Below are 115,343 nucleotides of genomic sequence, written 5' to 3'. Positions count from 1 at the left end.
ACGCCCTCGACCCCGTCGACGAGGTGGGTGACGTCGGGAGCCTCGCCTGCAGTGCCTTCTACTTCCTCGTGGCCTTCATGCCCAACAAGGAGGATGTGGTAGCCGTCACGAGCAAAACGCTTCACTTCATTGTGAACTTTGGTCACAAGCGGGCATGTTGCGTCGAGAGTTTTCAGGCTGAGCTGGCGCGCCTCCTCGTGAACAGCAGGGCTTACGCCGTGCGCCGAGAAGACGAGGTGAGCCCCCTCGGGGGTTTCGTCGGTCTCGTCGACAAAGATGGCGCCTTTATCAGAAAGCATGTCAACCACGTAGCGGTTGTGGACGATTTCTTTACGCACGTACACGGGCGCACCGTATTTTTCCAGAGCGCGTTCAACGGTTTCTACGGCTCGGTCTACTCCGGCGCAATATCCGCGAGGAGCCGCTACTAGGACGCGCTTGTCTTCGGTTGTACCGTCGCTGTGGCTGTGACTCGCGCTGGAAGTAGTGACGTCATGTGGGCGTTGGTCGGGTGAGGTCATGACGACTAGCTTAAACTACTGCGCGATGTACCAAGGCACTGTGCCGTATGCTTTACGAGAACATATTTTTTGCAGTGAAACGAGGACGGAGGCCGTACGTGGCTAGTTCGCCGAGTGCACCGGAACAAGCATGGCCGGTTCGCGAGCTCAACGCCAAGGTAAAAGGCTGGATTGAAAAGCTCGGCCACGTGTGGGTTGAAGGCCAGATCACGCAGCTCAACGTGAAGCCAAGCTGGAAATTCTCCTATATCACGCTGCGTGACCCTGAGGCCGAGGCCAGTGTCCAGCTCACCTGCCCGACTCAACTTATCCGCTCGCTTACCACTCCTTTGTCTGACGGCGACAGAGTTGTGGTTTACGGGAAGCCCGCGTTTTATACAGGTCGCGGCTCTTTTTCCCTGTGGGTCACCGACATTCGCCCCGTAGGCATAGGAGAACTGCTTGCCCGCATCGAGCGGCTACGGCAGCAGCTCGCGCAGGAAGGGCTTTTCGACGCCGCCCTCAAACGCCCCCTCCCCTTCCTACCCAGGAACATCGGTTTGATCACTGGCCGAGGTTCCGCAGCCGAGCGAGACGTCCTTGCGGTTGCCCAATCTCGTTGGCCCGAAGTCACCTTCACGGTCAAGAACACTGCGGTTCAAGGAGCTCGCGCAGTAAGCGAAATTATCTCAGCGCTAGAGCAGCTCGACGCTGACCCCACTGTGGACGTCATCATCATTGCGCGCGGAGGCGGTTCGGTGGAGGACCTTCTGCCTTTTTCTGAGGAATCCCTCCAACGCGCGGTTGCTGCTGCCACCACTCCTGTGGTCTCTGCCATTGGGCATGAACCCGATAACCCAGTCTTAGATAACGTTGCGGATCTTCGTGCTGCAACGCCTACCGACGCCGCCAAGCGGGTGGTTCCCGATGTGATCGCAGAGCGAGAATTGATCGCAGAACTGCGCTCCCGCAGTGCTGCGGCACTGCGTAGTTGGGTGCAACGCGAGCAGCATATGATTCAAGCTTTGCGTTCCCGTCCTGTTCTCGCTGATCCTTTGTCTATGGTTCGTGTGCACACCGATGACGTGAGCAGGATGCTCACCTCTATTCGCCGTGAGATCACCTACCAGCTCAATAATGAGCGAGCTACCGTCAGCGCTTTGCGCAACCAGGTCTCCGCGCTTGGCCCCTCTGCCACGTTGGCCCGTGGTTACGCGGTAGTCCAAGTTATTCCACGGGATGGGACACCACCAGAGGTGGTCACAACGATCAACCAATCCCCACCCGGCAGCCAGCTGCGCATTAGGGTTGCAGATGGCTCGATCACTGCCGCAAGCATGCAGACCTCACCTGCCGATTAGCTTTACGCACAACGCTCTTATCCCAATCAACAACTAGCAAGGACAACTTTGATGAATAGCGACGTGATTGGTCACGGAACCGGCGAAAACTCCTTCACTGCCGTTGAACAACTCAGCTATGAGCAAGCTCGCAACGAACTAGCTGAAATTGTTCGCATCCTGGAACTCGGTCAAATGAACCTAGACGAATCCCTCGCATACTGGGAACGTGGCGAGGCTCTTGCCAAACGATGCGAGGAACATCTCGCCGGGGCAGCACACCGCGTAGAGCAAGCTTTGGCACAAGGAACAGAAAAATCCGCCGCCGAACACACTGCCGACGACGGAGAAGACGCCTTCTGAGGGGGCGTCGTAAAGCTTTTCGTTCCTACTGCGTAGAAATCGGCTCTGCTTTTATAACCCGAGAGATTAACTCATCAAAGTTTTCCTTGGGCGCAGCGCCGCTGACTAGGATGCGGGAGTCTCCCAGGTCTGCGATCCACAGCGCGCGCACTCCTTTTTCCTCGGAGGTGTACTCCGAAACGGTGACGCCCTCTACGGTGTGAGAACCAGTTTTTTCGCGAACATGTGAGTCAAATGCTGCAGCAGCTTCCTTCTCCCCCAACCCAGTTTGTTCCAGTTGGATAAAGGAAGCCCCATTAATCACCCAACCCACAACCGGCGCAGGAGTTCCTCCCAAATCATCCCGGCGCGCGGAATTAGCCACCCACCCGGGTATCTCTCCTGGGTAACGCACTGGAAACCCCATGCTGCGGGCTTCGAGGTGAAGATACGTTTTCGCGTCGACGGCATGGATGGGGCCATTTTCCGGCGCCCCCTTGTTAAAGCTGCACATTCCGGTAAAACCAATGATAAGAGCAGCAACAAGAAGGATCACGCCAAGAGACAACACGATGTCTCTGCCGTTCTGATAAATACGAGGTTTCTCCACAGCCACGCACAACAGTATGGCACGACTAAGCCACGACCGTGCGAAGAAGTCCTCTCCTAGCCGTTTCTTTTCCTCCTCCCTCCCTAGGATGGCTCCCCCTACAGCCGTAGTGCGATGTCCTTCTCACTAGTTTAATTTTGCGCGAGAGGTCACATTTCCGCACTTTCGGGTGTGCTGGTCAACCACCGCGGGGCAAGAGGGTGCAAGAATGTATGGATATCAATAATCCCCCGCTGGGAAAACAACCGGCGAGAGACCTCGTTAAATTTCTGCAGAATATACAGGCGCCACAGGAGGCCACCCTCATGACCAACCTTCATCCAGAAATTCCAGACCGTAACCTAGCCCTTGAACTCGTGCGCGTCACCGAGGCCGCAGCTTTGGCTTCAGGGCGCTGGGTCGGTCGCGGAATGAAGAACGAAGGTGACGGCGCGGCCGTCGATGCAATGCGCAAACTCATTAATTCGGTCCAGATGCGTGGCGTCGTGGTTATCGGAGAAGGCGAAAAAGACGAGGCCCCCATGCTGTTCAACGGCGAAAACGTGGGAACTGGCGAAGGCGCTGAGGTGGATATCGCCGTAGATCCTATCGACGGCACCACGCTGATGGCAGAGGGCCGCCCTAATTCAATCTCCGTGCTCGCAGCTGCAGAACGCGGTTCTATGTACGACCCATCCGCAGTGTTCTACATGAAGAAAATCGCCGTGGGGCCTGAGGCTGCCGGTTCCATCGACATCGAGGCTCCAGTCGCGCACAACATCAACGCCGTAGCAAAAGCAAAGAACATCGCACCCGATCAAGTGACTGTTGTGGTTCTTGACCGCCCTCGCCACGCGGACCTTATTAAGGACATCCGTGAGGCAGGCGCAAAGGTCCGGCTCATTCGCGATGGCGACGTCGCCGGTGCCGTAGCAGCAGCCCAGGAAACCAACTCCGTGGACATCATGATGGGCACGGGTGGAACTCCCGAGGGCATCATTACTGCATGTGCAATGAAATGTATGGGCGGAGAGATCCAAGGCATGCTCGCTCCCCGCGATGACGCCGAGGCCGACCGCGCACGTAGCGCGGGTCATGACCTCAGCCAAGTCCTCCTCACCAATGACCTAGTCAGCTCAGACAACTGCTTCTTTGTGGCAACCGGCGTGACCAATGGAGATATGCTCCGCGGCGTGAGCTACCGCGCGAACGGCGCTACCACGCGCTCCCTTGTTATGCGTTCCAAGTCTGGAACAATCCGCTACATTGAGTCTTCCCATAAATTGCAGAAGCTACAGGAATATTCGATCGTCGATTACTCCAAAGTAACCAAGTAAGTCCCCTGAATTCCAAGGTGGTCTAGCCCAATGTGAGGTTAGACCACCTTGAGTTTTACCCCCGCGCTGCAGCGTTCCCGCATTGAAGTACGTCACATTACCCGCGGGCTCCATATCCTAGCCACATACGCCAGATTTTTTCGGCATACTTGTACTCGTGTGAGTACATCGTCTTACCCTTTAGTTCCATATATCGGAGCTTATATACCGGGGCGATGTCCACGACCAAGAGAAACTTCGTATCACAAAGGTGGATCATTCATGACTGAGCAGCAGTACCGCATTGAGCACGACACCATGGGTGAAGTAAAGGTTCCGATTGATGCTCTATGGCGAGCACAGACTCAGCGCGCTGTGGAGAACTTCCCCATCTCAGGTCATGGGCTGGAATCCGCACAGATCCGCGCAATGGGATTGCTCAAAGCAGCTTGTGCACAGGTAAATAAGGATCGTGGCCTCCTCGACGCAGCACAGGCCGACGCCATCATCGCTGCGGCTAAAGAAGTTGCAGAAGGCAAACACGACGAGCAGTTCCCCATTGATGTGTTCCAGACGGGCTCCGGCACCTCCTCCAACATGAACGCCAATGAGGTCATCGCCTCTATTGCTCACGCAGCTGGCGTTGAGGTACACCCCAACGACCATGTCAACATGGGCCAGTCATCCAACGACACGTTCCCTACGGCTACCCACGTTGCAGCCACTGAGGCTGCCGTTACTGACCTGATCCCAGGCTTGAAAGTTCTCCAGGAGTCCCTAGAGAAGAAAGCCAAGGAATGGGAAAACGTGGTTAAGTCCGGCCGCACGCACCTTATGGATGCTGTCCCCGTCACCTTGGGCCAGGAGTTCGCCGGCTATGCACACCAGATTGAAGCTGGTGTCGAGCGAGTCGAGGCTACGCTTCCGCGACTAGGAGAGCTGCCTATCGGCGGAACCGCCGTTGGCACAGGACTTAATACTCCCGCAGACTTCGGCGACAAGGTCACTGCAGAGCTCGTAAGCCTGACCGGTGTTAAAGAGCTGCGTCCTTGCGCTAACCATTTTGAGGCACAGGCAGCCCGCGATGGCCTGGTGGAATTCTCCGGCGCAATGCGCACCATCGCTGTGTCGCTGACAAAGATCGCCAACGACATCCGCTGGATGGGTTCCGGCCCACTCACCGGCCTCGGCGAGATTCACCTTCCTGACCTGCAGCCCGGCTCGTCCATCATGCCAGGCAAGGTCAACCCGGTTCTTTGCGAAACCGCTACCCAGGTGGCAGCTCAGGTTATAGGCAACGATGCCGCCGTTGCGTTCGGCGGCGCTCAGGGCGCATTCGAGCTCAACGTTTTCATCCCGATGATGGCGCGTAACGTGCTTGAGTCTTCTCGCCTCCTAGCCAACACGGCCCGTATCTTTGCTACCCGCCTGGTGGACGGAATTCAGCCGAATGAAGAGCGCATGAAGACCCTCGCAGAGTCCTCCCCCTCCATCGTGACCCCGCTCAACTCCGCCATCGGCTATGAAAACGCCGCTAAGGTCGCCAAGACCGCTTTGAAGGAAGGCAAGACCATCCGCCAGACGGTCATTGATCTTGGCTTTGTAGATGGTGACAGCCTCACGGAAGAAGAGATGGATAAGCGTCTCGACGTCCTCGCGATGTGCAATACAGATCGTGATAAGTAGGTAACTAGTAGCCACGCTTAAGAGCTGGGAAGGCATGCGGATGTCTTCCCAGCTCTTCGTCTTTTCTGGGAGAAACCTCTCCTAACGAAATTTTGCACAGAGTAAATTGTTGCACTAAGTTTATTTTTATGGCGAATTATTCCGAACTCCCCCTGCGCGAGCGGAAACGCCGACAAACTTATGCAGCTATCGAGGACCACGCCACCAGGCTCGTCCTTGATCGAGGATTAGACATCGTCACAGTAGAAGACATCTGCACTGCAGTCGGCATTTCTAGACGCACCTTCTTCAACTATGTTGATTCAAAAGACATCGCAGTATTTGGCAATACCCCTCGATCTCCCCAGCAAGAAGAGATCGCAGAGTTTCTACGCACAAAGCATGACAAACTCACCCATGCGTTAATGTCGCTAGCTCTTAATAATGCTTTTTCCGGAGAACACACAGACGCAGTGCTGCGAGCCGAACTTCTTCGACGCAGAAAAGCGATCAGCCAAAGTAATCCAGAACATGTCAGCTGGTCAAAGCAAAAGATCACTAATTTCCAAAGAGAGCTCTCTGCGATCGTCGTAGATTATTTCACCCGCTACTCCGATGAGCGCGTGCTAGAAACACCGGCAAGCGTTGAGGCAGAAGCCATGGTTCGGATCGTTATCTCCGCGATTCTCATGGGGTACCACCAATGGGCCTCCGACGAAGCCGGAAGCTACGACGACCTAGCCCGCGCCTGTTTCCATGCCCTCGACATCCTCGTCACCTTTGCAAAGAAAAGCTCATGACTCTTTCAACGACTCCCCTCGAACACAAGCCGCAACAAGATCGCCCCATAGGGTGGATCATTGGCGCGCTCATGCTCAGCATGCTCATGGGTTCGCTCGGCCAAATGATTTTTTCCACCGCCCTACCCACAATCGTTGGCAGCCTCGGCGGCGTCAATCATATGTCATGGGTCATCACAGCTTTCCTCCTAGGGCAGACCATCGCGATGCCGCTTTTTGGAAAACTCGGCGACCTTGTGAACAGAAAGCCGCTCTTCCTTTTTGCCAACGCCCTCTTCATGGCAGGCTCGTTACTAGGAGGGTTGGCAAACTCCATGTCCGTTCTTATCGCAGCACGAGCAATCCAGGGAGTAGCCGGCGGCGCCTCAATGGTGCTATCCCAAGCCATTACCGCGGAAGTGACCTCCGCACGAGAACGCGGAAAGTATATGGGACTCATGGGGATGGTCTTCGGAGTTTCCCCCGTCCTAGGCCCAGTCATCGGAGGGTGGATTACAGACGGTCCCGGCTGGCGCTGGGGTTTATGGTTCAACCTCCCCATCGGAGCATTATCCATGACGGCGATTGCCCTATTGCACAAACTCCCCTCTAAGAAACGAGAGTTTCGTTTTGACTGGTGGGGAGCCCTCACTATGGCTTTAGCTACGACGTCTTTGGTCCTTTCCGTGACATGGGGCGGACACGACTACGCATGGACCGACCCGGTCATCATTGGGTTGCTCCTCGGGATACTCGTATTCGTCGTGTTGCTTATCTTCATAGAATTACGCGCTGCCGACCCGATCATTCCTCTTACGCTTTTTAAAAATCGGAATTTTGTTCTCACCACGGGGGCAGGATTATCAGTTGGCATTATTATGTTCGGCTCCATGGCATATCTACCCACCTATCTTCAGATGGTTCACCATATGAGTCCCACGAGGGCCGGCCTTACTATGATTTCTATGATGGGTGGGCTCATCGCAGCATCGATCACCGTGGGGAATCTGGTGGCAAAGACCGGCCGGTATAAGGTCTTTCCTCTCGCTGGACAGATCATTACCTCTATAGCGCTTGTTCTTATGGGTTCCCTTGCTGTCGACGATTCCCTGGTGCGAGTGTGCTGTTATCTTTTTGCCTTTGGCATCGGGATAGGAAGCACTATGCAAATTTTGGTGCTCATCGTCCAAAACTCCTTCCCGCTATCCGTAGTAGGAACGGCCACCGGCGCCAAAAACTTCTTCCGGCAGGTGGGAGGAGCAGTGGGGGCAGCACTCATTGGTTCCATATTCCTAGGAAACCTCAGCCACCAAATGTCGATGCACCTTCCGCCAGCGGTCGAACGCGTAATGCGACTAGGAGGGGATCCAGACCAATTCCATGTTGTAGAAAGCAGCGGCAAACTCACCCCGGCAGCAGTCTCTTCCCTACCAGACATCATTAAAAATGCCATTGCAGTGTCCTACAATGACGCTCTGACTCCTGTTTTCCTTCTCATCGCACCGATCTCACTGATCGCGGTGGTTCTTCTTTCCCTGGTAAAAGAGAAGAAACTAGCCGAGACAATCGAAACAACGGTGTCCAAGCCCTAGCCCCAGCTGCTTTTATAGCCCATAACAAAAGGCTGCACCCACAACGAAGTGCAACCTTTTTATCGTCTTAGCTGAGGTCTAATGCAGCGGCAGTGTGATCATCTATTTCCGGCTTGGGAAGCAGTTTCTCCCAAATATCGGTGTCACGCCATTGCCCCGCCATTTCGCCGTACGTCATCTTTGCCAAATGTCCTAAGGTCCCCACTTTTTCAAATCCTCGGGATTCATGTAACCGAGCAGAACCTTCATTTTCTGGGAAAATCCATGAATGAATGGACCACATTCCTAGTCCTTGGCACACGTCGATAAGCTTATCTAGGAGCGCTCCGGCAACCCCGCGTCCCCTGGCTTCCGGATGAATGTAGATCGAATCTTCCACGACCCCGCGGAATACGGAGCGTGAGGAGATGGGAGCCGCGGATACCCAACCTAGGATCTTCGAGTCGTCTTCCGCGTCTACGGCAACAAAAAGTGTCTCGGGAATCTTAGTGCCCGAGAACTTTTCCCAACTGGGTGCCTCAATTTCATAGGAGGCATGTCCAGTGTTCAACCCGAGGAGATAGATTTGTTGAACCTGCCCAAAGTCTGTCCGACGCAATGGCCGGATATAGAAATCCTTTGTGTGCATGTGTTCAATTCTGTCTAATCGGGCCCTCGTTAGCCACTCGGTATGTCAGCTTCCTTAGGGATCGTGGTGCTTGGGACTCTTATTTCTTCCGTATTTCTGCTGAATATTTCCCTTTTTCATCCCGGATCCATGAGATGATGCCTTTTTCAAATGTTTGACTCCAGCCCCGGGAAATAGCTTCCTCGTCGTCGAGCGGTGCCCCGAGATCAGAGTTCACGCCGCCGCGTGCGATCCACGTTTCCGCAATTTTCCCGATCACGGGCTCAACGTCACCGTTTTTATAGACGAGGTATTTTCCGCCCTCGAATGAGGCCATATATGCACCCTCGCCAACGTGTTCTACACCCGTGAGTGGCCCAAAGTTCCGGGCTTTACCTATTTTTTCCACCAACTCTGAGGGAATCTGTATGGCGGTTCCGTTGGGTAGGAAGAATTGGGTTAAGGCGCTGTCATCGTCGCCTTGAGGAAAATCTGCAAGCTGAGAAAGCGATTTAGAGGCGCCGGCTGTGCTTTCCACTGAGTTTCCCGATTCCGAGGGCGCATCAGCGGAAACCGTATCGTGAGGCTGCGCGTCGGTAGGAAGTAAAGAGCTTGACGCTGGCCCCGCATTACTAGCCTTATTCGTTGCGGATGAGCATGCAGAGAGCCCCATAGCAAGGACTAGGCCAGCTGCTAAGGCTTTTGCCCCTTTCCTCGCTAGCAGACTGTCTTGAGACATAGAATCACCCTCTGTGTGTTAGGCCGTCATGCGAACATACTGCGTCGCCGATTGTGAATGCGAGTCACCCTTTTTAGCAACCACTCACGCCAATCGTTAACAGATCGAGACCCGATGGTTATCTCTTTGTGGCGCCTTATCGACGCCCACGTGGCTTCGTTTTTCGCCCCATCTTCGGTCGTTGCACCTTTGATTTCTTGTCGGCTTCTCTGCGTTGTTGTTTGGCCAATCTCTTCTCCCGGGCACTAAGCTTCTTTTCGCCTGATTGGCGGGAGGAGTTGAGCTTTCTGCCTTTGGCAATTCCCACAAAATCTTGAATGTCCTCGGCATCGCGGTCTTTCTTCCATGTCAAAGCTATGCACGTCTGTCCCACGTGAGTAGGAGAGGTGAAGTCCCGGTGCTCTATGAGTTTTCCGCTCATAGCCTTGATAAGCGGGCGAGGCGCGATGACGTAGCCAACGTTTGCAGCCACCACTTGCAAGGCAGAGCGCAGTTCATCGATGTCCAGTTCCAAGGCATTACCGATGCGGTAATTACAGATCTCGCCTTCCAGGTCTGCGTCGGAAAGCTTATCCAGAAGCGTGAGCGTGTGCTCTTTGGGCAGAGCTATCCCCATGCTTTCTTGATATAACCGCACCACGTGGAGATCCGGGCTGCCGTCGATGCGAGAATCAGGCAGCCTTACCAGGGCTATATCCGCGGAGTCTTCGAGCAGTTGTGTCACGGGATCAGGCGAGGCAGCGCTATGGATTCCGCCGTACTGTGTGCGATCGTCGAATCGGCGCAGCCACTTGTCTGGCTCGGTACCAATGACAAAACTTAAGCTCATCATGGAAAACAATGCTACCGTTGAATGCGTGAATGAAGAATCTGTACGCAAGCCGTCTGGCATAGCAATGAAGCCACAGACCGCTGCGAAGAAGTTGGGCATCTATTTCCCCGCCACTCCAGAGGAGTTCCAAGCTAACGCTCTCACTCATGATGAGTTCGTGGCACTTCAGAGCAATCCCCCTGAGTGGCTGCAAGAATTGCGCCGCACGGGGCCACACCCACGTCCAGTTGTCGCGCAAAAACTCGGTGTCACCATCACCGCGCTTAAGCGCAATGATATGGATAAGGCTTTGACCACCGCGGACATCAAGGAACTCTTGGAAAATCAACCGGAGTGGTTGCGTGCTGCACGCACTGCCCTGGCTGACTCGCGCAATGAGTCCAACAACAATGCAACCTCAAACGATGAGGATAACAACAACCGGGACTAGCCTCCACGGTTTCCCTGCTCGTACCGACGGCTGAAAATGGGTAACCTTACCCGGTTTTCAGCCGTTTTTAATTTTCCAACAGCGCCCCTACCTGCCTTTATTCAGCATTTCGACATTAAATACCAACAAGAAGTGTGACATGTCACCAAAGCTGCTTTTCTTCGACAAATTCACTTAATGAATTTTTGCACGTTGTGCAGTTTCGGGCGTATTCTCACATTCTGTGGCGAGAATCAATAGAAACGCCTGCGGGAACCGTGCCGTACCGATGGAATCCCACAGAAAAGTAAAAAAATACGTACTCATCAAGCTATCGAAGACATCGCAACGCGCCTTGTACTAGAACGTGGTTTTTCCAACGTCACTGTCGAGGAAATGTGCGAGCCGGTCGGAGTGTCCAAGCGGACATTTTTCAACTACTTCGCAACAAAAGACGATGCTGTCCTAGGCACAGGTCCACGAAAACCTACGCCGCAGGAAAAGGAAGCGTTCCTCTCAACTGAACACGAGAACCTCCCCAACGCAGTCCTCAATATGTTGGTGAAGCTCATCTTTGATCCCACTCGTGATGAATATTTTTCTGCTTCCATACAAAAGCGTCGCAGGGAGATCTGGGAGAAAGACCCCGCGCTCATGCAACAGCACTTTGGGCGATTCCACCAGATAAATTCCGAGTTGGAAAAACTCATTACCAAGTATCCTTGCACCCACCCGGCTGCGAGGAAAACAAAGCTCGAAGAAAAACGCGAGGCCACAGTGCTCTGCGGAATCGCCTTCACCACCATCAAACTCGGATTCCAGTCTTTTAATAACGACTATCCCTCACCGCAGCAGCTCCGCGAGGCCTGCGAAGGAATGTTCTCCGCATTCCACGATGTTTTCCGAGCGACCCCCTAACTCCCCTCATTGTACGTCTTGCCAGCCCGCATCAAGACGCCCCTCTTCAATACTTTATTAGGACTTCCCCATGAACACCGTTGACACCGAATCGGTGGACGTCGAAAAGCAAGAAAAACGCAAAGGTTCACGACGCCGCGCCACACCCAAAGCAAAGCGGAAATCGAGCATGACTCCCGAGGAACAAAAGCGCGCCTGGTGGGTGCTCTCTGCACTCATGGTCTCCATGCTGCTTTCCAGCCTGGACCAAATGATCTTCTCCACCGCACTTCCTACCATCGTCGGTGAAATAGGCGGCGTAGACCACATGATGTGGGTTATTACTGCCTACATGGTCTGAGAGACCGTCATGTTGCCGATCTACGGCGAACTTGGAGACATCATCGGCCGTAAAGGGCTCTTCATCGGAGCCCTCATCATCTTCCTCATCGGCTCTATCTTTGGTGGCATGGCCAATACCATGACCATGCTGATCACCGGACGCGCAATCCAAGGTATCGGCGGCGGCGGACTCATGATCCTTTCTCAAGCGATCATCGCCGACATCATCCCCGCCCGTGAACGCGGCCGTTATATGGGATGGATGGGTGGAATCTTCGGCCTCTCCGCTGTCCTCGGCCCCCTCCTAGGCGGCTGGTTTACTGAAGGCATCGGTTGGCGCTGGGCCTTCTGGATGAATCTCCCCCTCGGTGCAATCGCAGTTGCTATTGCGATCTACTTCCTCCGCATCCCAACCCATGAAAAGAAGCCTTTTACGTGGGATTACCTGGGAACCATCTTAATGATCATCGCTACGGTTTCCCTGATACTGGTGACCACCTGGGGCGGCTCTCAATATGAGTGGTCCGATCCACTGATCATCGGCCTGATTATCACTACGGTGGTTTCTGCGGGGCTGCTCGTTCTCGTCGATCTCAAGGCAACTGATCCGCTCATCCCGCTCTCGTTCTTCACCAACCGTAACTTCGCGCTGACCACAGCTGCCGGCTTGGTCCTAGGAATCACCATGTTTGGTGTTCTAGGCTACCTTCCTACGTACATGCAGATGGTCTCCGGCATCTCTGCAACCGAGGCTGGATACATGATGATCCCCATGATGGGACTTTCTATTTGGTCTGGTACACGCATCGCCAAAACTGGAAAGTACCGCCACTTCCCCATCATCGGCATGCTGGTCACGCTCGGCGCACTCGCGCTGTTCCACACGCTTCACACCGATATCTCCCTCTGGCAGATCGGCCTTTACCTCTTCATCCTCGGCGTTGGCTTGGGATTCTCCATGCAAGTCCTGGTTCTCATCGTGCAGAATACGCTCCCGATGGAGGTCGTTGGCTCCGTAACCGCCGTGAACAATTTCTTCCGACAAATCGGCGCTTCCTTGGGTTCTGCCCTTGTCGGCGGCATCTTTGTAGGAAACCTTTCCTCGCTCATGGCTGAGCGTCTTCCGGGAGCTATCCAGCAGCTTCCTCCTGAGCAGCAACAAGCTATGGCTGCGCAAGGCGGACTGGACTCCAATGAAATCACCCCCGCGCTTGTGCACCAATTGCCTGGGCCTGTGCACGATGCTTTCGTTTCTTCTTACAACGATGCGCTTACTCCGGTCTTTGTGATTCTCATGCCGATCGTGATTCTGGCGCTCATCCTAGTATCACTCATCAAACATGAAAAGCTTCGCGACACCACCATCTCGCAGCAGCCTCATAATCCCGATGCAGTGACCGAACCAGAAGAGCCTGCATCCGATTCGCCGGCCACCACGGCCTAAAATCTCAACGTTTAAGCCCCCGACACCAGCGTCACAAAGACGCGCGGTGCCGGGGGCTTTCTCGTATTACCTCGGGCGGATTACAGCAGCTTCCAGTCCTCGAGGCCCTCATAAAGTGGGTACTGCTCGGCGAGCTTGGTCACCCGCGCCCGCAGCTCAGCGACGTTGGCGTTTGCGCCCTGAGCCAGCGCCGTACCGATGATATCCGCAACCTCGCTAAAGCCAGCGGTATCAAAGCCACGGGTCGCCAGTGCCGGAGTACCAATGCGCAAACCGGAAGTGACCATTGGTGGACGAGGGTCAAACGGGACAGCATTGCGGTTCACCGTAATGCCCACCTCGTGCAGAAGATCCTCTGCTTGTTGTCCGTCCATCTGGGAGTTACGCAGATCCACCAGGACCAAGTGAACGTCGGTACCACCGGTCAAAACGTCCACGCCTGCGGCCTTGCAGTCGGCGGAAACAAGGCGCTCAGCGATGAGCTTTGCGCCCTCAAGAGTGCGCTCTTGACGGTTCTTGAATTCCTCGGTAGCAGCAATCTTCATGGCCACAGCCTTGGCAGCAATAGCATGCATGAGAGGGCCACCCTGCTGGCCTGGGAAAACTGCAGAGTTGAGTTTCTTCGCATACTCCTGCTTAGCCAGGATCATGCCCGAACGCGGGCCACCTAGGGTCTTATGCACCGTAGTAGAAACAACGTCTGCATAAGGAACCGGGCTTGGGTGCAGGTCAGCTGCAACAAGTCCAGCAAAGTGAGCCATATCCACCCACAGCTTGGCACCGACCTCATCCGCGATCGAACGAAATGCCTCGAAATCCTGCTGACGTGGGTACGCGGACCAACCAGCGATCAACACCTGTGGCTTCTCCGCCAGTGCTTGTTCCCGCACCTTATCCATATCAACCCGGAATGTCTCGGGGTCAACCTCATATGCGGCAACCTCATAAAGCTTGCCGGAGAAGTTCAGGTGCATACCGTGGGTCAGGTGCCCACCGTGTGCCAGCGACAGCCCCATAATTTTGTCGCCTGGGTTAGCCAACGCCATGAGCACAGCGGCATTTGCCTGTGCACCTGCGTGCGGCTGAACATTTGCAAATTCCGCACCAAAGACCTCTTTTGCACGATTGCGTGCCAGGTCTTCTACGATATCCGCGTTCTCACAGCCGCCGTAGTAGCGGCGGCCGGGGTAGCCTTCTGCGTATTTATTAGTAAATACGGAGCCTTGTGCCTGCAAAACCACACGCGGCACAAAATTCTCAGAAGCGATCATCTCAAGGGTGGATCGCTGGCGATCAAGCTCGCCTGCGATAGCACCTGCAACTTCGGGATCCAATTCGCTCAGCGACTGGTTGCGGATGTCATCTGTCATTGCTGGACCACTTCACCTTTCTCATTATGTAGCCGACCAACAGCGCATAGTGTGGCCGGTAGGGGCACTACGCGAGTAATTCTAACTAATCACTAGACGCACAACAGATTTCGGCTAGAAAAGCAGCCGCGGCCTTGGCTTTATCGCACCCCCGCAGTCATAGACTCTGCTATGTGCAAATGAACACACTTTGAGATTCCGCCCCCACCAATTTCGGGGAGGCACGCACCGCCATGCACAATAGATCTCATGGCTCGCCCGAAAGATTCCAGCCCATACCTTGACTTCGACCGCGATTCCTGGCGACACCTCCGTATGTCTATGCCCCAGGTTCTCACCGAGGAAGAGGTCGTTGAGCTACGAGGAATCGGTGAAAACATTGATCTGGAAGAAGTGGCAGAAGTTTATCTGCCGCTGAGCCGTCTTATCCATCTACAGGTTCAAGCGCGCCAAGAGCTGACTGCGGCAACTGAAACCTTCCTAGGGGAAGAGGCCGCCCATGTCCCCTTCATTATCGGGGTTGCGGGTTCTGTTGCTGTAGGAAAATCCACCACGGCACGCCTGCTCCAGGTGCTTCTGCAACGATGGGAAGAGCATCCGCGAGTCGATCTGGTCACCACAGATGGTTTTCTTTATCCCACGGATGAGCTGAAAAAACGCGGGATCTTGGGTAGGAAGGGGTATCCGGAAAGCTACGATCAACGCGCGCTGCTGCGCTTTGTCACCGACGTAAAATCCGGAAAGCACCACGTTACGGCCCCCGTTTACTCCCACACGCTGTATAACAGAGTGGAAAACCAGGTGGCCACGATCTGCCAGCCAGATATTTTAATTTTGGAGGGGCTCAACGTACTCCAAACTGGCCCAACGCTATCGGTCAGCGATCTTTTCGACTTTAGTGTGTACGTAGATGCCGCCATCGAAGACATCGAGAGATGGTACATCGATCGATTCCTTCACCTGCGCCAATCAGCATTCCGCGCCCCCAACGCGCACTTCTCCCATTACGCAGACATGTCGGACACTGCGGCGGTCAACGAGGCTCGCATGATCTGGCAGACCATCAACCTCCCCAACTTGGTCGAGCACATCCTTCCTACGCGGGTGCGCGCCTCCTTGGTGCTTGGGAAAGACTCCAACCACAAGGTGCGCCGCGTAAGAATGCGGAAAATCTAGGAAGCTGCGTTACGCGCCCATTGGATGACGGGTTGTAGCTTATCGACGTCCACCCGATCCACAACCTTGTTATACCCAGCAATGATGTTCTTATCATTCGCGTTCTTCAGTGGCTTAGCCTTGAGCAATGCCACAAGCGATGCCATTGCTGCCCTATGAGCAGAACTGAGCTGTGAATAGTCCAACCTACCCGGGAGATAAAAACGCGCGCAGTCTTCAGGGGCAGAGCTTCGCATTTGATCGCGTTTCTGGGCTGCGTCGAGAAGCGTCATCCCTACCGCTACGAGCGCGACCGGGTGGGTTTCATGGTATTGCTGCGCGACTTTGATACCGGCGATGCTCGGGCCATGAACCGGGCTGAGAATCACCACAGGGCGTCCGTCGCTAGGAATGGGGACGTCGAGCACAGCGATGCTCAGGGCATCCACCGACTGGGCTAGTGATTCCGCATAGTATTTGGTTGAGCCATACACGGAATGGAACCTGACGTGGATCATTTGCCAAACCTGCGGCTTCGCTTGGAGTATTCCCTGAGCGCACGGAGAAAATCAAGACGTCGAAACGCCGGCCAGTACGTGTCTGTAAACCAAATCTCCGAATACGCAGCTTGCCACAGGAGGAATCCAGACAATCGCTGCTCCCCGGAGGTGCGAATAACTAAATCGGGATCGGGCTGTCCCGAGGTATAGAGGTGCTTAGAGATAGACTCCACGGTGACTTTGTCGGCTATTTTTTCCGCCGTGGTGCCGGACTCGAACTCGCCGGAAATCAGCTCGCGTACTGCGTCTACGATCTCTTGGCGACCGCCATAACCTACCGCGACATTGACGGCCACGCCTGTGTTGTGGGCGGTCTTTTCCTGTGCGTAGTTCATGCGTTCCGCGACTTCCGGCGGAAGTAGGTCTAGGTGCCCCACCAGGCGGAGCCTACAGTTGGTTTCTGGGTCTGCAAGCTCGTCCACCACGTCCCCGATGATGTCAAAGAGCATGTCGAGCTCATCGCTGGCCCGGCCCAAATTCTCCGTGGAAAGCAGATAGACCGTCACCAGCTCCACATCGGTGTCTTTACACCATCGGACCATTTCACCGACTTTTTTAGCGCCTACACGATGCCCATGGGTCACGTCGGCGAACCCAGCCTCGCGTGCCCACCTGCGGTTACCATCGCACATGATGGCAACGTGCGAGGGCTGCTTAGCACCTGCGATCTCTCCTAGTAAGCGCTTCTCATAAAATGGGTAGAGCACCACCTGTAGCGCCGACTTAAGTGGCGATGTGAGGGTCTCTTTCATCTTGTTGCTCCACCTTCGTATACAAGGGCGCCATCTAAGCCAGTAGCGCACCACCGACAGTGTGCCGGCTTAGAACCAGTACTTCTTCCCACGATCAAGAACTCCGGCATCGGCCATAGCCTTATCCAGCGTCTCGGTATCAAAAAGGTCGATTCCCTGCGCTTCTGCGAATAAGCGGCGCCGATGAAGGCGCGTATAGCGGCGTCGAAACGCCCAGCCGATGTAGAGCACAGCAATGAGCAACGCAATCAGCACAAACCATCCAATTGGGGAGGCTTTTCCAAACTCAGAACCCACCGGACCAGTGATGGTTTGAGCGAGGTAGGTGATCGCATTGGCTGGATCAACCGTATTCATCTAAGAGTTCTCCTCATAGTCACTGTCAGTCACTGTCACGTCACCCTCACCAAGTACATCCGATGAGGATCTTTCTGCATTACTTCAACATACGCGTTCCCATATGCCGGCAATGCTGCGCTACAGGGGAACTGATAAATTCTAGCGCGGACTCACTTTCATGGAAAACGCACTTTGAGTAAACAAGGCCCCGCGCTTGCTCTGATCATTCAAGCCGTGTCAGCGCAGGTCACATGAGCTAGCTAAACATGCAGGCCACGGCGAAAACTTAAACGATCAGCCCCAGCCACTCACGGCGGATGTGCCCGGCTGTGAGTTAACCAACAATCCGTTTACACGCTACGCGCACTCTGCGGTCCCGCTATTATCGACCAATTCCAGCGAAAAGGTCATTCTCTGGGATAGCGGTGGTCACTCGTGTTTTTGCCAGCTCAAATTCCTCTGTAGGCCATAACCGCTGCTGATCCGCCACCGGGGTACCAAAGAAAGCCCCTGCGGGATCAATCTGCGTGGCATGCGCGCGCAGGGCGGCGTCGCGATGCTCAAAGTAATCCTCGCATCGGATTTGGGTGGTCACTCGCACCATAATGTCCGCGCGATGAACCTGCCACCGCTCCAGCATGTCCACGTAAGGGCTCTCTTTCCCTTTCTCAATGAGCACGTTGTGGAACATTTGCATCCGTTGGCGGATAAACCCATGCGTGTAATACAACTTGAGCGGTTCCCACGCAGCCCCAAGCTCTGGCTTATAAGACGCCTGCCCCGATCGGTCCCACGCAAGCAGCGATACTTCATGGACTTTAAGGTGATCTGGGTGCGGGTAACCGCCATTTTCATCGTAGGTAATGATCACGTGTGGCTGGAACTCTCGGATCACGGCGACGACCTTATCCGTCACTTCCTCGGTGTCAGCGAGCGCAAAGCATCCTGGTGGCAGCGCAGGCAGCGGATCTCCTTCAGGTAAACCTGAGTCCACGTAACCCAGCCAAAGGTGTTGCGCCCCTATGGCGCGAATCGACTCCGCCATCTCCTGCCTGCGTACCTGAGCCATATTTTCTAGGATTCCTGGCTTATCCATAGCCGGATTAAGGATGTCTCCCCGCTCGCCACCCGTGCAGGTTAAAACGAGTACGTCACAACCTTCAGCGGCGTACTTAGCCATCGTGGCAGCACCTTTGCTGGCCTCATCGTCGGGATGGGCGTGTATGGCGAGAAGACGCAATCCGCGCATGGGAGTGGTCCTTTCCTAGCTAGTCTTTTGTCCTTCAACTATAAAGCCGCAGTTTAGTCGGAGTTGCTGGTACAGGAGGCGGTTGCTGATCGGATACTATGATCTGTGCACAGGAGGCGTCGACAAGGCGCCGACGCTACCCTCACTTCGCCGCAGGTGTTAAGGCAATAAGCGAGATGACGGGTACATGATCTCACCGAGGAGCGTAAGAGATGGCACCGCAAGAGTCTTCGTCGTCAAGCAAGAGCACTACCGCACGCACTCGTTACTCGGGTCCGCACAAACCACAAAAAACATCTACGTTAAGCGGGAAGCTCCTTGTCGTCCTGATCCTGGTCATCGCCGCTGCCATCGCTGTTGCGCTGATCAAGTTTGTGCAGAAAAATCGCCAGACAAAAATTTCCGGGCAGATCGCCAATGTTATGCAGGTCGACGACAATAATTTTGCGCTCACTGTCGACGTAACCAGGGACGATACTTCCGTCGATCATTACTGCATTGTCACGGCTCTGGACTACGAGATGGCCGAGGTCGGGCGCCGCGAGTTCTTCTTGCCCAGCGGAGGCGATAAAACTCAGCGCATCGACGTCCCCATCAAGACTTCCAAGGGCGCTGTATCCGGCAATCTCTATGGCTGTAGCTCTTCCATCCCTTTCTACCTGCACCGTAGCTAACCACATCAAGGGCTACGCACAGCCCCTGAGTGTGCTCTCTCAGCTAAAGCATCTGTGGTAGAATCCCTGCAAAAGCACGCTATCCGCGTGATTCGGCCCCGAAACGTAAGTGTTGCCGTGCCAAGCCGCACGTAAATTCTTTTATTCGGGGCCATCATCATGGCAATAGAAGAGTATCTTGATGCGTATTTTCGCCTCTTAAGCTTTTCATCGCCATTGATTTGCACTGCGGATTGCCTCGATTACCAACGTGTAGAGGGATACGGATTATGGCCGAAAACCAAAAGCAGTACATCACCCCGGAAACCAAGGCTAAGCTCGAAGAAGAGCTCAATGCACTTATTGCACACCGCCCCGAGGTCGCAGCTGAGATCAACGAGCGTCGCGAGGAAGGCGACCTCAAGGAAAACGCCGGCTACGACGCTGCGCGCGAAATGCAGGATCAGGAAGAAGCTCGCATTAAGCAGATTTCTGAGATCCTCGCCAACTCCACCACCGAGCGCGTAGGAATCGTCGAGGGTGTCGCTCACATTGGTTCCGTGGTACATGTCTACTACAACGGCGATAAGGACGACAAAGAGACCTTCCTCATCGGTACCCGTGCAGCAGCCTCTGACAACAAGGACCTGGAGACCTTCTCCGAGCAGTCCCCTCTCGGTGCTGCAGTGATCGGCGCCAAGGAGGGTGAGACTCGCGAGTACACTGCTCCCAATGGCAAGACCATCACGGTGACCGTGGTTACCGCAGAGCCTTATGATTCCACCAAGGCCGCTACCATGCGCAAAAACTAATGCGCCGTATCGCCCGCTGCTTTTATTCCTTTATCGCAGCGGGCTTTTGCCTTTCTGCGCTAGCGTGCACGCCTGCGTCTCACGTGGACTCAACTAAAAAGGTTGCTACCGCCACAAGCGCACGCTTAGCTGCGAGCGTGACGACGCCACCAGCCGCCCAACCGTCACCCACCCGTAGCTCCTCGGATTCTGGGGAGGCAGTGACCAGCGCCCCCTTCCTCTCTCCCACCCCTCCTCTCCTAGCGCCTGGCGAGGTTCCGTCGTTCATCGACTGTGTCGGCTCGCCGACCACTAAGCCTCGCAAAGTCTCCTTATCGTGCACCGATAAAAATGACCGTGTCGTTGACATCACGTGGTCTTCATGGAACGCTTCCGGGGCCGTGGGCACTGGATTCAGAGAAAAGAAAGCAGAAAATACGCGCTCCCCCGTAACAGTGGTTCTTAACAACCCACTGCAAAGCGCTGAAGCTATTGTTTTCGCCTATGTGTATATCGATGGCAGAATGGTCCTTTTGTAGCACGAAAAAAGGTGGTTGCTTCCCTAGGGAAACAACCACCTTGTAAAATTTGTACCTTATTACCTCTGGTTGAAGTAGCTCAAGAGGCGAAGAATCTCTGTGTACAACCAAACCAACGTCACAGCCAGGCCGAGTGCCACACCCCATGCGTTCTTGGAGGGAGCCCCCTGGCGGATAAGGCGATCAGCGATATCGAAATCCTGCAAGAAGCTCATTGCCGCTAGCCCGATGCACACGAGCGAGAAGATAATGGCGATAGGGCCACCGCTATAAAGCCCGAGGCTCACCCCAAAGAGGCTCAACACTAGGTTGCCCACTACAAGGACTAGAACACCGATGATGCAGGAGGTGAGGATTCGGTTGAACTTAGGCGTAACTTTCACTGCGCCTGTCTTGTACACGTACAGCATTCCAAGGAAAACGCCAACGGTGCCCAGCACTGCCTGACCGATCAAGGTTCCAGCGTTTTGTCCGCCAACAAGCCAGCCGGACAAGACAAGGGAGATACCGCCTACGAACAACCCTTCAAATGCCGCATAGGTCAAGGTGATGGGTGCAGAGCCGAACTTACGGCCAAAGGAAGAGATCAGAACGGTGATCAGGCCGCCGATGGCGCCGACACCCGTCAGCATCAGCGCGATGCCAGGGTTCACCTGTGCGATTCCGAAGTTAATGATCGCAAAAGCGATGATCACTCCGAGAGTGATTCCAGTCTTGGAAACCACATCATCCACCGTCATAGGACGGTCATTGACCTGTGGCTCAAGCTGGTTGTAACCATATCCTCCGTAGGGGTTATCAATCTGCTGCTGGTAGCCCGCCGGGGTCTGTCGTTGGCGGGAACCCGTCAGAGAATTTAAGACCGGATTGCTGCTGCGCATGGGGCGACACTTTTCCTTTCGCACCGATTCGTTTTCTGTGTACTACCTAGAAACGATACAGGTAACACTTTTGTTCCCGTAATTAAAAAAATGCCTCACACATATCTTCCCGCGAAGCTTCCCAATAGGAACAACTACGAGCTGGGAATCAAAAGCTTTTCTGCAGCAACCCTCTCGCTTGCTGCAAGTGGACGCAATTCCGCCGTGGTCGCCGGATTTGAGCAATACTGTAATGCATCCATGAGCGTGAGTCCGTCATGTGCGTGTGCCAACGGAATCGGAAGAGCTATCGAGCCTGCTGCAACATCAACTCGGGTATGCGTATCGGACGGAATAGTTACGGTTTCGCCCATGCCTACAAAGCGGCAATATCCAGGAGTAGTCACGGTGGCGGTTCCTTTATAGATCCACAATGCTAGATCCTGCTCAGCACGAGCAAAGGTCGTTGTAGCAGGAATGTGTGGCGGCTCCCCTACGCTTCCCATCCCTGTTGCACTGCCGGTAAAAGCAGACGGGGTTAACCCGGTATGTCTTCTAAAAGCCCGCGTCAACGACGAGGTTGCACTGAATCCCACCAAGTTTGCGACCACGGAAATCGTAAAATCGTGAGGAAGAAGGGTGGCTGCAACAGAAACCCGATGAGCCGCGCGCCACTCGCTAAAAGTAAAGCCGGTTCCCTGCAGGAATTGGCGCTGTAATGTTCGCGAGCTCACGTGGAAGCGCTGAGCAAATGAGACAAGCGAAGTTTGATCAGCCGGGTTAGCAACAAGCAGTTGAGCAACCATTTTTGCAGCACCGGCCTGCGGAGCAGGGGGCGGGCATGCGCGTTCGCTAAAAAGGCTTGCAATCTCCGGAGACAAGTTCTCCTCGCCCATCAAACTCCGAGCAAACTCGTACACCATACGATGAGACCAACGGGACCCTAAGTGCACTCGCCTCGTATTTCCTTGGAAATGGAAGCCCGGGAAGGTGATAGGCAGTACCACGCCGTGCCCCGAGACAAAAGCGCCTACTGGGGCTACCACGAGGTCTCCTGCCATCACTGTAACTACCCGATCCGGCGCGTTGACAGTCGCAGTGCCCTGATCGCACCAAAGTAATACGGTGCTACCGAACTTAGAAGTATGGGAAGTCACGCCAACCCTTTCTGCCGCATGTGACATAAAGTGCAATGCTTTTCGCACGTCATCAATTACCAAGAAAAATAAAAACTACACGCGATACGTGATGTTTTTCCTCGATATTTTCCATCTTTTCCATAGCCCCATAAAGACGCCTTTATGCCACATCGTACAACATAGGTTTCCCTAAGCATACTTCCATGGGTTGATAGAGAAACATACTTCACACAAAAATAAAACCACCGAACACATCACAGTGCCGGTGGCAAGAGAGAACATCAAGCCAGTTTCCTAGGCGGTAAGTCGAGACTTCCTATGTGAACTTTCATACGAAAGAGGTCTCAACGAAGTAACTCCCGTATGTCGCTCACCACGATTTTCCAGGATGTACGTCCACGAGGAATCAGCATAAGGGTCGATCACGCCGAGATGATATACAGCGCTATCAAAAGACTCCTTTTTCGCCGCAACTGAAGGTTGGAATCGCACGTTGTCGTAAGTCATAGCTCTGCCTTTCAAGGATGGTAAGTACCGATTTTTTTATGTAGACCCAAAGTTGATGGCCCTACTCCTTTTCGATGACTTCATGCTAAAACCGATCCCTTGCAAACCCCTCGGGTACAGCTGCCAATCCGCTGTGTATTTCCTTGCAATCGATTTCCCAACCTTTTTGCGCTCCCGCCCCCACCCCACAACGCAAAAAAGAGCATCCCAGCAAAATAGTTCGCGACTGGGATGCTCCTGCTGTGCCCCCACTGGGACTCGAACCCAGACTGCATCGATTTTAAGTCGACTGCCTCTGCCGATTGGGCTATGGGGGCAACGCACCTGCTTAGTTTAGACCGAATGTGGCACGTACTCAAAACCTAGGTTCTCAAGCCGGGGGCGCCTGTTCATACGTCTCTGCTAATCCAGCGATGATGCCATCCAGAATATCTTTTTCAGAAATAACAATTCGGTCAGAATCAGTCTTGCAACGGATCATGTCCAAAATGCCATCCACGACTACAGCGCCGCCCGCGATCACATCCGCACGCCCAGGGTGCATCACAGGATGTGCTGCCCGTTGAGCAGATGTTTCCGCAATTAGCTGCGCCGTTATCACCTGAAGCGCGTCCAAACGCAGTCGAGCGTCATGGATCGCCGCAGGATCATAAGACTCTAGCCCCAGTGCCATTGCCGCAAGGGTGGTGAAGGTCCCCGCACACCCCACAAATGTAGAGGCTTTCTCAACAGGGACGATTTTCTCTACCTGCGCAATACGTTCAGCCACGTAATCACGAGCTATTTCGATCTCTGTATCCGTAGGAGGGTCTGCTCGCATAATGCGCTCCGTAAGCCGTACGCACCCCATTTGAGCAGAATGGGAACCATAAATCTCGCCGTCCGACTCCCCGACAATAAATTCGGTAGATCCCCCACCCAGGTCGATCACACACAATGGCCCAGATTCACCATCAAGATCGGCAACCGCCCCACGGAAAGACAAGGAAGCTTCTTCTTCCCCAGTAATCACTTCAGCCCGTGCGCCAGGAGTAATCCTGCCTAGGAGGCTACCGGTCATGGCAAAGAATTCATCCTTGTTTCGCGCATCCCGAGTTGCAGAAGTAGCCACCATACGCACGGCTTGCACACCGTGTTCTTGCATGAGTTCTACGTACTGAGTAAGCGCCAGCCGAGCGCGTTCTATTGCATCTGGAGCTAATTCACCAGTGCCATCGACGCCTTGTCCTAGGCGCACAATGTTCATCAATCGGCATACCTCGGTGGCAACACCATTGTGTACCTCGCTGATCAGCAGCCTGATTGAGTTTGTACCGCAATCAACAGCGGCAAACTTGGTCACTGAGCCCCTCCAGGAACGTCTGCATGGCTGAAGTCAAAGTCTGAAAGATCGATTCCCAGCTCAGCGCAAGTTGGCCAATCTTCTGGAATCGCGCTTCCCCGCAGGCCTGCATGCTCAGCAGCCATAGCTACGGCCTCAGTGCCTAGCCTGAAGTGTTCTGGCCCCTCTGCTAGTGCATATGCGATAAGAACATGCAGGCATTTCACCCGATCAGGCATGCCGCCACCAGAGAAATCTGTCCCCAAATCCCCAATCGCATTTCTTTTAGCCAAGAAATGCTCATGCGCCTTGAGGTAATCAGCACGCAATTCCTCATCGTTTTCTAAACGATCGGTCATCCACTTCATCACGTGAGCAACCTCTAGGCGAGATGCTTCTGCAGTAAGACGCGGCTCGGTGAGGTAGTAGAGAGTAGGAAATGGGGTGCCGTCGTCAAGCTTAGGCGTAGTCATCACGACCCCAGGAACCCCATCGGGTGTGTGATAGGAAATTTCTATCACCCCGCGCGGCATGCGGCCCAGTTGTTCTGCTACTACGGAAAGATCGGCTTGGGAAACACTCATAAGGTGTATTGTCTCACGCCAGACGTGAAACCCCGATTTTGGATCACCTAATGCGGCATAGCTTTAAGGCGCTGCAGGTGGCGCAGGAGCCTCCGTAGGAATGATGGGAAGATGCATTTCTGGACCATGCGCTTCCCCGGTTTCCTCAGCAGGCGTTTCCGGAATGCTCACAGAATCCCAGAGCTTTTCAAACCATGGGCGCGAATCGTTGTGGTTCGTGTGTTCCCCACCGCCCATGGGTTCCTTGGATTCCAGTTCCGGGGTCAGCACTCGGTAGGCGCGTTCTCCGCGGGCAATCACACCGAGTCGCGTACGAGCCTGTTCCCTGACATAAGCATCGGACTTGTATTTGTCCAATTCCGAGAGCAGATCGTTTTTCTTTTGCTGTTTCTGTTCGATCGAAGACGTAAGGCGCGCAATGTCTGCCCGTTGCACCATGTAGGTGTGAAGAGGCCGAAAAATCATGACGACAAGGATTACTACCACTATCCCCACAATGATCAGGCCTCTGGCGTGCAGGCGAATACGCTTGCGTGGCAGCTTGAACCCACGCGTTCGCTCAGGACGATTCACTACCGGAACCACACGCTTTTTCTTGATCACCATAGGAGCAACATTCTAGCGCTATCTAGCCATCCACTGTTTAACGCCACACAAAAAACATCTTTAACAATAGAATCAGCGCCGCAGGCTTCCTATCGTCGAGAAAACCTACGGCGCCAACCGTGGGTATTGCATAACCTTATATACCCACGAGTGCCGACCTAGCCTATGCTTTAGCCCTGGAAACGTGGGAAAGCAGAGCGACCTGCATACACAGCAGCGTCTCCCAGCTCCTGCTCGATGCGCAGCAGCTGGTTGTACTTTGCCACGCGCTCGGAGCGAGCGGGTGCGCCGGTCTTAATTTGACCGCATCCAAGTGCGACCGAAAGATCGGCAATCGTGGTGTCTTCAGTTTCGCCGGAGCGGTGAGACATCATCGTGCGGTAACCGTTGCGGTGAGCAAGGTCAACGGCATCGAAAGTCTCAGTCAAGGTACCGATCTGGTTGACCTTTACCAAAAGCGCGTTGGCGGCCTTCTTATCGATGCCTTCCTGCAGACGGGCAGGGTTGGTGACAAAGAAGTCATCGCCGACGATCTGGACCTTATCTCCAATAGCTGCGGTGAGGTTGCTGTAGCCCTCCCAATCGTCCTCCTGCAGTGGATCCTCGATGGAGACAATTGGGTACTGCTCGATAAGGTCGGCGTACACCTTTGCCATCTCTGCAGCGGTATGCTCGCCACCTTCAAAGTGGTACTTGCCATCTTTGAAGAACTCGGAGGAAGCAACATCCAGGGCCAAAGCAATATCAGTACCTGGCTTCATGCCAGCCTTCTCGATTGCCTCGACGATAAGGTCAAGAGCAGCCTTGGTGGACTCTACGGAAGGTGCGAAGCCGCCTTCGTCGCCAAGCCCGGTAGACAGACCCTTGGACTTGATCACGGATTTCAGTGAGTGATAAACCTCAGCACCCATGCGCAGGGCATCGGAGAAGCTCTCAGCACCGATAGGAGCAATCATGAATTCCTGAACGTCGACACCGGAATCAGCATGTGCACCACCGTTGACGATGTTCATCATTGGAACAGGAAGAAGGTGCGCGTTTGGGCCACCGACGTAACGGTACAGCGGAAGGCCTGCGGACTCTGCGGCAGCCTTGGCCACAGCCATGGAAACACCCAGGATGGCATTAGCGCCCAGACGCGACTTGTTCTCAGTTCCGTCGAGAGCGATCATGGCCTGGTCGATAAGGCGCTGATCGTCAGCCTCTGCACCTGCAACAGCGTCAGCGATTTCCTCGTTGATGTTATTGACGGCATTGAGAACGCCTTTACCCAGGTAACGATCGCCGCCATCGCGAAGCTCGTGTGCCTCATGAATGCCGGTGGAGGCACCTGAAGGGACACCAGCGATGCCATGAGCACCGTCATCAAGGAAAACCTCTGCCTCGACGGTGGGGTTACCGCGGGAATCGAGAATCTCACGTGCGAAAACGTGCATAATGTCAGCCACTGTTTAGCTCCTAATGCGTTATGGATGCAAGTTGTTCTTGCTTTGCAAGTTAATCACGTGATTCCGGTCCCAGCACATCATAAGAATGATCTTTTCCTCAAAGAGGTTCCCCTATGGGAAAACATTCTTTGCAAAAATGTTGACCAATCAAACATCAACTGTCCGAATCACGCGTCCGTATCCAATTATGCCAACAATTCGGAAATTTTGGCGGGCAGTAGACGTGAGTTATTACACAGCCGGCTGGCGCAGCGCGTAGGAAGCGGCCGCATTCCGCACCTTAATTAAATAGTCATTAGACATATTGTATGCATGCAGCGCCGAGGTCCACCCCTCTTTAGTGGCCAAATCTCGGCCGTCGCATAGCATATTCGCAGCACTCAGAGCCGCGTCGTCGATCTGGTTGGGATCTGCCACGCCATCCCCATTGGCATCGCGCCCGTACTTTTTCCATGTTTCGGGGATAAACTGCATGGGGCCGACAGCTCGGTCATAGACGGTGTCTCCGTCAAGAACGCCATTATCGGTGTCCAGGACCTTGGCAAAACCGGGTGAACCATCAAGCGGAACCCCGATAATCGGAGGCAGAACAAAACCGTTGGCGTCTATTTCACGGCTTTCAAACAGATGCCCGGAATATGTCCCGTGTCGAGTTTCCACGTATCCCAGCCCAGCAAGCGTCCCCCAACTCAAATGACACCCCGGCCACGATTCCGCAGCAATAAGTTCCGCATTGCCGTACGCCCGTATCGCTGCAGAGCTTATCGACGTATCCGCCGCGATAGGATCCACCCAAAACGCAAGTTTGTCAGACGTTCGCCCCGGCGCATGAACGTCTATCCGGGGAACTTCCGCTGCTCTAGCCGGGGGCACCGAAGTCGGGACATCTTGCAACTGGCGCACAGGAGACTCGCCGTCAAGGAAAGAAATCGCCCATCCCACAAGAGAAATAACAAGAATCACCGACAACACAACACCCATCCCGCATCCTGCTGCGCGGCGAACTCCTGAACTCATGGCGAACCAGTCTACAGAAAAAAAATAAAGAACCCTGACCATAAGATAAGACGGTTCTATGGCTAGGGCAGCCCACGCGCGGGGCGTCGACAAGCTAACAACGCCCCCTCATCCCTGTAGTTTCCCCGCAACCCACAGCCGCTCCTGTTCAGCCACAGGCACTACACCCGTAGAGCCGTCAAATAGATAGGGCTGACGTTTTTTCATCTTTTTTACAAAGCTCGCGGCCACGTCTTCAAAGTTAAAGGCTCCCCTTCTAGTCGCTATCTCCGCATGGAACAACACTTGCAGCAACACATCACCCAGCTCCCCGATCAATTCCTCATCCGAGGCCCCCTCGCGGATAGCACGGATTACCTCCGCGCTTTCCTCCTCAAGATAGGGAATGAGGGAATGGTGGGTCTGATCCTGTTCCCACTCTCCGCGACATAACGCTTGGGACATCACAGCCCTCGCCTGCCCTATAGCTTCCCGCCTGGAATCAACCTCATACACGTGCGCACCGCGATCGATTGCCTTAACAATCACAGAATCCAACTCATTAGTGTCCACAATGAGATTTTCCGACCCTACCTGCACATACTTAGAAAGGGTCCCGCGCACCGACGCCGGAACTTCATCTGTAAATATGATTTTTCCTGAGAGTTTCTTTAGTATTCCTACAGGAACCATTGTGGGCCAGCGCGGGTTTAGGAGGAGAACCATCATGTTCAACGATCTTAAGCCCTCCTCTTTGCCTGCCACTCGTTGACGGTTAAGGACCAACAATCGGCTGCGACTGGAATCTAATTCAGTTGCGTCAGTATTGACTAGTTCACACAGAGTGTAAGATTCGTAGGACTGAAAAGCCTTACTTTTCTACTGAGTGAATACATGTGTTTTGTTTTCAGCCTTGGCCTCCTAGTTGATTGAGTGCAGTGTGTTCCCCCAAGTCCCTAGTTATTTTGTTTCATATGTAATGAGGTATCCATGAACCTTGCAGCTTCCAGCGCTGACAAGAAATCACAGCACACGGTTCGCATCTGGACACTCATCGGCCTGATCATCGGATCCACTGTCGGCTCGGGAATCTTTTCTTTGCCGCAAAATATCGCTTCAGTGGCTGCGCCGGGAGCAATGTTCATCGGCTGGGTCATCGCGGGTGTGGGCATGTTGGCAGTGGCCTTTGTATTCCAGATACTTGCGCATCGTAAACCGCATCTTGATTCCGGCGTTTACTCCTATGTACGCGCAGGATTAGGCGATTTCATCGGTTTTTCCTCGGGTTGGGGTTATTGGCTGGGCAGCGTGATCGCGCAAGTTGGTTACGCCACTTTGTTCTTCTCCACGCTAGGACACTACATCCCACTCTTTAATACAGAGCATCGCCTGGCGTCTGCAATCGCAGTGTCCCTGATGACGTGGCTCATCTTTGCTGTTCTCTCTCTAGGAATTAAGCAGGCCGCCTTTATGAATGCAGTCACCACGGTAGCCAAGTTGCTCCCTATCCTGGCGTTCATCGTCTTGGTCATGTTCCTAGGCTTCAGCTGGGATAAATTCACCTTTGATTTCTGGGGTGATTCCACCGGCGCCTCTGTTTTTGACCAGTTACAAGGCATCATGCTTTTCACCGTATGGGTATTCATCGGCGTTGAAGGCGCCTCGGTGTATTCCAAGCAAGCCCGTACGCGTGCCGACGTCGGACGCGCCACCGTATTCGGTTTCTTCACGGTGCTACTTTTGCTCGTCACCGTCGCAACGCTGTCTTATGGCGTCTTAACACGCGAGGAACTCGCAGCCCTTCCTAACAACTCAATGGCCTATGTTCTAGAGGCCGTCGTCGGACCCTGGGGCGCAGGACTCGTCTCCGTTGGTCTGTGTCTGAGCGTTCTCGGCGCCTATGTCTCCTGGCAAATGCTCTGCGCAGAGCCAGTGGCCATGATGGCCTTCGACGGTCTGCTCCCCCGACAGCTAGGGAAAATTAACGCTTCCGGTGCCCCCTGGGTGGCCCAGTTAATTTCTACAGTATTGATCCAAATCTGGGTGGTCGTTTTCTTTATCAACCAGACCACGTATGTGTCCATGGTTCAGCTCGCCACTGTGCTGTACCTCGTGCCTTATGTTTTCTCCGCGTTCTACCTCATCTTGCTAGCGACCCGAGGCAAAGGGATCTCGCACCCGGCGGCAGGCACTCGTTTCGATGATTCTGGCCCAGAGGTCAGTGACAAAGAAAATCGCCGCCATCTCGCGGTGGCACTCCTTGCCTTTGTGTACTCGCTGTGGTTGTTCTACGCAGCAGACCTTAAGTATGTGCTCTTCGGGGCTTTGGCGGTTCTACCCGGACTTATCCCCTATGTGGGAACCCGCCTCTACAAAAAAGAGCAGGTTTTCAACGCATTCGAGTGGGTAGTGGTCGCACTCATCGCGGGCGCAGGATGTTATGGAATCTACGGCATTATCACCGGGACTATGTCGCTCTAAACATCGAAATCCATAAAAGCGCACTGTTCTCTGGAGCAGTGCGGCTTTTATGTGTTTTCGGTTCCTTGCGGCCTCATCGGGTGAGAACCAAAACGGGATTATCGTGAGGCGCTTTGAAAAACCCGGTCAGCGCATCCGATACTTCCTCCTACGCGCTTCACGTTTGTCCTCGTAGTCCTCGTCATCATTGCGCTCGCTCCGCCTGATGACAGTACGTTGAGTAGTACGTGCCCGACCCTGAGAGCTGGGCGATTCCCCCACGGAGATGATTTTTTCAGGCACGGCCTCCCCGGTGACTGAGATGCGCGGCACTTCAAACATTTCCGATAGGAAATCTGCTACCCACTGGAGGAGGGCGACGTCGCGAAGCGGTTTATCGGTAACGTTGCGTCCCTCCTTAGGAAAGGACAGCTGGATAGCCTTAGCCGCGGCGCGGTACGTCGCGGAAGGCAGCAGTCGTTTAAGCCGGACTTGCTTGGAATCCGGGAGCTCCACCGGATGAATCTTGATCCGCGTTCCTTGCACACCAATATCGCTAATGCCCGCGGACCTGGCGAGGTGTCGTAGTCGCGCCACCGCCAGAAGACGTGTGACTTTTTCAGGCAGTGAGCCGTAGCGGTCCTCCATCTCCTCTACCACGAGTATCAGATCGGCATTGCTTTGCGACGCCGCCAGCTTCCTATACACCTCAAGCCGGAGTCGTTCAGCATTGATGTAGGACTCTGGGATGTGCGCGTCCACTGGCAAATCGATGCGGATTTCTTTTGGCCCGTCGTCGGTGGCATCGATGATTTTTCCGTCTGCGAGGGCTCGGTAGGCTTCCACTGCCTCGCCAACAAGCCGCACATAAAGATCAAATCCTACGCCTGCGATATGGCCCGATTGCTGTGCGCCGAGCACGTTACCGGCACCACGCATCTCCAGATCTTTCATGGCTACCGCCATACCGGCACCCAAATCGTTGTTCTGAGCGATGGTAGCTAGGCGGTCGTAAGAGTTTTCTGTCAGCGTTTGTCCCTTGGGATACAGGAAGTAAGCGTAACCACGTTCCCGGGAGCGCCCTACGCGCCCCCGCAGCTGATGAAGCTGCGAAAGTCCCATATGGTGTGCGTTCTCCACAATGAGGGTGTTGGCATTGGCAATATCCAAACCAGTCTCCACGATGGTGGTACATACCAGCACATCAAATTCGCGATCCCAGAATCCCTGGACAGTTTGTTCCAGAAGCTCCTCGCTCATCTGTCCATGCGCAACAACAATACGAGCCTCCGGCACGAGTTCTCGTAGGTCTCTGGCTTTCTTTTCAATATCGGAGACTTTGTTATGCACAAAGAACACCTGGCCGTCTCGCAGCAATTCACGCCGGATGGCCGCAGCGATTTGCTTATCTTCTTGCGCCCCAACGTAGGTCAAGATGGGGTGGCGATCCTCGGGAGGGGTCAAAATGGTCGACATCTCACGGATCCCGGCCATCGACATTTCCAAGGTTCGCGGGATCGGGGTGGCAGACATTGTCAGCACATCAACGTGGGTGCGTAATGCTTTGATGTGTTCTTTATGCTCCACACCAAAACGCTGCTCCTCATCGACGATGACCAGTCCGAGATTCTTCCACTGAATTCCTGTCTGAAGCAGGCGGTGCGTGCCGATCACGATGTCCACGGTGCCGTCGGCAAGCCCTTTTATGGTTTCCTTCGCTTCAATCGTGGAAGTAAAACGGCTTAAACCTCGCAGATTTACAGGGAATCCGGCCATACGCTCATCAAATGTGGACAGATGCTGCTGCGCTAACAGCGTGGTAGGAACCAAAACCACCACTTGTTTTCCGTCCTGAACCGCCTTAAACGCAGCCCTCACAGCAACTTCCGTCTTGCCGTAGCCCACGTCGCCTATGATCACGCGATCCATAGGAACGGGCTTTTCCATATCCGCCTTGACCGCCTCGATGGCCATCATCTGGTCTTCAGTCTCAACGTATGGAAAGTTGTCTTCCATCTCATGCTGCCAGGGGGAATCAGGCGCAAAGGGATGCCCCGGCGCGGATTGCCGCTTGGCATATAGCTCGACGAGTTCACCGGCGATTTCTCGAACCGCAGCACGGGCCTTTTTCTTAGTGTTCTTCCAATCGGAGCCGCCCATCTTGGACAACGAGGGCTTCTCGCCTCCCACGTATTTGCTCAGGAGGTCGAGGGAGTCCATGGGAACGAAAAGCTGGTCTGCGGGCTGTCCCCGTTTTGCCGGCGCATACTCCAAGACGATGTATTCCCGCCTTGAGGTTTCATCCCCGGACGTAATTGTTCGCTCGGTCATCTTGAGAAAGCGCCCAATGCCGTGGGTCTCGTGGACCACAAAATCGCCGGTCTTCAGAGCGAGCGGATCTACGCGGTTGCGTCGTTTAGCTGGACGACGCTTTGCCCCTGCGATGTCTCCTACGCGGTTACCGGTGAGGTCGGTCTCTGTGACCACGACAAGGGGCAATGCCTCGGTTCCAGCTTTTTTGCGGACTCTAGGAAAGACGAGGCCCGCGTGGCTAAGCGCCTGGTAGAGAGTCACTTCTCCCGGGGTGGGTTCCCAACCCGGTGTGGCTACCTTTGTGGGGATTCCTTTTTCTTTGAATCTATCCACCATGCGCTTGATCGCGCCCTTGGCAGGGGCGATAAAGGCCGCCCTGCCGCCCGCGGTGGTATGGGCTAGCAGCAGGGACATCATCTCTTCAATCTGAGAGAGATCACCGCGCGGGGTGGGTCCTGCTGCAAAGTCGAGTGGAAGGGTGTCCGCATCATCTGCTTCAAACATGCCGGAAGGCGCAAAGGTCCACCATGAACACCCCGCCTGGCGCGCGGATATTTCTAAAGACTCATACGAGCGATAGGAACTAGCTTCTAGATCTAGTCCTTGGGCAGCAACTGGCCCAGCGGCGCCCATCGCTGCGGCCTCCCACCCCGCTGCAAGGAACTCTGCGTCGGTGGCCTGCAAATCCGCTACCCTAGTGCGAATTTTTTCCGGACCAACTGCTATCACGTGCGTGCCCTGTGGCATGAGCTCAGGAAGAGTAACCAAAGGGGTATCCACGAGTGCTGGTATGAGCGCTTCTATGCCGTCAGCGGGAGTGCCATCCGCCAGCTTGGATAAGAGCTCTTGCAGCGTAGGGTTTCCCTGATACTTCAGGGCTAAATCGCCGGCGCGCTCTGCTACGCCGGGTGTGACGAGGAGTTCGCGGGCAGGGAAAATTTCCACGGCAGCGTGGGAAGAATCTGGGATTGCCCGCTGGTCGGCCACGGAGAACTCCCGGATCTCCGTGATCTCGTCTCCCCAGAACTCTAAGCGAACAGGCCGGTCCATTGTCGTGGGGAATATGTCGAGGATGCCGCCTCGGGTAGCAAACTCCCCGCGCTTAGCCACAAGGTCAACGTGCTGATACGCCCGAAAAATGAGCTGCCGCGTGAGGTCTTCCAGATCATAATCTTTTTCAGCCGCTAGGAGGAGGGCGTTACGCCCCTCTGCTTCCTGAAGAATCGGCTGGCTCACGCCACGTGCGGCAGTCACCACCACGCGCAGGTCATTCAGGTGCGACAAAATCTTAGCGCGTTGTCCCGCTACATCCGCGGCTGGGCTGAGGCGCTCGTGCGGAAGGGTCTCCCATGCGGGGAACCAGGCTACCGAGTCTCCAAGCATTGCCCGAAGCTCCGCGGTGAGGTCCTCTGCTTCACGTCCGGTAGCCGTGATAACGAGGACTGGGGCGCGGTGCGATAGCGCTGCGATAGTCCAGGGGCGAGATTGGTCTATGCCAGTAATATGCAGCGCTGGGTCACCAACGTGTTCCAGCAGCCCTTTGATTTTGGGGTCTGTCGCCGCAACTTTAAGTAGCCCCGCGAGCATAGCGGGATGATGGCTGTTAGTGGTTGCGTTATCAGTTGACAACAAGAAACTCCTCAAAGAACTACGACAAAGACTCGGGTGATGTATCCCCCGATTGCTCGCAAGAGAGCCGGTGGAAACAAAGCTTTAATGGGAGCCTAAAGTCTCCGGCTTGTTTCCGATTTCAGACAAGGACGGTTCGGGTTCTATACCGGCTAGACCATTCCAACAGAGATTCACGATATGAGCCGCAACCTCTTCTTTTGTGGATCCGCCGAGCTCTTCTTTTTGGTCCAACCACCATTGGGCGGTCATGGAGACCATTCCCACGAGTGCCTGGGCATAAAGAACGGCATTCTTGGGTTCTAGTTTTGACCGTTCAAAAGCTTGTTCCAGGATGTATGAGACCTGCACGACGGCGTCATTAAGCAATGTGGAGTAGCTACGAGCCTGACCGGCTTTCATATCCCGCACCAGAATCTGGAAGCCATCAGTATCTTCTTCCACATATGTAAGTAGCCCTAGCACGGCTTGTTCGATGCGCGCTCGCGAACGACCAGTCTGCAAAGAATCGGTAATCGCTTTTTCCAGCCGAAGCATCTCACGGTCAACAACTACAGCATAGAGCCCTTCTTTGCCCCCAAAGTGCTCATACACCACTGGCTTGGACACACCCGCACGAGCAGCAATTTCTTCTACACTCGTCCCCTCAAAACCACGCTCAGAAAACACGCTGCGCCCGACCACAATGAGTTGTTCTCGGCGTTCTTTTCCAGTCATTCGCTTTCGGACCATATTCACTACCTTATCGTGTCCTACACAAACGCTGTTTATGCTATCTGACAGCCCACTAGAAACCGCTCTTCTATGCACAAACCCCCGGCTCCACGTGAGTGAAGACGGGTTCAAGATTGCTTCCCCACCAGGACTCGAACCTAGAATGACGGTACCAAAAACCGTAGTGTTGCCGATTACACCATGGGGAAAGATGAGGCCACCGATAATGCTCAAAGCATTAGGCGGAACCACCGAAGGGGATCATACAATATTTTCTCTCCTTTGGAAATTTTAGGATTACACCCTCAAGGATTCCTTTGTGGATCCTCCTCGCCACTGCATCATCACCGCGTGTGTCGACATCACCAAGCACAGCGTCACCGTCCCCACCAAACAGACGGTGCCAAAAGCACCCAGCCACGTAAAAAGCTTAAGCCGGTACCACGGGCAAACAGAGTGGCTCCCAATGCCAAAGTGCCAAGGGGGAATGTCATCGCCCACCATCCCGGAGTAAAGGGCATCCGCAGGTAAAACCCTCGTAGGGTCATCGCCACGGCAAAGATCACGAGAGGGATTCCCACGATGAGCATGATCCAGCCATAAAGATTGGCCAGATTATGCATAGCCGCTTGTGTTCCAGGGAGCACAAGATGGTCGGTCTGAAAAGCCATCGCCTGCGCCGCAGCCGTCGATTGTCCTACTACGCCCAGGGGTATCCATGCCGATACGGACGCAGCAGCGGGAATGGGTTCTACCCGCCATTGATGGTTGTACGAGCAAGCGAAAATGATAGAGCCGACAAAAAGCGAGAGGAAAAAGCATGCGATGGAGATAACCTGCACATAAGGGTACAGAGTTTCCGACACATGCGGCACCAAGTTGGCCCCCGTGGTGGAGGAAACCATAGGTCCCACTACGGCCAAGCCCCAAATGGTCGTAGGCGCGCCACGGTCCACGCCTATTAAACGGGCCGCAAACCCAAACGCTGAGCACACGCCCACAACAGTGCCAAACACCCACATCCCAGTATTGAGCGCCCAAACAACGCGGAGTAGTTCTGGGACAAGAGGAGGGATAACTATGGTGCTGGCAGACCCCACAGAGAGGTAGCCCATAGAGACCGTCGCCCAAAACGGCATTTGCGAGAAATCTGCTATTGAACGGCTAAAAACACTAGGTTTACGCACAACACGAAACACAAATCCAAAGGTCAAACCGATCAACAGCGTCCATGCAATCCCTAGCACCACGGCAGAAAGAATATGCGCGCCGGGCAGATGAGGGGCCTGAGCATGAAGCAAGTTTGCCAATAGCCCGGTTCCCATCACAGAGGGAAACCATGCAGGACCCGCTGGTGGAAGAGGGACCCTCGAACCATGACCGGGCGTGGTGCCCTGTTTGCGAGAAGTCCGAGCATGGGTAGAAACAGAATGACGAGATTCCAAAGACACTACTGTTGTCCTTATTGCCGATAAAACGTACTACTGCCTATAGCTTTCACTACTTAGCTGTTTTTGGGTAACCAGAGCGTCGCTACGCCACGTATTAGTGGCTATGGCCGTGTTCACCTGCCGGATGCGCCAGCGTGTAGTCCGTACGCAGATCGGGCGCTTCACCTTTATTAAGCATCATGTACTGCCCCATCATCCCTTGATCTTCGTGGAACAGCATATGGCAGTGATACATATACGGGTACGTGTTATCCCTGTACTGTCCAAAGACCACGGCAAGAGTGGCTGTGGAGCCTGGCGGTAAGGTCACCGTGTCCTTCCACCCTTGTGTTGTGACAACAGTATCCGTACCGCTGAGGCTCAGGACTTTGAACGCACAGTTGTGTATATGAAAGTTGTGTATCCAATCGGAGTTTCCATTGGTCACAATCCATTTTTCCGGGTCTGAATGCGCGATAGCAATGTCCACTCGGCTCATGTCCATCGATTGCTCATTGATCTGGAACGTGTTGAGGACAAACGTGCGCTCGATCGAATGCTCTGTGTCTGGCAGCTCACCGGCAGAAGTATCCAGTACCTGAGGTATATCTTTTGGCTCAGGAGCACTGCTTTCGGGCCCTTTGATCAACAAGACTTCGTGCGCATCTTGAAGTCGAAATTTAGCCGTGTAGTCGTCTTGCGGAACCCCCAGGTGATCTGCAAAACCGATGGATTGCAACGATAGTTTTTCCCCAGGCGCAATGTCTACGACTATTTCTGTTCTTTCACCAGGGCCAAGCATGACACTCGTTGCTTCTTGAGGAGAATCTAAAAGCCCCGAGTCAGAGGCAATAATATGAAAGGGTCGCGAGTCAGAGAGTGCAAGATTATGAAACCGCATCGTCGAACCACACAAAATCCGGAAGCGAACCCGGCGCGTGGTCGCCTGGAAATGCGGGTTAGTCACGCCGTTGATATAGGGGACTTCATCCAGAAGTCCCCCTGTGTCATCCATAGTCTCGTCAAGAACGCCGGCTTCCGTAAAGTTCGCATCCATGAGTATCAAAGGCACATCGTCTACCCCATACTCCTGAGGCAGATCAAGAGACTTGGAGACCTCGTCTTCAAGAATGATCATTCCTGCCAAACCGCGATACGACTGCAGCCCAGTTTCCCCATGCGGGTGCGGGTGATACCACAGTGTGGCGGCGGGTTGTTCTACGGTGTAGCTCGCAGTCCACTTCTTTCCTGGCGCAATGGGAGAATGCGGACCTCCGTCAGCGCGAGCGGGTAAAAGAATGCCGTGCCAGTGCACAGCGGTTTCTTCGGTGAGTTCGTTGAGCACCGTAAGAGATACGGCGTCGCCTCGCGATGCGCGGATTGTTGGACCAAGGTGTGCCCCATTAAAACCCCATGTCGGAGTCTTAATTCCCGGAAGAATCTCTGATTCTCCCCGTTGGGTGACCAAAGTAAAGGATCGCTGGTTCCCCGACTCTTGGGCCTGTGCCAGCGGCGGAATGGGCAATGCGCGAGTCTCTCCGTCCCAACCTCGTGGACTAGGGAGCTTCTTTATGTTCTTTCCTCTCCCTTGTTCTTCTTTCCCGCATCCAGAAAGACTCATGCCAGCAGCTGTTGCGCTTGCCAGGCCGCCGAGCGCTAGGAAGGACCGTCGATTCAGCTGCATAAGCGCCTTTCATCCAATACCGTCAATAAAGTTGAGGAAGCTCAGCATTTCATCGTAGCTGTTTGCACCACTGCGTCGCAGGGCAGCCATCTGTTGGTGATGCAGAAACGGTGAGGGGACTTCGGTGGTGGAACTCCCCTGTCCACCGCCGACCTAATCTTTTGTTCTTTTCTGTCCTTGGTGCTTCTGCATCACATATCCGTTAGCGGCGAAAACGTTGTGCTGGCAAGATGAGCAAGTAGACTCTTTACACGTAATACTCAATGTGATCGATCAAGGAGAACGTGCACCTGTGAGCACACCTACACCTGCCGAGGCGGTGGCGGTAGTCGTCTTAGCGGCTGGGGCCGGCACCCGAATGAAATCTGAGCTGCAGAAAACTCTGCATTCGATCGGCGGACGATCGTTGCTTTCCCACTCCTTGCATGCGGCAGCGGGGGTCTCCCCTGAACGCATCGTCGCTGTCGTTGGTCACGGGAGAGACCAAGTTGCCCCTGCGGTAGAGCATGTTGCATCGGAATTAGGCCGAGAGATCAGCATCGCGGTCCAGGAGGAGCAAAAGGGCACTGGACACGCCGTGCAGTGTGCCATGGATCAGCTCAAAGATTTCTCGGGCACCATTCTGGTCACTAATGCCGATGTTCCCCTGCTACGCCCAGAAACCCTTTCTGAACTAGCGGAGTTCCACCGCGAGGCACCCACCACGGTCACGGTGCTCACGATGCGTTTGGATGATCCCACCGGTTATGGCCGTATTGTCCGCGACGAGTCGCACTCTGTTGCAGCCATCGTCGAGCAAAAAGATGCTGATAGTAAGACCCTCAGTATCCAAGAGGTCAACTCGGGTGTTTTTGCATTCGACGCCCGCATCCTCGCGCATAGTTTGACGCAGCTGGACACGGACAACGCGCAAGGCGAGCTGTACTTGACCGACGTCCTCGGCATTGCAAGAAGCGAGGGACACACCGTCCGGGCCTACCCGGTGGCAGACCCTCACGAGCTCGGCGGAGTCAACGACCGGGTACAGCTTGCTAAGGCCGCTCAAAAGCTCAACGCTCGCACAGTAGAAGCAGCCATGCGCGGTGGCGCTACCATCATTGATCCCGCCACCACCTGGATCGACGTAGACGTGACGGTAGGCAAAGATGTCACCATCTACCCAGGCACTCAGCTGCGCGGCACCACCACAATCGCTGACAACGTGGAGGTGGGCCCGGATAGCACCCTCATCAACATGGTGGTGGGAGAAGGCGCTCACGTCATACGAACTCACGCTATGGATTCAGAGATTAAGGCGCGTGCTTCTGTTGGCCCCTTCACCTATATCCGCCCCGGAACCATCGTCGGCGAAGAGGGTAAATTGGGTGGATTCGTGGAAGCCAAGAATGCTCAGATTGGCCGTGGCTCCAAAGTGCCTCATTTGTCCTATATCGGCGACGCCACAGTAGGCGAATATTCCAACATCGGAGCCTCAAGCGTGTTTGTTAACTATGACGGAGTGGAAAAACACCACACGACCATAGGTTCCCACGTCAGAACGGGTTCTGACACGATGTTTATCGCTCCAGTGACGGTCGGTGATGGTGCGTACTCTGGAGCAGGTACAGTAATCAGGGAAGACGTTCCTCCGGGAGCTCTTGCTGTCTCCGGAGGCAAGCAGCGCAATATTGAGGGATGGGTGGAGAAGAGGCGCCCAGGAACTCCCGCAGCTGAAGCCGCCCGTAAGGCATCTGACCACCAATCCAAGGAAGGTTAAGCGAAAACCCCATGACTTCGCACAACTGGACCGCAAACCAGAAGAATTTGATGCTGTTCACTGGTCGCGCCCACCCTGCTCTTGCCGACGCCGTCGCTAATGAACTAGGTATCAGCACCACCCCGACAACAGCCCGCGACTTTGCTAACGGCGAGATCTTCGTCCGTTTTGAGGAATCCGTCCGTGGATGCGATGCCTTTGTTTTGCAGTCCCACGCACAGCCGCTCAACAAGTGGCTCATGGAACAGCTCATCATGATTGATGCGCTCAAGCGCGGCTCCGCAAAGCGCATCACCGCAATTCTCCCCTTCTATCCTTATGCTCGTCAGGATAAGAAGCACCGTGGCCGCGAGCCGATTTCTGCTCGCTTGGTCGCAGACTTGCTGCGCACTGCTGGCGCTGACCGCATCGTTGCAGTCGATCTCCACACCGATCAGATCCAGGGCTTCTTCGACGGCCCCGTCGATCACATGCACGCTATGCCGATCCTGACCGATTACATCAAGGGTAAGTACGACCTAGAAAACGTCGTGGTTGTTTCCCCCGATGCCGGCCGTGTGAAGGTCGCAGAAAAGTGGGCTAATACGCTTGGCGACGCCCCCCTCGCCTTCGTTCACAAGACTCGTTCCGTGGATGTGGCCAACCAGGTTGTGGCTAACCGCGTGGTTGGCGATGTGAAGGGCAAGACTGCGATCTTGCTCGATGACATGATCGATACCGGCGGAACCATCGCCGGCGCCGTTGTAGTTCTCCGCGATGCCGGTGCTGAAGACGTCATCATCGCTTGTACCCACGGTGTGTTCTCCGGCCCTGCCCGCGAGCGCCTCTCCCAGTGCGGTGCAAAAGAAGTGATCACCACTGATACTCTGCCTCAGTCCGATGAGGGCTGGGACAACCTCACGGTTTTGTCCATTGCCCCCCTCTTGGCAAAGACGATCCATGAGATCTTTGAAAACGGCTCCGTAACCACCCTGTTTGAGGGCGAAGCCTAAAACTACGTCAAGGCCCGGTACGCGGCCTCGTGTACCGGGCCTTAGCCATGCCCATCACCCTTTACGCTTTCTCCCCTCCTGATTTTCGTTGGATTCCTGATGCACGATTCTCTCCCCTCACCAGCCTCTGATACATACGACGGGCCGCTTGGCGCCCTCTACACCCCGACGGCCACCACCTTCCGAGTGTGGGCTCCCTCAGCTCACAAGGTAGATCTGATTCTTAACCGGGAATCGGATAGTCAGCGCATAGCGATGGCGTCGATAAGCAAAGGCACATGGGAAACCAGCGTTGCGGGAGACTGCGAGAACGCGGTCTACATGTATCGCCTTGAGTTTGATGAGGGTAAGTTCGTCGAATCTGTTGATCCCTATGCCCGGGCAGTCACCGCAAACGGCAACCAGGGTGTTTTCTTTCCCCCGGAACTCCGTTGCGACGAATGCCTGCTTTTAGCTCCCCGCTGGATGCCGTCATCTACGAGGCACACATTCGTGACCTCACTATCAGCCAAGACAACGGAATCACGCACAAAGGAACTTTTTTAGGGCTCGCGGAGCCTGGCACACGCACAGCGTTGGGCAACCGCAGCGGCCTTGATTATCTGCGATCCTTGGGAGTGACCCACGTACAGCTGCTGCCAATTTTTGATTTCGAGTCGATCGATGAAACCGGCGATCTTAGCTTTGATGCCCAGTACAACTGGGGCTACGACCCGCTAAATTACAACGTTCCCGAGGGCTCATACTCCACTGACCCCGCAGACCCTGCCTGCAGAATCACCGAGCTTAAACGCACTATCGACGCCCTCCACACCGCCGGGTTACGCGTGATTATGGATGTGGTGTACAACCACGTCTACTCCACATCGTCTTCGCCCTTGGAGCGCACAGCCCCCGGCCGATATTTCCGAATGACTCCAGAGGGAACCTTCTACGACGGTACTTTCTGTGGAAATGAAACCGCCTCCGAGGAACCTATGATGCGAAAGTTCCTTCTTGACTCTGTTGAATACTGGGCCAAGGAATTCGCACTCGATGGTTTCCGCTTTGATCTCATGGGAATCCACGATGTAGAAACGATGAATCTGGTGCGCGAGCGCCTGGATAGTATCGACCCCTCCATCATCATCGTGGGAGAAGGCTGGCCCATGAGGACCCATCCCGAGGGAGTTCTTCCTGCCCACCAGGGCAACGCAGAGCATATGCCAAGGATTGCGCACTTTAATGAGTCCCTCCGCGACACCCTCAAGGGCAGCACCTTTGGAGAAGAACGCCCCGGTCTTCTTACCGGATCCCACGACCCCCAACTCATGTGGACGCTCTTTAACAACATCAAAGGTGGCCAGCACTTACCGGGAATCTCTTTTACCGCACCAGAGCAATCGGTTGCCTACGTTGAGGCGCACGATAACCACACGCTGTTTGATCGCCTCCGCATCGCATTACCAGAGGCAGAAGAAGCCGAACTGATTCAGCGGTGCCAGTTAGCCATGGAAATACAGTTCCTTGCCGCGGGCATCGTCCTCATCCACGCAGGACAAGAGTTTGCCCGCACCAAGCATGGCGACGAAAATTCCTACGCATCCCCAGACCACATCAACCAGTTTGATTATGACCGCGCGGGGCGCCTGCACAGATCTGTCGATCTGCTCCGCGAGCTCATAGCTATGCGTAACGACCACGGTTTTATGCGACGCAACTCTTTCGAGGAGATCCGGCATACCACCGTGGCCACGGTTATTACCCCTCGTCAGTTGGTGTATACGGTGGAAGCGTCCGGCACTGCCGAAACCTCCTTCCTAGTCGCTATCAACTTTGCCAACACAGAATTCCACGCGCCAGTTGATCCTGGTAACTACGAGGAGATCTTTGCGCGACATCATTACGCGGGAGAAAACCCTCCTGTTGTAATAAGCGAGGGAAAACTTAATGTTGCGCCTTTGAGTGTGAGTATCTGGCGAATCGTGGACTAGAGAGCGTATAAGCCGCCTAGCCACCCATCCCAGTTGCATCAGTCATGCTGATCACGTGCATTTTCCAGCTTGATTCCGCGACCTCATAAGTGGTACTGTGGCTGAGTCTCGGCGAGGGCGCCTTGTAAGGAGCCGTTATCGACGCGATTGTTTTTAAAGCTTATTTAAGCCTGCGAAGACTCGACCAAGACATTCGAGTCGGCCGCAGGCCATTTTCTTTTGGTGCGGCCGAAGTTTTCACCTTAATAAACATTCAAGGAGAATTTCATGGCTAACTACCCAACCATCTCAGCTCAGCCACGTACCGAGTTCGGCAAGGGCTTTGCTCGCCGTCTGCGCGCTGCTGGTCAGGTTCCTGGCGTTATCTACGGCGCTGACATCGAGGCACCCATCCACTTCTCCGTGGACATCCTTGAGCTGCACGCACTTCTTCGCGCACACGGCTCCAACGCTGTTCTCGATCTGGACATCGAGGGCGAGAAGCACCTCACCATGGTTAAGCACGTTGATCAGAACGTTCTGACCCTGAACGCCGATCACGTCGACCTCCTAGCCATCAAGCGTGGCGAGAAGGTTGAGGTTGAGGTTCCTGTCGCACTCCAGGGCGAGACCGCACCGGGCACCACCCTGATCCAGGATGCTGACACTGTTCTCGTTGAGGCCGATGTTCTCTCCATCCCTGAAGAGATTGCTTTCTCCGTTAAGGGCCTTGAGGCTGACGCAAAGGTTCTTGCTGGCGACCTTTCCCTCCCAGCAAACACCACCTTGGTTGCTGATCCTGAGTTCGTTATTGCAACCGTTTCCTTCGAAGAGGTTGCTGAAGAGGCTGAGGAGTCCGCAGAAGGCGAAGCTGCTGAGTCCGCAGAGGCTGAGGGCGAAGAGTAAACCTTTTTCGTTTTACATACCTAGGAAGCCAGCTCACATTTTTGTGGGCTGGCTTTTTGCTGTCACAATAGAAAACTGTGACTTCGCCTTTTCTCATCGTTGGCCTCGGCAATCCCGGCCCTCAATACGCAACAACCCGCCACAACATCGGTTATATGGCAATCGATGAGATGCTTACTCGAACCTCTCCTATGCCAACAAAGCTCAGCGCACATAAAAAAACCAACATGATGGCAGCTGAGACCAGGATCGGTACTACAAAAGTCATCCTTGCCACCCCGCGCAGCTTTATGAATCTCTCCGGCGGGCCGGTGCGCTCAATCGCGAATTTTTTCAATATCCCCCCGTCTCATGTGATAGTGCTTTTCGACGATCTCGAGCTCGACTTCAGCGAGATCAAAGCAAAACGTGGCGGAGGCGACCATGGGCATAATGGTTTGCGTTCCATTACCCAAGCATTGGGCACTAAAGACTACATCCGGGTGGGAATAGGAATCGGCCGTCCGCCCGGACGCATGGAACCCAAAGCATTTGTTCTCAAGCCTTTTAGCAAGAAGGAACTGGTGGAAATTCCTATTGCTTGCGCCGACGCGGCAGACGAAGTCGAGCGGATTATCACCAACGGCGGGCTTTCTTAAGCGCTTTGGCCAGGGCTGCGTCGTCTAGCTCAAAGGCCCCCTGTTTATCCAGTCGCTTGAGCACTACCGCGCAGGTTTTGCAGCGCGGGTTGTCTCGGCAACACTTTTTCTTGTGTTTGCCTTTACGCGCGGCTTTTCTAATTTTGTCCATGCCCATAATCGACCACTATATAAGAGCTAACCCTTTCCTAAGTACACGGCGCGAAAGAGAAGGCCTGCTTACTCCGTGAGATAATCCAGTATTTCTTGGGCTGTCCCCAAGCGAATCAGCTCAGTGCGCTCGCCGACAAGACAATACTCATAGCCCTTTTTAGCCCGTAGCGGAGCCATCATGACGCCAAGCTCTGGGTAGGAACAAGGAAGGTCCGGGTGGGAAAGGGAAAACTTCGTTGCGATCCCGCGCGCCACCCGCCCAGAAAAAGCCCTACTACTCAGTGTTTGCCCACCTGCGCTTATCATCGCTCTATGTGCCCTGCTTGTTCCTGCCTCACGGGAAAGGAGAAAGGCCGAACCACAACTCACCGCGCTAGCACCCAAAGACAAAGCGGCTTTTACGTCTTCTGGTGTTCTGATTCCACCCGCTGCGATCAGCACCGCATCGGGATGCTGCGTATGGAGCACAGAACACAGTTCTGCGGTGGAGAAAAGATTCGGTGTTTCGCAAGCATCCCCTGTCAGGCGATGTCCCCCTGCCTCATGTCCCTGCACAACAAGGGCGTCAACGCCGCGCGAAAGAGCCTCTTCTGCTTCTCTCACGCTGGTTACTGATGCCCACGCTTCCACGCCCACGCTATGGAACTGCCCTATTTCTTCCGTAGAAAAACACCCAAAGGAGCTAGACACTACGTTGGGCCCGTACCCTTGCGTGCACGCAGTAAAGACTGCCTCACACTTTGTATGGAAGTCATTTGAATAATCAACCGTAGGCATAGGCGGTTGATCCACTCCCACGGCGGCACATTCTTTTTCCACGAGCCGGTGAACACGATCGAGCACATCAGGATCGGTGTGATGAGGCTGCGGGTAGAAAAAATTAACCCCATAGGGTTGTCCCGCCGTCAGCTGGGCGCATTCTTGCATGTCTTGTACGAGTAACGCGACATCTTTGTTTCCTGAGGCCAAAACCCTAATCCCCCGCTGCCAGAAATAGCGGCAGCAAGCGCGGGAGTCGATGGGCCACCTGCCATTGGAGCACCGATGATAGGGCAGCTAAGCTTTTCCAGAATCCGCGACGTCATAGTCGCATGCTAGTGGAAAGACGAAATGTATGACGTTTAGAGAATTTTTGCAGCGTATCTTCGCACCCAAAAAGTCGGTCAACCAGCCGCACACAGATGCAGCTGCTGATCGTCCGACTCCCGAATGGATCGTGATCGGACTTGGTAACCCGGGCAACGCGTACGCCAGGAATCGACACAACGTGGGATATATGGCTGTCGACGCGCTACTCGATGGTGCCCCGCTCACCCAGCGGCGAGGCCTACCTGTGGCGGAGGCGCGTCTTAGGGTCGGCCAGCATGAGATCGCGGTGCTGCGTTCCACCACCTACATGAACAACTCCGGGGAAGCTATCGCCCCTATCGCAGAAGAATATGGCATTGCCGCCGATCACATCATTATCCTGCATGATGAATTAGACCTTCCCCACGGTACTGTTCGCATCAAAAAGGGCGGAAATGAAAACGGACACAATGGCCTTAAATCGAGCAGTGCATTGTTAAATACCCGCGATTACCTGCGGATACGCATGGGTATTTCGCGTCCTCCAAAGGGGATGTCTGTGCCGGATTATGTCCTCGGCGATGTTGAGCACGATGAGGCTCTTGACACCATGATCTCACGGTCTGCGGAAGCGGTGCGGCTTGTTGTGACTGCAGGAATCGCACAGGCACAACACACAATTCACTCCGCATAGCTAAGCTAAAAACATGCGAACAATCGTAATTACCGGTGCAAGTGATGGAATCGGTGCAGCTGCTGCACGGTTACTAGCTGCGCAGCACCCAGACGATAGATTGGTGTTAGTAGGAAGGAATCCTCAGAAAACAGCAGCTATAGCGGAAGCTGTCGGGGCTGAGTTTTTCTGCGCGGATCATTCCTCGCTCACCGATGTACGTCGATTAGCTCAGGATCTCTTAGCCGCCTGCGATCGCATCGATGTACTTGCCAATAATGCTGGCGGTATCTTCGATGGCCCCATCATCACGGAAGACGGTTTTGAGCAAACGTTCCAGATCAACTACCTCGCACCGTTTCTGCTCACCCACGAGCTGTTCCCCCTCCTTGAGAAGTCAAACGCCCGCATTATTATGACCTCTAGCCTGGCCAATGTGCTCTTTGGCCGCCTGGATTTTGATGACCTGATGGGGGTCAAAAACTACAAAACAAACCGCGCTTATGGAACCAGCAAGCTTGCAGACTTGTTGTTTGCGCGGTCGCTGCATCACAAATTTCAGCATCGCGGAATCAGCGCGGTCTCATTCCACCCAGGCGTGGTGCTCACCAACTTCGCACAAGAATCCCATGGCTTCCTCAGCCGCTTCTACAAGAACCCCCTGGCGAGTAGAAGTAGATTGAGCATTTCTGCGGAACAAGGTGGAAAAAATCTGGCGTACTTTATCGACGGCACCCCCACTATCACGTGGCAATCAGGCGTCTATTACAACGACAAACTCCGACCTGGTGTGGTCAATCCGCTGGCGCGTTCGCATAGAGCCGCAGACACCCTTTTTGCACGCACGGAGTCCATGCTCGGCATCCATTTTGGCCAGCCGGTGGACACTAAGTAGCCTTTCGCCGAGTCCCCTGTCTACTCCACACTGGCGTCCGCGAGTAGGAGGAGTCGGGTAAATTCGGGACATTGCGCCAAGGCGATTATCCTTATCAACCATGAGTACTCTTTCCAGCGAAGCATCACGTCGCCGAACTTTTGCAGTCATCGCCCACCCAGACGCAGGTAAGTCCACGCTGACGGAGGCCCTCGCACTGCATGCGCACGTCATTGCAGAGGCTGGTGCTGTACATGGCAAAGCCGGTAGGAAGGCGACCGTCTCCGACTGGATGGATATGGAGAAAGACCGCGGCATCTCCATCGCCTCCTCGGCATTGCAATTTGAGTACGCTCCCGAGGGACACACCGGCGAGCCTTTTGTAATCAATCTGGTGGATACGCCCGGTCACGCAGACTTTTCTGAGGACACATATCGTGTGCTCACCGCCGTCGATGCCGCAGTTATGCTTATCGACGCCGCCAAAGGCCTCGAGCCGCAAACCCTCAAACTCTTCCGCGTCTGTAAAGCCCGCGGCCTCCCCATTGTCACCGTGATTAACAAGTGGGACCGCCCGGGCCGCACGCCACTAGAGCTTGTCGACGAAATCGTCAACGAAATCGGCCTCCAACCCACCCCACTCTTCTGGCCAGTAGGAGATGCAGGAGACTTCCGTGGGCTTGCACGTATCAACGCAGATGGTGAAGCCGCAGAATACATCCACTTCCTACGCACGGCCGGCGGCTCCACCATCGCGCCTGAGGAGCACTATGCTCCGGAGGAAGCAGAACAACGCGAAGAGATTGCGTGGGAAACCGCAGTGGAAGAAGCCGAACTTCTTGCAGCAGACGGGGCCATACACGACCAGGACCTCTTCCTCGATTGCACTACGTCGCCGCTTATTTTTGCGTCTGCGATGCTGAACTTTGGTGTCCATCAAATCTTGGACACTCTTTGTAGCCTCGCCCCTTCTCCTAGTGGCCGAGCATCCGACGCTAAAGCAGTTTCCGATGCTACGACGGCGATCGACGAGTCACGCGACGTCACCGATGACTTCTCCGGCGTAGTTTTCAAGGTCCAGGCTGGTATGGACAAAAACCACCGCGACTCCCTAGCTTTTATGCGCATCGTATCTGGTGAATTTGATCGCGGTATGCAAGTCACCCATGCACAATCGGGGCGTAGTTTTTCCACGAAATACGCACTCACGGTTTTCGGTCGAACCCGTTCCACCGTGGAAACCGCCTACCCTGGTGACATCGTTGGTCTGGTGAACGCTGGTGCTTTGGCGCCCGGTGACACGATCTTTGAGGGACGGAAAGTCCAATATCAGCCAATGCCGCAATTCGCCCCAGAACACTTCCGTATCCTCAGGGCCAAGTCTCTAGGAAAATACAAGCAGTTCCGCAAAGGGTTGGACCAGCTTGCCGCCGAGGGCGTTGTTCAGATCCTTAAAAACGATGCCCGCGGCGATGCCGCCCCGGTCATGGCTGCGGTTGGACCCATGCAGTTTGAGGTCATGATGGCCCGGATGGAAAACGAATACAACGTGGAGACCATCTCAGATCCCATCCCCTACTCCGTTGCACGTCGCACCACACCAGAAACCGCAACAGAGCTTTCCAAGCAGCGCGGCGTGGAGGTATTCCAGCGAACAGACGGTGAGCTCGTGGCTCTCTTTGGGGATAAATGGAAGCTCGCTTTCATAGAAAAGGAACACCCCGAGTTCGAGCTTCTGCCCATGGTCGCAGACTAATCACGTACTCACGATAAACAGAAAGGCCACAGTCCCTGTGAGAACTGCGGCCTTTTTGCGTTTACCTCGATAGTTCCTCTGCAAAACGATCCGTTGCTGCTATAAGAGCGGCAACATTTTCTTTTTCGCTCGCGGCGTGTCCGGACGTCGGTGAGAAATGGAATTCCGCCTCTGGCCATGCCCGGTACAGATTCCATGCGGTAACGGGCGGGCAGACAACGTCGTAACGCCCCTGAACAATCACCGCGGGGATGTCCCGGATGCGTTCGATATTGGCAGGTTCTAGCAGTTCACCGTCGCGCATAAATCCCTGGTGCACAAAATAATGATTCTCAATGCGTGCAAATGCCAGGGCAAAGCGCTCATCCTCATGGTCGTGGGTGTCTCGAATCTCTAGGAAAGATGTCGATCCCTCCCAGACGCTCCACGCACGAGCAGCTTCAAGCGCTACAGTGCGATCGCTCGAATGGAGAAGCTTATGGTATTCAGCGATCAAATCCACACCAGCGAGGTGGGTCGCTCCTGATAGATCATCTGCGGCAGGCTTTTTATTCTCTGGGATGACGGAGAGGTACCGCTCCCACTTGTCGGGGAATAAGTGCGCAGCACCACCGTCATAGAACCAATCCAACTCAGTCTTTCGCAGCATAAAGATCCCCCGAAGCACCACGGCGAGCACGCGGTCTGGATGCGTTTGGGTGTATTTCAGGGACAAGGTAGAACCCCACGAACCACCAAAGACCAGCCATTTATCTATTCCGAGTTGCTGGCGTATCGCCTCTATATCCTCGACCAGCTTGTGCGTGATATTCATCGCCAAAGCTGCTTCTAGATCAGTGTCCGGATCTGCGATATGCGGCGTGGATTTTCCGCAGCCGCGCTAGTCGATCAAGATGACCCGATACTTATCTTGATCAAAAAATCCTGCGTTCTCTTTTGTTGTTCCGCCACCAGGTCCGCCGTGGATAAAGACTGCTGGGATGCCCTGCGGGTTTCCATATTCTGTATAAGCAATGCGCTGTCCGTCGCGTTCAATATATGATTCGCCAATCGGGTCAGCTACCGGATAAAGAGTTGTCATTCTTCACAGCCTAGCTATGAAAGCTGCGTAGGAGGAGGATGGGGAGTTGGTGTTATGGGGTGGGCGTCGACAAGCCCGCTATAGATGCGAAACTCCCATGAGGACCAGGGCGATGGCCACCAGGTAACCAGCCCACAGGGCTACACGGTCGCTATTACACCGCGCCCACTCAAAAGCCCTGCCCAAGGGGCTCTCTGGGAACGCACGCACAAATCCCACGCCTACTGCGCAGAAAAACGGAAAGCTCAGCGCAAGAGATGCATAGAGGAACAACGCGATGTAGCTGAATGTTTTGCTGTAGTCGCCGGTGGCAAGATACGCCAAACCAGTGAAAAACGGAATCGACGTAATCGATTGCGCCACTCCCAGGACAAACCCCACCACCATCGTCTTCACGCTTGGTGTGCGCAGTGGTTTGAGTAACCGTTGCACTAATCCAGCTGAATCGCCACCGCGCCAGGTAAGAATTGCTCCGGCGATGCCCGTCACTATCAAGATCACACCAAACACGGGCGAGTCTATGAAAGCGCGGACTTTATCTTCTATTGAGTGAAACAGCGCCAGCGTGGGAATTGAAAGGAGAAAAACGCCTAACCAATCCCCCAGGATCAAAAGCGATACTATTTTTCCGTAGCGCCCCCCGCGAGGCACCAGTAGAGCCACCGCAACAATGACTCCGATGAGTAAAACGTTAACGGAGTCCATGAGAGCATAGCTCACAGCGTGCAACACGATGAAGACTCCCTCGTCTTAAAAATCACTGACAGCGTGATCATTGATCACAGCCTTAACGAGTGTACGGATTTCCGCCAAACTTGCGCAACGCGTCACTACAAACCACAAGCTGAGGACACACATGAGTTGGTCCTGTTTTACGCCCCAAAGTCCGTGATCACCACATACATCTGCACGGCAGAGAACTCCGGAAGAGCGCTCATCGGTTCTTGGAGGTCTTTCACATTCTCTGCTATCTGCAGTGCCCATGGATCAGCAACACCTTCTGGCCGTTCCTGTGCCACTGCAGCTCTACCTAGAAGGCGGAAAATATAAAGTCTTGTGGCGTTGACTAAGCGACATGTGCCGCACACTATCCCAGCCCCACCCTTAAATAGCACTAATTTTCAAAAGCTGTCTCCATGAAACAACAGCCACATTCCCCATTAGGGTGTGCCACTGGCGGGAAAGTTCACAGGAAATATCTGCCCTACCCGCTTCTTTCACTAACATTGCGGGGGTGTGCGACTGCTTTGAATGTCGCCGCTCGATTTCACACTTCGACACTACTTAAGGCTCTACCTCCCATGGCACAGGACTGGAACGATAAGCTCGAATCCGCACAAAAGATGCTTCCCTTAATCGGGCAGCTACACCGCAACAACAACGTGGTTGTCTCCGTCTTTGGCCGGTTGCTTATCGACGTCACCGACATCGACATCATCAAGGCACACCGCTACTCACGCCTAGCTACAGAAACAGAGCTTTCGCCCGCCGATACTCTCCCAATCCTGGAAGCAGTGGCACGCCTGAACCTGGGAACCGCCTCAATCGATCTGGGCCGCCTCGCCGTGCTTTATCGCGAACAGGGTGGCGAACTGGAACAATTCCTCTCCTCTGAGCTTGCTTCAGTTATCGGAACCGAATCCGGGCAGGAGCCTACCGACGTAGTGCTCTACGGCTTTGGCCGGATTGGCCGTCTCCTAGCCAGAATCCTTATCGCACGCGAAGCCGCCCATGGCGGAGTCCGACTCCGCGCCATTGTGGTTCGTAAAAAAGGCGACGGCGATATCATCAAGCGCGCCTCCCTGCTACGACGCGATTCCGTTCACGGAGCATTCAACGGCACCATCACGGTTGATGAGGACAATGAAGTCATCTGGGCTAACGGCACCGCAATCAAGATGATCTATGCCAATGATCCTGCCACCATCGATTACACCTCTTATGGCATCAACAACGCCATCGTGGTGGACAACACCGGAGTCTGGCGTGATCGCGCAGGTCTTAGCCAGCACCTTAGCGCCAAAGGTGTCCAACGAGTCATCCTCACCGCCCCAGGCAAGGGTGACCTCAAGAACGTTGTTTATGGCATCAACCACAATGACATTTCCGATTCTGATCAGATTGTCACCGCGGCTTCCTGCACCACCAACGGGATCACGCCTACCCTCAAGGTGATCAACGATCACTATGGCATCGAAAACGGCCACGTAGAAACCGTGCACTCCTTTACTAACGATCAAAATCTGATCGATAACTTCCATAAGGGAGCTCGTCGCGGGCGCGCTGCTGGCCTGAACATGGTGTTAACGGAAACAGGAGCCGCAAAGGCAGTGTCAAAGGCTCTCCCTGAGTTCGAAGGCAAGCTCACCGGCAACTCCATCCGCGTTCCCACCCCCGATGTGTCCATGGCGGTGCTCAACCTCACCCTAGAGAAGGAAGCCTCGCGCGATGAGGTCAACGAGCTCATGGACAAAGTAGCGCTGCATTCGGATCTGCGTCAGCAAATTTCCTATATCAACTCCCCCGAAGTCGTATCTTCCGACTTTGTAGGCAGCACCCATGCAGGCATCGTCGACGGCCTTGCCACCATTGCGAATGGGAAGCACCTTGTGCTCTATGTCTGGTACGACAATGAGTTCGGGTATTCAAACCAGGTTATCCGTATCGTCGAGCACGTAGCTGGTGCACGCCCCAAGGTTCTCCCAGAGCGTATCCCTTCAGATCAGATTTAAGCCCCACACAAGCGCTAAAGGTGCGGACTTCGAGGAGTCCGCACCTTTAGCTTTTTCAATTATATGGTGCGCCACCCGCCCCTATACAAGCAATACACGCGCAGACTGCCACGGCCACGCGAGAAGTGAGGACTGCTGCGAGACATGAACACATGCCCTCAACCCCATTGCCCTATGTATAGCGTTATTTCCCAAAAGAGTGAATGAAGATCGGTGCCCAAGATCCCCTAGCCGAGATTGTGCCACGTGTGAAAAGCTGACATCTTTCCACACCTCAACTACGGGGAGACCTTCACCTTCTTCTAGGAAAAGAAACCTACTACAATGTAGGAGCGGGTGAACGCCGTCTTTATATCCCAAAACCTCATCTGGGATTAAAACCAGCTACCCCTTGTACCAGGGAAGTTCTATAAGGAAACGGACAACAAAGTCTTATGTCCCCACGGCGGACTGTATCGATGGGAGAACCGTATCCGGTTCAATCCCTTAGAAACCACGCTAAAGCGCATAATTGCATACTGCTTTCTCTCTGGGCTCGAATCCCCGCAAGCCTGATGTACATGTGCTGAAGCCGGTCTCCTGGCTACTGCTGCCATTATTCCTGTTCCCTTCCCGCTTAGCGCAGTGAGAACACGAGGCTTTCTTGTGCAGTTACAGTGGCGGGGTCCGCTGCCGGATTTTCACCGGCATTCCCGATCGCTTCAGCTAAGTCATCACTCTAGCAAGGCTTCGCGCAAAGGGCACCCACTTTAAAAAAATCGTGGGAAACCACACCTAAAAGCGCCCACCGATGTTTATGTGCCTTCTGTTCGTTCTTGCTCCCCTACGTCCTGTATGTAAACGCATTACCCTGCCATGAGTACGCAAGCCCCAGTGGTTTCATTACCTGACCGGACCTGTTTTTCTTAGGTTCGCTAGGATGAGCTAAAGATCATTCACCTTTCGCGGAGAATTGAATCACTGTAGTTCCCTTGTGTACCCGTGAAGTATCCCTCTCGACAGCACAACGCCCCGCTTCACCTTGGCGTATCCATCACTGTGTCTCCCTATCTTGAAAGGTTGTTGCGAATGTTTTTACCTGCCCCCACACATTTCAACGATGTGATCGTCGACGGCGTTATTTCCCAAGCTGAAATTTCTGAGGCATTCACTCAACTACTCGGATACGTACACGAATACGAGTTCAATGCCACGCCCACCGGTTATCAAGTCCAATTTCATACCCGGCATGGGCTACATACTTATGAGGGCGTGCTAGCTGCCCATATTGATTCTGAGCGTGAGTGGAGATGGGCTCAGGAATACACGTTTGATATCCCGGAGCTTTCCCTCACGCAACCGGCAAGCGACGAGCTTGTTGCAGCTGCACGAACCCTCAACGGAAATGGGCCGGCATATTTAGTGCCTCTCGACGACGGCGCGTTGGATGTGGTCATCCTCAGCGATGTTCTCCCTCATCTATCCATGCCTGCAGCATTAACCGTGGGGCTAGGCAGCCTGCTTGCAGCTGACCCAGATGCTCTCCGAAGAGCCGTCCTGGCGTACGCCGCCCAGCGAGGGCTCAGTTTTCACGAGAATTCCGGCCATCTTGAGGTCTCTTCCCCCGATGGGGAGACCGCGTGCATAGATATCGCCCGAGGCACAGTAAGCTGCCCCGAATGGAACGGCAAGAATCTCTCGCTCTCCGACGTCCAATCAGATGCAGCGTTAGTTTCCGCAGAACATCAGCTTTTATTTGAGGGAACCTATCCCGACGCGCATGTGGCCGTAGATCCCCACACGGCTACTGCAACCATCAAATCTGCTTATGGAGAATCAGCGACCGCAGAGGCCACGATTCTGGCTGTAGTAGATGACAACTGGACATGGGCGTGGAACGATGAACAGCTCATGCACTCCCCCGGTGTAACGCGAGCACTAGGCCTCAAGGCTTTCGCGATGGACAACGGCATACCCGAGCTATTAGGACAACCCATCCCGCTGCACCGCGCCCAAGAACTCGCGCTTGAGTCTGTGGCAAAACCCGTGCTCCGAGAGTGGGTCCACGCGGTGGCTTCCCTGCCGGACGGTCGCCGCGTCATGCTTTTATTGCAGTCGCCCCGGCTCCAATTGCCAGCTGCAACAAAAGCTTCTATCGCAGCCACTCTCTGCTGTCCGCTGGCGTCCATGGTGAATACCCAGAGGGCTATTGCCACCTATGCGCATTTCCGCGGCATCGCCCCATCGGCGTTTGATGGCTACACGCTTCGTCTCAGCTGTTCGGATGGAAGCGTACTAGTATCTTTCAATGCCAATGGAGCTATCGTCGGGGTGAACTAGTCAAAGAGCCCAAGGATTCTTTCAAAAGGCTCCGGGTCAACAGCCGCTGTGTCCTTGGGGTCAAAATGAGGCTCTCTATCTTTATCTACCAGCACCGCGCGGACCCCTTCTGCGAAATTGGGGTTTGCGCGCATGTGCTCACCCAAAGCGACTTCGTGGTCGAGCTCTTCCCGCAATGTTGAGCACAGTGCTGATGCTCGCATCAAAAGGGTGGATGCTACAAGCGACTCCGGGTTTGCCCCTTTGAGCAATTCAGCGACCTGAACAGCAAATACCCGGTCAGGGTGTGCGCCTAGGGCATGCTCAATTTCAGGCCAGGTGTCAAAGTTAAAGGTTTTCTCAATGTTGGGGTAGAGCTTTTCTAGTTCCGATTCTCCCGGCGCGTCTGTGGAAAAAGCTTCCAGAGCTTCATCCAGGGATTCAGCGATTATCATTTCGCGGAACTCAGCAAATGCAGCGCTTGGCACAAAGTCGGTCGCCACTCCTGCCCACATCATGTCTGCGGTACTCATGCGCCAGCCAGTTAAGACGAGGAAATTGGCTAGGGGCAGCGAGGTAAAGCCCTTGAGGCCTGTCATCCGCTGAAGCATAAAGGGAACCCCCACGTCGGGGTTAAATCCGATAGCCATCTCTGGCATCGCAGCAAAAGCTTTCTCGCTAATGACGCGGTGGGAGCCGTGCACGGATACTCCGAGTCCTCCGCCCATAGCTACGCCGTCGATAAGCGAAATATAGGGCTTGGGGAACAACGCAATGTTGTTATTCATTTCGTATTCGTCGGCGAAGAACTGGTCACTTGCGCACCCTTTGCCCGCGAGAATCTGTTCCCTGCTGGTGCGCACGTCACCGCCAGCGCAAAACGCCTTTTCTGAGGTGGAATACACAACAACTCTATGGACGGCATCATCATCCCACCATGCGTCTAGGGCCTGGTCGATCCGATCAATCATTTCTTGGTTCAAAGAGTTCAGGGCTTTGGGCCGATTCAGCTCGATAATTCCCGTGGTGTTTTCCACGTAGACGTTGACTACTTCCTGATTGCGGTATGTGCTGTCCATTGCATTCATAACCCCCAGTGTTGCACATCACTTAAATAATTGCAGCAGATTTTTCCGATCAGGTGCTACAGGCCGACGGCGACAATGTGTGTGGTCGTAGTCAGTGGTAGGCTATTAACGCACATTATGCGGGTTGTATGCCCGCAGTCCCGCAAAGACGCAGTCATGCGGTTCAACAACGCTAGAAGGAACAGATGACCCCTCGCATTATCGCCACGGACATGGACGGAACTCTGCTCAATCACAAGCATGAAATTCCCGAGTCTTTTTGGCCGCTCCTCGAACGGATGCATGAGCAAGAGATAATTTTTGCTCCGGCAAGCGGGAGGCAACTGTATACGCTTCTGAATCAATTTGAGCGCAGCTCCAAGCGGCTCTCCGTGATCGCTGAAAATGGAACCGTTGTCTACCACGAGGGGTCCATTGTTTCTGTCACCACCATTGATCGGGACCTGGCGCACACAGTCATTGCAATGATGGATGCCACGGATCTCCCCTGGGGACTCATCCTCTGCCGCGTCGACGGCGCCTTTATGCATAAACATAAAAAGCACAAACAGTTTTTGGCTGAGAGCATCCGCTACTACGCACGGTTAGAACAGGTCGATGACCTGCATTCTTATGTTGACGATACCGTAGTTAAACTGGCGATCTTTACCGAGGCTGATGCGGAATCCATAGCAGCCCCGCTTATCCGCTCAGCAGCCCAAGAACTCAACGTGGTGGTTTCTGGCCGTCATTGGATTGACGTGATGAACCCCGAGGCCAACAAGGGAGTCGCTTTACAGGCCCTCGCGGAAGCTACTGGCACCCATATGAGCGATACCCTCGCATTTGGTGATTTCCTCAACGACCTTGACCTATTACAAGCAGCTGGCACCTCATACGCCATGGATAACGCCCATCCAACGATCAAAAGCATCTCCGATGCGGTGGCCCCCTCCCATGCGGATGAGGGCGTGATCCACGTGGTATCGGGCATCCTCGATGCTCTGGAAGCCCGCACCCCTAGCGCCTAGGCGAGACCAAGGAACCCTCCTCCTACTATGAACCCTCTATCACAGCTTCTCGACGCCACCCTCATCATCGGCGGAGTCCCCATTCTCTGGCGCGAGATCATCGGTAACCTCTTTGGCTTGGCTTCTGCATATGGGGGCATGAAACGCGTCGTCTGGGCGTGGCCAATTGGGATAGTGGGCAATCTGTTGTTGTTCACGGTCTTCTTGGGAGGAGTCTTTCACACTCCACAGAACTTAGACCTATACGGGCAAGCTGGCCGCCAGATTATGTTCCTCATAGTGAGCACTTACGGGTGGTGGCAATGGTCTCGGGCTAAAAAACGTGGCATGCGTGAATCGACCGAAACAGACCCCTCACGTTCCATTGTGAGCGAACCTGCCGAGGAGTCTTCTGCTGTTCAGCCGCGTTGGGCGAGCAGCAAAGAGCGCTGGAAGATGGTGGGGGTAGCCGTCGTCGGCACCGTTTTCTTCGCGTGGGTCTTTACCGCCCTTGGGTCCTGGGGCCCCTGGGCCGATGCATGGATTTTCACCGGCTCGATGCTGGCCACGTATGGGATGGCCCGCGGCTGGACGGAATTCTGGCTTATCTGGATCGGGGTCGATGTTGTGGGCGTCCCTCTCCTACTCGCTGCAGGCTACTATCCTTCAGCCATCTTGTATCTGGTCTATGGGGCCTTTGTCCTGTGGGGATTCTTTGTGTGGCTCAAGGTTCAGTTCCGCCCCGCGTCTATCCATTAGTGCCATGAAAAAGCACCGACGGCTGGTGGAAGCTTGCCGTCGGTGCGATATAAGCGCGAATGCCTTAGCAAAGACAAAGGCAGACTATTTCTTCTTTTTACGCTTTGTCTTTTTCTCTTCTAGTTTCGCGGCTACGTCGGGGACATAGTGGAAGTCGGAGCGTGGTGGCCGGACATAGTCTTTATCCTGCGGCGGACGTTGAGGAATATCGGGCAGCGGTCGATCAATTTTTTCATAAGGAATAGTGGAAAGAAGATGGCTGATCACATTGATGCGTGAGCGCTTTTTATCTTCTGATTCCACGGTGTACCACGGCGCTGAGGGGATGTCTGTATGAATGAACATCTCATCCTTGGCACGCGAATATTCCTCCCACCGCATGATGGACTGCAGATCCATCGGCGAGAGTTTCCATCGCCGCAGTGGGTCGCTACGGCGCGATTCAAATCTCTTAATCTGTTCCTCATCAGATACGGAGAACCAGTATTTTCGCAGCATAATGCCGTCTTCTACAAGAAGTCGCTCAAAGATGGGAGCTTGATGCAAAAAGCGACGGTACTCCTGTGAGTCACAAAAACCCATAACTCGTTCCACACCAGCACGGTTGTACCATGAGCGATCAAAGATAACGATTTCTCCAGCCGAGGGGAGCTTTTCTACATACCGCTGGAAATACCATTGCCCTTGTTCTCGCGAGTTAGGCGCGGGAAGAGCCTCAATCCTGCATGTGCGGGGATTCAGGTATTGCGTTATCCGCTTAATAGCAGATCCTTTACCCGCGGCGTCGCGTCCCTCCATAATCACTACGACGCGAGCGCCTGTCTCCACTACCCATTGCTGCATATCTACAAGTTCAGCCTGCAGCTTTTTGAGTTCTTTCTCGTAGGCTTTCTTAGAGAGTTTTCTGGGAGCTTTGGTGGTCTTCTCTTCTGCGCGTTCTTTTGCCATGTGATCCAGGATACTGATCTCTGGCTACAGTGTGTGCAATAAAAATCAGTGTTCTTCCTGGTTAATAAAATCTGCTGCGCAGGTTATCGGAATAGTCTCATTGTCTGGTGCTGATTCTTGTTTTCCATAATCCAGATCCAGCTTTGTATAAACATCCAGGTTGTAGCCACACCGACGCTTATCGTGCACAGTGAGAGTCACAGGGAAACTATGAAACTTTCCTTCAGCACACGTCTCTTTGCAATCATTAACCCACGCGGTGCCGCGCCCTATCGCCTGTTCTCCTCCCCACTTATTCCAGGAAATATCATTGATCGTGTAGTTAGTTCCCGTCGGCGCAGCTCAACGTCAGATGTTCTGGGCCGTCAAGACCGCTCACCCGAACGCAATCAAGAATTCCGGCAGCATCAACGGTGGTTTCCACCCCCGCATATAAACCAGTGACGCGAACAAGTTGACCGGTTGCCGGTAGGAGGTCAAAGCTCAGCTGATCGTGTTCTCTGATAACCGATACGATTTCATCGTCGCCTCGCACTCCGGTCTGCGAAGACTTAACATGGGCGAGCTCGTTACCGGGAATACCCGCCAAATACTCATAAAGTTTTTGCTTAACGACTATGTACACCCGGAACTAGCAAAAGGGATAACGCACCACGAACTTTGTCTCCATCGCTACTGCCAAAAGTCTCTCGAATCAACGACTCAAGAGGACGAGTATTAACACTCTCCGGTGAGACCACCGGGGCCGGATTATCTGCAATGGCGGTGAGGGCGGCGTCGATAGTGCCCTTAACCGTGACTGTGGGGGTGACTTCCCCTGACGGAGCTACCTCATACTGAGTGACAACTTCCCCTGAATCGTTCTTGTCCACTCGACGCAAATAATCGTTACTAGTCACTGCTACAGCTGCAGCTTCTGGCTGTTGTCCTGCGCTAACCGCGGCTGTTCTTAAAACTTCTGCGGCAGAAGCCTGCGCCGGGTGGGTATCGATGAGGCTGGGCAGGAATAGACCGCCGGCAGCGATCAGAACGACCGCGGCTGCCACAGCAATAAACCTGCGTTGTCTGTTACCCCATAGTTCACGCACGTTGGAGCCAACGGTGCCTTCAGATTGCATGATACGAGCAAGGTTGTGTTCTGCGGTGGCCTTTTCTGCCTCTGAAAGCGCCTGATAGCCATGGTCTGGCGCAGGATCTGCTTTTTCAAAGCATCCGAGAGCTGCCGAGCCAGTTGTTCGTCGGGGAAACCCCGGGGATGAAAATCGCGAGTCATGAGCACTCTCCATGAGAATTACCAGAAGTACTGTATAAAAGGTTCGCAAGTCGATGGCGGGCACGGTGCAGCCGGACTCGAGCAGAGTTAGCGGATATTCCCAGAACTTGAGCTATTTCCGCAGGATCCAGATTTTCCCACGCATGCAACGCAAGTATTTCGCGATCGGATAGGTTCAAACGTTCTAGAGCCGCGCAGATAGTAAAACGTGCATCGACTTCGTGCATCGGTGTAGAAAAGCCCGAGGAAACTTCTTGCACAGCTTTTTCAATCGCCGCATTTTATCACGTGCGCGATAGTGCTCCAAGACCACGTTGCGTGCTATTCCATACATCCAAGGTAGGTCCGCACCTTTCCTGCTGTCCCACCGATTCCAGGCTCGCGTAAACACTTCTGCAGTCAGGTCTTCTGCGTTGTCGCCGTCTGTCCTCCGCCGTATATAAGACAGCACTGCGGAATAACAGCTGCGATACGTCGCGCTAAAAGCCTCGCGCCTGTACTGCGTAGTCATGTCATCTCCGTAGGCCACGGCAATACTTCACCGTGTCCCTGAGATCGCACGTGTGCCACCCCATGTATGTACGAGCTGGGATAAAAGAACTCCTCGGATCGTTTCACCGTATAAACAAGCTTTCCAATGCATCTTGACAGAACGCGGGCATTTTCTCCTAGAGAGCAACTGGGGTCACTGAAGCACCGTTCCCGGATTCCGGAAAAGTAGCAGTACTGCTTACCCCAGATTCACAGGTCACGGTGACCGTGTGATGGCCTTCCGCCGGTCCCGGACCGATAACGTTCAACGTTCGGCGCCGTAATATATCCGATGAGCTGGCCCATATCAGCCGCTGGGCTAAGTTGTGTCTCTACGCCAAAAGAAGTTTTAGTCGTTGCTTTTGTGTCGCCAGGAAGGCATGGAGTTGCGATCATAATCTCGCTATTGGGCTTTAACAACCCATCGATGGTGATGGGAAAAGTTGCGGTCACGGCTGGCGCATCCATATACGCAACGGCGTCCGCAGTCGAGTTTTGTGTGTTGTGATAGATAAGTGCACCTCCGGATAGTCCTGCTACAACGACAGCACTAAGCGCAATACCTAGGAAAGCTTTTGACATAGTGGGTTCTCCATTCACAGAATACTGCGGAAGCCTTTTTCCGCATCTACTATGTTTGTAGACTCCAACCGGCTGTGCATTACACAGCAATGCAGTTTTTTTTAAAAAAAGCGGTAGCCACAGCTACCGCTTCAACAGGAGGCTTCTGCCGCAGGCTACTCCACCCGGAACTCCGCCATCTTGTCCCAGTCGGTCTTGCCGTCAATGTGCACATTGATAATGTCCGGGGTTTCAATGAGGCACTTAGGGGTCTCCTCACAAGCCTTCTTAAAGGCATCTGACTCCACGTGAGCAGCGTCGGTGCCATCTTTGAAGCCTTCTACCAGCAAGAATTCATTTTCCTTCTCGGGGTTTTTAAACCAATCGAAAAAGAGGTTTCCTTCTTCTGCACGGCACGCATCCGTGTACCACTGCATCTCATCAAGAAAAGTATCCACGTATTCAGGGCGGACCTGGAATTTCACGTTAATCAAAATCATGGTGCCCCAGTGTAGCCCTCAGATCACGTGTCTGCAGAAAGTCCCGCACTATGCTTCCAGCTGCTCGCCAAGCTCCATCCACTCCATTTCCAGCTCTTCTCGCTGCTCATTGAGTGCTCGCAGCTGGGAATCAAGCTCAGTCAGCTTGGCAGTATCCACTGCTTCTGCGGCTAGCGCCATAGCGTTTGTGATCTTTTCAATCTGAGGATCAAGCTTGGACATCTTCCGCTCAACAGACGCCATCTTCTTATTGATCTCCCGTTCCTGCTGAGAGGTCAACGTGCGCGTAGGAGCGGCCTTATTTTCCTGAGAACCAGCGGATGCGCTTCCCAGATCCACAGCACCGCGAGACTCCCGAGCCGCCATAGCTTGACGACGTTCCAAGTACTCCTCAATCCCACCGGGGAGATTGGTGAGTTTTCCATCGCCAAAAAGCGCCCACGTGGAATCCGCAATGCGCTCAATAAGGTACCGATCGTGAGAGATCACCACGAGAGTGCCCGCCCAGGAATCAAGAAGCGACTCAAGCTCCTGAAGCGTGTCGATGTCCAAGTCATTGGTGGGCTCGTCGAGAAGCAAGAGATTCGGCTCGGACATGAGCACCCGAGTCAACTGCAAACGACGGCGTTCACCACCAGAAAGGTCACCCACCGGCGTTCGTTGCCGTTTAGCGGAAAAACCAAGACGCTCGGCCAGCTGAGAAGCGGAAAGCTCCTTCTTCCCCAGCTGGATATAAGAAGCTACGTCCTCCACTGCGTCGAGAAGTCGCAGGGTGGGGTCCAGATCATCTAGCTCCTGTTTCAACCAACCAAGCCGAACCGTGCGTCCCTCGATGCGTTTGCCTTCACTGAGCTCATAGGCTCCGGCTAGCGCCCTCAACAAGGTGGTCTTCCCCGACCCGTTGACTCCCACAAGTCCGATGCGTTCTCCCGGCTCGAGCCGCCATGTGAGATCCTGCACCAAGGTTTTGCCATCAGTCGTCGCAATAGTGGCATCTTCCAGCTCCACAACCACTTTCCCTTGGCGCTGCTTAGCAAACGCCATGAGCTCTACCTTGTTACGTAGTTCAGGAACGTTAGCAATCAAGGCTTCAGCTGCTTCAATCCGGTATCGCGGCTTTGACGTGCGCGCCGGGGCTCCTCGACGCAGCCAGGCAAGCTCCTTCCGCGCAAGGCTCTGCCGGCGCTGCTCCATGGCATCAGCCTGGCGGGAACGCTCTGCACGCGCAAAGGTCCAGTCGTTATATCCGCCCTCGTAGGAATCGACAGTTCCGTCATGCACTTCCCACGTCTGAGTAGCAAGGGTGTCCAGGAACCAACGGTCGTGGGTGACCACGACGATGGCTATCTTTCGTGCAAGGAGATGTTCTGCCAACCACTGAACGCCCTCAACGTCCAGGTGGTTGGTTGGCTCGTCAAGCACTACGAGGTCAAGGTCACGCACGAGTGCGGCTGCGAGATTCACGCGGCGGCGTTCGCCACCTGATAGCTGCCCCACTGGGGTATCAAGGCCTAAATCGATGACCCCAATCCCACCGAGCACTTCACGCACCTGAGCATTCGACGCCCATTCAAAGGTTTGGAGGCCCAACGGGCCAAGAACCACATCGCCTACGGTTTTTTCAGGATCCAGCTCCGCCCGCTGTGTCACCACGGCCATGCGCAAAGTGGAATTGTGGCTCACACGTCCGGAGTCTGGTGGCTCAATTCCGGTGATCACTTCCAGCAGTGTGGTCTTTCCTCCACCGTTAAGGCCCACAACGCCGATGCGGTCACCGGTTTGGATCCCCAGGCTCACGTCTTTGAGAAGAGTGGTAAGTCCAAACGATTTAGAGACATTTTCCAGATTTATCAGGTTTGCCACTAGTGTCCTTTTCCTATGGGCTCGTTTTGGTGGACAGGGTTGCGCCTAACGCCGGGCCGGTTGCGGTCGCGGATGCTCCTACGAGGCGCAGCTCTGCAGCTACGTCCTCGGCGCTGTGGGCATCTGGACAAAGAAAGGCACAGGTGGGGCCAGACCCAGAAACAATCCCTGCCAATACGCCTGAAGCTTTACCTATCTCCAGGGTTTTTCGTAGACCTGGTTGAAGAGAGAGTGCCGCGGGCTGCATATCGTTGTGCAGATGCTCGGCTACATGATGCGGGTCTCCGCTGATCAACGCTGCAGTCAAGTCATCTACGGACAGATGCGGAGTGCGTTGCATCTGGTCTAGCTTGGCAAAGACCGCAGGGGTGCTAAGGCCTTGCGTGGAAAAAGCTAACGCCCAATGGTACTGGCCTCGCGACATGACGTGGACCAGGTTTTCTCCGCGCCCCGTTCCTAGTCGTGTGCCACCTAAAAGAGTAAAAGGAACGTCCGATCCTAAGGCGCTGGCCATAGTAAGTAGCTGCTTATCGGTTGGTTTTACCGTGACGTATTCCTGCATGAGCCGGAGCGCCGCAGCAGCGTCGGCCGATCCACCTGCCATACCGCCAGCAGTAGGAATCCCCTTTTTTAAATGCATCCGTACTTTGTTAAGAGGCGGACCGCCGCCAGAACGATGGAAAGCATAGACCATGTTGGCAGCTTTCCACGCAAGGTTGCTGGCGTCGGTGGGAACTCCTTCAGCTCCACCAGCGTCAAGCTCAGCTACGATTCCGGGCGTTTGATCGGTAGCGGTTCCTCGGAGTTCTACGCATTCCAGCTCGTCTTTAAGGCTCAAGGATTGAAAAATGGTGACAAGCTCGTGATAACCATCGTGGCGCAGTGGTCCCACACCAAGGTGCAGGTTCACTTTTGAGTGGGCTGTCGCTGTGATGCGCCTGCCGTATGTGAGCTCAGAATTCTCTTCTACCATGGGTTTCCTTACCCTCGGCGCTGCGCTAGGCGAACGAAATCGGCTACATCGAGCTTCTCTCCTCGCAGAGTCGGGTCAATCCCAGCGCCTAGGAGGGCTTCTTCTGCCGCAACTCCGGATCCGTAATACCCGCTGAGTGCCGCCCGCAGAGTCTTGCGACGCTGTGCGAAGGCGGCGTCGATAAGCGGGAAGACCTGCGAGCGCAGTTCATCGCCGACTGGCCAGGGCTGCTCGTCCTGAGAAAAAACGTCAATGCGCACGAGTCCGGATTCGATTTTGGGAGCCGGCCAAAAAACATTTTTTCCGATCGAACCGGCGCGCCGCACAGCACCATAGAACGATGCTTTCACGCTAGGAACGCCATACACCTTGGTGCCGGGTTGTGCTGCGAGACGATCGGCGACCTCAGCTTGAACCATCACTAATACGCGCTGAATCGATGGGAAAATCTGCAAGAAATGTAGCAGCACCGGTACAGATACGTTATAAGGAAGATTTGCCACCAAAGCTGTAGGCTGATCGATCTCTTCCGGTGTTATCTGTAAAGCGTCTTTGTGCATTAGGGTAAGGCGGTCTGCGAACATTGGGGCGCGTTCTGCCACGGTTATCGGAAGTTGTTCTGCCAAGCGCGGATCTATCTCCACGGCGGTCACAGAGCGTGCAGTGTCGAGTAATGCCAAGGTCAAAGACCCTAGGCCGGGCCCGATCTCTACAACGTGGTCATCGGCAGTAAGATCCGCCGCAGAAACGATCATCCGAACAGTATTGGGGTCATGAACAAAGTTCTGCCCCAATTTTTTTGTTGGTGTGACATCAAGCTTCTCTGCCAAGTGCCTAATTTCAGCGGGGCCGAGAAGGCGCGCGTGATCGTTTTCTCCCATGGTCCTACAATTTACCTTCCGATGTTTGATCACAGGAAAATACTCCCTGTATGCAAGGCATACGCTTGCTGCGAAAACCGCGCCAGTGAAAACACACCAACGCCGCCGGTTCGTTCTTCTCATCAGAAGACTAAACCGACGACGTTGAATCGCACAGTGGCGTGCACGTTGTAAAATCTATTTTTCTACCTTAGCGCAGACCCATCTTGGAAGTGCAGGCAGGCCATGCACCCCAGCCCTGAGCAGCCTGCACTTTTTGTGCAACGGCAATCTGCTGTTCACGGGTAGCAAGATGTGCGCGCGGCGCATAAGCCGTACCACCAAAACCGGCCCATGTGGAGTCAGTGAACTGAAGCCCGCCAGAGAATCCGTTTCCCGTGTTGATGGCCCAGTTACCGGTGGATTCACATTGCGCAAGCTGGTCCCACACCGAACCATTAGCTACTTCAGGAGCGGAAGCTGCCTTCTTGGTGCCCCGCTTAACGGTCGCTGCGACAGCTGGGGTAATGATCTTTTCATCTATGACTTCGTTGGCGGTTTCCTCACCATTGATCTTGGTCACTTTGCGGGTCACGGTGCGCTCGCCCGGTGTTCCCGCAGAAACCTCAGCTTCCTCCCCTTCTGGAAGTTCGGCATCTTCGACGTAGTTCGCAGTCTCGCCGAAAGGCTCATTGGCTACGACTTCTTGGATATCTACGCGGTCAATTTTGACGTCCATGTTTTTAGTCACGGGCGCGTCCAAGGCTGGAGTCACGATGTCATCGTTATCAACCTTGATGCCGCGTTCTGTGAGAACGTCTTTGACGGTTGCCGCCGCGATCTGAGTAAAGACCGTTTTCCCTGCCTCTGTCACAGAGATGATCTTTGGGGTCACCACGTCAAGGGCCAACCCCTCGCGAGGGATCTTGGAGTCCTTGTCCATGTTCAGCGTGGCAGAAGATAGGGCGGCATTGACTCCGTCCAGCTGTTCAAAGAGCTCTTCGACGGTAGTCGCGTTTGTGGTGAGGTTCTTTTCCACGCCGTCAATGGCCACCGAGACCTGCTTGGACGTCCGAACCTTAATCGTGTCCTGATTGCTGATCTTCTCAGTCAACCCTGGATAAACGATGTCCTTGTCTCCAACGGTTACGCCGGCTTTAGCCAGCGCCTCTTCTACCGTTCCAGACATGGTGGCAAGAGAAAGCTGTTCGCCATTGACATCAACGGTGATGTCCTTCTTCACCTGAGTGACGGCGACACCCCCCACTGCCAGGGAGGCCAGAACACCACCCGTTGCTAGGCGCAGCGGAATGGATCTCGAAGAATTGACTCGATTAATTCTCGACTTTTGGCGGGTTCCCACGTGTTCACTTCTCTTTGCTTTTCGACGACATTTCGCACCAGCCATAGCCGGCTTTGCGTAGTACTCCGCACGCTTTGTACGCGCATGGAAATTTTCCATCGGGGGCGAAGCACCATCGATCGGGCGACGTTTCAGTCAGCATCGATCCAACACACGAAAAATAACAATACGGTAACAAACGCAGCTTGTCGAACTAAAGCAACAAAAAAGTGTGAACTAGTTGATTCAACTCACAAAAATCAAACCACATAGTTCACACCTCCCCCATCGATACCCCAATACCCGCCATATCAGAAGATCTAGCTCACTTAAAAGCCACCGCTATGTTCTGCACCTCACTAGGAGGGGATTCCATAGACACGGTGGAAAGTCTCCCGCACCCCGGCCGCAAAGTCCTCCACACTCAGGTTTTTGGTCTGCGCAGCACATAGCGCCGTATGCCCGATGAGCGCAGACTCATTCCGCGCCCCTCGGAAAGGCTCTGGCGTCATATAGGGCGCGTCCGTTTCAATGAGAATCTGCGATAACGGTGCGCGTCGTACAGCTTCTCGTAATTCATCGTTTCGTTTAAACGTCAGGTTTCCCGCAAAACTTAAAACATAACCCCGGTCTACTGCTTCCTGCGCCACGGCAAGCGGCGAAGAAAAACAATGCAAGATGGTCTCGTGTGGAGTGGGCGCGTCTGCAAGGATGCGCAGCAATTCCTCATCGCCTTCCCGATTATGGATCATCAACGCCTTACCGCTGGAAACCGCAAGATCAATATGCCAACGCAACGCCTCTTCTTGTACTTCCAGACTTGCCGTGGTCTCAGACGCATGGGTTATCCAATACGTGTCAATCCCAGTTTCCCCAATTGCTACGCACCGAGGATCCTGTGCCATCTGGGTAAGGCGCTCGCGCGCCGCCGCATCCAGTTCATTGGCGCGGGTCGGATGAATCGCACAGGCAGCAAACACTCGCGCATGCGACTGCGCAGCGCTCAACGCCAACTCGGCCTCCGCGAGCCCATCCCCCACGGTACATAGCTTATCGACGCCACCAGCCACCGCCCGAGCCACAATCGCATCGACCTCCTCAGGCGTGCGCGCTCCGCAGGAAGCAAGGTGCGTGTGGGCGTCGATAAGCCCCTCAAGGCCTTCCACCGGAACGGGTATTGGACGAGGTTTCTTTTTAGCCATGCGCACTAGTCTACGACGAAGGCGCCCACCTTCCGCGGTTCTGCGAATGGTGAGCGCCTTTACTGGCCTAGTGAGCGATCGGCGCCCATTCTGGGCCGGTCTCTCCTAGCTCTGGATCCAACTTAGCGATCAGCGGCTTCGGCTTAGGCAACGCGGTTCCTGGGACGGCATCGACGCGCGCCCACTGTGCTTGTTGCGACGCATAATCGCCCATAATCACGGGATATGTTTGTCCGCTAGCAGGAATGCCCACGCCAACAGGTTTCACTGGCATGTCATCGGTGACCTCTACGATGTGCGGCTTTGCTGCCCACACACCGTCGCGGCCCAATGTCTCGTGCACCTGCTGGGAAATATGCGGCAGATAAGGGGTCAACAGCACGTTGCAGTCTGAAACCACCTGCAGCGCTGTCCACAAAACAGTGGCTAGGCGCTCGCGCTGAGTTTCATCTTTAGCCAGCTTCCACGGTTCTTGTTCTGCAATATAGGCATTCGCCTCACCCACCACATGCATCGCATGAGTAATTCCCTGCTTGAAACGCGAGTGCGCGAGTGCTTCCCCAACGATCTCGAAGGCTTCAGCAGAAAGATTAAGGATCCGTTGATCCGACTCGCTCAGCTCACCTGGGGTTGGGACCTCTCCGAAGTTCTTATGGGCCATGGAAACAGTGCGGTTAACAAGGTTGCCCCAGCCATTAGCTAGCTCGTTGTTGACGCGGCGAACAAACTCGTCCCATGTGAAGTCAGTGTCGTTATTCTCTGGACCCGCAACAGCAATGAAATACCTCAGCGGATCCGGTCCAAACTCTTTCAGGAAGTCCTTGACATAAATGACAATGCCTTTAGAAGAGGAGAACTTAGAGCCAGACATGGTGAGGAACTCGGAAGACACCACTTCCGTAGGAAGGTTAAGCTCCCCGAAAGCATGCACCTTACCGGCCCTTGCGCCCTTTCCTTGATATCCCAGAAGCTCAGCCGGCCAGATCTGGGAATGGAAAGTGATGTTGTCTTTGCCCATGAAGTAATAGCTTGAGGCTGCTGGATCAGTCCACCATGCCTTCCACGCATCTGGATTTCCAGTGCGATAAGCCCATTCAATCGACGCAGATAGGTAGCCGACAACCGCGTCGAACCACACATAGAGCTTCTTAGCGCCGTTGTCCTCCCATCCTTCCACCGGGATAGGAATTCCCCAGTCGATGTCACGGCTCATGGCTCGCGGACGTAGATCTTCCAAGAGGTTCAATGAGAATTTGAGAACGTTCGGGCGCCAATCTTGACGCTCTTTAAGCCAATCAGCCAGGGCATCTGCCAACGCAGGAAGATCAAGAAGGAAGTGCTCAGTCTCGATAAACTGTGGTGTCTCACCATTGATCTTGGAGACCGGATTAATCAAATCTGCGGGGTCCAGTTGGTTGCCGCAATTATCGCACTGGTCTCCGCGTGCCCCGTCTGCACCACAGATAGGACAGGTTCCCTCAATGTAGCGATCAGGAAGCGTACGCCCAGTAGAAGGAGAAACCGCACCCATGGTGGTCTCTTTGATCATGTAGCCGTTCCCATAGAGTCCTTTAAAGAGTTCCTGAACAACCGCGTAATGATTCCGTGTGGTGGTGCGGGTAAAGAGGTCATAAGACAGACCCAGGCCCGCAAGGTCTTCAACAATCTGTCGGTTATACCGATCAGCGAGTTCTTTGACAGACACTCCTTCTTTGTCTGCCTGCACCAAAAGTGGTGTACCGTGCTCATCCGTGCCCGAGACCATGAGAACATCCGCGCCGGACATTCGCTGATAACGAGCAAAAACGTCCGAAGGGACACCAAACCCTGCCACATGTCCAATGTGGCGAGGTCCATTGGCATAAGGCCAAGCAACAGAAACGAGCACACGGTTAGTCATGGTTACTTACCTTAATTTATCTATGCCCGTCCGCGTGATTCGAGGACCGCATCATAGAGTTCTTTCTTGCTCACACCATGCTCCTGCGCCACGGTTGCACTTGCTTCTTTTAGCCGTTTACCTGCACTAACAAGACTTTCTACGAGGTCTATGATCTCACGAACATCCGTTACCTCTTTCTGCCGCGCCCCTTCAATAACAACGCTGATTTCTCCCTTCACACCAGCGCTAGCCCACTGCGCAAGCTCCCCTAGCCCACCTCTTTTTACTTCCTCATATGTTTTAGTCAGCTCTCGTGTCACTGCTGCACGACGATCGTCGCCAAGGATCTCTGCTGCAGCGGCGAGAGTGTCTGCGATGCGATGCGGGGACTCAAAGAAACACACCGATCGCTTTTCGTTTTTCAGCGACTCTAACCAGGCTTTTCTTTGCCCTTGCTTGCGTGGGGCAAAACCATCAAAAGCAAAGTGACCTACGTGCAGCCCCGACAACGCTAATGCCGTAGGAACAGCCGAAGGTCCCGGGAAACACGTCACCGGAACCCCCGCCTCATGCGCTGCTTCCACGACAGGAAAACCAGGATCTGAGACGATAGGCATGCCCGCATCAGTGACCACTACTACTGATTGCGTCCGGGCTAGATCCACAAGGTACTGAGCGCGGTCGGACTCGTTGTGGTCAAAATTGCTCACGACTTTGCCAGTGATCTCCACTCCGAGTGCCGCCGCTAACGCCCGGGTCCGTCGGGTATCTTCTGCCGCAATCACATCGGCCTGAGCCAACGCCTGAATAAGCCGAAATGAGGCATCCCCAATGTTTCCCAGCGGAGTAGCCACCACAATGATCCCGCGGGGTAACGGTGCTAGAGCTTCCCATACAGCTGACGCACTCGACGCACTCTGAGAAGTCGGTTCCTCAATACTCATGCTTCCTAGTCTCGCACACACCACAAACTTTTCTGCTTCTTCCTACTGAGGCACTCCCTGCACGCATGGCAACGGCCTCATCTGATCTCGTCCATGACGATCAGATGAGGCCGTTATCTCCTGCTTGTTCTACAACGCGCTGTGCTTTTATACAATGGGCAACGTTGTTTTCGGAGTATTAGTTTCTGGCTTCTCCTGGGGTGTTTCTACAGAAGCTTCTGCGTGCGACTTTCCGTCTTCAGCGTTTTCCTGCTCTGGCTCCTGGAAAGTAGTCAGGTCTTCCAGCTCGCTCATAGGACGAGCGTGCGACGGCAATCCCAGAGTGCTTTCTTCAACGCTAATGGTGGATTCTGTGAACTCCACTGGTTGATAAGAAAACTCGCTATTCTCCTCGAACAGTTTCTCTGCGGACGCCTCGGAATCTTGCGTGGCTTCATCCACAAATTCATCACGAAGGCTCTCTGTGAGTTCTTCTCGTTCCAGATTGGACTCGGTGGTGTAGCGATCAAGCAAACGAGCCTGCTTGGAACTGAATCGTTGAGTCGGATCCATCTTCCTACGGAATAGATCATGAATTTTCTCGCGACGCTCACGTTCCTCACGAATCTTGGCAAAACCTCGTATCCATGCGCCGGCAACAACAACCACAAGAAGAATTCCTAGGTATCCGAGCGTGGGATATACCAAACCAACCAACTTTTTAAAGCCTAGGAAGGACATGCCGAAGCCGACGAGGCAGGACAACACATAGAACAAGTAGAAGCGCTTCTGCTTGGTAGCCGTGAGTCGTTTGGCAAAGGCATAGAACAAGCCCAGCGTGGTGTTAAAGATCATGCCGATGATGATGAAGGACATAATCGTGCCCAGGATCGGATGGATCTCGTTGACGATGGTGAGCATAGGAACGTCGTCACCTGCAACCTTATCGGCGGAACGGAACAGCGCCAGCGCAGCGAACGTCAGCATAACTCCAAAGACCAGACCGCCGAGCAGGCCGCCAAGACCGGCAGCATGGGTGTCAAAGCTATTGCCACCAATGATGATGGCCATGGAGACGCCCATCATGAGGGCTAGGCCGACGTAGTTCAAAGCAGACAAGGTCCAGTGCGGCGTAGCGCCATTAATGGTGGAAGCAGCCGCATTGAGTGACTCCGTATCGGCGTCGCTAGTGGCCAGTGCGTACACGATGGCAATGCCCGCAAAGATAATAATCAACGGGGTAATCGCGCCGATGACGTTGGTGATCTTGTCAACGTCGAGAAGCCCAGCTAGCAGCACCAATACCAACATCAGCACGGTTCCCACCCAGATGGGCAGGCCAAACTGCTGATTGAGGTTTGAACCCGAACCTGCAAACATCACCACGCCTGTGGCAAACAGCGTAATAAGCACCGAAATATCGAGGATACGGGCGATAATAGGGTGCGAAATGCTCGTGAGAACCGAGCCGTGGTCGTTAGCAAGGAAGTAACTACCCAGCTGGATAGAGGCCATGCCAGTCAACGCCATGATCAGGCCAGCGAGTGCAGCACCTATAATGCCCATCGTTCCAAAGGCCACAAAGTACTGGAGTACTTCCTGTCCTGTGGCAAATCCAGCACCGATGACGATGCCGACAAAAGCCATAGCGATGGTGATTGATTTTTTGAGCATGGTGAAGTGCTCATTCCTTTCAACAATGATAAAAATTTCCGCTCACATGGTGCACGAGTATCGGAAATACATTCTTAGTGCGGCACCTTATGTGCGCGCAGGTGTGGGAGGCGGCGAACCCGTTAGTCCACGCCGCCTCCTAGTAATGGTTCTTATGATGTTTTGGGGGACTTGGCAGCTGATGTGCGTTTTTTATCGTGGCGCACCTTGCGCTTTACCTGTGCACGTCGCTTCTTCTCATGCTCAAGGTGAATTCGACGCTCGCGGGCAAGACGCGAAGCAAACCGCTGCTGTTCACGGTAATCAAGGTAAATTTCATCGTTTCGCAGGTCTTTAAGTATCGCGAACATAAGCAACACGATGACGATCAGGAATGGGCTAGCAGTAATGATCGTAATGTTTTGCAGATTGCTCAACACATCGTCGCCGCCGGTGATCAACATAGTCATTCCGATCAATGCAACCAAGATGCCCCAGCCAGCAGAGACATACTTATTAGCATCGGTCTGACCGCTCTGGCTCATGGATCCCATCACAGTGGAGGCAGAATCCGCAGACGTAATAAAGAAAGTTGCCAGCAACATCACTGCGATGATCCCGGCGATCTGACCACCAGGAAGAGAATGCAACAGATCAAAAAGCTGATACTCGGCAGAGCCGTCACCGTAGATGGACTTGCCCTGCTGCTCCATATGGATAGCAGTGCCACCAAAAATGGCAAACCAGACGACGGACACCGCGGAAGGGATGAGCGTGACGCCAAAGATGAACTCACGAATCGTGCGTCCCCGAGAAATACGAGCCAAGAACATTCCCACAAACGGACTCCAGGAGATCCACCAGGACCAATAGAAGATGGTCCAGGATCCTAGCCACTCACCAGCTGTGCCGTCCGCAGATTCCGCGGTGCGCCCGATCATCTCAAAGAAGTTAGACAGGTATGCGCCAATGGAACCAGGGATAAGGTTCAGAATCGTGACAGTCGGGCCGAGCACGAACACAAAGAGAGCTACCAAAGCCGCCAACACCATGTTTGCGTTGGAGATATATTGAATTCCCTTGCCCACGCCAGACATAGCGGAGAGCAGATACGCCAAGGCGAGCACGGAGACAATAGCAATAATGGTGCTCATGCCGGGATTAGTGATTACGCCCGCGGCGTCTAGACCAGCGCTGATCTGCGTAGCACCAATTCCTAGTGAACAAGCGGTACCAAAGATAGTGGCGATAATCGCCAAAATATCTACGATTCTTCCGATCCAGCCCTTTGCACCTTTTTCGCCAATCAACGGGGTGAAAGCGGAGCTCAGCAGCTGTCGACGTCCTAGTCGGAACGTGCTATAAGCAATCGCCAGACCAAAAATGCCGTAGATGGCCCAAGGATGCAAAGTCCAGTGCAGCAACGTGGTACTCATGGCGTGCCCCACGTGGCGCGGCTCGTGGTTAGGAACACCGTTGAGGTAATTGCCCAAAGGCTCCGAAGCCCCGTAGAACATCAGACCGATTCCCATACCCGCCGCAAACATCATGGCGATCCATGAAACGGTTGAGAATTCTGGGGCTTCATCGTTACGCCCTAGCTTGATCGTGCCAAAGTTGCTGACGGCGATCACTATGGCAAAAACGAGGAAAACCGTGGTGAAGAAAATAAATGCCCAGCCAAAGTCGCTCACGACAAAGCTCAGCGCGTTGCTGGCAAAGGTGGAAAAGCTTGAGGTGCCAAAGATGCCCCACAGCACCACGGCAAGGACGATGACAAAGGCCGGGATGGTGACCTTCCAATCGATGCGGGCCTCAGAGTCCTCTCCCTCAAAGGTGATTTTCTCTTCTGGCAAGTTCGAGGCTGCGCTGATTTTGCCTTCACCTGAGATCATCGCTGCCAGCTGCGCGGTTGCACTAGTCGCGCCTGCGGAGCTCGACACGTGGTCCTTTCCGTTACCGCTTCCCACTGCATCTGTTGTGGAGTTCGTGGCATTGTGGTTTTTATCGGAAGAGTCAGCAGTGATGGATGAATCTGAGGGATCCACCGAAGCACCTGATGTCTCCTCTGGATCAGCGCCCTGCGCCAAAGTGCGCGCAGAACCCTGTGCGCTGCCAAGATCAGCCGCGCTATCCTTTGGATCAAAATGTTCGGAATCGGTCATATATCCATCATGTCTGTTAAATTTTTTGAATCAAATGCATAGGGCCGTAATACGCAGGGTTATGCGAACGATAGGCCTCAAACGGCCTCTCTCTATACCCCTTCAAAGCCCCAGCAAGACACCCAAAAATCAGCGGTTATGACATTTTCGCAGATTACAAAATGGTAACAATTCCAGGCTGTGTCAAGAAAAGCCCGTTTTTCGGGAAAACTCGGTCGTTTTTTGGGGACCACCCAATAGTTCTTTTCGCATATGTGCGCTGCACAACTCCGAGGAACGCATACCAGCATTCCCCCTATCTCGTTGTCATCAACATGACATAATCTCAGACTAGATTGAGCAGGCGACCTTTAGTTCTGTTACCTATGCGCAATAGAATGTCCCCCGTGACCTCTCCTAGACATAATGCAGACGATCGCAGCTCCACAGCACCGCATCCTCCATCAGGAATGCCTCCCCTCAACGATACGGGCTGTAGACACGACACGGCTGCCGCAGGAGTGCTGTGTGACGATCCGGTAACAGCAGCTGATTCACAGGCCCCGGAGTGGCGTCGAAAAGCTAAATTTTCCGGCAGATTTACGCATTGTCCCGCGCCCTCTCAGCCGCGTAGCTATCGCTGGAGCAGGGTCGACACGGTCTCTACCCTCATCATCGCCGCTCTAGCCTTGCTGACTCGGTTTCTGGGAATCACAACCGCCACGGCTTCCCATACCCCGGTGTTTGATGAGAAACACTACGTGCCGCAGGCCTGGGACATAGTGGAATCATGGATTAACCCCATCACCGGTGGCATCGAATCGAACCCCGGTTACGGACTCGTAGTGCATCCTCCGTTAGCAAAACAACTAATAGCTATCGGCGAATGGCTTTTTGGTTACTCGCCCCTGGGCTGGCGTCTTGTCCCGGCGCTCTGCGGCACCGCTGTGGTACTTCTCACCATGGCGATTGCGCGCCGGCTGAGCAGCTCGCCTTTTGTCGCTTTTTGCGCAGGCCTCCTTGCAGTTGTGGACGGCGTGCTCGTTGTCACCTCTCGGTTTGGGATGCTCGACATCATCCAGGTCTTATTTATTGTGGCTGCCGCCTGGGCGCTGATCCGTGACCATCAACAGATGGAAGATCGCATGTATCAAGCCTGGTCTGCGGGGTTGCTCACCGAACCTGGAGTCCGGTCGGGGTTTCGCTGGTGGCGCTTCGCCGCAGGAGTCTTCCTAGGCTGTGCGCTATCAGTAAAGTGGTCCGGCCTGTATTACATGGCCTTTTTTGGGGTCATGATAGTCATCCTCGATGCTTTTCGACGCCGCCGCTACGGAGTGCGTCACCCCTGGAGCGAAGCTACGCTTTTCGACGCCCTCCCATCTTTCCTATCGCTGGTCATAGTGCCCATTGCACTCTACGTGTGGAGCTGGAGGGCCTGGTTCGCCTCCGAAACTTCTGTGTACAGGCACGCGGCTACCGACGGAACCATCGAGACGTCAAGCTGGTTGCACCAGCTTCCTGAAGCCATCGCCGGGTGGTTGTATTACCACCAGAGTGTCCTGGCGTTCCATGCCTCGCTCACCACGTCCAACGGACACAGCCACCCTTGGGATTCCAAACCGTGGTCCTGGCTCGCAGCAACGCGCCCCATCTTGTATTACTCCTCCACAAATATTCAGTGCGGAGAAAACACATGTCGCCGGATGATCTATCTCTTTGGCACGCCTGCGATTTGGTGGCTGACAGTGCCAGTTTTATGTTGGGCGCTCTGGCGCATGGTGATCCACAAAGATCTGCGCTTCCTCATTCCTTTTGTGGCGTTCCAAGCGGGATTCCTCCCATGGGTGGCAAGCTATGACCGGCAAATGTATTTCTTCTACGCCACAGCGCTCGTACCTTTTACCATCGTTATCATTTCCCTCACCCTGGGCACGCTCTATGGTCGTGGCGCCGAACTTCAGTGGAGAAAACTACAACGCATCGGCGTCCCCCGTCTCACGGTCGGGTCACTCACAGTAATTCTTTACTTAGCCCTCGCCGTGGCTATGTTCTGCTATTTCTCCCCTATCATCTATGGAATCCGCATCTCTGACAGCTACTTTAACCAGCTCATGTGGCTAAACAGCTGGCGATAAGACAATAAAAGACCACCCGTACTCCTACTGGCTAGTTCATAGCCACAAGTACGGGTGGTCTTGTTTAGGAATGCGGCGAAGCCGTGAGCGATCGTATCCCCTGCGAGACTATCGCCCAACCCTTATGCGATAGCCATGACCACAGCAAACACAGCACAGACAAGAAAAGAAGCCCCAGCTGCAACGCGGAAGAACCCGAAAGCTCACCGAGTATTAGCTCTTTAGCGCCCAGGCCAAAACTGAAAGTCCACAAGGCGCCGAATAACGGCAGCAGCCCTCCCGTAATACGGGGTTGCCATGCGGCAAAGAAAAGACCGAAGGCTAAGGCACAACGTGTAGCGGCGGCCTCCGACAAGAGCCTTTCATGCATAGTGTCTACGTTTCCTAGCGCGTCGGCAGCTTGTGAGCCCGACTGGATGAGCAGAACTATGGCCCATGCCGCCCAGCCTATGCCCAAGAGCACCATGATCACTCGCGCTAAAGCGAGGTTCCAGGCTCTCGTCGCGGCTTGTTGCCGCCACATAGGCTCCACACCGGCCAGAATGGCTTCAGATAAGTCAGGGGCGCTTTCTCGTTCCGTGGCATCGCCAAAAGTAAGCGAGCGGTTAAACCGGGCGGCTTCCTCATAGAACGCACGGCATTCCAAGCACGTAGAGAGATGCGCGTCGATAACATCATCGTCGATCCCCGTGGGCTCGCCGTCGAGCCTAGCGGACAACGCCGCTTGCACGTGATCACAGGTCAGCACGGGTCAAAACCCCATCAAGGCTTGCGCGGCCAGCTCCAAAAACGACGATCATGAGCAGCGCCACGATCATGACGAGCGGATATTCTATTCCGTTACTTGCTACGAAGAGCCCCTCGGTGAGATGCACAAAATACATAGCGGCGCATACCAGCAAAGCCAGAGCACCCGCCACAAAAGTGGTCAAGATACCCACGACCAATAGTGAGCCGCCCACCAGTTCGCTGACCGCGGTGAGATAAGCAGATAGCTTAGGCTGCGGCACCCCGGCCGCACTAAATTGCCCTGTTGTCTCTACAATCCCCGTGCGAAAAAACTTGTCAAAGCCATGGGCTACAAAAACGAGTCCTAGCACGAGTCTTAGCAATAAAAGAGCTATATCTCTAACTATCGGTTGATCCATTACCAGAGTGCCTTTGGGATGAAATTAGCCTACACGGCGCGGTTGCTCATAATGATTGAGTCCCGAAGGATCGGAATCATTGAGGGGCGAGCGAATGCTCTCAAGGAATTCAAAATCTGGGCTATCATCATCGATTTCTAGCACAACAGCCCCCGGGCGGCGCAGACGGTGAGGTATCCCTAGCTCCTCGTCTGCAACGTTACGAACACCCAGTCGAGCCCTACGCAGCTGGCGGATACGCCGCTGCCTCAATCGTTGCTCAGCCCTGACCTGCTGCCGCAACGCCCAAAGGTAGAAGGAAGCGAGCGCGACAACCACAGCAGTAGCGGCCCATGCCCACCTTCCTACTAAGATAGAAAGGACCAACGCCAATACCAGGGCAACTCCCAGTCCGCCTACGGTGCGGCGACGCCTCCGGTAGAGATCGGCACGTTTCAAAGCGTCAGCCTGTGGATCCCACCCACCGCGAGCACTTCTATGCGCAGCAAACTGTATCTCTTCCTCAGTCAGCTCAGAATCACCAGCTGCTAAGTAGTCCTCGGAATCCGCGAAAGTCTCCGCAGTATTGTGCTCAACGAGCAAGTACTCCTCATCCTCTACCTCAACGGGAGCAGACTGTGGTGTCTCCGTCGGGTACATGAGATCGTCGGGAGAATAATAGGAGTCATCGATCTCGTAGCGCTCGTTCTCATCGTCGAATATCTCAGAGGTTTCTGCGGCTTCGCCGGCTAAGGCATCTGCAGCATCAGTATCCTCTATGACTTCTTCCGCCTCATCTGCCGGCACTGCAACAGAGGAATCGTCTGCGGCTGGAATTTCTTTTACCAACTCATCGTCCACGATCGCTGTATGAGTCTTGTTCTGTTTGGAAGAAAATTTTCCGGCAGCGTTAGTAAAGATAGAACCCAGCGTTTTATCGGAGGGCTCGTCGGTCAAGACATCCTCGACGTCATCCGCGTGAACGAGTTCGTACTTTTCTTCCTCCTCGTGGGAGTCAAAGTGATGCGCTCGCACGTCGCTAGATTTTACGCGGGGACGACGTCTCCTCTGCAGCTCTTCGCTTCCCCCCTCGTAAACCACTCGGGTGTCGTCGAAGGCCTCGCCGGCCTTTCTAATGGGTTTTTGGCCGCGAAGCAGCCACGGTGCCAGCACAAACAACCACACCAAGACGATGAGGACGATGACCACGGTTCCGGACACGGGGTTTGCCTTTCGATGAGTTGGACGATGTGCAGCGATAGGCCATTCTCCGCCCTGCGCACAATGCTCAACGGTAGAGTGAGCGACCAGTGTGATGATCGCAGATCAGAGTAAGCCCACGTTCAACTTGTAGTCCTTCAGAGTATCGCTTTATCTGGTCGCTAGGAGGAGGCACGCCGGTAACCACGCTTGTGAATCAAGCGAGTAACCGCATCCTGGTGAAATTCATCATTGGTAAGCGCCACAAGAAAGTGATCGCGCCACTCACCAAAAATATGCAAGTTGCGCTGCAGATACCCTTCTTCCCTAAAACCGTTAGCCTCAAGAATTTTGCGGGAAGCCACGTTTTCCGGCAGAAAAGTAGCTGTCACTCTATGCAGGCCCACTCGTTTAAAAGCGTGATCCACTCCCAAACCGCATGCAGCAGTGGCGATTCCTTGCCCTGCGTAGGAGCTGTGAACCCAGTAGCCTATCCAGCATTCAGAAATAGCACCGTGCTGAATCCCGCCTAGCGTAAGCTGCCCTACAAATTTTCCTTCGACGTCGATCACAAAAGGTACCGCGCTGCCCATATCTGCAAGCTGCTTTATAGAGAAGAAAACCTCCGCCACATGCGCGACGAATGCGCGGTTTCCCACGAGTCCACAACGGTAGGTTCTACCAGCTCAAGGATCTCTCGGTCGGAAAGCCGCATCATACGCCAGTCGGCGCCGTCGCTAAGCTGCAATGGTCGAAGCCGCACCGACTTTTCTTGAGTCGCAGAAGTGCCGGGAAGTACAAGAGTCTCGGTGTATTCGCCCCAGCCGGGGTGTACGGGGTCGACGGGGCCGTGCGCTGGACGGTGCGGGCGTCCAAAGCGGTTAAGCAAAAAGGACATGGGCAGGTTCTGCTATTTCTTAGCGGTTCTGGGAAAGAAAGATGACTTCAACGATATCGCCAGGCCTCACGTCGGCTGCGCCTTCTGGAATCTTGATCATGGCATTAGCCTCAGACAACCCTGCAAGCAGATGCGCCGGAGTACCATCGGCACCACCAAGGCCTTCTACCAGGTAATCTTGTGTTTCTGCGTCACGCATGAGACGTGCCCTGATGAACCCTCTGCGCCCAAGCTTTGAGCCTACATAATTCAGCGCACGTGCCTTCACCGTCCGACGCTGGGCATTTCGCTTGCCTAGGCTCAACCGCACCACTGGGCGGATAAACATCTCAAAAATCACGAGAGCAGAGACGGTATTACTGGGCAAAAGGAATACTGGAATTTGATGGTCGCCGAGCAATCCAAACCCCTGGACAGAACCCGGGTGCATGGCCACTCGCGTTGTATCAATATCGCCTAAGTCGCTGAGAACCCGGCGTATTTCCTCTGCCCCGGATCCACCGACTGCACCCGAGATCACGATGATCTCGCTGCGCATCATGTGGGATTCCACGATGTCGCGCAGTCGTCGAGGCTCCCCTGCCGCAATGCCGACGCGGTGTACGTCGGCACCTGCGTCACGGCCTGCGGCGGCAAGTGCATACGAGTTGACATCAAAGACCTGGCCGAGGCTAGGTTCTCTATCGATATCCACGAGTTCATGGCCCACAGAAATAACCGACATGCGGGGACGCGGATAAACGAGCACCTTAGAGCGTCCCACGGCAGCCAGAAGACCGATATGGGCTGGCCCAAGGATGTCACCAGAGCTTACTGCCACGTCTCCGGGGCGGATATCGTCGCCCACTTTGCGTACAAATTCCCCCGAACGCACGGGTCGGTTAGCGATCATCCGCTTCCGGCCGCGGTCAGTCCATTCCAGAGGAATCACGGCATCTGAAAGCGTGGGAAGCGGTGCGCCTGTATGCACCCGCACTGCCTGTTTGGGTTGTAGGCGTAGCGGGCGCTGCGATCCTGCGGCTACTTCACCCACCACAGGAAGGGAGGTTTCCGTGGGCACTGGCCTGGGCTCTGGGGGCCTGCCAAGGCCGCGCTCACCACCGACGTCCACGGCACGCACCGCATAGCCGTCGATAGCTGCTTGGTTGAAGTTGGGTAGCGCCCGAGTTGCTTGCACTTCCTCAGCGCACATGAGCCCTAAGGCCTCAGCGATAGCAATTCGCACCGGCTCAGGCGCAACTGCGGCCTCCGTGACGAGGGCTAGCTGCTGCTCAACTGTGCGCACATCTACTCCTTAGCACCGTGACTTGCAAATATTACCCATACCATGTGGCCGTCAACCCGCTTATGTGCGTTCTTTACCGCAGACGTAGCGTTTCAGCATATCTGAGTGTGGAAGCGCAAAGCTAGCCGGAATATTCTTTTACATCCTTACAACTTTAGTTGACGCTGGCTTAAGAAGTCGCACTGATTGCCCCAATTCGATTCTTCACTGGGGCAATCAGTTTTCCACCAACAGCGTGGCTTTACCTGATAGGTTATGCGCCGTGTTCTTCCAGAATCTTTCGGAGAACCTTCTTTAAGTGTGGCCCATACACCGGATCGCTCAGGCCGAAATCAACAACAGCTGGTATGTAGCCCCCGGGGTTGCCAAGGTCATGGCGCTTTCCATCATGTACGAGGATATGCACGGAGTGGCCTTCGTCGATAAGCAAATCAATCGCATCCGTGAGCTGCAATTCGCCGCCGGCGCCCGGTGTAATCCTGCGTAGAGCGTCAAAAATAGCGCGGTCGAGTAGATAGCGACCGGTTGCCACAAAGTTTGAGGGGGCCTCGTCTACAGAAGGCTTCTCCACCATGCCTTTGACCTTTTTGACGTGATAAGGACCCTCGTATGCGCTCTCACCAATCTCAAAGACACCGTAGTTATAGACTTCTTCCTCCGGAACCTCAAAGGCGCACAACACAGATCCGCCTAGTTGTTCACGTACTTCAACCATCTTTTCCACGACGCCACGTGGGAGCACGAGGTCGTCGGGAAGCATAACTGCTACGGCATCTTCATCCGGATCAAGGACTGATTCCGCCATACCGACAGCATGCCCGAGGCCAAGTGGTTTTTCCTGCACTACGGAAACTGGCTCAATAAGTTCAGAGGCGTGGACAACTTTCTCGTATTGTTCCGTTTTCCCTCGGCTTTGCAGGGTCTCTTCCAGCACGGGGAATCGCTTAAAGTACTCCATCACTTCCTGCTTATTAGGAGCCGTAATCACTGCGAGTCGAGTCGCACCCAACTGAGCTGCTTCTTCTGCAATCAGTTCAATGCCTGGGGTATCCACCACTGGTAACAGCTCTTTAGGAACCGTTTTTGTGGCCGGAAGGAATCTCGTTCCCATGCCAGCAGCAGGAACGATGACAGTCTTCACCGCGGCGCGCGTACTGTCTTGAGCTTCTTGAGGCTGCTTCATGCAGACAAGAGTACATCCGGCACCGATCTCTCCCTAGTTCCGCCACCTGAGATAAAGAAGTTTCTTTGCATTCTCACGGTTTTGCGGAAGACGGGTAGCTTTTCGACGTCCCTGTGCTAGCATGTACCCCATGTCAGCTGGACAGTTCGATGCCCATCAAGCACAAGAGCTTAGCTCCCGAAAACAGCAGAAACGCCGGGAGCTCTCCCACGCCCGCCAGCAACTCCAGCCTCAACAACTGGCAAGCTTTAACGACGCAATCGTGAAGCAGCTGACCGCTTTAATAAAGAAGCTCGGCGCCACGAAGATTGCTGCCTACTGCGCAGACCACCAGGAACCAGGCGGCGCTGGCCTAGTCTCGGCTCTTTCTAATCTCGGAGTGTCACTGTGGCTACCAGTCTCCCGACCTAAAGGGATCTTGGAGTGGGGGCGCTACACTCATCCAAACTCACTTAGACCCGGCGCTTTTGGCATTCCCGAGCCTGCGGGGCCGTATCGCCATAGCCACGATGTGCTACGCACATTGGACCTCATCGTAGTTCCAGCTCTCGGGGCCACACCCAAGGGGATACGGATCGGCAAAGGCGCTGGTTATTACGACCGAGCGTTAGAAGGCTCCCGCACTCCCACGGTTCTCCTCCTCTTCGATTCGGAGGTAGACCCCACTATCCCCTACGAAGCTCACGACGCACGCACCGACTTCACCATCACCCCCTCAGGAACCAGCGCCCACCAATAAACAGTCCAAGAGGATATGACTTCCTTCTTAACGATATTGCGCACCCCCAGTTTTCGACGAAGCATACTTTTACGCCGTCTCTTTGCTGGTTTCCTCTGCGTGCTCGCCGCTGTTATAACAGTGCGTCAGCACCATGAACCTCACACAACGGTGTTCCGATACAGCCGGGATATTCATCTGGGCGATCTCATTGAGCACAAAGATCTACAGCCCATCTCCATTCCCACGCGCTTCCTCCCCGAGAACGCATTAACTCCAGTGGAGAACACACAAGTTTCCCACCAATCCGATCCCTCCTCATCGCACGAGGCACCCACGCCACCCCCAAAGATTTTCTCCTCAGAGGCCGAGAAAACCACCCGGAGAGTTGCCATTTCCGCACGTCCGCGCGGTGCAATTGCAGTGCACACCGACTTTTTGCCACCTGCCCAAGACATTGCGAACGTGATAAACAACACACTTGGAGCCCAGGGAGAGGGACTTAACTTAGTCCCTGTCAGACTCGCTCAGCCGAATCTCAGCCGGTTATTGCACCCAGGAGACCGCGTAGACTTAATCACCTCCGACCCCACATCTGACTCCACTTCCCTAGTCGCCGCAGGTGGATTAGTAATATTCGTTCCCGAATCAGGCTCGAACAAACAAACACATCTTGAACACAGCGCTCTTATTGCTTTTCCCAAACCTGAGGCCCAGCTAGTCGCGGCAGCAGCATTAATAAAACCTATGTCAGTTATTATCACCGGAACGCGAACTCAAACCGGGTAAAAGAGTTTCCATCAAGCATATGCGCTAGAACACTATCGGTATTTCCATTAGCCTGAGCAGAGTCAATTTTTGAAAAGAGGAATTATGCTCAAAGGTTTTAAAGACTTCATTCTCCGCGGAAACGTAGTCGAGCTGGCAGTCGCTGTCGTTATTGGTACCGCGTTCACCGCAATCGTTACCGCTTTTACCAACCACCTGATCAACCCTCTGATCGCTTCCCTCGGCGGTGCAGACGTTTCCGGTCTCGGTTTCCACATTCGTTCCGGCAACGCAGCCACCTTCCTGGACTTCGGCGCCGTCATTACCGCAGCAATTAACTTCATCATCATCGCAGCGGTTGTGTACTTCATCCTCGTTGCTCCTATGAACAAGCTCAACGAGATGGCCGCTAAGCGCAAGGGCATCCAGGAAGAAGAGGACGCTCCTGTATCCATCGAGGCAGAGTTACTTGAAGAAATCCGCGATCTCCTGAAAAACCAGAAGAACGGTACCCTCTAAACATATCTAGAGCGTATAAAAGTGGAGCCAACCTCAACTGGTTGGCTCCACTTTTTATTGTCATTATTACGCCCCATAATGCGGCGGCATTTGTTCTTTCCAAAAAGCTAGATCAGTGCGGCTAGGCGGAGTGGACTCACCGTCCAACGCCACAAAACGCTCGCCGTCAGCGCTCCCGGTTCTTCCGAGATCCTGTGGAGCTGAGTCCGCGGACCTATCGTAATCTTTAGCCGAGGACTCTTTAAAAACCCGCCGACGTTTCCTATCCGTCATCTTTAAATCTTCCGCTTAATCAACAGAATAGCTACGTAGCTGGTCAATAAGGTGGTGAACAAGCGGAGACAAGGTTGCCATGCCGTCCCTAATAGCTGCGCGGGAAGGCGCAAGGTTCACAATCACCGTAGAACCCGATACACCAGAGATGCCTCGAGACACACACGCATCCACCGCACCACAAGCCAAACCAGAGGAACGCAAAGCCTGAGCAACGCCCGGGACATTTTGATCCAATACATCCCGCGTAGCTTCGGGTGTTCTGTCCCGAGGCCCTACTCCAGTACCGCCCACGGTGAGCACCAAATCGACGCCACCGACTACCCCAGTCTCAATAGCCTTGCGGATTTGCGATTCCTTTGATTTCACCTCCACTACTCCATCGACGCTAAAGCTAGCCTCAGTGAGCAACTCTGTCAGAAGTCGATCAGTATCCTCACCCGAGCTGATCGTGTGGTCGCTGACTAGGACTATTAAAGCGCGACGGGGAGCGTCGAAAAGCACTGCCTCTTCCGCCTCGTGCGCACGAAAAAACTCCTCATCAGGCTCGCCAATATCTAAAATATCGCGATTAATGAGCTCGGGCGTGGGGATTCCATCAATAGGTGTGCTCATCATGGCCTTTCTTACAGCGAAAACACGCAACGCAGATATCTGGCGTTGTAAGGGGAAAGAAGTGAGGCGTTTTTCTCTTGTAACTTCTTGTTTTAAAACTACTCACTCGTCAGCGTAACGTCTACAGTTCTCGGATTCTCGCCGTTTTCATTAACCACGGTCAGCTTAATCATGGAACCGAAGTCGCTACTCCGCACTGCTGCGATAAGAGCATCAGCATTATCCACAACGCGGTCGTTGATCTTAGTAATGATCTCTCCGGGCTTTAGTCCTGCTTTGCTTCCCGGACCGCCTTCCGTCACATCCGCGATAACGGCGCCCTTTACTCCAGAGTTAGAGACCAGCTGGATACCAATCATCGGCTGAGTAGCCTTACCCGTCTCAATCAACTGTGCAGCAACGCGTCGCGCAAAATTAGAGGGGATAGCAAAGCCCAAACCAATAGACCCTGCCCGAGGCGCACCTGCTTGTGGCTGACGCTGGCTCAAGGAAGCAATAATGGAGTTCACGCCGATCTGGTTGCCATCAGAATCCACGAGGGGGCCACCGGAGTTGCCTGGGTTAATTGCGGCGTCGGTTTGGACTGCGTCGATAAGCGAAGACTGCCCGGTCTCAGATCCACCAGCGCGCACAGGGCGGTTAAGAGCCGATACAATGCCCGAGGTCACCGTGGCTGACAATCCGAGAGGGGAACCAATCGCAACAACTTGTTGCCCCACCTGCAGTTTGCTTGAATCGCCGAAATTCATCACAGGAAGACCCGAAACACCCTTAATTTTTATCACTGCCACGTCCGTGTTGGGGTCTCCGGCAACAAATTCAGCGTCATGAGTAGAACCATCATTCATGGTCACGGATACCTTCGCGCGTCCCGAGCTGGCCTCTGCCACCACGTGGTTGTTCGTCATAACGTAGCCGTCTTCTGAGATGATCGAGCCGGAGCCTTCCGACGACCCCGTCTCCGTTGTCACCATGATCGATACCACGGAAGGCAAGACCTTAGAAGCTACCGATTGCACCGAGCCTGCCGGAGCAGTCTTATTTGTTGTATCGGCGACGGGTTGCTTCAGCGATTCAACAACCGTCGACTTGGAGCTTCCGGTGCTCAACTTGGAGGTATAAACGCCTGTAATAGAACCAGCGGCTACTGCAGCAACCAGCGCAAGTGCGGTTGCAGCACCCAATCCGATTTTCTTTTTCTCCTTAGCAGGCTGCTCCGTCACCGGTGGTTCATCACCCAGCATGTGTTGCGGTGCCGACTGCGGGGCACCCTGGGCGTGAGTGGGGTCCCCTGCCGGCGCTGCGACGCCCTGAGCTACGGACTGACGTGCAGCAGCTTCCTCCGAAGCTGAAGAAGCGTTCACGGCATAAGGGTTCTGGACTCGATCAAACTCTCGCGTCTCATGCGTAGAGGTTGGAGTCTCTGAAGTTTCTCCAACATAAGGATTGTGTTGATAGCTGTTAGTCTGCCCAGTCTGCGGATTCTGCTCGCTATTGTTCGCCGCAGCGTGGGAATCCTTGCCAGAGTTATTGGTGTTATCGGTGCCAAATTGATTAGTCATGGTGATAACTATGCAACCATAAACTGCGCTGTATCTGGTACCCATCTGATGAAAGAATCTAGAAAGTCTGCGAGTTCGCTGTGAGAAAATGCGCCCCGTTTTCCAAGAGAATCGCAGCGGACATACGACAACAGGGCTTGGCGTTATAAAACCAAGCCCTGTTGCACACCCCCTATGTATGTGCCGATCTATCGACTCATTCAGCACTTTCCCCGGCGCTCTGAATGCTTTGTATGCCGTAACCGGCGCATTTCTTCCAGCGTCGAAGGCATTTTCCCTGAGTACTGAATCAGCTGTTTGCGGCACTCAGAGAGTTCATCGTCATCAGGGAAACCTGGGAGAAGAACCGTCATCAATGCTCCGCCGTCATCCGATTCCCCAGCAACGATGGATCCGCCGTGGCGCTCAATCGTTGATTGGACAATCGCCAGCCCCAGCCCGGATCCCGGAGTTGATCGAGCCTGCACTGAACGGTAGAAGCGATCGAACACTTTCTCGCGGTCTTCCACGGGGATTCCCGGCCCGGAATCGGCAACCATGATGCACACCGTATGCGCGTCGTACTGCTCCATTTTCAGACGAACCGTACCGCCTTTAGGCGACCACTTAGCCGCATTATCCAGCAGATTAATGATCGCCCGTCCCAGCGCGAAGCTATCACCATCGAGGTACCAAGGAATCGTGGACATCTCGAATTCAACATCCGAGCGACGGCGACGCACACGAACCAGGGAGGCATCGATGACGTCAACCAGATCCACTTCTTCCAAGGCTTTTTCTGGCGTGTCTTGGCGTGCCAAGTCCACCAAGTCCCCAATGAGGGTGGAAAGCTCCTCCATTTGGGCAATCACGTCTTCTTGGAGCGCTCGCTTATCTTCCAAAGAGATTCGGTGATTATCCGAATTCTGCATCATCATCAACAGCTCAATGTTGGTGCGCATGGAAGTAAGCGGGGTCTTGAGCTCATGCCCAGCATCTGCGACCAACTCGGTTTGCCGTTGCCTAGACCTACGCAAGGCTTCCAGCATCTCGTTAAAATTGTTGGCCAACTGTGCGATCTCATCGTTACCTGAGACCTCGATAGGGCGTAGATCATCCGTTTCCGTGATGTACCGAACAGCATTACGCAACCGAGAAATTGGGCGAAACACAGTCGAAGACACCACTACTCCTGTGCCAAAGGCAAGGAGCACACCAAGACCTGCCACTACCAAGAGAGCAATGCCCAAAGTAGTGATCATCCTGTTGGTCTGCGTCATATCTCGCGCCAGCATCACAGTTGCGCCAATATTAGAGCGCTTAACAAGCACGCGTTCCCCGCTCACAGTGCTGACCCGATAGCCTTCTGTCTGTGCCTTTTCTGAAAGGACGGGAAGGTTATCGCCCACTGCGTGAGTCCACCCTGGAGCTGAAATAGAAATGCGAGTATCTGGATTGTAATCCTTGAAACGCTCAACTTCAGCTTCTAGAGAATTAAAGAAAGCGGGATCAGTAGAGCGTTCAAGCATCGCAGATGCTTTAGCATCCAACGAGTTATCTACTGATCCACGCAATGCCGCAGACACGCTCCAGTAGGCGGCGATCATCATCATTCCAACGGCAATCGCCACCATTGAAGCTGTAAGCAGAGTAATCCGCCACTTCAGCGGGGTATCACTTCCGGTGACAGTCTTAGGACGCTCATCTACGCCCAGAATACCTGAGGAGTCGGTCCCCAGGCTAAATTCGGGGCGCCGAAGGATCACGGTGCAGTGTCCCTCAAAACATAGCCAACGCCACGCACAGTGTGAATCAGGCGAGGCTCGCCCTCAGATTCAGTCTTGCGACGCAGGTAACCGATGTATACCTCAAGAGCGTTCCCGGAGGTTGGGAAGTCGTATCCCCATACTTCTTCAAGGATTGTTGAGCGGCTAAGAACTCGACGTGCATTAGCCATCAACAGCTGCAACAGCGCGAACTCTGTACGGGTCAGGCTGATATGCCGTCCCCCACGAGTTACATCCCTGGTATCTGGGTTCAGCTTGAGATCATCGAAGGTGAGCTCACCCTGGCTGGGGCCACCGACGGCATCAGCAGCCGCACGACGCAGCAAAGACCTGACCCGAGCAAGCAATTCTTCCAAAGCGAAAGGCTTAGGAAGGTAATCGTCCGCTCCAGCGTCAAGGCCAGCCACGCGGTCAGAGACTCCGTCGCGGGCAGTGAGGACCAAGATAGGACGATCGTCGCCCGCGCTACGCAGAGTGCGGCAGACCTCGAGGCCGTCCATCCGAGGCATCATGACATCAAGAATGACAAGTTCTGGTTGTTCTTTCTCGATTACTTCGAGAGCTTGAACACCATCTTCAGCGAGGAATACGTCGTATCCGTTGAAGGACAACGACCGACGCAGGGATTCACGAACCGCTTGTTCGTCATCCACCACAACAATTTTCATGTGTCCTATTGTGCCTTTCCGCCTTAGGGTGATGCTTAAGCCTCACCTAGAACCACCTGTGAATCTTTATATATGCAAAAAGAGCCGACTTCCGGAACTTGGAGTCGGCTCTAAGCGGTCAAAAGACTGACCAAACAGCTCTATTAGAACTGCTCAACCTCAACGAGACCAAGCTGAGCTGCCTTTACCAGACGACGTGGAATACGTACGGTCTGGCCGTCGATCTTCACTTCCTGAAGAGCAACGTTATCAGCTTTCCACTGGGAACGACGAGAGCGTGTGTTTGCGCGGGACATACGACGCTTTGGTACTGCCATTTTCTCTAACCCTCCTCTTAAGCCTTCTTCTTACGGCGGACCATGCCACCGAAACGACGCTGGAACTTCTCGACGCGGCCAGCGGTGTCCATAACACGCTGTGCACCGGTCCAGAAGGGGTGGGACTCGCTGGTAACGTCCACGACGATCAGCGGGTACTCGTTGCCGTCTTCCCATGCAACCGTGCGGTCGCTAGAAGCGGTCGAACGAGTCAGGAACTGGTGACCAGTACCTGCATCTTGGAAAACTACCGGGTGGTAGTCAGGATGAATGTCTTTCTTCATAGCTCTCGATTCCCTCAGGATTGAAACTTCAGGTCGGTTCCCTACATCTTCACAGGTCAGAGACATCATTGTTACCTATTACAACAATGGCTCGCCCGGCAGGGATCGTGCCTGAGTTGGGTTCGCGATATCGGCCATCTCCATAAAGGAGTAGGACAACTTGAAACATTGTACCCGCTACCACTAGAAATAGGAAATTTTCCACCACAAGCAATCCCGGAGCAGTTCCTAACGCAAGGCCAAGTCGATACACAAAGCACCGACCACACCGCCCCACGGAATCTCCCCCAGCTATACCCCGCCAGCTAAAGCCCGCTAAAACAGACCATATATATAGACCCTAGATATGCCGCAGTGAATCACACGCAGAACACCCCACAGACGACACTCCCCAAATGAAAGATGTGACTCACGTTGCTCACCCTGTAGAGAATTAGGTAATTCAGCCCCAGACCGGTATGGTTTCTCTTGCTGTTGTCGAAATTGTTCGTTTATCGCCCCGTCAGCACTGGCAGCGCCCCATTTCTTATGGAGCGGCGCAGCCGCAGGTTGAACGTGGGCGGCTAGGAGAAAGAAACCTATGTCGGCTATTTGCCAGGTTACGGGACGCAAGCCGGGTTACGGCAAGTCGGTCTCGCACTCGCACCGACGCACGTCTCGCCGTTGGAACCCCAACGTGCAGCGTCGTAAGTTCTACCTGCCCTCTGAGGGCCGTACCATCACCCTGAACGTTTCCACCAAGGGCCTGAAGGTCATCGACCGCGATGGCATCGAGTCCGTGGTTGCAAAGATTCGCGCACGTGGGGAGAAGATCTAAAAGATGGCACGTAACGATATCCGTCCGATCATCAAGCTGAAGTCTACGGCTGGCACCGGTTACACCTATGTCACCCGTAAGAACAAGCGAAACAACCCCGATCGCATCTCTTTGATGAAGTACGATCCGGTGGTCCGCAAGCACGTCGAATTCCGCGAGGAGCGATAATCTATGGCTAAGAAGTCCAAGATCGCCAAGAACGAGCAGCGCAAGGAAATCGTCGCCCGCTACGCGGAGCGCCGTAACGAGCTCAAGGCAATCATCAAGAACCCGAACACCTCTGATGAGGACCGTATGGATGCACAGTTCGAGCTGAATCGTCAGCCTCGCGATGCTTCTCCAGCACGTGTCCGCAACCGCGACTCACGCGATGGACGTCCTCGTGGCTTCCTCCGTAAGTTCGGTGTATCCCGTGTCCGTATGCGCGAGATGGCTCACCGCGGTGAGCTTCCGGGCGTCCGTAAGTCCAGCTGGTAATCAGGGAGTTTTCAATGAAGCGCAATAACATGAAGAAGGCGCGGATGGAGCAGTCCCGCCGCCCCAAGAAGAACCCTCTCAAGGCCGCAGGCATCGAGAAGGTGGACTACAAGGATGTCAACACCCTTCGTCAGTTCATCTCTGATCGCCACAAGATCCGTTCACGTCGCGTGACCGGGCTTACCCCGCAGCAGCAGCGTCAGGTTGCAACTGCGGTTAAGAACGCCCGCGAGATGGCTCTCCTGCCGTTCACCAGCCGCTAAATCGACTGGGAGAACAAACAAACACGCTCTGGGGTTTTCTCCCCTAGTGCGATGACAGCCTAAGCGCCCGTCCGTTTATTCGGATGGGCGCTTCGTCGTATAGCTTGCACCGAGCTCTAACACGGCAAAAACCGATGTTGTTACTAGGAAAGGGTTGCCCGAGAACGTCGAGAAGCTTACAGCTGGTATTTTAGTTGTGTAGTTCTTACACGTTGGGAGGCCCCTTGTTGCACGAGTCATTAACCGAGCTTTCCGAGTTAGCGCCACAATGTGCTGACGCACCTACAGCACGTGGTGTCTTAACAGAAAGTCAAGATCTGGTGCGTAACGCAGTCGCGCACGGTGAGCGCCCGCAAGCCCTGGTCGAATGGTTCTCCCGGCTTGTCTCCGATGTGCTTCACAGTGAGGGAATAGCAGAAATCACTGGAGGCGCTGAGATTATTCTCACTGGCGCTATCGGCCGCGGCGACGCACTGCCGTCCTCCCCCATCAAGTGGCTGACTGTTGGCTCCCCGGAGGTCACTACGACAGCACTCGACTCCCTACTCACAGATGTCGGCTTGGTCACCGAACACACCCGCTTTGGAATCCAGCCCCGAGCGAAGAGCGAATGGCTTGGAATGATCTCCAAGGCAGACGGCCTAGAACTGGCGATCTTTGCAGACGCGGGCTCCTGGTGCTTGCAGGAAGTCATTGCCCACGCAGATCACAAGCTTTTGCTTATCGACGCCATCAAGCAGCGCCCACCAGCGTTACGCCTCTACGAGGGGCTCCCTGACAAGGACGCGCCTGTCGACGTACGCCAAGACCTCTTGTACCCAATCATTGCCATCGCGCGTTGGGCGGGCGTTGCAGCAGGCTCCACAGATTTCTCCACCCGCCGTCGCATTAACGCTGGTGTAGAAGCCGGATTCTTGTCGCAAACCCAGGCAGATTTCCTCCGTCAGGCATGGGAAAGCGGCCTCGACCTCCAGTTCCGGCGGTGGACAGATCGCGTACATTCTCACAAAGCGACAGTAGATAGCCTCCCGGCGATCCAACGCAGCATTTTCGGGGCGTCTTCTCGCATGGTGTCGGACGTGGCCCGCGCTCTCGCTGCAGAACACGATGTGCAACTAGTCTAGTTTTTGCATGCTAGAAAGGTTTTAAAGCTCTGTGAGCGTCCTCTACCAAAAATAAACTAGCCAGAATCAGTTATGCCGCTAGGTTTACTTTCGGCTTAGTGTATAAACTAACCTGTTGGTTCTGTGCCACAGAGACACAGAACCAAGGGAAAAGGAAGGAGAGTGGGTAATCACATGGCAGGAGCTGTTGGACGCCCTCGGAAAAATAGCCCGCGTCGCCGTGGTAGTACGGCACGCGAAGAGATTTTGGATGCATCGTCGGAGCTTTTTACTGTCCAAGGATTCGCTACGACCTCCACACACCAGATTGCAGACGCAGTTGGCATCCGTCAGGCCTCTTTGTATTACCACTTTCCTTCCAAAACTGAAATCTTTCTCACGCTGCTTAACTCCACAGTTGAGCCGTCCACTGCCTTAGCCGCAGATCTAGGTGAGGCCAAGGTTCCCGCGCCGCTGCGCCTGTGGGCGCTTACGGCTGCCGAATGCCGCCTGTTGTTATCCACAAGGTGGAATGTGGGCAGGCTTTATCAGCTTCCCGTTGCGGCATCGCCTGAGTTCTCGGAGTACCACGCGCAGCGCACCCAGCTGCGGCAAATCTTCCATGATATCGCTGCAGAAATCGCTGGTTCCGATGATCCTCGGGTTGATCTCCCCTTCCATATCGCGATGTCGGTCATTGAAATGCGACCAAACAACGGCATCGTCCCGGAACCACTCAAGGACGACAGCCTGCCCTCTTTGGCTATTATGCTTGCCGACGCCGCCCTGGCAGTCGTGGGAGCCGAACTCCCCGCAGATCGCATAGAACGTACCCTGGAGCTCCTAGCTGCAGTGGACAAGAAGCATTCTGAAGCGTAGAAACTCTCTTCCTCAGGCGCCGGAGCTTAAAACTCTAGCGCCTTTACCTTTATCACTATGAGGCAGCGCCTTTGATGCGATGAAGCAGATTAAAGGCCAAGGTAATCAACGGAGTATCCACCATTTCCCCGTCGAGTTTAAACGCCCCGGAATGACGGCTGGACTCCTCCACAATTCGTTGGGCCCACGTGATTTGTTCTTCTCCCGGATAAAAGGCCCGTCGCACTACGTCCACCTGTCGGGGGTGGATACAGGGATAGAGAGTAAAGCCCATCCGTGCGGAGTCCAAAGCCTCTAAGTAAAGCCCGTCTTCGTCAGAGAAATCCTGATACACCGCATCCATTGCCCACTTTCCTGCAGCAGCAGCGTGAATCAATGTCTGCGAGCGCGCATATGCCATGGTCTCTCTGTAGCGTCCGGGAGCGGGTTCGTCGTTACGCTGCCGCGAATATGCTCCCCCGAGTCCTATTGTTAAGTCGTCGGCCCCCCAATAAAGCCCCACAACAAGCGGATGCTCAGCAAAGTGCTGAATACTGACCAACGCAGCGGGGGTCTCAATGATGGGGACAACGTTAAAACCGTCTAGGTTCTCAGGCAAACGCGCCCCCACCTTGGGCACGATTATGTTGCGATATTCCGTCTCCCGGACAAAGGCGATGTCCTGGTCATAGTGGTCATCAGAAGGCCCTACGACACGAACAAACGTGGTCGTGGGATCAAGGTGTGCGTTTCTAATATTTTGGTATGCAGATTCCCGGTTAACGTCCCCCGCACCGTCTTCTAGATCAAGGATCACTAAATCCGCGCGTTGTGCAGCCTTGGGAATAATTTCGGCACGATCAGCCGGGGCAAAAAGAATAGCGGGGCCAGCAAGCTTGAGAGAATCAGTACGCATAAGTACTGAGGCTACCGCCTTACCCAAGGTCTTGCTGGCCAAATGCTCATTGATATGAGGCACAGTTCTCCGCGCCTTCACTAACTCTTATTCGGCTGGATTCTTGATCTCCTGGTGATCAGGGTCGTGCCAATCCACATAGGAGTTGTCTTTGGTTGTGAGCCCCTGGTATGGATGTTCCGGAACTTTAGCCAAGATATTGCGACGTGCCCTACCAGCACGGAGTTGCCGTTCAACCCGTTCTGCTAACACCGTCAGGGAATAGTTGATGAGGATCATAAGAACCGCAACCACTATCAACGACGGTAAATAATTCCTATTGGTTGCCGAGGATTGAATACCCTGTCGGACAATCTCCACATAACCAATCTGATACCCCAACGCGGAGTCTTTAAGAGCGATCACCGCTTGAGCAATAAGTGCTGGAAGCATCGCAGCGACTGCCTGTGGCAAGAGAATCTTCCGCATCGTCTGCCGGTGGCTTAAGCCCAGCGCTTGAGCTGCCTCGGTCTGGCCCCTAGGAATAGCACGGATTCCAGCACGTAGAATCTCTGCGATGACAGCCCCGTTGTACATGGTCAAGCTGAACACCACTGCGGTGAACGCCAACTCCCGCGGCGGAACCACTTTGTATACCGCAAGCGCTTGATAGCTAAAGATAATCAGCAACAGCACTGGGACTGCTCGGAAAAATTCCACTATCGCTGCGCATATCCACCGGAGCAGCCTACTTCCGGAGAGCCTTCCCAGCCCAAGGAGAACTCCTAAAATGACCGCGAGGATCACGGAAGAAAACGCCGATTTCAGCGTTCCCACAAGCCCCGGAAGCAAATACGTGTTCCACGTCCTGGCATCCGTAAAAGGAGTCCACTTCACAGCATCGAGCTGCCCTTTAGAGTGCAAGGCAAACAGCACCCAGCAGATAAGAGCACCAGCTACTACGACGGTAAGAACCGTATACAGTGCGTTTCTGCGTAAAGCGTTGGGCCCGGGGGCGTCGTAAAGCACTGTCGCGCGAACACTCATTTTTTCACCGCCATACGGGTAGATAACGCGCCGAGGAAGTACCCCATGGGCAAGGTAAGGGCCATGAAGCCTAGAGCAAAGCAACCAAAGATCACAAAGAGCTGGCTTGCGTGGTTTTCAATGACCTTCTTCATCAACAGAGAGGCCTCCCCTACCCCAATCACCGACGCAATCGTGGTGTTTTTGGTCAACGCAATCAAGGTGTTTCCCAGTGGGACAATGGCAGCCCGGATGGCCTGCGGGAAAACAATCTTGTTAAAGGTCTGGGAGAAACTCAACCCTAGTGATCGCGCAGCCTCCGCTTGTCCAAAATCGACAGTGTTTATTCCCGAACGCAAGCATTCAGAGACAAACGCAGAGGTGTAAAGAATGAAGCCCAGAGTGGCTAGCCGGAAGTTGTTATCAGCCAAAAATGTTGCACTTCCCCTGCTAGCCAGCGAGAGGCCGAGGGTTTGATAGAGCCCGAAAGAACAGAAGAGCACGACCAAAGTCAGAGGGGTATTGCGCACTGTGTTTACGTACAGTGTGGCCAGCGTGCGGAGAATACGCACGGGCGACACCCGCATAGCGGTGAGTAGGGTCCCACCCACCATCGCTCCAATGGCTGCGAGCACTGTGAGCTTAATGGTGACCCAAAATGCGGGGAGAATAGCAGGCCCTAGCTGGGACCACATGGCGTCCATGAGGTTATGCCTTCCTGGTCAAGGAAAAGGGATCGTTATTTGATAAACGTGAGGTCGCCAGGCTTACCGGGTGTCACACCTGCAGCAGCATCTCCGATATTCTTCTTGACGAGCTTGTCAAATTCGCCAGAAGAATTAAGTTGATCGAGAGCCTCGTTCACGGCTTTGGTTGCTTCTGCATCATCTTTTTTCAGACCGATGCCGTAGTGCTCGTCCGTATACGGGGTGCCATCGTCTTTAAACATCTCTACGACCTTGAAGGACCCCTCGTTTTGCTGGGAATAGCCATTGAGGATTGTTGCGTCAGTGGTCAGCGCATCCACGTTGCCCTGGCGCAAGGCCTCAACGCAGGAAGAATAGGTGTTGTATTCCTGGAGCTGCACGCCCGGCAGTGATTCCTTCACCTTTTGAGCAGGCGTGGAGCCCGAGACCGAACAGACGATCTTGCCGTGTTCTAGGTCTTTTACTTCTTTAATCCCGGCGTCGTATTTACGCACCAGCAGTGCCTGGTGAGTAAGCAGGTATGGGCCACCAAAGTTCACGGACTCCGCACGGCTCTTATTAATCGAGTACGTGGCCGCAATAAGATCTACTTCCCCGTTCTGGATAAGAGTCTCACGCTGTGCAGAGGGAGTCTCCCGCCATTCCACGTCTGGATGCTTCCAGCCTTTGGCATCAGCAATGTGATTGACCACGTACTGGGCGATGTCTACATCGAGTCCAGACATCGTCCCGCTTGCTTCTTTGATGCCCAAACCGGGCTGATCAAACTTGGTTCCCAGCGTAACCTTCCCAGATTCAATATGACTAAGAAGGCCTGCGCCGTCGCTTTCACCGCTGCTGCCGCATGCAGCAAGAGTGGTCAGTGCCAGCGTGGCGACGGCGGAGGTTCCAAGAATGCGAGTAGTCGTGCGTGTCATTGTTTCTTTCCTTAAGGCTAGAGGGATAAATAAGATCTCACGAGGTTTAGTGGGACAGGATCTCCCCAAGAAAATCTTTTGCTCGATCCGATTGTGGAGAAGCAAAGAAGGATTCTGGGTCTGAATCCTCCACGATGCGACCGTCTGCCATAAAGAGCACGCGATCTGCGGCTTTCCTGGCAAAACCCATCTCGTGGGTAACGCAGATCATCATCATCCCCTCACGAGCAAGATCAGCCATAACGTCGAGAACCTCGTTAACCATCTCAGGGTCCAGGGCTGAAGTGGGATCGTCGAAAAGCATTACTTTTGGCTTCATCGCAAGCGCTCTGGCTATGGCGACGCGCTGCTGTTGCCCGCCAGAAAGCTGAGCCGAGAATTTATCCGCTTGGTTGGCAATTCCTACGCGTTCCAAGAGCTGCATCGCCAACGAGCTTGCGTCTTTTTTAGCCATCTTTTTCACATTGACCGGACCAAGCGTGACATTCTCGCGGATCGTCTTGTGAGGGAAAAGGTTGAATTGTTGGAACACCATTCCGACCTCGGAGCGCAACTTCGCGAGCTGTTTTCCTTCTTCCGGTAGTTTGTGTCCATCGATAAAAATTTCTCCGCTATCGATGGTTTCAAGCCGGTTGATGGTGCGACAGAGCGTTGATTTTCCAGAGCCTGAGGGACCTAGGACCACCACGACTTGCCCTCTGGGCACGTCAAGATTGATGTCCTGCAGAGCGTGAAAGTCATCAAAGTACTTGTTCACTCCCCGCATGGATACCATCAAGCCACGCTTGACTGTGTTCCGAGTCATAGCGAGAAGAGTAAATGACCTAGGTCAACTTTCCTAGAGGGGAATATTCTCAGCTTTGCGGACACATGAACAAACCCCACACACTGCAACTACTTGCACAGAATCAAACTTTCACCCACCCTAAAAAGGGTGATGGTAGCCACATGTGCAAGAGACTCCCCTTCACGCTTCCCACATTTATCCGCAAACGCAAAACCGGCCTTGCATTGACATCTATCTCCCCCATATAGATGCCCCGCAAGACCGGCGTTCGCTCTAGTTTTTAATGCGCAAAGTGGCGAGCACCCGTCACATACATTGTCACTCCGGCTTTCTCTGCAGCCTGAATAACCTCAGCATCACGGATGGAACCGCCAGGCTGCACTACCGCTTTTACACCGGCGCGCGCAAGGACTTCAAAACCATCCGTGAAGGGGAAGAACGCATCCGAGGCAGCAACAGCCCCCTGGGCGCGCTGTTGTTCTCCGGCCAAGCTATTAGCCCGCTCAACAGCTAGTTTAGCTGCATCGACGCGGTTAACCTGACCCATGCCCACGCCGACAGTTGCCCCATCCTTTGCTAGGAGGATGGCGTTAGACTTGACCGTGCGAACAGTGCGCCACGCAAATTCCAGGTCTGCAAGCAGCTCAGGGCTAGCGGCTTCACCTGCAACAAGTGTCCACTTTTCGGGGGCATCTCCCTCAGCATCCACGAGGTCTCGACGCTGAACCAACAAGCCACCGGAGATCTGACGCTGTTCTTCCTGCTCCTGCGGCGTTTCTGGCGCGACAAGAATGCGGATGTTTTTCTTCTGAGAGAGAAGCTCCACGGCCCCCTCTTCATACGCAGGGGCAATAATCACCTCGGTGAAGATTTCCGAAACCTGCTGCGCCATGTCCACGGATACTTCACGATTAGAAGCGATAACGCCACCGAAGGCCGACACCGGGTCGCATGCATGGGCTAGTCGGTGAGCTTCTGCGATAGATGCGTCCGACACTGCGATGCCACAAGGGTTAGCATGCTTGATAATGGCAACGCAGGGGCGCTCATGGTCCCATGCGGCACGCCACGCAGCATCCGAGTCGGTGTAGTTGTTATAGCTCATCTCCTTGCCATGCAGCTGCTCCGCTTGAGCCAGACCTGCAGGGGCGTTCGGATCCACATAAAGAGCCGCGGACTGATGTGGATTCTCGCCGTAACGCAAGACATTCGCCCGTGAGTAGGAGGCGCCGATCCACGGAGCGTACCCCTCCGAGTCATCCGCGATTTGTTCCCCCATCCACGTAGCAACCGCAACGTCATAGGAAGCGGTGTGTCGGAAAGCGTCGACAGCAAGCTCCGTACGTTCTGCCCGAGTAAAGCCGCCGGCCTGGATAGCCTCAGCTACCGCCGCGTAGCGCTCAGGAGAAACGACAACGGCAACAGAGGGGTGATTCTTGGCTGCCGCGCGCACCATCGAGGGACCCCCGATGTCGATTTGCTCCACGCACGCGTCAAAATCAGCACCAGAAGCTACCGTCTGGGTAAACAGATAGAGGTTCACTACCACCAATTGAAATAGAGAAACGCCCAGTTCATCGAGCTGGGCGAGGTGGTCGTCTTTACGGGTATCAGCCAAGATACCTGCATGAATTTTAGGGTGAAGCGTCTTAACGCGCCCCTCAAGGCACTCAGGGAAACCGGTGAGGTCTTCCACGGGAGTGACAGGGATTCCCTGCTTCGCGATTGTGGCCGCGGTCGATCCTGTAGACACAATCTCTACGCCGGCTTGGTTCAGCGCATGGGCGAGTTCTTCGAGTCCAGTCTTATCATAAACACTTATCAAAGCACGTTTGATCTGCTTGCGGTCATCACTCATATGTGAAGAAAACCTCTTCTGATTTTTTCTCCGTTGTGGCGGAGTTCAACACGGACACGATGAGTTTACGCTCCACATGCTTGATTCTTTCATGCAGGTGGGCTTCACTCTCCCCCGGCTCAATAGATACGGGGACCTGAGCAATAATCTTTCCAGTATCCACGGCTTCATCAATAAAATGCACGGTAGAACCGGTTACTTTCACACCATAAGCCAGTGCATCGCGCACTGCGTGGGCGCCCGGAAAAGCTGGCAATAACGCTGGATGAGTATTGATGATCCGCCCCGGAAACTTCTCCAAAAAGGTTTTCCCTAGAATCCGCATGAACCCGGCGAAGACAACGATAGCCGGAGCATGCTTTTCGACGGCCGCCGCAAGCGACGCATTCCATTCTTCACGGTCATCTCCGGCGGTATACGAGACCACCTCGGCAGGAATTCCTGCGGTTTCCGCACGAGTGATTGCAGGACACGGCACATCTGCGACCACCCCCACAACCTCATAGGCCCCCTGATGGTCGATGATCGCTTGCAAAAGCGTCCCCGAGCCGGAGGCCATGACAACTATCGGTAAAGCAGCTGACTTATAGTCAGTTTTTAAACGCGTTTCATTGGTCACCGAAACAATGTTAGCCGGAAACATCTCGAACAGAAGACACCCCCGTTTTTAGGCTTCACCCTTATTCTTCTTTTTCCGATCGAGCCTCAGTTTCAACGCTTTCTGTACTCTCTGTACTCTCTGTGTTGCTAGGAGCCTCGGAGGCATGGACGGCATGGGCATCGGCGCTGTCCGCCGTTTCTTCGTCGCCCTCAACCTCTGGTTCCTCCAGCTCGACCACGGCCTCCTGCTCCGCGCTCAGTTCCATCGCGGCTTCGCGGATCTCGGCTTCCTCCAAAATTTCAGCAGAATCGAGGCCGTCTGCGCTGAGCTCATAAGGCTCATCGTCGGCTTCCTCAGGAGAGCTTTCTACCTGATCATTTTCCGTTGTTGTGGCCTCTTCACCGTCATCTGCTGCACCCTCGTGCTCGCCCTCGTCTGTTTGTCCTAGAGCACTAGCGGCTGCTGCAGGTGCTGCAAAATCCGGGTCTGCAACAGAATGTGCATCACCAAGAAGCTTGGCGATATTACGACCTTCTCTATACCGCGCGAAAGTCACTGCAGTCAGGGACACCACACCAACCATCAGCATGACCATCAGCGGAGTCAGCCACATCAGCGGCCCCACATAGCCGTAAACACCCAGGCATCCGCCGGCGAAAAAGGAAAGAATTAAAGTTCCGATGCCCGCAGCAACCGTCGTGGCCGCTGCGCTCAAGAAATCGCTGACGCGGTTCCACAACGCTAGGGAAACCGCCACAACCGGGACAAGCACAACTGTCATAACAGCAGGCACCATCGACGTCGGCAAAGCCGCAAACACCGGCACCGGCGGAGTAGGAACAAGGGTTGCAGCAAAAAGAGATACAGAACCTTGCCCTAGCTCTAACGAAGAACCAACGATAACGGCCAAAGAAGCGACGACCGCATTAGGAAGATACGCCAGGGAAACAACCATCACCCCCACAATGCCTGCCGACGAATACCCCTGTAGCGATTCTGCAAACGCTCGATAATGCACAGCCAATGAGATGAGGAAGACAATAAATGCAGCTAACAGCAGGTAGCCCACGGCACGCACCGCCAGCAGCACCGAATCGACGACCCACGAGGGCACCCCATAGCGGCGCACCAGCGCCCTCCAGAGCCGCGTTCCCATGCCGATCATGAACGCACACGCATGCAACAGAATAACTGTTCCTACGGCCGCAAAAACGTTGGGCGAAGCCACATCAAAAACCGAGGAGGCATCCCACAGCATTGCACAGGCCGTAAGGGTGATAAGGGTAGGTATTCCCAGCGCTCCACAAAGAAGGATTAGTAGATCATGCAGGCTAATCCGATCTTTAACGGCTTTATAGATGCGTCGAGCGACCAGCGCCACCACTCCAATCGCCGGGAGCATGGGAAGCAACGCTACAGAGATTCCTCGGCCAGATACCGGGGCCAGGTTAAGTGCCAGCCACGTCTCAGCTACCGTAGCGGGCATCGCTGCCATAGGCGTAGAGGTTGCGATGAGCACGATCAAAGAAAAGATGATAATCGCAATAAGCACTATCGCGTTGGGAACGAGCACAGTTGGCAGCAGCGAGCGAAGGCTCGCTGCCAAGGTTGCTCTCTCCGGCGCAGAAGTGGCGTCAGACACTTTGCGTTGAGCACCACGGGATGCCTGCCCGCCTCGCTCATCTCCTCTGCCGCCTATAGAGACAGGGCGCGGACGAGGTCGCCGTGATGGACCCGCGTTAGGACTCGTCTTCTTACTCATTCCATTAACTGTGCCACGTAACATCTCACTTTTGGGCTTGGCACGACGTTAATAACCCTCATCATCTCCTGTTAATTAGTGTTACTTAAGTCAATTGACGAGGCGTTAGAGCAACTTCTTTTCATGATTTATACCCAATCTTGACCAAACAGCTTGCCCGTACTGTTATAAACCGCTATCGTTACCCCTCGGAACATAACAAGTTGATCACAAAAGCGTTACCGAAGTAACGATTCGGCGGCGAGATGAACTTCAGAAACATAGTCAAAGGGAGTAAGCCTCATGCAGCAGACACAGCACGTTGTCAGTGGCAAGCATCGCAAGCAAACTTCTCAGGCAAAAGGTCGAGTTGCTTTCGTCGCATTGGCCACCGGTGCTGTCTCCACCGCCGGCGCTACTGGTGCAGCATTAGCTCACACCACTTCCCACAATGACACTGCTGATTTCAAGCTCACCGCAGACGCTTCCGCTAAGGTTGGCGATTCCGCTCCTCAGATCCTGGCGATCCAAGAGTTCAAGCCAAATACCAATCTCTCCGATCAGCTAACAAAGGCTATCAACTACAACGAAGAGCGCGCGCTTGCCGACGAAGAGGCACGCAAACCTAAAATCGTTGTTCACACCCCTGCCGTCGGAACACTCACGTCTCCTTACGGCATGCGCTGGGGAACCCTCCACGCAGGTATCGATATTGCCAATGCAATGCACACCCCGATCTACTCGATCATGGACGGTGTGGTTATTGATGCGGGCCCAGCATCCGGCTACGGGCAGTGGGTTCGAGTACGCCATGATGACGGCACAGTCACTGTTTACGGACACGTAGAGACCATCAACGTCTTTACCGGTCAGACTGTCGCAGCTGGCGATCAGATCGCAGGTATGGGTAACCGTGGTTTCTCCACCGGTGTGCACCTCCACTTTGAAGTTCACCCTGGCGGTGGCGCTGCCGTAGACCCAGTACCTTGGCTCAACGAAAAAGGCATAAGCGTATAAAAGTCCCCGGATAGGAGTTTTCTCCTATCCGGTTTTGTTTTATCTTTTGTGCCCCCAAGACCTATAAAACGCCAGCCACTGGAACTTCAGAGGCTGGCGTTTTATTAATCTTTACAGCTTTTCCATCGGTACTGAGCCGATCAGCATAAGCCGTACGGTTCCGGAAGAACCAAAATCAATAGTTACGGAATCCGCCGGGCTACCTTTATCCACCTTGGTCACGGTGCCCAGGCCATATTTATCGTGATTCACCCGGTCTCCAACAACCAACGAAAGATCACTGTTCTTTGTATAGCTTGGCATTGTTTTCTTAGGCTTCGGGGTAGCGCCATAACGCGGTGATCCCCACGAGTCGCCGCGTGAAGAACCAAAACCTGTGTTCCTTCCCCAGGAAGGCTGTCCCCATGAGTCGAAAGAGCTTTCTGGTTCTTCGCGCCGCCAGTCGAGAAGCTCCTCGGGGATTTCCGTAAGGAACCTTGATGCCGGGTTAGTTACGGGATTTCCCCAAGAAGAACGCAGCATAGCCCGGGTGATGTAGAGGGTCTTGCGCGCTCGCGTTATTCCCACATAGGCGAGCCGGCGTTCCTCCGCGAGCTCTTTGGGGTCCCCAAGCGCACGCAGATGCGGAAATTGGCCATCTTCCCATCCCATGAGGAAGACCACCGGAAACTCCAGTCCCTTGGCTGTATGCAGAGTCATAAGGGTGACCAGGCCCTGCTCATTATCAGGAATTTGGTCGGCATCAGCTACAAGGGAGACTCGCTCTAGGAAAGCCTGCAAACTACCAGGTTCTGGTTCACCTTGGCCCCCTAGGTCCTCAAGTTCGCCGCTGTCCATCTTGGCATAGGCCACCTGGTTAGCTGCTTCCGAGGAAAATTCTCGTGCAACGGAGACAAGCTCGTTAAGGTTGTCCAACCGTGCGCCGTCTTGTGGGTCGTTGCTCTTTTCCAGCTCCGCTTTATATCCCGTGATATCAAGTATTTGAGAAATCACATCGCCAATATCCGGCATCCCGGTGATCTCGTTGACGGATTCGGCGGCGCCAGCCCGCAACCCAGCCATCATGTCCACGAACCCGGAAATCGCGTTGCGCCCGCGTGCTCCTAAAAGGCTCACCTGCCCTGCGGCGGCGTCGATAAGCGCTTGTTGGAAGCTCACTCCCTGGTTCTCTGAATGCAGAGTGAGAAACGCTACGGCTTTGTCGCCGATGCCCCGGCGCGGAGTGTTGATAATCCTGCGGAGAGAAACTGTGTCTTCCGGGTTATCCAACAACCGGAGATAGGCGATGACGTCCCGAATCTCCTTGCGCTCGTAGAAGCGGGTTCCTCCCACGATTTTATAGGGAATACCAGAACGCATAAATACGTCTTCCACTGCGCGAGATGAGTTATTTGTGCGATACATGATGGCCATGTCGCTGTAATCCACGCCTTTATCCGCGAGCGCGTCTATTTCTTGGGCAATAAAACGAGCCTCATCATGCTCGTTATCTGCAACATACCCAGCGATGGGTTCTCCGCTGCCTAGTGCTGTCCACAGTTTCTTTTTTCTTCGGTTCTCGTTTTGGGAGATCACCGAGTTAGCTGCATTAAGAATCGTCTGCGTCGACCGGTAGTTCTGTTCCAAGAGGACGGTCGTGGCATCGGGATAATCCCGCTCAAATTCCTCAATATTGCGGATAGTCGCGCCGCGGAAGGCGTAAATGGACTGATCTGAGTCGCCAACAACGCAGAGTTCGCTGGCTGTTGGGCCTTTTCCTACCAGCTCATGAATGAGCGCGTATTGCGCGTGGTTGGTGTCCTGGTATTCGTCGATAAGCACATGGCGGAATCTGCGTCTGTAGTACTCGGTCACCTGTGGGTGTTCTTGGAAAATACGGACTGTTTCTCCAATGAGGTCATCAAAATCGACGGCATTTGCTTGCCTTAAACGTCGTTGATACTCGACGTATACGGCAGCTACCGTCGTCTCATACGGGTTCTTTGTACTTTCAGCTTCTGCGACTGCGGTGTCGGGAGAAATCAGCTCATTTTTGAGGTTGGAGATTCCCGCCCCTAACAACCGCGGCGTGAACTTTTTGATGTCTAAGTTCATGTCCTTAGAAATCATCGCAAGCAAACGCTTTGAATCATCCGAGTCATAGATAGTGAAGTTGGTGTTTAATCCAGCGACCAGCTGGGCTTGTTCCCGCAAGATGCGCACGCAGGTGGAGTGGAAGGTAGACACCCACATTCTGCTGGCGATTGGCCCCACAAGGTGAGCCACGCGCTCTCGCATCTCGGCCGCAGCTTTATTGGTAAATGTGATAGCTAGGATCTGCCCTGGCTGCACACCCCGTATGCACATGAGATAAGCAATACGGCGTGTGAGCACTGCCGTCTTGCCAGAACCCGCACCAGCCACGATAAGAAGCGGTGAGCCGCTGTGCTCTACTGCTTGCTGTTGCTGCGGATTAAGCCCCTGTACGAGGCCATCAGCCATCGCAGGCACGGTGGTCGTAGGCACACTGGTGGCAGGCACACCAGCAGCAGGCTTGTCCGTTACGTGAGCCGGGGTCTGGCCTGTTGCAGGACTCTGGGCTTGAGCACTAAACGGAGAAGGCTCAGCTGGTGTCTTTGTGGCGGTGGCCCGCTCACCGGCCCAATCGCCGAAGTCAAAACCTTGTTGGGTAGGAAAATTGTCCGAGTTATTCATCGCTATCAAACCTACAACGTTGCTGTGACATCGCCACTGAGGTGACTGTTTTCGGAGTTGCTAGCAGGGAAAATCATCCTTTTCTTGTTTTTCTCTGGTTTTTCTATCCCCAGTACGCGCATCCGTGGCACAATATCTCCATGAATTCTGAGAAAAACTTTAAGGTACGAACCCCCACGGGCACCGACGATCCCCTTTCTGATGCGGAAATCCAGCAATATCGCACGGAGATCGATCGCTTAGACAAAGAGATTCTTGCAGCGGTTAAACGCCGCACAGAAATCTCCCGAGCTATCGGAAAGACCCGCATGGGTTCTGGAGGCACCCGGCTTGTGCATACCAGGGAGGTAGCCATCATTAACCAATTCCGTGAGGAAATCGGCGAGGAAGGGCCAGCTCTCGCCGCTATCCTGCTCAGGCTCGGCCGAGGCAGACTCGGCTAGGCCTGAGCAGGAGCACGCTGGAGTCATTACTACGAGGTTAAAGCGGCAGGGCAATTAACTTTGGCTCAAGGAATTCGTGGATTCCTTCAAAACCGCCTTCTCTTCCTATACCGGATTCTTTGACTCCGCCAAAGGGCGCTGATGGGTCTGAGATCCCGCCTTTGTTAACGCCCACCATGCCGGCTTCAATGCGCTCAGCGATACTCAACGCATGCGTTATCTGTTCGCTGAATACGTATGCGGCTAGCCCGAAGGGAGTGTCGTTGGCCATCGCTATGGCTTCTTCATCATCCTGGAACGTGGAGACGGCAACCACAGGGCCAAATATTTCTTCATGGGCGATACGAGCGTCCGGAGGAATATTATCTAGCACCGTCGCTGGATAGTAGAAGCCATCCTCCGGGAGCCCTGTCGGCAGTGAGTCCCCTAGGACCCGAGTGGCGCCGTGGGCGAGGGCGTCGTCGACAAGCATCGTGACCTTTTCTAGCTGATCTGCGCCGGAAAGAGCACCAAAATCCACGCCTTCTTGTGTTGCGGGCCCTTGGGTAAAGGACTTCATGATGTCAACAACTCGGTGCAGGAACTCGTCTTTAATCGACTCATGCACCAGGAACCTGTTGGCAGCGATGCATACTTGCCCAGCACCGCGCATCTTAGCCGTCGCTACCGCTTGAGCAGCAACAGTAACGTCTGCATCTGCCAGCACCACATACGGCGCATTTCCGCCAAGCTCCAGGGATACTTTCATGGAGTGCCGAGCAGCGCGTGCCGCGAGTTTTTGTCCGACCTCAGTCGAGCCTGTGAATGTGAGCTTGCGCACCCGCGGATCGTCCAACATATCTGAGATCACCGAAGAATCCGCTGTAGGCAAGACAGAGACCACGCCCTCCGGCAGCCCTGCTTCTTTGAGGAGGTGCGCAAGATACAGCATGGTCAAAGGAGTCTTAGACGCGGGCTTGAGAATCATTGTGCATCCGGCTGCCAACGCGGATCCCAGCTTGCGGGTTCCCATTGCCAAGGGGAAATTCCACGGCGTGATTGCCAAAGACACACCCACCGGTTGTTGATGCACAATCAATCGGGCATTTCCCGTGGGATTATGCCGATAATCTCCGCGTACCCTCACAGCTTCCTCTGCGAACCATCGGAAAAACTCCGCAGCGTACGTGACCTCCGCGCGAGAGTCAGGCAATGCACGGCCTAGCTCCAGCGATTGAATCACAGCTAGTTTTTCCGAATTGTCCAGGAGGGCTTTGTAGGCGTTCCACAAGATGTCTGAGCGTTCGCGCGCCGAGGTTGCGGCCCACAGCGGTTGCGCCGCTGCTGCTTTATCCAGGGCTGCCTCCGCATCGTGTTTGCTTGCCGACGCCACCCGCGCCAAGATGCTTCCATCGGACGGATTGAGGACCTCAAAGGTTTTGCCTTCGTGCCCATCGGTGAACTCGCCGCCGAGAAAGAGCTGCGTGGGTACGCCCTCTGGCAGCGTCATCTGCATAGTCTTTTTCTCTTTTGAACCATCACTCATGCCTCCACTATGCGCTCGTTCAGACGTTCTCGCCATGATGTGACCAACGCTGCCCTAAGGCAGAAGACATGTTCGGGGTAGTTTAGATACCGTTGAGTGTGTGTAACTTTCCGAGCGGGCACAGATTACTGCCCACTCGGTCACGGTCTCGTATAAAGCCAAAAGAACGGAGCAAACCATGTCCTTCGATATCACCGCTACCCCAGAGTGGACCGAGCTTTCCCAATGCCATAAAACAGCGGCTTCCACGTCGCTGCGAGAGCTTTTTGCTGCCGACGCAGACCGTGCACGGAAATTTAGCTTCGACGCCGCCGGTTTGCATGTTGACCTTTCCAAAAACTTCCTAGACGACAACACCGTCGAGGCATTTGTAAAAACCGCCAAGGCTGCGCATCTGCACGAGCGCATTAAAGCCATGTTCTCTGGAGAGCACATAAACAACACGGAAGACCGAGCAGTCCTCCATACTGCGCTGAGGATTCCTGTCGAGGCCGATTTAGTTGTCGACGACCAAGACGTGGCAGCCGACGTCTACGAGGTGCTGGGCCGCATGCGCGATCTTGCGACAGCACTGCGCAGTGGCGCATGGCGCGGCTATAGCAACCACACGATCAAGACGGTAGTAAATATCGGCATCGGCGGCTCGGATTTGGGTCCGGCCATGGCGACCAAAGCCCTGCGTACTTACGCAACAGCAGGAATCTCCGCCAAGTTTGTCTCCAACGTAGACCCTGCAGATATGCATTCAGTTCTTGATGAATGCAACCCAGAGTCCACCCTGTTCATCGTCGCCTCAAAGACCTTCACCACCCAAGAGACCCTAGCCAACGCCCATGCTGCAAAACGTTGGCTGCTTGAAGCCGCCGGCGGTGACCAATCGGCAGTGGCAAAGCACTTTGTTGCTGTGTCTACGAATGCGGAAAAGGTTGCCGAGTTTGGCATTGACGCCAAGAACATGCTCGGCTTCTGGAACTGGGTGGGCGGTCGTTACTCCGTCGACTCCGCCATCGGGTTGTCCCTCATGGCTGTGATCGGCCCCATGGATTTCATGCGCTTCCTCGAAGGCTTCCACGCTATGGACGAGCATTTCCGCACTGCAGACTTCCACGAGAATATTCCAGTGCTCATGGGTCTGCTCGGAATTTTCTACAACGATTTCTTTGGCGCAGAAACCCACGCTGTGCTCCCCTATTCTCAGGATCTCGGCCGGTTCCCGGCATACCTACAGCAGCTCACGATGGAGTCCAACGGTAAGTCTGTCCGCCGCGATGGTTCTCCAGTTTCTACCGAGACCGGAGAGATCTACTGGGGAGAGCCAGGCACTAACGGCCAGCATGCGTTCTTCCAGCTTATTCACCAGGGAACCAAGCTCGTTCCCGCCGACTTCATCGGTTTTGCCCGCCCCAAGCAAGATCTTCCCACGGCAACCGGCGAAGGCTACATGCATGACCTGCTGATGAGCAACTTCTTTGCTCAAACCAAGGTCCTGGCCTTTGGCAAGACTGCCGAAGAAATTGCAGCCGAGGGCGTTCCGGCAGAACTCGTCGCCCACAAAGTCATGCCAGGTAATCGCCCCACAACAACGATCCTGGCAGAAGAGCTCACCCCGGCGGTTCTCGGTGCTCTTATCGCTTTGTACGAGCACATCGTCTTTGTCCAAGGCGTGATCTGGGATATCAACTCTTTTGATCAGTGGGGCGTGGAGCTGGGCAAACAGCAAGCCAATGACCTTGCGCCAGCAGTAGCCGGAGCTAGCGACATACAGTCGGGAGATTCCTCTACCGACGAGCTCATCGGCTGGTACCGCGCTCACCGCAATTAATACGACATAGCTAAGCCCTGCACACTGCTTGCTCACACGCAGTGTGCAGGGCTTGCGAGGTTCTTTTACATCTTCACCATGGGCTCGTAGCCAAAGGGAATCGCGTCGCTATCGACGATCTTCTTGCCAAAGGGGAAACAGGTAACAGGGATCATCTTGATATTCGCGATGGCAAGCGGAATGCCGATGATGGTGAGCGCTTGCCCCACGGCAGTGGTCAAATGCCCTAGCGCGAGCCAGAGACCCGCGACGAGGAACCAAATCACATTACTCACGCCGGCGAGGGGATTGTAGCTGCTCGTGGATTGAACCACAGTCCTACCAAATGGCCACAGTGCATACTCAGCCATTCGGAAGCTAGCGATGCCTGCGGGGATCGTCACGATGAAAATACACGCGATGGCGCCAAAGAGTATGTATCCGAGAGCCAACCAGATACCACCAGTAATAAGCCAGAGAAGATTAAGTATAAGCCGCATAGCCCCCACCTTAATCAATTCTGAATGAGAGCGCTTGGACGTTTAGGATTCAGGATAAAATGGCTGGCAGTGAGGGCACCACCATATAATGCGCTCTAATTCTAAAGAGGGGTCGTCGACAAGCGTGCTCTGGAGAATTCGGGTACCGCATCGCCGGCACGGCTTGTGATTACGCCCAAACACATAGGTCGTCTCCCCTGGACGTTTGATGCCTGTTGTGACTCGAACTGGGGACAGTCGATTCTCCCACATAAGACGGCGTGCCATAGTCAGTATGCGGTCCACGTCGGTGTCGCGTACCTGGGTGGCGGGGTGTACTCCGCAGAGAAAACAGATTTCCGCCCGGTATTCGTTGCCTATTCCCGCCAGGTTTCTTTGGTCGAGTAAAGCTAACCCGATGGCACGGTAGGGAGCCGAGAGTATCCGTCGCCGAGCTTCGTCGTGCCCTGTGGATTCCCAATCAGCTCCCAGTACATCAGGCCCCAGATGCGCGATGACATCGGGATAATGGGACACGGGAAAACGCGGACAAACCCCAGAGAAAACCCCACCACCTCAATCGGCTGCTCATGCGGTGCTCCAGCCAACAGCAGTTGCACGCGAGCTGTATGAGCGGGTTTGGTCCACCGGTCGCCTTTCAGACACACCACCCATGTTCCCTCCATTTTCAGGTGGGTATGCAGTATGTCTTCCCCTATCTGCATAAACAGGTGCTTCCCATAGGGCCACACGCGTTCCACTACGCTCCCGGTAAAGGTGGCAAGAGCATACTGCGGCACCCGTATGCTGGTTCCGAGAACCTTTCGGCCTTCCATAAAACTCAGCCGACGGGCTAGCTGGTAGACGGAATCTCCTTCGGGCATAGCAGCATTGTAGCCATGATGCGCCTACCGCTGCGTCAACCGTATAAATCGTTATCAGGTACAACGGACACCATGAGTACTGCGCATCCTTCTCCCCTTGGTGGTCGTCGACCTAAGCGCTCGGAGCTTGCCGACTTTAAAGACAAACCGGTATCGGACAGGTTCCCGCCTCCCGGTACCGAGCTTCGGTTGCTGATCGTCGGGGTCAATCCAGGTCTGTGGACTGCTGCAGTCGATGCTCCTTTTGCCTATCCCGGCAATAGATTCTGGCCTTCCTTAGACAAAGCCGGAATTGTATCTCCAGCGTTCGAGGTATCCGAGGGCATGAGCGATGCCCAGGAGCAGATGCTTTATGAGCTCGGCATCGCTATGACCAATCTGGTCCCGCGCGCTACTGCTCGCGCGGATGAACTAGAAAAAGACGAGCTAATAGCTGGCGCGCATCGCGTCATCGAGTTGGCGCGTGAGTTACGCCCCCAAGCCGTAGCCGTGGCCGGTATTACTGCTTTTCGTACAGCTTTTGGGATGAAGAAAGCCGTGCTAGGTCTACAAGATACAGAGACAACAATTAACGGATGGCCCAAGGACGTATCTTTGTGGGTTGTGCCCCAACCAAGCGGGCTTAACGCCCATGAGACAATTGACTCGCTTGCAGCTCAATGGCGGGCGGTATGGGATTCCACCACTCCGCCGCATAACTAAGCTGCTAGCGGTATCCGCCAGATCTAAAGCCACGATGGGGAGGCTTTGTATAGTGCTCTTCCCCAGACCGTGAGTCTCCTAAGCCTGCTATGCCTGCAGAATCCGAGGAGTCTAATGCGTCCAATGCGGTTGCAAGGCTGCGTCCTCTACGTGTGTGACTCTGGTTATTTAAGCCACCTGATATTCGTAACCCACTGGGTGTCACGCCAGCACCCAGTTCTCTTAGCAGCTCTAATTCGGGTGATCGCAAGACCGCCACTCCATTTATTTTTTCTACGACTAGCGGCTGAATCCTACCCGCTAGCACTGACTCTGCAAGCGCGGCGAGGACGATACTTAAGAACTCTTGCTGTTCGATTCCTGTGGGCGGTGCACACAACGTGAGGTTTCGTCCACCTCGCGTAAGGTGCGCGGCGAGGAGGCCGTCGATAAGCACAACGATGGCACCAGCCGCACGTGTCGGCCCCGGCTCCGGCCACGGTAACGCCGCCCCCATAGGGGTTGGCGGGATCTGCCGCAGCAAGCACATATGCGCTCGGCGAGCGGGTGCCAGAAGGCCAGCCTGCTACATCAGGGGTGTCGGATAGACCGCGAAGCCAGTCAATCACCGCCGACGTGGAAAACTGAGCGGCCCCCAGCCCTTCCACGATGTAGCCACGCATCGCTTTTCCGGATTCCTCGAAGCCAGAGAGCACCTTATAGGCAAGGGCAAAACCGCCAACAACGTCCTCTGATACAACGGCACCGCGGGTAACCACGCCATATCTGTCCAGCCACGTCTCACCGTGTACAACCGACCTCGCTGTGGCGTTGTCATCCGCTGCCATGGTTGCGGACCAGCGCCCCACCGCATCCGGCGGTTGAGCTGGTCTATGGGCATGTGCAAAGCTTGTGCGTCCCATGCGTAGTCGGCTGCGATTGGGGCGTCTTTGGGCTCTATGCGCAGTCTTTGTTCCCGAATTCGCCGCAAGCCGTGCCCGAATCGGTGCAAACCCATCCGGGCTGACTAACCCTGCCTCAAAAAGCTCCCATAAAGCGGCACCAAGCTCCGCAGCAGACGACTGATCCGAGGAAACTCCAAGATCTGCCACAGTTTCCCGGTGAATATCGGCAAAAAGGAACCCGCCACCGCGAGACAGTAGCGTCATGACCTTGTGTTGAGTCTCGGATAGCGTCGCCGCCTCCGCGTGGGGAATCAACTCTGCCGCGTAATCGGTGGGAAGAAGCATCACCCACGGATCATGTGCACCGGCGCGTCCTGCCCCAACAACGATAATCTCACCATTATTCGTGAGCTCGTCAAGATCTAGCGGCGAGTAGTTTCGAACCCGTTGCGGCAACACCAATGTCTCCCACGCAGAAGCTGGTAGTCGCACGCCCGCGAGTTGTTCTACAACGTTAAATACTCCGTCCGGCCCAGAGAGTTCCGGGGTTTCTCCCACTGGCGCAACGTGCTGCCATTCGGGGAGAAAACGCCCGAACGTGGCATGACTCACCGGTTGGGTCTGTTCCCTCACCGCAGCCTGGGATCGGGCCCTGATGATTTTTAAAACCTCCGTGGCAACATATTCCGGAGCATCGCTGTCTTGCCTAAAACGCCCTGCTACGAGCTTGGATTGCGTACATAGCTTTTCGACGACCCCATGCGCGATCCCCGCGGCCAACCCAAGGCAGTCTTGCACGTCCATGAGGGTAAAAGGCCCTCGCACCCGCGCCCATCGCGAGACTATTTGTTCCAACGCATCGGTGATTGTCTCCACCTGCGCAGCAACACCCGGTGGGACTGGTATTCCTAATGCGTCTCGCAGCAGGGGTGCATCCAGCGTCTGCGCCAGGTGCGCGACTCCGGTTATTCGTACTTCCATCACTCGCCCACGCAGCTGCGCCATGACCTGTTCCAGAGTCATCGGGGGAGCAGTAATCTCCGGAAGATCGTCCACTGGCACGGGACCTACAACACGAAGAGTATCAATGAGTTCTTCTGCGGTCCTCGCCCTACGGTGCGGGGCTTTACGCTGCATGATGTCATGCACTTCCGCGATGATCTCTGGGTCTAAAAGGTCACGTAGTTCCACGGTCCCTAGGAGGCTGGCAAGCAACGCAGGGTCTAAGGACAAGGCAGCAGCACGCTTTTCTGCGAGCGGGCTGTCTCCCTCATACATAAAGGCGCCCGTGTAGTTAAAGAGTATGGAGGAAGCGAATGGGCTGGGTTGAGGTGTAGTCACCTCTGCGATTCGTATCCGCCGTTGCTGAATTTCTTGCAAGAGCTCAACCAAAGCTGGCAGGTCATACACATCCTGGAGGCACTCTCGGACGGTCTCCAAAATAATGGGGAAGTGGGTATTTGCGGGCGACGTCGAGAAGCTGCGCGGCGCGCTGGCGTTGCTGCCATAAAGGCGCACGCTTACCGGGGTTACGTCGAGGTAGTAATAAAGCGCGAGCCGCGCACTCTCGGAATCGGGAGGCAAACAACGCGGAGTTTCCCATTTGTTCGGCCACTATTGCTTCAATGTCATCCGCGTCGATCACAAAGAGATCGGCTCCAGGTTCCTCGTCGGATCCCGGGAGGCGTAAGACTATGCCGTCATCGGAGGCCACCGCCTGCGCATCCATGCCTGTACGCTCAGATATTCTCGCGCCTACAGCAAGCGCCCACGCAGCATTGACTCCCCTGCCATAAGGAGTGTGCAAGACGATTCTCCAGTCTCCGAGCTCGTCACGAAAGCGCTCCAGCACCAGTGTCTTTTCATCGGGAACAATCCCCGTGGCTTCCTCTTGCTCGCGTAAAAACTGTAGAAGATTCTGGCGGGCATATGTGTCGAGCCCGAGTTCTTCCAATTCTAAAAGATCGTCACTGCGATCTTGTTCGCTGCCTGCTAAAGCTTGACGACGCCCCACAATCCTACGGCGAAACTCCCCCAGCGCTTTGCCTAATTCCGCAGGACGTCCAGCTTGGTCGCCTGTCCAAAAAGGCAATCGCCCGGTGTGGCCCGGCGCGGGAATCACCAACACTTGGTCGCGCGTAATCTCTTCGATCCTCCAGCTAGAAGCGCCCAGCGTAAACACGTCGCCCACCCGCGACTCGTACACCATCTCCTCGTCGAGTTCTCCTACTCGCCTAGGGGCAGAGTCGGCCCCCGTCGAGCCGGCTAAGAAGACGCCAAACATGCCTCGATCTGGGATAGTTCCACCACTTGTGACCGCTACCCGCTGGGCTCCGGGACGCGCAGTCAACGTGCCGGTAATGCGATCAAAGACCACGCGCGGTTTCAACTCTGCGAAGTCTGTCGACGGATACACTCCACTTGCTAAATCGATGACTGCGTCGAACACCGCTCGTGATAAATCCCGATAGGGATATGCACGCACAACAGTGGCATACCATTCTTCTACGTCAAGGTCTTCCACGGATACCGCGGCTACGGTCTGCTGTAACAGCACATCAAGTGCATTCCTAGGGACCTTCAATTCCTCGATCGCGCCTTCACCCATGCGTCCCACAACCACCGCCGTTTGGATGAGGTCGGCACGGTGTTTTGGATAAAAAGCACCTTCAGAAATAGCGCCC

Annotated in this window: 102 protein-coding genes, 1 tRNA gene, 9 pseudogenes and 1 riboswitch (2 of these 113 cut by a window edge); of the genes and pseudogenes, 40 read left to right on the top strand and 72 right to left on the bottom strand. The window is 54.4% G+C overall.

Annotation, left to right across the window (positions count from 1 at the left end; translation table 11 throughout):
• A protein-coding gene (locus CBE74_RS16840) for a 4-hydroxy-3-methylbut-2-enyl diphosphate reductase (RefSeq protein ID WP_087453712.1) crosses the window boundary here: on the bottom strand, positions 1-521 show its 5' portion. Its footprint begins 505 nt before the window's first position; only the first 521 of its 1,026 coding nucleotides appear in the window; the start codon lies at positions 519-521; its stop codon lies off the left edge, out of view.
• A 98-nt stretch (positions 522-619) separates the two neighbouring features.
• On the opposite strand from CBE74_RS16840, the gene xseA reads away from it, so the two are divergent.
• On the top strand, positions 620-1,861 hold the full coding sequence (xseA, locus tag CBE74_RS16835) for an exodeoxyribonuclease VII large subunit (RefSeq protein WP_166741011.1): 1,242 nt from the start codon (positions 620-622) through the stop codon (positions 1,859-1,861).
• A gap of 51 nt (positions 1,862-1,912) precedes the next feature.
• Positions 1,913-2,203, top strand: a complete 291-nt coding sequence (locus CBE74_RS16830) for an exodeoxyribonuclease VII small subunit (RefSeq protein WP_087453710.1) — start codon at positions 1,913-1,915, stop codon at positions 2,201-2,203.
• 25 nt (positions 2,204-2,228) lie between these two features.
• Here CBE74_RS16830 and CBE74_RS16825 read toward each other — a convergent pair whose 3' ends face one another.
• A complete protein-coding gene (locus tag CBE74_RS16825) occupies positions 2,229-2,798 on the bottom strand; it encodes a DUF4245 domain-containing protein (RefSeq protein WP_087453709.1) in 570 nt (189 codons plus the stop codon).
• Between the two features lie 299 nt (positions 2,799-3,097).
• Here CBE74_RS16825 and glpX point away from each other — a divergent pair, with 299 nt between their 5' ends.
• From glpX to CBE74_RS16805, 4 genes are all read left to right on the top strand, one after another.
• Positions 3,098-4,108 carry a class II fructose-bisphosphatase gene (gene glpX, locus CBE74_RS16820; RefSeq protein WP_087454857.1) on the top strand — a complete coding sequence of 337 codons (1,011 nt, stop codon included), beginning with the start codon at positions 3,098-3,100 and terminating at the stop codon, positions 4,106-4,108.
• 261 nt (positions 4,109-4,369) lie between these two features.
• Positions 4,370-5,773, top strand: coding sequence for a class II fumarate hydratase (locus CBE74_RS16815; RefSeq protein WP_087453708.1), 1,404 nt, complete (start codon positions 4,370-4,372; stop codon positions 5,771-5,773).
• A gap of 128 nt (positions 5,774-5,901) precedes the next feature.
• A complete protein-coding gene (locus CBE74_RS16810) occupies positions 5,902-6,552 on the top strand; it encodes a TetR/AcrR family transcriptional regulator (RefSeq protein WP_087453707.1) in 651 nt (216 codons plus the stop codon).
• On the top strand, positions 6,549-8,123 hold the full coding sequence (locus tag CBE74_RS16805) for an MDR family MFS transporter (protein ID WP_087453706.1): 1,575 nt from the start codon (positions 6,549-6,551) through the stop codon (positions 8,121-8,123). The genes CBE74_RS16810 and CBE74_RS16805 overlap by 4 nt, the downstream gene beginning before the upstream one ends.
• A gap of 67 nt (positions 8,124-8,190) precedes the next feature.
• On the opposite strand, the gene CBE74_RS16800 is transcribed toward CBE74_RS16805, so the two are convergent.
• The 3 genes from CBE74_RS16800 to CBE74_RS16790 all read right to left on the bottom strand — a co-directional run bounded on the left by CBE74_RS16800 (position 8,191) and on the right by CBE74_RS16790 (position 10,301).
• Positions 8,191-8,751, bottom strand: a complete 561-nt coding sequence (locus CBE74_RS16800; RefSeq protein WP_087453705.1) for a GNAT family N-acetyltransferase — start codon at positions 8,749-8,751, stop codon at positions 8,191-8,193.
• 79 nt (positions 8,752-8,830) lie between these two features.
• Positions 8,831-9,469: an LGFP repeat-containing protein gene (locus tag CBE74_RS16795; protein ID WP_087453704.1), complete on the bottom strand. Its 639-nt coding sequence runs from the start codon at positions 9,467-9,469 to the stop codon at positions 8,831-8,833.
• Positions 9,470-9,605: 136 nt separating this feature from the next.
• The gene (locus CBE74_RS16790) at positions 9,606-10,301 is read right to left on the bottom strand and encodes a LysR family transcriptional regulator substrate-binding protein (protein ID WP_087453703.1); all 696 of its coding nucleotides are present in this window, start codon (positions 10,299-10,301) and stop codon (positions 9,606-9,608) included.
• Between CBE74_RS16790 and CBE74_RS16785 the strand changes: the two genes are divergently transcribed.
• The 3 genes and pseudogenes from CBE74_RS16785 (at position 10,300) to CBE74_RS16775 (ending at position 13,393) form a co-directional block, all read left to right on the top strand.
• Positions 10,300-10,731, top strand: coding sequence for a DUF5997 family protein (locus tag CBE74_RS16785; protein WP_087453702.1), 432 nt, complete (start codon positions 10,300-10,302; stop codon positions 10,729-10,731). The genes CBE74_RS16790 and CBE74_RS16785 overlap by 2 nt on opposite strands.
• Positions 10,732-10,999: 268 nt before the next feature.
• Positions 11,000-11,628: pseudogene (locus CBE74_RS16780) on the top strand (TetR family transcriptional regulator).
• A gap of 70 nt (positions 11,629-11,698) precedes the next feature.
• Positions 11,699-13,393, top strand: a pseudogene (locus CBE74_RS16775) (MDR family MFS transporter).
• An 80-nt stretch (positions 13,394-13,473) separates the two neighbouring features.
• Here CBE74_RS16775 and glyA read toward each other — a convergent pair.
• On the bottom strand, positions 13,474-14,763 hold the full coding sequence (gene glyA / locus CBE74_RS16770) for a serine hydroxymethyltransferase (protein ID WP_087453701.1): 1,290 nt from the start codon (positions 14,761-14,763) through the stop codon (positions 13,474-13,476).
• 249 nt (positions 14,764-15,012) lie between these two features.
• Here glyA and coaA point away from each other — a divergent pair, with 249 nt between their 5' ends.
• On the top strand, positions 15,013-15,939 hold the full coding sequence (gene coaA, locus CBE74_RS16765; protein WP_087453700.1) for a type I pantothenate kinase: 927 nt from the start codon (positions 15,013-15,015) through the stop codon (positions 15,937-15,939).
• Here coaA and CBE74_RS16760 read toward each other — a convergent pair.
• From CBE74_RS16760 to mca, 4 genes are all read right to left on the bottom strand, one after another.
• The gene (locus tag CBE74_RS16760) at positions 15,936-16,436 is read right to left on the bottom strand and encodes a flavodoxin domain-containing protein (RefSeq protein WP_087453699.1); all 501 of its coding nucleotides are present in this window, start codon (positions 16,434-16,436) and stop codon (positions 15,936-15,938) included. The genes coaA and CBE74_RS16760 overlap by 4 nt on opposite strands.
• A complete protein-coding gene (locus CBE74_RS16755) occupies positions 16,433-17,230 on the bottom strand; it encodes an isoprenyl transferase (protein ID WP_087453698.1) in 798 nt (265 codons plus the stop codon). The genes CBE74_RS16760 and CBE74_RS16755 overlap by 4 nt, the downstream gene beginning before the upstream one ends.
• Before the next feature lie 69 nt (positions 17,231-17,299).
• Positions 17,300-17,587 carry a hypothetical protein gene (locus tag CBE74_RS16750; RefSeq protein WP_087453697.1) on the bottom strand — a complete coding sequence of 96 codons (288 nt, stop codon included), beginning with the start codon at positions 17,585-17,587 and terminating at the stop codon, positions 17,300-17,302.
• Between the two features lie 364 nt (positions 17,588-17,951).
• The gene (gene mca, locus CBE74_RS16745; protein WP_087453696.1) at positions 17,952-18,818 is read right to left on the bottom strand and encodes a mycothiol conjugate amidase Mca; all 867 of its coding nucleotides are present in this window, start codon (positions 18,816-18,818) and stop codon (positions 17,952-17,954) included.
• Positions 18,819-19,030: 212 nt separating this feature from the next.
• Here mca and CBE74_RS16740 point away from each other — a divergent pair, with 212 nt between their 5' ends.
• The 3 genes from CBE74_RS16740 (at position 19,031) to CBE74_RS16730 (ending at position 20,801) form a co-directional block, all read left to right on the top strand.
• Positions 19,031-19,492, top strand: a complete 462-nt coding sequence (locus tag CBE74_RS16740; RefSeq protein ID WP_087453695.1) for a DUF4307 domain-containing protein — start codon at positions 19,031-19,033, stop codon at positions 19,490-19,492.
• 269 nt (positions 19,493-19,761) lie between these two features.
• Positions 19,762-20,283: a transcription elongation factor GreA gene (greA, locus tag CBE74_RS16735; RefSeq protein ID WP_087453694.1), complete on the top strand. Its 522-nt coding sequence runs from the start codon at positions 19,762-19,764 to the stop codon at positions 20,281-20,283.
• Positions 20,283-20,801, top strand: a complete 519-nt coding sequence (locus tag CBE74_RS16730) for a hypothetical protein (protein ID WP_087453693.1) — start codon at positions 20,283-20,285, stop codon at positions 20,799-20,801. Before greA ends, CBE74_RS16730 begins: the two co-directional genes overlap by 1 nt.
• A 59-nt stretch (positions 20,802-20,860) precedes the next feature.
• Here the strand turns inward: CBE74_RS16730 and CBE74_RS16725 are convergent, their stop codons facing one another.
• The 9 genes from CBE74_RS16725 to CBE74_RS16685 form a co-directional block, all read right to left on the bottom strand.
• Positions 20,861-21,682, bottom strand: coding sequence for a Bax inhibitor-1/YccA family protein (locus CBE74_RS16725; RefSeq protein WP_087453692.1), 822 nt, complete (start codon positions 21,680-21,682; stop codon positions 20,861-20,863).
• 134 nt (positions 21,683-21,816) lie between these two features.
• Complete coding sequence (locus CBE74_RS16720; protein WP_087453691.1) at positions 21,817-22,845, bottom strand: helix-turn-helix domain-containing protein; 1,029 nt, start codon at positions 22,843-22,845, stop codon at positions 21,817-21,819.
• A gap of 705 nt (positions 22,846-23,550) precedes the next feature.
• Positions 23,551-23,624 (bottom strand) — tRNA-Leu (locus CBE74_RS16715).
• A 53-nt stretch (positions 23,625-23,677) separates the two neighbouring features.
• Positions 23,678-24,649, bottom strand: coding sequence for a Ppx/GppA phosphatase family protein (locus CBE74_RS16710; protein ID WP_087453690.1), 972 nt, complete (start codon positions 24,647-24,649; stop codon positions 23,678-23,680).
• Entirely contained in the window at positions 24,646-25,212 is a 567-nt protein-coding gene (locus CBE74_RS16705; protein ID WP_087453689.1) for a DUF501 domain-containing protein, read from the bottom strand. Before CBE74_RS16705 ends, CBE74_RS16710 begins: the two co-directional genes overlap by 4 nt.
• Before the next feature lie 63 nt (positions 25,213-25,275).
• Positions 25,276-25,818: a septum formation initiator family protein gene (locus CBE74_RS16700; protein ID WP_087453688.1), complete on the bottom strand. Its 543-nt coding sequence runs from the start codon at positions 25,816-25,818 to the stop codon at positions 25,276-25,278.
• A 170-nt stretch (positions 25,819-25,988) separates the two neighbouring features.
• Positions 25,989-27,266, bottom strand: coding sequence for a phosphopyruvate hydratase (eno, locus tag CBE74_RS16695; RefSeq protein WP_087453687.1), 1,278 nt, complete (start codon positions 27,264-27,266; stop codon positions 25,989-25,991).
• Positions 27,267-27,497: 231 nt separating this feature from the next.
• The gene (locus CBE74_RS16690; RefSeq protein WP_087453686.1) at positions 27,498-28,283 is read right to left on the bottom strand and encodes a lytic transglycosylase domain-containing protein; all 786 of its coding nucleotides are present in this window, start codon (positions 28,281-28,283) and stop codon (positions 27,498-27,500) included.
• Positions 28,284-28,391: 108 nt separating this feature from the next.
• On the bottom strand, positions 28,392-28,997 hold the full coding sequence (locus tag CBE74_RS16685) for a MazG nucleotide pyrophosphohydrolase domain-containing protein (RefSeq protein ID WP_087453685.1): 606 nt from the start codon (positions 28,995-28,997) through the stop codon (positions 28,392-28,394).
• Between the two features lie 255 nt (positions 28,998-29,252).
• Here CBE74_RS16685 and CBE74_RS16680 point away from each other — a divergent pair, with 255 nt between their 5' ends.
• Positions 29,253-30,743 carry an amino acid permease gene (locus CBE74_RS16680; RefSeq protein ID WP_087453684.1) on the top strand — a complete coding sequence of 497 codons (1,491 nt, stop codon included), beginning with the start codon at positions 29,253-29,255 and terminating at the stop codon, positions 30,741-30,743.
• 126 nt (positions 30,744-30,869) lie between these two features.
• Here the strand turns inward: CBE74_RS16680 and mfd are convergent, their stop codons facing one another.
• The 4 genes and pseudogenes from mfd to CBE74_RS16660 form a co-directional block, all read right to left on the bottom strand.
• On the bottom strand, positions 30,870-34,622 hold the full coding sequence (gene mfd / locus CBE74_RS16675; protein ID WP_171483262.1) for a transcription-repair coupling factor: 3,753 nt from the start codon (positions 34,620-34,622) through the stop codon (positions 30,870-30,872).
• A gap of 126 nt (positions 34,623-34,748) precedes the next feature.
• Positions 34,749-35,396: a TetR/AcrR family transcriptional regulator gene (locus tag CBE74_RS16670; protein ID WP_087453682.1), complete on the bottom strand. Its 648-nt coding sequence runs from the start codon at positions 35,394-35,396 to the stop codon at positions 34,749-34,751.
• A 279-nt stretch (positions 35,397-35,675) separates the two neighbouring features.
• Positions 35,676-36,829 (bottom strand): annotated as a pseudogene (locus CBE74_RS16665) (TDT family transporter).
• 94 nt (positions 36,830-36,923) lie between these two features.
• The gene (locus CBE74_RS16660) at positions 36,924-38,492 is read right to left on the bottom strand and encodes a multicopper oxidase family protein (protein ID WP_087453681.1); all 1,569 of its coding nucleotides are present in this window, start codon (positions 38,490-38,492) and stop codon (positions 36,924-36,926) included.
• Positions 38,493-38,784: 292 nt separating this feature from the next.
• Between CBE74_RS16660 and glmU the strand changes: the two genes are divergently transcribed.
• The 5 genes and pseudogenes from glmU (at position 38,785) to pth (CBE74_RS16635) (ending at position 44,736) form a co-directional block, all read left to right on the top strand.
• Positions 38,785-40,248 carry a bifunctional UDP-N-acetylglucosamine diphosphorylase/glucosamine-1-phosphate N-acetyltransferase GlmU gene (gene glmU / locus CBE74_RS16655; protein ID WP_087453680.1) on the top strand — a complete coding sequence of 488 codons (1,464 nt, stop codon included), beginning with the start codon at positions 38,785-38,787 and terminating at the stop codon, positions 40,246-40,248.
• Between the two features lie 11 nt (positions 40,249-40,259).
• Positions 40,260-41,240: a ribose-phosphate diphosphokinase gene (locus tag CBE74_RS16650; RefSeq protein WP_087453679.1), complete on the top strand. Its 981-nt coding sequence runs from the start codon at positions 40,260-40,262 to the stop codon at positions 41,238-41,240.
• Positions 41,241-41,339: 99 nt separating this feature from the next.
• Positions 41,340-43,213: pseudogene (pulA, locus tag CBE74_RS16645) on the top strand (type I pullulanase).
• A 267-nt stretch (positions 43,214-43,480) separates the two neighbouring features.
• Positions 43,481-44,098 carry a 50S ribosomal protein L25/general stress protein Ctc gene (locus CBE74_RS16640; protein ID WP_087453678.1) on the top strand — a complete coding sequence of 206 codons (618 nt, stop codon included), beginning with the start codon at positions 43,481-43,483 and terminating at the stop codon, positions 44,096-44,098.
• Positions 44,099-44,175: 77 nt separating this feature from the next.
• Complete coding sequence (gene pth, locus CBE74_RS16635; protein ID WP_087453677.1) at positions 44,176-44,736, top strand: aminoacyl-tRNA hydrolase; 561 nt, start codon at positions 44,176-44,178, stop codon at positions 44,734-44,736.
• On the opposite strand, the gene CBE74_RS24585 is transcribed toward pth (CBE74_RS16635), so the two are convergent.
• The gene (locus CBE74_RS24585) at positions 44,714-44,893 is read right to left on the bottom strand and encodes a hypothetical protein (RefSeq protein WP_013911127.1); all 180 of its coding nucleotides are present in this window, start codon (positions 44,891-44,893) and stop codon (positions 44,714-44,716) included. The genes pth (CBE74_RS16635) and CBE74_RS24585 overlap by 23 nt on opposite strands.
• 62 nt (positions 44,894-44,955) lie before the next feature.
• Positions 44,956-45,923, bottom strand: a pseudogene (locus CBE74_RS16630) (NAD(P)H-dependent flavin oxidoreductase).
• 80 nt (positions 45,924-46,003) lie between these two features.
• On the opposite strand from CBE74_RS16630, the gene pth (CBE74_RS16625) reads away from it, so the two are divergent.
• The 3 genes from pth (CBE74_RS16625) to CBE74_RS16615 all read left to right on the top strand — a co-directional run bounded on the left by pth (CBE74_RS16625) (position 46,004) and on the right by CBE74_RS16615 (position 49,260).
• Positions 46,004-46,651 carry an aminoacyl-tRNA hydrolase gene (gene pth / locus CBE74_RS16625; protein WP_087453675.1) on the top strand — a complete coding sequence of 216 codons (648 nt, stop codon included), beginning with the start codon at positions 46,004-46,006 and terminating at the stop codon, positions 46,649-46,651.
• Positions 46,652-46,664: 13 nt separating this feature from the next.
• Positions 46,665-47,525, top strand: a complete 861-nt coding sequence (locus CBE74_RS16620) for an SDR family NAD(P)-dependent oxidoreductase (RefSeq protein ID WP_087453674.1) — start codon at positions 46,665-46,667, stop codon at positions 47,523-47,525.
• A gap of 100 nt (positions 47,526-47,625) precedes the next feature.
• On the top strand, positions 47,626-49,260 hold the full coding sequence (locus tag CBE74_RS16615) for a peptide chain release factor 3 (RefSeq protein WP_087453673.1): 1,635 nt from the start codon (positions 47,626-47,628) through the stop codon (positions 49,258-49,260).
• 61 nt (positions 49,261-49,321) lie between these two features.
• On the opposite strand, the pseudogene pip reads toward CBE74_RS16615, so the two are convergent.
• The 3 genes and pseudogenes from pip to CBE74_RS16600 form a co-directional block, all read right to left on the bottom strand.
• A pseudogene (gene pip / locus CBE74_RS16610) lies at positions 49,322-50,341 on the bottom strand (prolyl aminopeptidase).
• Positions 50,342-50,419: 78 nt separating this feature from the next.
• A complete protein-coding gene (locus tag CBE74_RS16605) occupies positions 50,420-51,073 on the bottom strand; it encodes a hypothetical protein (RefSeq protein WP_087453672.1) in 654 nt (217 codons plus the stop codon).
• A gap of 140 nt (positions 51,074-51,213) precedes the next feature.
• Positions 51,214-51,360 carry a hypothetical protein gene (locus tag CBE74_RS16600; protein ID WP_171483248.1) on the bottom strand — a complete coding sequence of 49 codons (147 nt, stop codon included), beginning with the start codon at positions 51,358-51,360 and terminating at the stop codon, positions 51,214-51,216.
• Positions 51,361-51,642: 282 nt separating this feature from the next.
• Here CBE74_RS16600 and CBE74_RS16595 point away from each other — a divergent pair, with 282 nt between their 5' ends.
• Positions 51,643-53,073 carry a glyceraldehyde-3-phosphate dehydrogenase gene (locus CBE74_RS16595; RefSeq protein ID WP_087453670.1) on the top strand — a complete coding sequence of 477 codons (1,431 nt, stop codon included), beginning with the start codon at positions 51,643-51,645 and terminating at the stop codon, positions 53,071-53,073.
• A gap of 552 nt (positions 53,074-53,625) precedes the next feature.
• Positions 53,626-53,792: riboswitch (cobalamin riboswitch) on the bottom strand.
• 349 nt (positions 53,793-54,141) lie between these two features.
• Entirely contained in the window at positions 54,142-55,392 is a 1,251-nt protein-coding gene (locus tag CBE74_RS16590; RefSeq protein ID WP_087453669.1) for a DUF6882 domain-containing protein, read from the top strand.
• On the opposite strand, the gene CBE74_RS16585 is transcribed toward CBE74_RS16590, so the two are convergent.
• Complete coding sequence (locus tag CBE74_RS16585; RefSeq protein ID WP_087453668.1) at positions 55,389-56,459, bottom strand: enoyl-CoA hydratase/isomerase family protein; 1,071 nt, start codon at positions 56,457-56,459, stop codon at positions 55,389-55,391. The genes CBE74_RS16590 and CBE74_RS16585 overlap by 4 nt on opposite strands.
• A 185-nt stretch (positions 56,460-56,644) precedes the next feature.
• On the opposite strand from CBE74_RS16585, the gene CBE74_RS16580 reads away from it, so the two are divergent.
• Together CBE74_RS16580 and CBE74_RS16575 are read left to right on the top strand one after the other, a co-directional pair.
• Entirely contained in the window at positions 56,645-57,469 is an 825-nt protein-coding gene (locus CBE74_RS16580) for a Cof-type HAD-IIB family hydrolase (RefSeq protein ID WP_087453667.1), read from the top strand.
• Between the two features lie 27 nt (positions 57,470-57,496).
• On the top strand, positions 57,497-58,207 hold the full coding sequence (locus CBE74_RS16575) for a nicotinamide mononucleotide transporter family protein (RefSeq protein WP_087453666.1): 711 nt from the start codon (positions 57,497-57,499) through the stop codon (positions 58,205-58,207).
• An 84-nt stretch (positions 58,208-58,291) separates the two neighbouring features.
• Here the strand turns inward: CBE74_RS16575 and ppk2 are convergent, their stop codons facing one another.
• The 17 genes from ppk2 to CBE74_RS16490 form a co-directional block, all read right to left on the bottom strand.
• Positions 58,292-59,155 (bottom strand): polyphosphate kinase 2, encoded by an 864-nt coding sequence (ppk2, locus tag CBE74_RS16570; protein WP_087453665.1) that lies wholly within the window; start codon positions 59,153-59,155, stop codon positions 58,292-58,294.
• A gap of 45 nt (positions 59,156-59,200) precedes the next feature.
• Positions 59,201-59,356, bottom strand: a complete 156-nt coding sequence (locus tag CBE74_RS16565) for a hypothetical protein (protein ID WP_225870116.1) — start codon at positions 59,354-59,356, stop codon at positions 59,201-59,203.
• A 121-nt stretch (positions 59,357-59,477) separates the two neighbouring features.
• A complete protein-coding gene (locus CBE74_RS16560) occupies positions 59,478-59,780 on the bottom strand; it encodes a hypothetical protein (protein WP_225871141.1) in 303 nt (100 codons plus the stop codon).
• On the bottom strand, positions 59,764-60,441 hold the full coding sequence (locus CBE74_RS16555; protein ID WP_225871142.1) for a hypothetical protein: 678 nt from the start codon (positions 60,439-60,441) through the stop codon (positions 59,764-59,766). The genes CBE74_RS16560 and CBE74_RS16555 overlap by 17 nt, the downstream gene beginning before the upstream one ends.
• On the bottom strand, positions 60,425-60,655 hold the full coding sequence (locus CBE74_RS16550) for an RNA polymerase sigma factor (protein ID WP_225870114.1): 231 nt from the start codon (positions 60,653-60,655) through the stop codon (positions 60,425-60,427). Before CBE74_RS16550 ends, CBE74_RS16555 begins: the two co-directional genes overlap by 17 nt.
• Entirely contained in the window at positions 60,613-60,939 is a 327-nt protein-coding gene (locus tag CBE74_RS16545) for an RNA polymerase sigma factor (RefSeq protein ID WP_225870113.1), read from the bottom strand. The genes CBE74_RS16550 and CBE74_RS16545 overlap by 43 nt, the downstream gene beginning before the upstream one ends.
• Before the next feature lie 230 nt (positions 60,940-61,169).
• The gene (locus CBE74_RS16540) at positions 61,170-61,541 is read right to left on the bottom strand and encodes a hypothetical protein (RefSeq protein ID WP_259484482.1); all 372 of its coding nucleotides are present in this window, start codon (positions 61,539-61,541) and stop codon (positions 61,170-61,172) included.
• 155 nt (positions 61,542-61,696) lie between these two features.
• Positions 61,697-62,020 carry a putative quinol monooxygenase gene (locus CBE74_RS16535; protein ID WP_087453663.1) on the bottom strand — a complete coding sequence of 108 codons (324 nt, stop codon included), beginning with the start codon at positions 62,018-62,020 and terminating at the stop codon, positions 61,697-61,699.
• 48 nt (positions 62,021-62,068) lie between these two features.
• The gene (locus CBE74_RS16530; protein ID WP_087453662.1) at positions 62,069-63,883 is read right to left on the bottom strand and encodes an ABC-F family ATP-binding cassette domain-containing protein; all 1,815 of its coding nucleotides are present in this window, start codon (positions 63,881-63,883) and stop codon (positions 62,069-62,071) included.
• Positions 63,884-63,896: 13 nt separating this feature from the next.
• Positions 63,897-64,856 carry a 4-(cytidine 5'-diphospho)-2-C-methyl-D-erythritol kinase gene (locus CBE74_RS16525; protein ID WP_087453661.1) on the bottom strand — a complete coding sequence of 320 codons (960 nt, stop codon included), beginning with the start codon at positions 64,854-64,856 and terminating at the stop codon, positions 63,897-63,899.
• An 8-nt stretch (positions 64,857-64,864) separates the two neighbouring features.
• The gene (gene rsmA, locus CBE74_RS16520; protein ID WP_087453660.1) at positions 64,865-65,737 is read right to left on the bottom strand and encodes a 16S rRNA (adenine(1518)-N(6)/adenine(1519)-N(6))-dimethyltransferase RsmA; all 873 of its coding nucleotides are present in this window, start codon (positions 65,735-65,737) and stop codon (positions 64,865-64,867) included.
• Between the two features lie 190 nt (positions 65,738-65,927).
• Positions 65,928-67,079 carry a resuscitation-promoting factor gene (locus CBE74_RS16515; RefSeq protein WP_087454856.1) on the bottom strand — a complete coding sequence of 384 codons (1,152 nt, stop codon included), beginning with the start codon at positions 67,077-67,079 and terminating at the stop codon, positions 65,928-65,930.
• 338 nt (positions 67,080-67,417) lie between these two features.
• On the bottom strand, positions 67,418-68,260 hold the full coding sequence (locus tag CBE74_RS16510) for a TatD family hydrolase (protein WP_087453659.1): 843 nt from the start codon (positions 68,258-68,260) through the stop codon (positions 67,418-67,420).
• A 67-nt stretch (positions 68,261-68,327) separates the two neighbouring features.
• Positions 68,328-70,160 (bottom strand): methionine--tRNA ligase, encoded by a 1,833-nt coding sequence (metG, locus tag CBE74_RS16505; protein ID WP_087453658.1) that lies wholly within the window; start codon positions 70,158-70,160, stop codon positions 68,328-68,330.
• Between the two features lie 20 nt (positions 70,161-70,180).
• A complete protein-coding gene (rsmI, locus tag CBE74_RS16500; RefSeq protein WP_087453657.1) occupies positions 70,181-71,086 on the bottom strand; it encodes a 16S rRNA (cytidine(1402)-2'-O)-methyltransferase in 906 nt (301 codons plus the stop codon).
• 147 nt (positions 71,087-71,233) lie between these two features.
• The gene (locus CBE74_RS16495; protein WP_087453656.1) at positions 71,234-72,739 is read right to left on the bottom strand and encodes a YkvI family membrane protein; all 1,506 of its coding nucleotides are present in this window, start codon (positions 72,737-72,739) and stop codon (positions 71,234-71,236) included.
• Positions 72,740-72,891: 152 nt separating this feature from the next.
• Positions 72,892-74,883, bottom strand: coding sequence for a BCCT family transporter (locus CBE74_RS16490; RefSeq protein ID WP_087453655.1), 1,992 nt, complete (start codon positions 74,881-74,883; stop codon positions 72,892-72,894).
• 377 nt (positions 74,884-75,260) lie between these two features.
• On the opposite strand from CBE74_RS16490, the gene CBE74_RS16485 reads away from it, so the two are divergent.
• Positions 75,261-76,997 carry a dolichyl-phosphate-mannose--protein mannosyltransferase gene (locus CBE74_RS16485; RefSeq protein WP_087453654.1) on the top strand — a complete coding sequence of 579 codons (1,737 nt, stop codon included), beginning with the start codon at positions 75,261-75,263 and terminating at the stop codon, positions 76,995-76,997.
• A gap of 64 nt (positions 76,998-77,061) precedes the next feature.
• Here CBE74_RS16485 and CBE74_RS16480 read toward each other — a convergent pair whose 3' ends face one another.
• From CBE74_RS16480 to CBE74_RS16455, 6 genes and pseudogenes are all read right to left on the bottom strand, one after another.
• Positions 77,062-77,745 (bottom strand): zf-HC2 domain-containing protein, encoded by a 684-nt coding sequence (locus tag CBE74_RS16480; RefSeq protein WP_171483252.1) that lies wholly within the window; start codon positions 77,743-77,745, stop codon positions 77,062-77,064.
• Positions 77,732-78,145, bottom strand: coding sequence for a DoxX family protein (locus tag CBE74_RS16475; protein WP_087453653.1), 414 nt, complete (start codon positions 78,143-78,145; stop codon positions 77,732-77,734). The genes CBE74_RS16480 and CBE74_RS16475 overlap by 14 nt, the downstream gene beginning before the upstream one ends.
• 24 nt (positions 78,146-78,169) lie before the next feature.
• Positions 78,170-79,345 (bottom strand): divisome protein SepX/GlpR, encoded by a 1,176-nt coding sequence (gene sepX / locus CBE74_RS16470; protein WP_087453652.1) that lies wholly within the window; start codon positions 79,343-79,345, stop codon positions 78,170-78,172.
• A gap of 161 nt (positions 79,346-79,506) precedes the next feature.
• Positions 79,507-80,222 (bottom strand): annotated as a pseudogene (locus CBE74_RS16465) (GNAT family N-acetyltransferase).
• Positions 80,223-80,241: 19 nt separating this feature from the next.
• Positions 80,242-81,507, bottom strand: a complete 1,266-nt coding sequence (glp, locus tag CBE74_RS16460) for a molybdotransferase-like divisome protein Glp (RefSeq protein WP_087453651.1) — start codon at positions 81,505-81,507, stop codon at positions 80,242-80,244.
• A gap of 253 nt (positions 81,508-81,760) precedes the next feature.
• Complete coding sequence (locus CBE74_RS16455) at positions 81,761-82,690, bottom strand: UTP--glucose-1-phosphate uridylyltransferase (protein WP_087453650.1); 930 nt, start codon at positions 82,688-82,690, stop codon at positions 81,761-81,763.
• A 130-nt stretch (positions 82,691-82,820) separates the two neighbouring features.
• Here CBE74_RS16455 and CBE74_RS16450 point away from each other — a divergent pair, with 130 nt between their 5' ends.
• The 3 genes from CBE74_RS16450 (at position 82,821) to mscL (ending at position 84,695) form a co-directional block, all read left to right on the top strand.
• Complete coding sequence (locus CBE74_RS16450) at positions 82,821-83,429, top strand: 5-formyltetrahydrofolate cyclo-ligase (protein ID WP_087453649.1); 609 nt, start codon at positions 82,821-82,823, stop codon at positions 83,427-83,429.
• 15 nt (positions 83,430-83,444) lie between these two features.
• Positions 83,445-84,197 (top strand): hypothetical protein, encoded by a 753-nt coding sequence (locus CBE74_RS16445; protein ID WP_087453648.1) that lies wholly within the window; start codon positions 83,445-83,447, stop codon positions 84,195-84,197.
• Between the two features lie 84 nt (positions 84,198-84,281).
• The gene (gene mscL, locus CBE74_RS16440) at positions 84,282-84,695 is read left to right on the top strand and encodes a large conductance mechanosensitive channel protein MscL (RefSeq protein ID WP_087453647.1); all 414 of its coding nucleotides are present in this window, start codon (positions 84,282-84,284) and stop codon (positions 84,693-84,695) included.
• A 66-nt stretch (positions 84,696-84,761) separates the two neighbouring features.
• Here mscL and CBE74_RS24580 read toward each other — a convergent pair whose 3' ends face one another.
• The 7 genes from CBE74_RS24580 to CBE74_RS16410 form a co-directional block, all read right to left on the bottom strand.
• Positions 84,762-84,968 (bottom strand): hypothetical protein, encoded by a 207-nt coding sequence (locus CBE74_RS24580; protein ID WP_087453646.1) that lies wholly within the window; start codon positions 84,966-84,968, stop codon positions 84,762-84,764.
• 15 nt (positions 84,969-84,983) lie between these two features.
• The gene (locus tag CBE74_RS16435; RefSeq protein ID WP_087454854.1) at positions 84,984-85,583 is read right to left on the bottom strand and encodes a MogA/MoaB family molybdenum cofactor biosynthesis protein; all 600 of its coding nucleotides are present in this window, start codon (positions 85,581-85,583) and stop codon (positions 84,984-84,986) included.
• A 98-nt stretch (positions 85,584-85,681) separates the two neighbouring features.
• On the bottom strand, positions 85,682-87,145 hold the full coding sequence (locus CBE74_RS16430) for a S1C family serine protease (protein ID WP_087453645.1): 1,464 nt from the start codon (positions 87,143-87,145) through the stop codon (positions 85,682-85,684).
• Positions 87,146-87,345: 200 nt separating this feature from the next.
• Positions 87,346-88,890, bottom strand: coding sequence for a HAMP domain-containing sensor histidine kinase (locus CBE74_RS16425; RefSeq protein ID WP_087453644.1), 1,545 nt, complete (start codon positions 88,888-88,890; stop codon positions 87,346-87,348).
• Positions 88,887-89,579, bottom strand: a complete 693-nt coding sequence (locus CBE74_RS16420) for a response regulator transcription factor (RefSeq protein WP_013241516.1) — start codon at positions 89,577-89,579, stop codon at positions 88,887-88,889. Before CBE74_RS16420 ends, CBE74_RS16425 begins: the two co-directional genes overlap by 4 nt.
• Positions 89,580-89,722: 143 nt before the next feature.
• Positions 89,723-89,896: a 50S ribosomal protein L32 gene (gene rpmF, locus CBE74_RS16415; RefSeq protein ID WP_013911085.1), complete on the bottom strand. Its 174-nt coding sequence runs from the start codon at positions 89,894-89,896 to the stop codon at positions 89,723-89,725.
• Positions 89,897-89,913: 17 nt separating this feature from the next.
• Positions 89,914-90,180 (bottom strand): type B 50S ribosomal protein L31, encoded by a 267-nt coding sequence (locus CBE74_RS16410; protein WP_087453643.1) that lies wholly within the window; start codon positions 90,178-90,180, stop codon positions 89,914-89,916.
• Between the two features lie 580 nt (positions 90,181-90,760).
• On the opposite strand from CBE74_RS16410, the gene rpmB reads away from it, so the two are divergent.
• From rpmB to CBE74_RS16380, 6 genes are all read left to right on the top strand, one after another.
• On the top strand, positions 90,761-90,997 hold the full coding sequence (gene rpmB / locus CBE74_RS16405) for a 50S ribosomal protein L28 (RefSeq protein WP_013241513.1): 237 nt from the start codon (positions 90,761-90,763) through the stop codon (positions 90,995-90,997).
• 3 nt (positions 90,998-91,000) lie between these two features.
• Positions 91,001-91,165: a 50S ribosomal protein L33 gene (gene rpmG / locus CBE74_RS16400; RefSeq protein ID WP_003858439.1), complete on the top strand. Its 165-nt coding sequence runs from the start codon at positions 91,001-91,003 to the stop codon at positions 91,163-91,165.
• Positions 91,166-91,168: 3 nt separating this feature from the next.
• Positions 91,169-91,474, top strand: a complete 306-nt coding sequence (rpsN, locus tag CBE74_RS16395) for a 30S ribosomal protein S14 (RefSeq protein ID WP_013241512.1) — start codon at positions 91,169-91,171, stop codon at positions 91,472-91,474.
• A 14-nt stretch (positions 91,475-91,488) separates the two neighbouring features.
• Positions 91,489-91,737, top strand: a complete 249-nt coding sequence (rpsR, locus tag CBE74_RS16390; protein WP_013911083.1) for a 30S ribosomal protein S18 — start codon at positions 91,489-91,491, stop codon at positions 91,735-91,737.
• Positions 91,738-91,964: 227 nt separating this feature from the next.
• On the top strand, positions 91,965-92,861 hold the full coding sequence (locus CBE74_RS16385) for a putative nucleotidyltransferase substrate binding domain-containing protein (protein ID WP_087454853.1): 897 nt from the start codon (positions 91,965-91,967) through the stop codon (positions 92,859-92,861).
• Positions 92,862-93,035: 174 nt separating this feature from the next.
• Positions 93,036-93,719 (top strand): TetR/AcrR family transcriptional regulator, encoded by a 684-nt coding sequence (locus CBE74_RS16380; protein WP_087453642.1) that lies wholly within the window; start codon positions 93,036-93,038, stop codon positions 93,717-93,719.
• A gap of 55 nt (positions 93,720-93,774) precedes the next feature.
• Here CBE74_RS16380 and CBE74_RS16375 read toward each other — a convergent pair whose 3' ends face one another.
• The 8 genes from CBE74_RS16375 to CBE74_RS16340 form a co-directional block, all read right to left on the bottom strand.
• Positions 93,775-94,614 (bottom strand): HpcH/HpaI aldolase/citrate lyase family protein, encoded by an 840-nt coding sequence (locus CBE74_RS16375; protein ID WP_166741014.1) that lies wholly within the window; start codon positions 94,612-94,614, stop codon positions 93,775-93,777.
• A gap of 87 nt (positions 94,615-94,701) precedes the next feature.
• Positions 94,702-95,640, bottom strand: coding sequence for an amino acid ABC transporter permease (locus CBE74_RS16370; protein WP_087453640.1), 939 nt, complete (start codon positions 95,638-95,640; stop codon positions 94,702-94,704).
• Positions 95,637-96,323, bottom strand: a complete 687-nt coding sequence (locus CBE74_RS16365) for an amino acid ABC transporter permease (RefSeq protein ID WP_087453639.1) — start codon at positions 96,321-96,323, stop codon at positions 95,637-95,639. Before CBE74_RS16365 ends, CBE74_RS16370 begins: the two co-directional genes overlap by 4 nt.
• 35 nt (positions 96,324-96,358) lie before the next feature.
• Positions 96,359-97,243: a glutamate ABC transporter substrate-binding protein gene (locus tag CBE74_RS16360; protein ID WP_087453638.1), complete on the bottom strand. Its 885-nt coding sequence runs from the start codon at positions 97,241-97,243 to the stop codon at positions 96,359-96,361.
• A 46-nt stretch (positions 97,244-97,289) separates the two neighbouring features.
• Entirely contained in the window at positions 97,290-98,018 is a 729-nt protein-coding gene (locus tag CBE74_RS16355) for an amino acid ABC transporter ATP-binding protein (protein WP_171483263.1), read from the bottom strand.
• Between the two features lie 292 nt (positions 98,019-98,310).
• Positions 98,311-99,888, bottom strand: a complete 1,578-nt coding sequence (gene purH / locus CBE74_RS16350) for a bifunctional phosphoribosylaminoimidazolecarboxamide formyltransferase/IMP cyclohydrolase (RefSeq protein WP_087453636.1) — start codon at positions 99,886-99,888, stop codon at positions 98,311-98,313.
• A complete protein-coding gene (gene purN / locus CBE74_RS16345; protein WP_087454852.1) occupies positions 99,881-100,507 on the bottom strand; it encodes a phosphoribosylglycinamide formyltransferase in 627 nt (208 codons plus the stop codon). The genes purH and purN overlap by 8 nt, the downstream gene beginning before the upstream one ends.
• Positions 100,508-100,568: 61 nt before the next feature.
• The gene (locus CBE74_RS16340) at positions 100,569-102,275 is read right to left on the bottom strand and encodes a cell division protein PerM (RefSeq protein WP_087453635.1); all 1,707 of its coding nucleotides are present in this window, start codon (positions 102,273-102,275) and stop codon (positions 100,569-100,571) included.
• 258 nt (positions 102,276-102,533) lie between these two features.
• On the opposite strand from CBE74_RS16340, the gene CBE74_RS16335 reads away from it, so the two are divergent.
• Positions 102,534-103,247, top strand: a complete 714-nt coding sequence (locus CBE74_RS16335) for a M23 family metallopeptidase (RefSeq protein ID WP_087453634.1) — start codon at positions 102,534-102,536, stop codon at positions 103,245-103,247.
• A 111-nt stretch (positions 103,248-103,358) separates the two neighbouring features.
• Here the strand turns inward: CBE74_RS16335 and pcrA are convergent, their stop codons facing one another.
• Positions 103,359-105,728, bottom strand: a complete 2,370-nt coding sequence (pcrA, locus tag CBE74_RS16330; RefSeq protein ID WP_375167318.1) for a DNA helicase PcrA — start codon at positions 105,726-105,728, stop codon at positions 103,359-103,361.
• A gap of 353 nt (positions 105,729-106,081) precedes the next feature.
• Between pcrA and CBE74_RS16325 the strand changes: the two genes are divergently transcribed.
• A complete protein-coding gene (locus tag CBE74_RS16325) occupies positions 106,082-106,384 on the top strand; it encodes a chorismate mutase (protein ID WP_046095685.1) in 303 nt (100 codons plus the stop codon).
• 37 nt (positions 106,385-106,421) lie between these two features.
• Here CBE74_RS16325 and CBE74_RS16320 read toward each other — a convergent pair whose 3' ends face one another.
• Positions 106,422-107,909 (bottom strand): NAD-dependent succinate-semialdehyde dehydrogenase, encoded by a 1,488-nt coding sequence (locus tag CBE74_RS16320; RefSeq protein ID WP_087453632.1) that lies wholly within the window; start codon positions 107,907-107,909, stop codon positions 106,422-106,424.
• Positions 107,910-108,087: 178 nt separating this feature from the next.
• Here CBE74_RS16320 and pgi point away from each other — a divergent pair, with 178 nt between their 5' ends.
• A complete protein-coding gene (gene pgi, locus CBE74_RS16315; protein WP_087453631.1) occupies positions 108,088-109,731 on the top strand; it encodes a glucose-6-phosphate isomerase in 1,644 nt (547 codons plus the stop codon).
• A gap of 65 nt (positions 109,732-109,796) precedes the next feature.
• Here pgi and CBE74_RS16310 read toward each other — a convergent pair whose 3' ends face one another.
• Both CBE74_RS16310 and CBE74_RS16305 read right to left on the bottom strand, forming a co-directional pair.
• Positions 109,797-110,210 (bottom strand): YccF domain-containing protein, encoded by a 414-nt coding sequence (locus CBE74_RS16310; RefSeq protein WP_087453630.1) that lies wholly within the window; start codon positions 110,208-110,210, stop codon positions 109,797-109,799.
• A gap of 42 nt (positions 110,211-110,252) precedes the next feature.
• Positions 110,253-111,073: pseudogene (locus tag CBE74_RS16305) on the bottom strand (DNA-formamidopyrimidine glycosylase family protein).
• 72 nt (positions 111,074-111,145) lie between these two features.
• Here CBE74_RS16305 and CBE74_RS16300 point away from each other — a divergent pair.
• Positions 111,146-111,775, top strand: a complete 630-nt coding sequence (locus CBE74_RS16300) for a mismatch-specific DNA-glycosylase (protein ID WP_087453629.1) — start codon at positions 111,146-111,148, stop codon at positions 111,773-111,775.
• 4 nt (positions 111,776-111,779) lie between these two features.
• On the opposite strand, the pseudogene CBE74_RS16295 reads toward CBE74_RS16300, so the two are convergent.
• A pseudogene (locus tag CBE74_RS16295) lies at positions 111,780-115,343 on the bottom strand (ATP-dependent helicase); it runs 1,429 nt beyond the window's last position.

It is taken from the genome of Corynebacterium silvaticum (assembly GCF_002162115.2).
Lineage (GTDB): Bacteria > Actinomycetota > Actinomycetes > Mycobacteriales > Mycobacteriaceae > Corynebacterium > Corynebacterium silvaticum.
Note: the sequence above shows the minus strand (reverse complement) of the source record. Positions and strands in the feature narration are given on the sequence as shown.

Excerpts from the sequence above, each read along its gene's own strand:
- CBE74_RS16830 (WP_087453710.1), top strand. The coding sequence starts at position 1,913 with ATGAATAGCGACGTGATTGGTCACGGAACCGGCGAAAACTCCTTCACT.
- glpX (WP_087454857.1), top strand. The coding sequence starts at position 3,098 with ATGACCAACCTTCATCCAGAAATTCCAGACCGTAACCTAGCCCTTGAA.
- CBE74_RS16815 (WP_087453708.1), top strand. The coding sequence starts at position 4,370 with ATGACTGAGCAGCAGTACCGCATTGAGCACGACACCATGGGTGAAGTA.
- CBE74_RS16810 (WP_087453707.1), top strand. The coding sequence starts at position 5,902 with ATGGCGAATTATTCCGAACTCCCCCTGCGCGAGCGGAAACGCCGACAA.
- CBE74_RS16805 (WP_087453706.1), top strand. The coding sequence starts at position 6,549 with ATGACTCTTTCAACGACTCCCCTCGAACACAAGCCGCAACAAGATCGC.
- CBE74_RS16800 (WP_087453705.1), bottom strand. The coding sequence starts at position 8,751 with ATGCACACAAAGGATTTCTATATCCGGCCATTGCGTCGGACAGACTTT.
- CBE74_RS16795 (WP_087453704.1), bottom strand. The coding sequence starts at position 9,469 with ATGTCTCAAGACAGTCTGCTAGCGAGGAAAGGGGCAAAAGCCTTAGCA.
- CBE74_RS16785 (WP_087453702.1), top strand. The coding sequence starts at position 10,300 with ATGGAAAACAATGCTACCGTTGAATGCGTGAATGAAGAATCTGTACGC.
- CBE74_RS16790 (WP_087453703.1), bottom strand. The coding sequence starts at position 10,301 with ATGATGAGCTTAAGTTTTGTCATTGGTACCGAGCCAGACAAGTGGCTG.
- glyA (WP_087453701.1), bottom strand. The coding sequence starts at position 14,763 with ATGACAGATGACATCCGCAACCAGTCGCTGAGCGAATTGGATCCCGAA.
- coaA (WP_087453700.1), top strand. The coding sequence starts at position 15,013 with ATGGCTCGCCCGAAAGATTCCAGCCCATACCTTGACTTCGACCGCGAT.
- CBE74_RS16760 (WP_087453699.1), bottom strand. The coding sequence starts at position 16,436 with ATGATCCACGTCAGGTTCCATTCCGTGTATGGCTCAACCAAATACTAT.
- CBE74_RS16755 (WP_087453698.1), bottom strand. The coding sequence starts at position 17,230 with ATGAAAGAGACCCTCACATCGCCACTTAAGTCGGCGCTACAGGTGGTG.
- CBE74_RS16750 (WP_087453697.1), bottom strand. The coding sequence starts at position 17,587 with ATGAATACGGTTGATCCAGCCAATGCGATCACCTACCTCGCTCAAACC.
- mca (WP_087453696.1), bottom strand. The coding sequence starts at position 18,818 with ATGCGCGGATTGCGTCTTCTCGCCATACACGCCCATCCCGACGATGAG.
- CBE74_RS16740 (WP_087453695.1), top strand. The coding sequence starts at position 19,031 with ATGGCACCGCAAGAGTCTTCGTCGTCAAGCAAGAGCACTACCGCACGC.
- greA (WP_087453694.1), top strand. The coding sequence starts at position 19,762 with ATGGCCGAAAACCAAAAGCAGTACATCACCCCGGAAACCAAGGCTAAG.
- CBE74_RS16730 (WP_087453693.1), top strand. The coding sequence starts at position 20,283 with ATGCGCCGTATCGCCCGCTGCTTTTATTCCTTTATCGCAGCGGGCTTT.
- CBE74_RS16725 (WP_087453692.1), bottom strand. The coding sequence starts at position 21,682 with ATGCGCAGCAGCAATCCGGTCTTAAATTCTCTGACGGGTTCCCGCCAA.
- CBE74_RS16720 (WP_087453691.1), bottom strand. The coding sequence starts at position 22,845 with ATGTCACATGCGGCAGAAAGGGTTGGCGTGACTTCCCATACTTCTAAG.
- CBE74_RS16705 (WP_087453689.1), bottom strand. The coding sequence starts at position 25,212 with ATGAGTGTTTCCCAAGCCGATCTTTCCGTAGTAGCAGAACAACTGGGC.
- CBE74_RS16700 (WP_087453688.1), bottom strand. The coding sequence starts at position 25,818 with ATGGTGATCAAGAAAAAGCGTGTGGTTCCGGTAGTGAATCGTCCTGAG.
- CBE74_RS16690 (WP_087453686.1), bottom strand. The coding sequence starts at position 28,283 with ATGAGTTCAGGAGTTCGCCGCGCAGCAGGATGCGGGATGGGTGTTGTG.
- CBE74_RS16680 (WP_087453684.1), top strand. The coding sequence starts at position 29,253 with ATGAACCTTGCAGCTTCCAGCGCTGACAAGAAATCACAGCACACGGTT.
- mfd (WP_171483262.1), bottom strand. The coding sequence starts at position 34,622 with ATGCTCGCGGGGCTACTTAAAGTTGCGGCGACAGACCCCAAAATCAAA.
- CBE74_RS16670 (WP_087453682.1), bottom strand. The coding sequence starts at position 35,396 with ATGGTCCGAAAGCGAATGACTGGAAAAGAACGCCGAGAACAACTCATT.
- CBE74_RS16660 (WP_087453681.1), bottom strand. The coding sequence starts at position 38,492 with ATGCAGCTGAATCGACGGTCCTTCCTAGCGCTCGGCGGCCTGGCAAGC.
- CBE74_RS16650 (WP_087453679.1), top strand. The coding sequence starts at position 40,260 with ATGACTTCGCACAACTGGACCGCAAACCAGAAGAATTTGATGCTGTTC.
- CBE74_RS16640 (WP_087453678.1), top strand. The coding sequence starts at position 43,481 with ATGGCTAACTACCCAACCATCTCAGCTCAGCCACGTACCGAGTTCGGC.
- CBE74_RS24585 (WP_013911127.1), bottom strand. The coding sequence starts at position 44,893 with ATGGGCATGGACAAAATTAGAAAAGCCGCGCGTAAAGGCAAACACAAG.
- pth (WP_087453675.1), top strand. The coding sequence starts at position 46,004 with ATGACGTTTAGAGAATTTTTGCAGCGTATCTTCGCACCCAAAAAGTCG.
- CBE74_RS16620 (WP_087453674.1), top strand. The coding sequence starts at position 46,665 with ATGCGAACAATCGTAATTACCGGTGCAAGTGATGGAATCGGTGCAGCT.
- CBE74_RS16615 (WP_087453673.1), top strand. The coding sequence starts at position 47,626 with ATGAGTACTCTTTCCAGCGAAGCATCACGTCGCCGAACTTTTGCAGTC.
- CBE74_RS16595 (WP_087453670.1), top strand. The coding sequence starts at position 51,643 with ATGGCACAGGACTGGAACGATAAGCTCGAATCCGCACAAAAGATGCTT.
- CBE74_RS16590 (WP_087453669.1), top strand. The coding sequence starts at position 54,142 with ATGTTTTTACCTGCCCCCACACATTTCAACGATGTGATCGTCGACGGC.
- CBE74_RS16585 (WP_087453668.1), bottom strand. The coding sequence starts at position 56,459 with ATGAATGCAATGGACAGCACATACCGCAATCAGGAAGTAGTCAACGTC.
- CBE74_RS16580 (WP_087453667.1), top strand. The coding sequence starts at position 56,645 with ATGACCCCTCGCATTATCGCCACGGACATGGACGGAACTCTGCTCAAT.
- CBE74_RS16575 (WP_087453666.1), top strand. The coding sequence starts at position 57,497 with ATGAACCCTCTATCACAGCTTCTCGACGCCACCCTCATCATCGGCGGA.
- ppk2 (WP_087453665.1), bottom strand. The coding sequence starts at position 59,155 with ATGGCAAAAGAACGCGCAGAAGAGAAGACCACCAAAGCTCCCAGAAAA.
- CBE74_RS16555 (WP_225871142.1), bottom strand. The coding sequence starts at position 60,441 with ATGGAGAGTGCTCATGACTCGCGATTTTCATCCCCGGGGTTTCCCCGA.
- CBE74_RS16550 (WP_225870114.1), bottom strand. The coding sequence starts at position 60,655 with ATGCACGAAGTCGATGCACGTTTTACTATCTGCGCGGCTCTAGAACGT.
- CBE74_RS16545 (WP_225870113.1), bottom strand. The coding sequence starts at position 60,939 with ATGACTACGCAGTACAGGCGCGAGGCTTTTAGCGCGACGTATCGCAGC.
- CBE74_RS16540 (WP_259484482.1), bottom strand. The coding sequence starts at position 61,541 with ATGTCAAAAGCTTTCCTAGGTATTGCGCTTAGTGCTGTCGTTGTAGCA.
- CBE74_RS16535 (WP_087453663.1), bottom strand. The coding sequence starts at position 62,020 with ATGATTTTGATTAACGTGAAATTCCAGGTCCGCCCTGAATACGTGGAT.
- CBE74_RS16525 (WP_087453661.1), bottom strand. The coding sequence starts at position 64,856 with ATGGTAGAAGAGAATTCTGAGCTCACATACGGCAGGCGCATCACAGCG.
- rsmA (WP_087453660.1), bottom strand. The coding sequence starts at position 65,737 with ATGGGAGAAAACGATCACGCGCGCCTTCTCGGCCCCGCTGAAATTAGG.
- CBE74_RS16510 (WP_087453659.1), bottom strand. The coding sequence starts at position 68,260 with ATGGCTAAAAAGAAACCTCGTCCAATACCCGTTCCGGTGGAAGGCCTT.
- metG (WP_087453658.1), bottom strand. The coding sequence starts at position 70,160 with ATGACTAACCGTGTGCTCGTTTCTGTTGCTTGGCCTTATGCCAATGGA.
- rsmI (WP_087453657.1), bottom strand. The coding sequence starts at position 71,086 with ATGAGTATTGAGGAACCGACTTCTCAGAGTGCGTCGAGTGCGTCAGCT.
- CBE74_RS16495 (WP_087453656.1), bottom strand. The coding sequence starts at position 72,739 with ATGCTCAAAAAATCAATCACCATCGCTATGGCTTTTGTCGGCATCGTC.
- CBE74_RS16490 (WP_087453655.1), bottom strand. The coding sequence starts at position 74,883 with ATGACCGATTCCGAACATTTTGATCCAAAGGATAGCGCGGCTGATCTT.
- CBE74_RS16485 (WP_087453654.1), top strand. The coding sequence starts at position 75,261 with ATGTCCCCCGTGACCTCTCCTAGACATAATGCAGACGATCGCAGCTCC.
- CBE74_RS16475 (WP_087453653.1), bottom strand. The coding sequence starts at position 78,145 with ATGGATCAACCGATAGTTAGAGATATAGCTCTTTTATTGCTAAGACTC.
- CBE74_RS16455 (WP_087453650.1), bottom strand. The coding sequence starts at position 82,690 with ATGAAGCAGCCTCAAGAAGCTCAAGACAGTACGCGCGCCGCGGTGAAG.
- CBE74_RS16450 (WP_087453649.1), top strand. The coding sequence starts at position 82,821 with ATGTCAGCTGGACAGTTCGATGCCCATCAAGCACAAGAGCTTAGCTCC.
- CBE74_RS16445 (WP_087453648.1), top strand. The coding sequence starts at position 83,445 with ATGACTTCCTTCTTAACGATATTGCGCACCCCCAGTTTTCGACGAAGC.
- mscL (WP_087453647.1), top strand. The coding sequence starts at position 84,282 with ATGCTCAAAGGTTTTAAAGACTTCATTCTCCGCGGAAACGTAGTCGAG.
- CBE74_RS24580 (WP_087453646.1), bottom strand. The coding sequence starts at position 84,968 with ATGACGGATAGGAAACGTCGGCGGGTTTTTAAAGAGTCCTCGGCTAAA.
- CBE74_RS16435 (WP_087454854.1), bottom strand. The coding sequence starts at position 85,583 with ATGAGCACACCTATTGATGGAATCCCCACGCCCGAGCTCATTAATCGC.
- CBE74_RS16430 (WP_087453645.1), bottom strand. The coding sequence starts at position 87,145 with ATGACTAATCAATTTGGCACCGATAACACCAATAACTCTGGCAAGGAT.
- CBE74_RS16420 (WP_013241516.1), bottom strand. The coding sequence starts at position 89,579 with ATGAAAATTGTTGTGGTGGATGACGAACAAGCGGTTCGTGAATCCCTG.
- rpmF (WP_013911085.1), bottom strand. The coding sequence starts at position 89,896 with ATGGCAGTACCAAAGCGTCGTATGTCCCGCGCAAACACACGCTCTCGT.
- CBE74_RS16410 (WP_087453643.1), bottom strand. The coding sequence starts at position 90,180 with ATGAAGAAAGACATTCATCCTGACTACCACCCGGTAGTTTTCCAAGAT.
- rpmB (WP_013241513.1), top strand. The coding sequence starts at position 90,761 with ATGTCGGCTATTTGCCAGGTTACGGGACGCAAGCCGGGTTACGGCAAG.
- rpmG (WP_003858439.1), top strand. The coding sequence starts at position 91,001 with ATGGCACGTAACGATATCCGTCCGATCATCAAGCTGAAGTCTACGGCT.
- rpsN (WP_013241512.1), top strand. The coding sequence starts at position 91,169 with ATGGCTAAGAAGTCCAAGATCGCCAAGAACGAGCAGCGCAAGGAAATC.
- rpsR (WP_013911083.1), top strand. The coding sequence starts at position 91,489 with ATGAAGCGCAATAACATGAAGAAGGCGCGGATGGAGCAGTCCCGCCGC.
- CBE74_RS16380 (WP_087453642.1), top strand. The coding sequence starts at position 93,036 with ATGGCAGGAGCTGTTGGACGCCCTCGGAAAAATAGCCCGCGTCGCCGT.
- CBE74_RS16375 (WP_166741014.1), bottom strand. The coding sequence starts at position 94,614 with ATGCGTACTGATTCTCTCAAGCTTGCTGGCCCCGCTATTCTTTTTGCC.
- CBE74_RS16370 (WP_087453640.1), bottom strand. The coding sequence starts at position 95,640 with ATGAGTGTTCGCGCGACAGTGCTTTACGACGCCCCCGGGCCCAACGCT.
- CBE74_RS16365 (WP_087453639.1), bottom strand. The coding sequence starts at position 96,323 with ATGGACGCCATGTGGTCCCAGCTAGGGCCTGCTATTCTCCCCGCATTT.
- CBE74_RS16360 (WP_087453638.1), bottom strand. The coding sequence starts at position 97,243 with ATGACACGCACGACTACTCGCATTCTTGGAACCTCCGCCGTCGCCACG.
- CBE74_RS16355 (WP_171483263.1), bottom strand. The coding sequence starts at position 98,018 with ATGGTATCCATGCGGGGAGTGAACAAGTACTTTGATGACTTTCACGCT.
- purH (WP_087453636.1), bottom strand. The coding sequence starts at position 99,888 with ATGAGTGATGACCGCAAGCAGATCAAACGTGCTTTGATAAGTGTTTAT.
- CBE74_RS16340 (WP_087453635.1), bottom strand. The coding sequence starts at position 102,275 with ATGTTACGTGGCACAGTTAATGGAATGAGTAAGAAGACGAGTCCTAAC.
- CBE74_RS16335 (WP_087453634.1), top strand. The coding sequence starts at position 102,534 with ATGCAGCAGACACAGCACGTTGTCAGTGGCAAGCATCGCAAGCAAACT.
- pcrA (WP_375167318.1), bottom strand. The coding sequence starts at position 105,728 with ATGGCTGATGGCCTCGTACAGGGGCTTAATCCGCAGCAACAGCAAGCA.
- CBE74_RS16325 (WP_046095685.1), top strand. The coding sequence starts at position 106,082 with ATGAATTCTGAGAAAAACTTTAAGGTACGAACCCCCACGGGCACCGAC.
- CBE74_RS16320 (WP_087453632.1), bottom strand. The coding sequence starts at position 107,909 with ATGAGTGATGGTTCAAAAGAGAAAAAGACTATGCAGATGACGCTGCCA.
- pgi (WP_087453631.1), top strand. The coding sequence starts at position 108,088 with ATGTCCTTCGATATCACCGCTACCCCAGAGTGGACCGAGCTTTCCCAA.
- CBE74_RS16310 (WP_087453630.1), bottom strand. The coding sequence starts at position 110,210 with ATGCGGCTTATACTTAATCTTCTCTGGCTTATTACTGGTGGTATCTGG.
- CBE74_RS16300 (WP_087453629.1), top strand. The coding sequence starts at position 111,146 with ATGAGTACTGCGCATCCTTCTCCCCTTGGTGGTCGTCGACCTAAGCGC.